Annotated in this window: 100 protein-coding genes and 1 tRNA gene (2 of these 101 running past the window's edge); 37 read left to right on the forward strand and 64 right to left on the reverse strand. The window is 44.9% G+C overall.

The genetic code is table 11. From position 1 onward, the window contains the following. Positions 1–232, reverse strand: partial view of a Dps family protein gene (locus BMW79_RS02985; RefSeq protein WP_089890353.1) — the beginning only. It extends 239 nt beyond the left edge of the window; only the first 232 of its 471 coding nucleotides appear in the window; the start codon lies at positions 230–232; its stop codon lies beyond the left edge, outside the window. 177 nt (positions 233–409) lie between these two features. Between BMW79_RS02985 and BMW79_RS02990 the strand changes: the two genes are divergently transcribed. Then, a complete protein-coding gene (locus tag BMW79_RS02990; protein WP_089890356.1) occupies positions 410–1,603 on the forward strand; it encodes an MFS transporter in 1,194 nt (397 codons plus the stop codon). Positions 1,604–1,606: 3 nt separating this feature from the next. Here the strand turns inward: BMW79_RS02990 and rmuC are convergent, their stop codons facing one another. The 4 genes from rmuC to BMW79_RS03010 form a co-directional block, all read right to left on the reverse strand. Further along, on the reverse strand, positions 1,607–3,046 hold the full coding sequence (rmuC, locus tag BMW79_RS02995; protein WP_089890359.1) for a DNA recombination protein RmuC: 1,440 nt from the start codon (positions 3,044–3,046) through the stop codon (positions 1,607–1,609). A gap of 150 nt (positions 3,047–3,196) precedes the next feature. Then, positions 3,197–4,273, reverse strand: a complete 1,077-nt coding sequence (locus BMW79_RS03000) for an iron-containing alcohol dehydrogenase family protein (RefSeq protein WP_089890361.1) — start codon at positions 4,271–4,273, stop codon at positions 3,197–3,199. Between the two features lie 20 nt (positions 4,274–4,293). Then, positions 4,294–5,022 carry a 3-deoxy-manno-octulosonate cytidylyltransferase gene (gene kdsB / locus BMW79_RS03005; protein WP_089890364.1) on the reverse strand — a complete coding sequence of 243 codons (729 nt, stop codon included), beginning with the start codon at positions 5,020–5,022 and terminating at the stop codon, positions 4,294–4,296. A gap of 72 nt (positions 5,023–5,094) precedes the next feature. Next, positions 5,095–6,285 carry a DegT/DnrJ/EryC1/StrS family aminotransferase gene (locus tag BMW79_RS03010; protein WP_089890367.1) on the reverse strand — a complete coding sequence of 397 codons (1,191 nt, stop codon included), beginning with the start codon at positions 6,283–6,285 and terminating at the stop codon, positions 5,095–5,097. Positions 6,286–6,403: 118 nt separating this feature from the next. On the opposite strand from BMW79_RS03010, the gene BMW79_RS03015 reads away from it, so the two are divergent. Continuing rightward, complete coding sequence (locus tag BMW79_RS03015) at positions 6,404–6,841, forward strand: YybH family protein (RefSeq protein WP_089890370.1); 438 nt, start codon at positions 6,404–6,406, stop codon at positions 6,839–6,841. A 116-nt stretch (positions 6,842–6,957) separates the two neighbouring features. On the opposite strand, the gene BMW79_RS03020 is transcribed toward BMW79_RS03015, so the two are convergent. Further along, positions 6,958–7,143, reverse strand: coding sequence for a hypothetical protein (locus tag BMW79_RS03020; RefSeq protein WP_089890372.1), 186 nt, complete (start codon positions 7,141–7,143; stop codon positions 6,958–6,960). A gap of 383 nt (positions 7,144–7,526) precedes the next feature. On the opposite strand from BMW79_RS03020, the gene BMW79_RS03025 reads away from it, so the two are divergent. Beyond that, positions 7,527–8,072, forward strand: a complete 546-nt coding sequence (locus BMW79_RS03025) for a CAP domain-containing protein (RefSeq protein ID WP_089890375.1) — start codon at positions 7,527–7,529, stop codon at positions 8,070–8,072. On the opposite strand, the gene BMW79_RS03030 is transcribed toward BMW79_RS03025, so the two are convergent. Then, positions 8,073–8,342 (reverse strand): hypothetical protein, encoded by a 270-nt coding sequence (locus tag BMW79_RS03030; protein WP_143059053.1) that lies wholly within the window; start codon positions 8,340–8,342, stop codon positions 8,073–8,075. A gap of 17 nt (positions 8,343–8,359) precedes the next feature. Beyond that, positions 8,360–9,100, reverse strand: coding sequence for a glycoside hydrolase family 25 protein (locus BMW79_RS03035; protein WP_089890381.1), 741 nt, complete (start codon positions 9,098–9,100; stop codon positions 8,360–8,362). 131 nt (positions 9,101–9,231) lie between these two features. Between BMW79_RS03035 and BMW79_RS03040 the strand changes: the two genes are divergently transcribed. From BMW79_RS03040 to BMW79_RS03050, 3 genes are all read left to right on the forward strand, one after another. Beyond that, positions 9,232–10,257: an SPASM domain-containing protein gene (locus BMW79_RS03040; protein WP_089890384.1), complete on the forward strand. Its 1,026-nt coding sequence runs from the start codon at positions 9,232–9,234 to the stop codon at positions 10,255–10,257. 142 nt (positions 10,258–10,399) lie between these two features. After that, complete coding sequence (locus BMW79_RS03045; protein WP_089890386.1) at positions 10,400–10,762, forward strand: BlaI/MecI/CopY family transcriptional regulator; 363 nt, start codon at positions 10,400–10,402, stop codon at positions 10,760–10,762. 5 nt (positions 10,763–10,767) lie between these two features. Continuing rightward, a complete protein-coding gene (locus BMW79_RS03050; protein ID WP_089890389.1) occupies positions 10,768–12,414 on the forward strand; it encodes a M56 family metallopeptidase in 1,647 nt (548 codons plus the stop codon). Position 12,415: 1 nt separating this feature from the next. Here BMW79_RS03050 and BMW79_RS03055 read toward each other — a convergent pair whose 3' ends face one another. Genes BMW79_RS03055 through BMW79_RS03065 form a run of 3 tightly spaced genes read right to left on the reverse strand, consistent with a single transcriptional unit; the run spans position 12,416 to position 13,473 of the window. After that, the gene (locus BMW79_RS03055; protein WP_089890391.1) at positions 12,416–12,763 is read right to left on the reverse strand and encodes a hypothetical protein; all 348 of its coding nucleotides are present in this window, start codon (positions 12,761–12,763) and stop codon (positions 12,416–12,418) included. Positions 12,764–12,783: 20 nt separating this feature from the next. Further along, positions 12,784–13,254, reverse strand: coding sequence for a hypothetical protein (locus BMW79_RS03060; protein WP_089890394.1), 471 nt, complete (start codon positions 13,252–13,254; stop codon positions 12,784–12,786). A gap of 24 nt (positions 13,255–13,278) precedes the next feature. Beyond that, positions 13,279–13,473 carry a YtxH domain-containing protein gene (locus BMW79_RS03065; protein WP_089890397.1) on the reverse strand — a complete coding sequence of 65 codons (195 nt, stop codon included), beginning with the start codon at positions 13,471–13,473 and terminating at the stop codon, positions 13,279–13,281. 187 nt (positions 13,474–13,660) lie between these two features. Here BMW79_RS03065 and BMW79_RS03070 point away from each other — a divergent pair, with 187 nt between their 5' ends. Next, on the forward strand, positions 13,661–14,731 hold the full coding sequence (locus BMW79_RS03070) for an AI-2E family transporter (RefSeq protein ID WP_089890400.1): 1,071 nt from the start codon (positions 13,661–13,663) through the stop codon (positions 14,729–14,731). Here BMW79_RS03070 and nadD read toward each other — a convergent pair whose 3' ends face one another. The 5 genes from nadD to paaA all read right to left on the reverse strand — a co-directional run bounded on the left by nadD (position 14,732) and on the right by paaA (position 18,097). Further along, entirely contained in the window at positions 14,732–15,301 is a 570-nt protein-coding gene (nadD, locus tag BMW79_RS03075; RefSeq protein WP_089890402.1) for a nicotinate (nicotinamide) nucleotide adenylyltransferase, read from the reverse strand. Between the two features lie 82 nt (positions 15,302–15,383). After that, the gene (gene paaD, locus BMW79_RS03080; protein ID WP_177192021.1) at positions 15,384–15,878 is read right to left on the reverse strand and encodes a 1,2-phenylacetyl-CoA epoxidase subunit PaaD; all 495 of its coding nucleotides are present in this window, start codon (positions 15,876–15,878) and stop codon (positions 15,384–15,386) included. 2 nt (positions 15,879–15,880) lie between these two features. After that, positions 15,881–16,645: a 1,2-phenylacetyl-CoA epoxidase subunit PaaC gene (paaC, locus tag BMW79_RS03085; RefSeq protein WP_218150273.1), complete on the reverse strand. Its 765-nt coding sequence runs from the start codon at positions 16,643–16,645 to the stop codon at positions 15,881–15,883. Further along, positions 16,642–17,010: a 1,2-phenylacetyl-CoA epoxidase subunit B gene (locus BMW79_RS03090; RefSeq protein ID WP_089890410.1), complete on the reverse strand. Its 369-nt coding sequence runs from the start codon at positions 17,008–17,010 to the stop codon at positions 16,642–16,644. The genes paaC and BMW79_RS03090 overlap by 4 nt, the downstream gene beginning before the upstream one ends. Before the next feature lie 88 nt (positions 17,011–17,098). After that, the gene (gene paaA, locus BMW79_RS03095; protein WP_089890412.1) at positions 17,099–18,097 is read right to left on the reverse strand and encodes a 1,2-phenylacetyl-CoA epoxidase subunit PaaA; all 999 of its coding nucleotides are present in this window, start codon (positions 18,095–18,097) and stop codon (positions 17,099–17,101) included. A 163-nt stretch (positions 18,098–18,260) separates the two neighbouring features. Between paaA and BMW79_RS03100 the strand changes: the two genes are divergently transcribed. Further along, the gene (locus tag BMW79_RS03100) at positions 18,261–18,926 is read left to right on the forward strand and encodes a hypothetical protein (RefSeq protein ID WP_089890415.1); all 666 of its coding nucleotides are present in this window, start codon (positions 18,261–18,263) and stop codon (positions 18,924–18,926) included. A 39-nt stretch (positions 18,927–18,965) separates the two neighbouring features. Continuing rightward, positions 18,966–20,414: a S41 family peptidase gene (locus BMW79_RS03105; protein WP_089890416.1), complete on the forward strand. Its 1,449-nt coding sequence runs from the start codon at positions 18,966–18,968 to the stop codon at positions 20,412–20,414. A 47-nt stretch (positions 20,415–20,461) separates the two neighbouring features. Here BMW79_RS03105 and BMW79_RS03110 read toward each other — a convergent pair whose 3' ends face one another. The 4 genes from BMW79_RS03110 to BMW79_RS03125 form a co-directional block, all read right to left on the reverse strand. After that, positions 20,462–21,391 carry a M28 family peptidase gene (locus BMW79_RS03110; RefSeq protein WP_089896755.1) on the reverse strand — a complete coding sequence of 310 codons (930 nt, stop codon included), beginning with the start codon at positions 21,389–21,391 and terminating at the stop codon, positions 20,462–20,464. Positions 21,392–21,435: 44 nt separating this feature from the next. After that, positions 21,436–23,565 (reverse strand): ferrous iron transport protein B, encoded by a 2,130-nt coding sequence (gene feoB, locus BMW79_RS03115; protein ID WP_089890419.1) that lies wholly within the window; start codon positions 23,563–23,565, stop codon positions 21,436–21,438. Between the two features lie 174 nt (positions 23,566–23,739). Next, positions 23,740–25,491 (reverse strand): PspC domain-containing protein, encoded by a 1,752-nt coding sequence (locus BMW79_RS03120; RefSeq protein WP_089890422.1) that lies wholly within the window; start codon positions 25,489–25,491, stop codon positions 23,740–23,742. Positions 25,492–25,528: 37 nt separating this feature from the next. After that, positions 25,529–25,867, reverse strand: a complete 339-nt coding sequence (locus tag BMW79_RS03125; protein WP_089890425.1) for a PadR family transcriptional regulator — start codon at positions 25,865–25,867, stop codon at positions 25,529–25,531. Positions 25,868–26,249: 382 nt separating this feature from the next. Here BMW79_RS03125 and BMW79_RS03130 point away from each other — a divergent pair, with 382 nt between their 5' ends. From BMW79_RS03130 to BMW79_RS03140, 3 genes are all read left to right on the forward strand, one after another. Beyond that, complete coding sequence (locus BMW79_RS03130; RefSeq protein WP_089890428.1) at positions 26,250–26,543, forward strand: hypothetical protein; 294 nt, start codon at positions 26,250–26,252, stop codon at positions 26,541–26,543. 242 nt (positions 26,544–26,785) lie between these two features. Further along, positions 26,786–28,405, forward strand: a complete 1,620-nt coding sequence (locus tag BMW79_RS03135) for a SulP family inorganic anion transporter (RefSeq protein WP_089890432.1) — start codon at positions 26,786–26,788, stop codon at positions 28,403–28,405. A 48-nt stretch (positions 28,406–28,453) separates the two neighbouring features. Next, positions 28,454–29,140, forward strand: coding sequence for a carbonic anhydrase family protein (locus tag BMW79_RS03140; RefSeq protein WP_089890434.1), 687 nt, complete (start codon positions 28,454–28,456; stop codon positions 29,138–29,140). Between the two features lie 123 nt (positions 29,141–29,263). Here the strand turns inward: BMW79_RS03140 and BMW79_RS03145 are convergent, their stop codons facing one another. The 3 genes from BMW79_RS03145 to BMW79_RS03155 all read right to left on the reverse strand — a co-directional run bounded on the left by BMW79_RS03145 (position 29,264) and on the right by BMW79_RS03155 (position 32,569). After that, entirely contained in the window at positions 29,264–30,400 is a 1,137-nt protein-coding gene (locus tag BMW79_RS03145) for a methionine aminotransferase (protein ID WP_089890437.1), read from the reverse strand. 100 nt (positions 30,401–30,500) lie between these two features. Further along, positions 30,501–31,592, reverse strand: coding sequence for a mannose-1-phosphate guanylyltransferase (locus tag BMW79_RS03150; protein ID WP_089890440.1), 1,092 nt, complete (start codon positions 31,590–31,592; stop codon positions 30,501–30,503). Positions 31,593–31,594: 2 nt separating this feature from the next. Further along, positions 31,595–32,569 carry a KpsF/GutQ family sugar-phosphate isomerase gene (locus BMW79_RS03155; RefSeq protein WP_089890442.1) on the reverse strand — a complete coding sequence of 325 codons (975 nt, stop codon included), beginning with the start codon at positions 32,567–32,569 and terminating at the stop codon, positions 31,595–31,597. 156 nt (positions 32,570–32,725) lie between these two features. Between BMW79_RS03155 and recQ the strand changes: the two genes are divergently transcribed. From recQ to BMW79_RS03170, 3 genes are all read left to right on the forward strand, one after another. Continuing rightward, positions 32,726–34,927, forward strand: a complete 2,202-nt coding sequence (gene recQ, locus BMW79_RS03160; protein WP_089890445.1) for a DNA helicase RecQ — start codon at positions 32,726–32,728, stop codon at positions 34,925–34,927. A 28-nt stretch (positions 34,928–34,955) separates the two neighbouring features. After that, a complete protein-coding gene (locus tag BMW79_RS03165; protein ID WP_089890448.1) occupies positions 34,956–35,723 on the forward strand; it encodes a DUF3050 domain-containing protein in 768 nt (255 codons plus the stop codon). Positions 35,724–35,805: 82 nt separating this feature from the next. Then, positions 35,806–35,878: transfer RNA gene (locus BMW79_RS03170), tRNA-Phe, on the forward strand. A gap of 117 nt (positions 35,879–35,995) precedes the next feature. On the opposite strand, the gene BMW79_RS03175 is transcribed toward BMW79_RS03170, so the two are convergent. The 5 genes from BMW79_RS03175 to BMW79_RS03195 form a co-directional block, all read right to left on the reverse strand. After that, the gene (locus tag BMW79_RS03175; protein WP_089890451.1) at positions 35,996–36,763 is read right to left on the reverse strand and encodes a class I SAM-dependent methyltransferase; all 768 of its coding nucleotides are present in this window, start codon (positions 36,761–36,763) and stop codon (positions 35,996–35,998) included. 180 nt (positions 36,764–36,943) lie between these two features. Next, on the reverse strand, positions 36,944–37,465 hold the full coding sequence (locus tag BMW79_RS03180; RefSeq protein WP_143059054.1) for a hypothetical protein: 522 nt from the start codon (positions 37,463–37,465) through the stop codon (positions 36,944–36,946). Between the two features lie 74 nt (positions 37,466–37,539). Continuing rightward, on the reverse strand, positions 37,540–38,340 hold the full coding sequence (locus tag BMW79_RS03185) for a lipid II flippase Amj family protein (RefSeq protein ID WP_089890455.1): 801 nt from the start codon (positions 38,338–38,340) through the stop codon (positions 37,540–37,542). Positions 38,341–38,375: 35 nt separating this feature from the next. Further along, positions 38,376–40,094 carry an FtsX-like permease family protein gene (locus tag BMW79_RS03190; RefSeq protein ID WP_143059055.1) on the reverse strand — a complete coding sequence of 573 codons (1,719 nt, stop codon included), beginning with the start codon at positions 40,092–40,094 and terminating at the stop codon, positions 38,376–38,378. An 8-nt stretch (positions 40,095–40,102) separates the two neighbouring features. Beyond that, positions 40,103–40,780: an ABC transporter permease gene (locus BMW79_RS03195; RefSeq protein WP_089890462.1), complete on the reverse strand. Its 678-nt coding sequence runs from the start codon at positions 40,778–40,780 to the stop codon at positions 40,103–40,105. A 219-nt stretch (positions 40,781–40,999) separates the two neighbouring features. Here BMW79_RS03195 and BMW79_RS03200 point away from each other — a divergent pair, with 219 nt between their 5' ends. From BMW79_RS03200 to cls, 3 genes are all read left to right on the forward strand, one after another. Beyond that, positions 41,000–43,144 (forward strand): alpha-galactosidase, encoded by a 2,145-nt coding sequence (locus tag BMW79_RS03200; RefSeq protein ID WP_089890464.1) that lies wholly within the window; start codon positions 41,000–41,002, stop codon positions 43,142–43,144. Positions 43,145–43,261: 117 nt separating this feature from the next. After that, positions 43,262–44,206, forward strand: coding sequence for a carotenoid biosynthesis protein (locus tag BMW79_RS03205; RefSeq protein ID WP_089890467.1), 945 nt, complete (start codon positions 43,262–43,264; stop codon positions 44,204–44,206). A gap of 37 nt (positions 44,207–44,243) precedes the next feature. Continuing rightward, entirely contained in the window at positions 44,244–45,722 is a 1,479-nt protein-coding gene (gene cls, locus BMW79_RS03210; RefSeq protein ID WP_089890470.1) for a cardiolipin synthase, read from the forward strand. 4 nt (positions 45,723–45,726) lie between these two features. Here cls and BMW79_RS03215 read toward each other — a convergent pair whose 3' ends face one another. The 5 genes from BMW79_RS03215 to ybeY form a co-directional block, all read right to left on the reverse strand. Beyond that, positions 45,727–46,140, reverse strand: coding sequence for a hypothetical protein (locus BMW79_RS03215; RefSeq protein WP_089890473.1), 414 nt, complete (start codon positions 46,138–46,140; stop codon positions 45,727–45,729). Between the two features lie 114 nt (positions 46,141–46,254). Next, positions 46,255–47,661 (reverse strand): outer membrane beta-barrel protein, encoded by a 1,407-nt coding sequence (locus BMW79_RS03220; RefSeq protein WP_089890476.1) that lies wholly within the window; start codon positions 47,659–47,661, stop codon positions 46,255–46,257. Then, positions 47,654–48,241, reverse strand: a complete 588-nt coding sequence (locus tag BMW79_RS03225; RefSeq protein WP_218150274.1) for an RNA polymerase sigma factor — start codon at positions 48,239–48,241, stop codon at positions 47,654–47,656. Before BMW79_RS03225 ends, BMW79_RS03220 begins: the two co-directional genes overlap by 8 nt. A 359-nt stretch (positions 48,242–48,600) precedes the next feature. Continuing rightward, positions 48,601–50,469: a tRNA uridine-5-carboxymethylaminomethyl(34) synthesis enzyme MnmG gene (mnmG, locus tag BMW79_RS03230; protein WP_089890479.1), complete on the reverse strand. Its 1,869-nt coding sequence runs from the start codon at positions 50,467–50,469 to the stop codon at positions 48,601–48,603. A gap of 2,402 nt (positions 50,470–52,871) precedes the next feature. Next, positions 52,872–53,300, reverse strand: a complete 429-nt coding sequence (gene ybeY, locus BMW79_RS03235; RefSeq protein WP_089890483.1) for an rRNA maturation RNase YbeY — start codon at positions 53,298–53,300, stop codon at positions 52,872–52,874. 47 nt (positions 53,301–53,347) lie between these two features. Between ybeY and BMW79_RS03240 the strand changes: the two genes are divergently transcribed. Further along, a complete protein-coding gene (locus BMW79_RS03240) occupies positions 53,348–53,701 on the forward strand; it encodes a FeoA family protein (RefSeq protein WP_245752363.1) in 354 nt (117 codons plus the stop codon). Between the two features lie 1,673 nt (positions 53,702–55,374). Here the strand turns inward: BMW79_RS03240 and nadA are convergent. Next, positions 55,375–56,382, reverse strand: a complete 1,008-nt coding sequence (gene nadA / locus BMW79_RS03250) for a quinolinate synthase NadA (protein ID WP_245752364.1) — start codon at positions 56,380–56,382, stop codon at positions 55,375–55,377. Between the two features lie 766 nt (positions 56,383–57,148). Here nadA and BMW79_RS03255 point away from each other — a divergent pair. Both BMW79_RS03255 and BMW79_RS03260 read left to right on the forward strand, forming a co-directional pair. Next, positions 57,149–59,236, forward strand: coding sequence for a peptidylprolyl isomerase (locus BMW79_RS03255; RefSeq protein WP_089890490.1), 2,088 nt, complete (start codon positions 57,149–57,151; stop codon positions 59,234–59,236). A gap of 133 nt (positions 59,237–59,369) precedes the next feature. Then, positions 59,370–59,876, forward strand: coding sequence for a DUF2480 family protein (locus tag BMW79_RS03260; protein WP_089890493.1), 507 nt, complete (start codon positions 59,370–59,372; stop codon positions 59,874–59,876). Here BMW79_RS03260 and corA read toward each other — a convergent pair. Together corA and BMW79_RS03270 are read right to left on the reverse strand one after the other, a co-directional pair. Further along, positions 59,873–60,979 (reverse strand): magnesium/cobalt transporter CorA, encoded by a 1,107-nt coding sequence (gene corA / locus BMW79_RS03265; protein ID WP_089890495.1) that lies wholly within the window; start codon positions 60,977–60,979, stop codon positions 59,873–59,875. The genes BMW79_RS03260 and corA overlap by 4 nt on opposite strands. Positions 60,980–61,431: 452 nt before the next feature. Then, the gene (locus BMW79_RS03270; RefSeq protein WP_177192022.1) at positions 61,432–62,691 is read right to left on the reverse strand and encodes a DUF3472 domain-containing protein; all 1,260 of its coding nucleotides are present in this window, start codon (positions 62,689–62,691) and stop codon (positions 61,432–61,434) included. Positions 62,692–62,965: 274 nt separating this feature from the next. Between BMW79_RS03270 and BMW79_RS03275 the strand changes: the two genes are divergently transcribed. Then, positions 62,966–63,559, forward strand: a complete 594-nt coding sequence (locus tag BMW79_RS03275) for a type 1 glutamine amidotransferase domain-containing protein (RefSeq protein ID WP_089890501.1) — start codon at positions 62,966–62,968, stop codon at positions 63,557–63,559. Between the two features lie 38 nt (positions 63,560–63,597). On the opposite strand, the gene BMW79_RS03280 is transcribed toward BMW79_RS03275, so the two are convergent. Beyond that, positions 63,598–63,987: a septal ring lytic transglycosylase RlpA family protein gene (locus tag BMW79_RS03280; RefSeq protein WP_245752365.1), complete on the reverse strand. Its 390-nt coding sequence runs from the start codon at positions 63,985–63,987 to the stop codon at positions 63,598–63,600. Positions 63,988–64,135: 148 nt separating this feature from the next. On the opposite strand from BMW79_RS03280, the gene BMW79_RS03285 reads away from it, so the two are divergent. Then, a complete protein-coding gene (locus tag BMW79_RS03285; RefSeq protein WP_089890504.1) occupies positions 64,136–65,872 on the forward strand; it encodes a thiamine pyrophosphate-dependent enzyme in 1,737 nt (578 codons plus the stop codon). A gap of 46 nt (positions 65,873–65,918) precedes the next feature. On the opposite strand, the gene tamL is transcribed toward BMW79_RS03285, so the two are convergent. The 7 genes from tamL to gltB form a co-directional block, all read right to left on the reverse strand. Then, positions 65,919–68,411, reverse strand: a complete 2,493-nt coding sequence (tamL, locus tag BMW79_RS03290; RefSeq protein WP_089890507.1) for a translocation and assembly module lipoprotein TamL — start codon at positions 68,409–68,411, stop codon at positions 65,919–65,921. After that, entirely contained in the window at positions 68,395–73,386 is a 4,992-nt protein-coding gene (locus BMW79_RS03295; RefSeq protein ID WP_143059056.1) for a translocation/assembly module TamB domain-containing protein, read from the reverse strand. The genes tamL and BMW79_RS03295 overlap by 17 nt, the downstream gene beginning before the upstream one ends. Positions 73,387–73,756: 370 nt before the next feature. Next, positions 73,757–74,587: a DNA damage-inducible protein D gene (dinD, locus tag BMW79_RS03300; protein ID WP_089890513.1), complete on the reverse strand. Its 831-nt coding sequence runs from the start codon at positions 74,585–74,587 to the stop codon at positions 73,757–73,759. Between the two features lie 109 nt (positions 74,588–74,696). Continuing rightward, positions 74,697–75,308 carry a hypothetical protein gene (locus BMW79_RS03305; protein WP_089890516.1) on the reverse strand — a complete coding sequence of 204 codons (612 nt, stop codon included), beginning with the start codon at positions 75,306–75,308 and terminating at the stop codon, positions 74,697–74,699. A gap of 191 nt (positions 75,309–75,499) precedes the next feature. Then, positions 75,500–75,991, reverse strand: a complete 492-nt coding sequence (locus tag BMW79_RS03310) for a peptidase associated/transthyretin-like domain-containing protein (RefSeq protein ID WP_089890519.1) — start codon at positions 75,989–75,991, stop codon at positions 75,500–75,502. Between the two features lie 352 nt (positions 75,992–76,343). Next, the gene (locus tag BMW79_RS03315) at positions 76,344–77,819 is read right to left on the reverse strand and encodes a glutamate synthase subunit beta (RefSeq protein WP_089890521.1); all 1,476 of its coding nucleotides are present in this window, start codon (positions 77,817–77,819) and stop codon (positions 76,344–76,346) included. Between the two features lie 63 nt (positions 77,820–77,882). Beyond that, positions 77,883–82,412, reverse strand: a complete 4,530-nt coding sequence (gltB, locus tag BMW79_RS03320) for a glutamate synthase large subunit (RefSeq protein ID WP_089890524.1) — start codon at positions 82,410–82,412, stop codon at positions 77,883–77,885. A 353-nt stretch (positions 82,413–82,765) separates the two neighbouring features. Between gltB and BMW79_RS03325 the strand changes: the two genes are divergently transcribed. Further along, positions 82,766–83,854, forward strand: a complete 1,089-nt coding sequence (locus BMW79_RS03325; protein WP_143059057.1) for a hypothetical protein — start codon at positions 82,766–82,768, stop codon at positions 83,852–83,854. Positions 83,855–83,998: 144 nt separating this feature from the next. Here the strand turns inward: BMW79_RS03325 and BMW79_RS03330 are convergent, their stop codons facing one another. From BMW79_RS03330 to BMW79_RS03345, 4 genes are all read right to left on the reverse strand, one after another. Beyond that, positions 83,999–85,540: a glycoside hydrolase family 10 protein gene (locus tag BMW79_RS03330; protein ID WP_089890529.1), complete on the reverse strand. Its 1,542-nt coding sequence runs from the start codon at positions 85,538–85,540 to the stop codon at positions 83,999–84,001. A gap of 89 nt (positions 85,541–85,629) precedes the next feature. Next, complete coding sequence (locus tag BMW79_RS03335) at positions 85,630–87,495, reverse strand: mechanosensitive ion channel family protein (protein ID WP_089890533.1); 1,866 nt, start codon at positions 87,493–87,495, stop codon at positions 85,630–85,632. A 53-nt stretch (positions 87,496–87,548) separates the two neighbouring features. Next, a complete protein-coding gene (locus BMW79_RS03340; protein WP_089890536.1) occupies positions 87,549–88,001 on the reverse strand; it encodes a methylglyoxal synthase in 453 nt (150 codons plus the stop codon). 48 nt (positions 88,002–88,049) lie between these two features. Further along, the gene (locus BMW79_RS03345) at positions 88,050–88,565 is read right to left on the reverse strand and encodes a ferritin (protein WP_089890540.1); all 516 of its coding nucleotides are present in this window, start codon (positions 88,563–88,565) and stop codon (positions 88,050–88,052) included. Between the two features lie 154 nt (positions 88,566–88,719). Here BMW79_RS03345 and BMW79_RS03350 point away from each other — a divergent pair, with 154 nt between their 5' ends. The 4 genes from BMW79_RS03350 to BMW79_RS03365 all read left to right on the forward strand — a co-directional run bounded on the left by BMW79_RS03350 (position 88,720) and on the right by BMW79_RS03365 (position 92,325). After that, positions 88,720–89,316: a NifU family protein gene (locus tag BMW79_RS03350; RefSeq protein ID WP_089890542.1), complete on the forward strand. Its 597-nt coding sequence runs from the start codon at positions 88,720–88,722 to the stop codon at positions 89,314–89,316. Positions 89,317–89,420: 104 nt separating this feature from the next. Beyond that, positions 89,421–91,115: a PNGase F N-terminal domain-containing protein gene (locus tag BMW79_RS03355; protein ID WP_089890545.1), complete on the forward strand. Its 1,695-nt coding sequence runs from the start codon at positions 89,421–89,423 to the stop codon at positions 91,113–91,115. A 71-nt stretch (positions 91,116–91,186) separates the two neighbouring features. Next, a complete protein-coding gene (pnuC, locus tag BMW79_RS03360; protein WP_089890548.1) occupies positions 91,187–91,810 on the forward strand; it encodes a nicotinamide riboside transporter PnuC in 624 nt (207 codons plus the stop codon). Next, on the forward strand, positions 91,807–92,325 hold the full coding sequence (locus BMW79_RS03365; protein ID WP_089890552.1) for an AAA family ATPase: 519 nt from the start codon (positions 91,807–91,809) through the stop codon (positions 92,323–92,325). The genes pnuC and BMW79_RS03365 overlap by 4 nt, the downstream gene beginning before the upstream one ends. 24 nt (positions 92,326–92,349) lie before the next feature. Here the strand turns inward: BMW79_RS03365 and mtgA are convergent, their stop codons facing one another. Further along, positions 92,350–93,066 (reverse strand): monofunctional biosynthetic peptidoglycan transglycosylase, encoded by a 717-nt coding sequence (mtgA, locus tag BMW79_RS03370; protein WP_089890555.1) that lies wholly within the window; start codon positions 93,064–93,066, stop codon positions 92,350–92,352. 75 nt (positions 93,067–93,141) lie between these two features. Here mtgA and BMW79_RS03375 point away from each other — a divergent pair, with 75 nt between their 5' ends. After that, entirely contained in the window at positions 93,142–93,759 is a 618-nt protein-coding gene (locus tag BMW79_RS03375) for an L-threonylcarbamoyladenylate synthase (protein WP_089890557.1), read from the forward strand. A gap of 4 nt (positions 93,760–93,763) precedes the next feature. After that, positions 93,764–94,144: a hypothetical protein gene (locus BMW79_RS03380; protein ID WP_143059058.1), complete on the forward strand. Its 381-nt coding sequence runs from the start codon at positions 93,764–93,766 to the stop codon at positions 94,142–94,144. A gap of 309 nt (positions 94,145–94,453) precedes the next feature. Here the strand turns inward: BMW79_RS03380 and BMW79_RS03385 are convergent, their stop codons facing one another. From BMW79_RS03385 to polA, 3 genes are all read right to left on the reverse strand, one after another. Next, on the reverse strand, positions 94,454–95,599 hold the full coding sequence (locus tag BMW79_RS03385) for a C1 family peptidase (RefSeq protein WP_089890563.1): 1,146 nt from the start codon (positions 95,597–95,599) through the stop codon (positions 94,454–94,456). A 128-nt stretch (positions 95,600–95,727) separates the two neighbouring features. Then, the gene (locus tag BMW79_RS03390; protein WP_089890567.1) at positions 95,728–96,252 is read right to left on the reverse strand and encodes a GNAT family N-acetyltransferase; all 525 of its coding nucleotides are present in this window, start codon (positions 96,250–96,252) and stop codon (positions 95,728–95,730) included. A 112-nt stretch (positions 96,253–96,364) separates the two neighbouring features. Beyond that, entirely contained in the window at positions 96,365–99,178 is a 2,814-nt protein-coding gene (polA, locus tag BMW79_RS03395) for a DNA polymerase I (protein ID WP_089890570.1), read from the reverse strand. A 98-nt stretch (positions 99,179–99,276) separates the two neighbouring features. Here polA and BMW79_RS03400 point away from each other — a divergent pair, with 98 nt between their 5' ends. Next, a complete protein-coding gene (locus tag BMW79_RS03400; RefSeq protein ID WP_089890574.1) occupies positions 99,277–99,606 on the forward strand; it encodes an arsenate reductase family protein in 330 nt (109 codons plus the stop codon). A 72-nt stretch (positions 99,607–99,678) separates the two neighbouring features. On the opposite strand, the gene BMW79_RS03405 is transcribed toward BMW79_RS03400, so the two are convergent. Then, positions 99,679–100,737, reverse strand: coding sequence for a glycosyltransferase (locus BMW79_RS03405; RefSeq protein ID WP_089890577.1), 1,059 nt, complete (start codon positions 100,735–100,737; stop codon positions 99,679–99,681). Between the two features lie 400 nt (positions 100,738–101,137). Between BMW79_RS03405 and BMW79_RS03410 the strand changes: the two genes are divergently transcribed. Together BMW79_RS03410 and BMW79_RS03415 are read left to right on the forward strand one after the other, a co-directional pair. Continuing rightward, positions 101,138–101,386 carry a hypothetical protein gene (locus tag BMW79_RS03410; RefSeq protein WP_079471515.1) on the forward strand — a complete coding sequence of 83 codons (249 nt, stop codon included), beginning with the start codon at positions 101,138–101,140 and terminating at the stop codon, positions 101,384–101,386. A gap of 120 nt (positions 101,387–101,506) precedes the next feature. Next, a complete protein-coding gene (locus tag BMW79_RS03415; RefSeq protein ID WP_089890581.1) occupies positions 101,507–102,646 on the forward strand; it encodes a formimidoylglutamase in 1,140 nt (379 codons plus the stop codon). A gap of 47 nt (positions 102,647–102,693) precedes the next feature. Here the strand turns inward: BMW79_RS03415 and BMW79_RS03420 are convergent, their stop codons facing one another. From BMW79_RS03420 to BMW79_RS03460, 9 genes are all read right to left on the reverse strand, one after another. Beyond that, positions 102,694–103,095 (reverse strand): lysozyme inhibitor LprI family protein, encoded by a 402-nt coding sequence (locus tag BMW79_RS03420; RefSeq protein ID WP_089890583.1) that lies wholly within the window; start codon positions 103,093–103,095, stop codon positions 102,694–102,696. 85 nt (positions 103,096–103,180) lie between these two features. Then, positions 103,181–103,582: a lysozyme inhibitor LprI family protein gene (locus tag BMW79_RS03425; protein ID WP_089890586.1), complete on the reverse strand. Its 402-nt coding sequence runs from the start codon at positions 103,580–103,582 to the stop codon at positions 103,181–103,183. 4 nt (positions 103,583–103,586) lie between these two features. Next, positions 103,587–104,390 (reverse strand): class I SAM-dependent methyltransferase, encoded by an 804-nt coding sequence (locus BMW79_RS03430; RefSeq protein WP_089890589.1) that lies wholly within the window; start codon positions 104,388–104,390, stop codon positions 103,587–103,589. Between the two features lie 13 nt (positions 104,391–104,403). Beyond that, positions 104,404–104,730 carry a helix-turn-helix domain-containing protein gene (locus tag BMW79_RS03435; protein WP_089890593.1) on the reverse strand — a complete coding sequence of 109 codons (327 nt, stop codon included), beginning with the start codon at positions 104,728–104,730 and terminating at the stop codon, positions 104,404–104,406. 10 nt (positions 104,731–104,740) lie between these two features. Next, positions 104,741–105,082: a type II toxin-antitoxin system RelE/ParE family toxin gene (locus BMW79_RS03440; protein WP_089890596.1), complete on the reverse strand. Its 342-nt coding sequence runs from the start codon at positions 105,080–105,082 to the stop codon at positions 104,741–104,743. 83 nt (positions 105,083–105,165) lie between these two features. After that, positions 105,166–106,446: a M16 family metallopeptidase gene (locus tag BMW79_RS03445; protein WP_089890599.1), complete on the reverse strand. Its 1,281-nt coding sequence runs from the start codon at positions 106,444–106,446 to the stop codon at positions 105,166–105,168. 43 nt (positions 106,447–106,489) lie between these two features. Continuing rightward, positions 106,490–107,728, reverse strand: coding sequence for a M16 family metallopeptidase (locus BMW79_RS03450; protein ID WP_089890601.1), 1,239 nt, complete (start codon positions 107,726–107,728; stop codon positions 106,490–106,492). A gap of 69 nt (positions 107,729–107,797) precedes the next feature. Then, positions 107,798–108,670, reverse strand: a complete 873-nt coding sequence (locus BMW79_RS03455) for an aspartyl protease family protein (protein ID WP_177192023.1) — start codon at positions 108,668–108,670, stop codon at positions 107,798–107,800. Between the two features lie 61 nt (positions 108,671–108,731). Beyond that, positions 108,732–109,964: an aspartyl protease family protein gene (locus BMW79_RS03460; RefSeq protein ID WP_245752366.1), complete on the reverse strand. Its 1,233-nt coding sequence runs from the start codon at positions 109,962–109,964 to the stop codon at positions 108,732–108,734. Between the two features lie 135 nt (positions 109,965–110,099). On the opposite strand from BMW79_RS03460, the gene mqnC reads away from it, so the two are divergent. From mqnC to BMW79_RS03475, 3 genes are all read left to right on the forward strand, one after another. Beyond that, entirely contained in the window at positions 110,100–111,224 is a 1,125-nt protein-coding gene (gene mqnC / locus BMW79_RS03465) for a cyclic dehypoxanthinyl futalosine synthase (protein WP_089890606.1), read from the forward strand. 207 nt (positions 111,225–111,431) lie between these two features. Then, positions 111,432–112,034, forward strand: a complete 603-nt coding sequence (locus BMW79_RS03470; RefSeq protein WP_143059059.1) for a hypothetical protein — start codon at positions 111,432–111,434, stop codon at positions 112,032–112,034. A 139-nt stretch (positions 112,035–112,173) separates the two neighbouring features. Beyond that, positions 112,174–112,716: a GNAT family N-acetyltransferase gene (locus tag BMW79_RS03475; protein ID WP_089890613.1), complete on the forward strand. Its 543-nt coding sequence runs from the start codon at positions 112,174–112,176 to the stop codon at positions 112,714–112,716. Here the strand turns inward: BMW79_RS03475 and BMW79_RS03480 are convergent. Both BMW79_RS03480 and BMW79_RS03485 read right to left on the reverse strand, forming a co-directional pair. After that, positions 112,713–114,176 (reverse strand): amino acid permease, encoded by a 1,464-nt coding sequence (locus tag BMW79_RS03480; RefSeq protein ID WP_089890616.1) that lies wholly within the window; start codon positions 114,174–114,176, stop codon positions 112,713–112,715. The genes BMW79_RS03475 and BMW79_RS03480 overlap by 4 nt on opposite strands. A 56-nt stretch (positions 114,177–114,232) precedes the next feature. Next, positions 114,233–115,126, reverse strand: coding sequence for a hydroxypyruvate isomerase family protein (locus tag BMW79_RS03485; protein WP_089896761.1), 894 nt, complete (start codon positions 115,124–115,126; stop codon positions 114,233–114,235). Positions 115,127–115,339: 213 nt separating this feature from the next. Between BMW79_RS03485 and BMW79_RS03490 the strand changes: the two genes are divergently transcribed. Further along, positions 115,340–115,343, forward strand: partial view of a hypothetical protein gene (locus BMW79_RS03490; protein WP_089890620.1) — the beginning only. The gene runs 278 nt beyond the window's last position; only the first 4 of its 282 coding nucleotides appear in the window; the start codon lies at positions 115,340–115,342; its stop codon lies beyond the right edge, outside the window.

Below are 115,343 nucleotides of genomic sequence, written 5' to 3' on the forward strand. Positions count from 1 at the left end.
CTGCATAATGCCCGATGGAACGGATGTACTCTGCTACCTCATCGCCAAATTCTTCCAGTTGTTCGTATTGGTCTTCATAGAATTTATGAAGTTCCATGAAATTGCTTCCTTCAATGTTCCAATGAGAATTACGTGTTTTAGCATAGATCAATAATTCATCGGCCAGTACCTTATTCAACTCTAATGCTATTTTCTTTGTGTTTTCTGCTGAAACACCAATATTTACTTTCATATCATTGAATTTTTTTGGTTACTATAAATTTACTAATTAGGGAGATAGCTATCTATGATGATTGTCATGATTTAACAACCGGTTAATATAAACAGGTGACCCGATCCTTTTGTTCAGGCATCTCCGATGAGGCAATTACTTTGCTAAAATTGTACCATAGTCCCTAATTTTGTGGTCATGTATCAGTCGTCGGAGAGAATTTACAGTCTGCATTTCATATTACTTTGCCTGAGTAATGCCCTCTTTTCTGCCAGTTTCAACATGATGATTCCTGAGCTGCCAGCTTATCTGACGCGGATGGGTGGAGCGGATTATAAGGGATACATTATTGGTTTGTTCACTTTAATGGCGGGATTGTCGAGGCCTTTCAGCGGCAAACTCACTGATACGATCGGGCGTGTACCGGTGATGATTTTCGGTTCACTGGTATGTGTGGTGTGCAGCTTAATTTATCCGTTGATTAGTTCTGTGGGTGCGTTTCTGTTACTACGGTTCTTTCATGGGTTTTCTACCGGGTTTAAGCCAACGGGAACTTCCGCTTATGTATCTGATATGGTGCCGGTAACACGGCGTGGGGAGGCAATGGGCATGGTAGGACTATTCAGTACGATCGGTATGGCGATGGGACCTGCTATTGGCGGTTATGTGGCGGTACGATGGAATATTAACATTATGTTCCAGCTCTCTGCTGTATTTGCATTGCTGTCTGTGGTAATTCTTATTGGGATGAAGGAAACTCTTGTGAATAAGCAGCCTTTCCGTTTTTCCCTGCTAAAAATATCCGGCAGTGAAATTTTTGAACCATTGGTATGGTCGCCGGTGATCATCACTTTTCTGACCTATTTCAGTTATGGTGCTATCCTCACTATTATTCCTGATTTCAGCGCTTACCTGGGAATCAGCAATAAAGGATTATTCTTTACTTTTTTCACGGGTAGTTCTATTGGTATCCGCCTATTGGCGGGGAGGGTATCTGACCAGTTTGGGCGGGTGCCTGTTTTAAAGATTTCAGCGCTGATGATGGCTGGGTCCATGCTGATGATGGCACTCGCCAACAGCAGCCTGTTACTGCTTTCTGCGGCGGTTGTATATGGCATTTCAGTGGGACTGAATTCACCCGCCGTGACAGCATGGACTGTTGATCTGGGACGACCGGAGCATCGTGGCCGCGCACTGGCCAGTATGTACATTGCTATGGAAGCCGGGATTGGCCTTGGAGCCTATTTTTCGGCATTTATCTATAACAACCGTTCCACCAATTTCCCGGTTACATTCTATGTATTTGCCGGTATTACGCTGATGGCTACTTTGTATCTCAGCTTTATCTATAAGCCCCGGAAGCGCGTGGATGCTTCTCCACAGCAGGGATAGGATCTATTCTTCTGCCGGATCTTCGATACCTTTCGCCGGGATTACCGTGATTGGCTCGTCGCCAGGCAATTGCAAATCGAACGATTGATCAGCTGTCAGGTCTTTAGGCAATACTTTCTTATTGTCGAGCCCCAGTTTCCGCATCCTTTCGGCGCGTCCTACCAGGTTGCCATTCCCGGTGGATAACTTATTCATAGCCCCTTCATATTTTTCCTGGCTGCGTTTCAGGTATTCGCCGATCATGCCCATATCTTCTGCAAATCCTACAAACTTATCATACAGGGCGCTTCCCTGTCTTACTATTTCCTCAGCATTCTTGTTCTGTTTATCCAGCCGCCACATATTATCGATTACGCGGAGTGTGGCCAGCAAAGACGGAACGCTCACCAGGATGATTCTTTTGCGGAAGGCGAAGTCGTACAGGTCCTCTTCAATCTGCATAATCGCCAAAGCATATGCCGGTTCAATAGGAATGAACAGCATGACAAAGTCGGTGGTATTTTTATACAGCGTATGATACGCCTTTGCACTTAACTCGCTGATATGATTCTTTACAGATTGCAGGTGCATTTTGAGGGCGTACTTTTTATCATCTTCCGTAACCGCGCTGCAATATTGTTCGTACGCTTTCAGGGATACTTTGGAATCGATCACCAGTTGCCGGTTTTCCGGAAGCTGTAATACCAGGTCCGGTTTTCTCAATTGCCCGGTTTCGTCCCGCTGTGCATCCTGGGTAAAATAGTGCACTCCTTTTTCAAGTCCGGATGCTTCGAGTACCCGCTCCAGGATCATCTCTCCCCAGTTCCCCTGTTTCTTGGTATCTGCTTTCAGGGCGTTGGTGAGGTTATTGGCTTCCTTTGACAGGGTTTGATTCAGTTGTAATAACCGTTGCAACTCTTCTTTCAGTGCTGTTCGCTGTTCTGTTTCTGCAACAAGCGATTGCTGTACACTACTCCGGAAGTTATCTATCTTCTCTGCCAGGGGTTTCAACACATCATCCATCTTCACTTTGTTCTGCTCCATAAAACTGCCGGAAATACGCTGGAGCAACTGCTGGGCAGTATTTTCAAACTGAATTTTAAAATCCTGCTGCACCTGTTGTAGCCGCTCCTTCTCTCCGGACAATTGTTGCTGCAGGTATTTATTCTGCTCCATCATCCGTCCCTGTTCAGACATAAGTACTGAAAACTCTTCGTTTAACCGTTCCAGTTGATCCTGTTTCTCCCTGACCATCAATCCCTTATCATCCAGCATGTTTTGCAGGTACTGTTGTTTGGCCTCCAGCAGGTTATACTTTTCCTGTAGCGCAGCATGATTGCCCTGCCATACACTGAGCTGTTGTGCCTGCCCATCTGCCTGCGCCTGCTGCTGTTGTTTCGCAGCGAACAAAAGGTAGCCAAGCACCAGAACAGCAATTCCCGAAATGATTAATAGTATGAGCATGATAATTTCCTCTGAAGGCAAAATAGTTTTTTTCTACGCACTGAATCTGCGTTGCGGTGAAAGTGTGCGTTTTTTCCAAAAAGTCATTAAAAAAGCAGGAACAAACCGACAATACCGGCTGTTCCTGCTTCACATTTTATTTTAATCCCCTTACAGACGCTCGTATAACTTACGCAGTCTTTCACGGGTCATAATCTCTTTCCAATCCTTTCCAAGGGCGTTCTCCCACAGCGGCGCCATACCCAGCGACACATTAATCATGGTATCGAACTGTTCATCAGTTAAGCCTTTGGTAATGCCCTGCGGAATATCAATGCTGTGCTTTTTCACCATCTGCTTGAATTTCACCACGCCTTCCGGGTAGAACTCTTCCAGCTTATCAAATACGATACAGTTACCAATACCGTGCTTAGTACCCAGCAGATAGGCCAGTCCGTAGCTGACCGCATGCGCCACACCCACCTGGGAATAAGCGATGCTCATACCGCCGGCATAGGAAGCCATCATCAGTTTCTCATCGGCATCGTCATCCCAGTTTTCCTTCTGCAGGAAAATTTCCTCACACAGTTCCTGTGCCTTTTCTCCATATGATTGACTGAATGCGTTCAGGTAGGTACCTTCCAGCGATTCCACACAGTGAATGAAACAATCCATAGCAGTATAAAAACGCTGATTGGGTTCAACGGTTTTTGTCAATGCCGGATCGAGTACGATCTGATCAAACGGTGTAAAATCCGAGTTCATGCCCAGTTTACGGGTAGGACCGGTTAATACACAGGTACGGCTCACTTCCGCACCGGTACCGGAAATAGTAGGAATCCCTACTTTATATACGCCGGCTACTTTCACCAGATCCCATCCCTGGTAATCGGCAGAAGAGCCCGGATTCGTCATCATCAGGGATACCGCTTTGGCCATATCCATTACAGACCCGCCACCAATACCAATAATACCCGATACAGTACCGAATTCAGCAACGAGTTCGTCCCTTACCTGGTCTACATATTTGGTTTTCGGTTCGTCCGTTACATCAATCACTACCACCTTATCCTTACCCTGTAACGGGATACGGGATAAAAATTCCTTCTTATCCTGGAAATACTCATCCACGAAGAATATCATGGGAGCATCACCTACGCGCCTGGGGGCCAGTATTTCACCCAGCTGATCAAAACATCCGCTGCCGTAAACTACGTAGTCCACCATTTTAAAATTCCTGAATTTCATATATCCGTATTAGTTAGATGTTATAAAAGTTTTGCTGCCTTTTCCAGGTCTTCCGGTGTATCTATTTCCACGCCCATGTAGGAGGTCACTACCATTTTCATGGGAATACCGTTCTCCAGGTAACGCAGACATTCTATCTTCTCTGCAGCTTCCAGCGGTGTTACTTCCAGCTGGGTAAAGTCCAGCAGGGTTTGCCGGCGGAAGGCGTATATACCAATATGTTCGTAATAAACCGTCTTAATCTCTTTGTTACGTGGATAAGGAATCACGGAACGGGAAAAGAACAGCGCATTGAAGTTCTTGTCTACCGCCACTTTCACATAATTCGGATCTTCTATAGACGCCGGATCTTTCAGTTCCTGCATCAGCGAAGCCACCTGCACTTTCTTTCCTTCTTCCCCTTCAAATACCTTCAGCAGCTTTTCCAGCGGCTCTTTCTGTGTAAAAGGTTCGTCGCCCTGCACATTCACCACAATATCCACATCACCCATATCTACAACGGCTTCGGCTATACGATCGGTACCACATTCATGCTCTTTCTTGCTCATGACTGCTTTTCCACCATTGCTAACGATTTCATTGTAGATAAGATCACTGTCTGTTACCACCATCACCTCATCGAATACACCGGTGTTTACGGCCGACTCATACGTTCTGAGTATCACTGTTTTATCACCCAGTTTAGCCATCATCTTACCTGGGAAACGGGATGCACCATAACGGGCAGGTATCAACGCTATTTTTCTCATGTAGTATGGTTTTAAACTGCAAAAGCGCAGACAGCAGATATACATCGCTGCCTGGCGCTTCTGCGGGATCAGTTATAATGCGCTTTTAACGGCCTGCACCAGTTTGGCGGCTCTTTCCTGTATTTCGGCATCACTCCAGCCCAGGTTGATGGGGGTAGAGATATTTCTGCCGATAATAGCATCAGAAGCCGGGAATTCCTTGGTTTTATACACTTCCATGGCCTGTTTCAGTCCGGCTGCAAAAGGTGTTAATACCGCACCTTCCTTGAAATGCTGCCACTGACGGATGTAATGCCAGTTGTTATCGTAATAATGGAAAGCTGCCAGTCCGGCCGCTTTCATTGCCGCTGCCGCTTTTGCAGCCTGCGCTGTTTCCGGCAGGAAGAACGACAGGAAAGTAGCACTGTCGCCCGCTTCATCCGGTAAACGGCGGAAAGTCACACCCGGTACTGCTGCCAGGGCATCTTTGAATATTTTCTTTGTTTTACGCTGTATTTCCAGGAAGGTATCCAGTTTACGTACCTGTGCCAGACCTACTGCAGCATGCAGTTCGGAAATACGGTAATTGTAACCTATAAACGGATGCAGATCCGCCCCACGGTCTACCCCGAGGTGATCATGACCATGGTCCGTATAACCGTCACATTTAGTATAGATATCTTTGTTATTGGTCACTATAGCGCCACCTTCTGCGCAGGTGATCGTTTTTACAAAGTCGAAAGAGAAAGTACCGGCATCACCGATCGTTCCCAGGGCTTTTCCTTTGTAGGAAGCGCCAAACGACTGGCAAGCATCTTCCAGCAGGAACAGGTTATGTTTTTTACAGATAGCCTGTAAAGCGTCCAGATCTGCCATCGCTCCGCACATATGTACCGGCATTACAGCTTTGGTACGGGGAGTAATAGCTGCTTCCACAGCTTTGGGATCCAGGGTCAGGGTATCATCCACATCGACAAGTACCGGGGTAGCACCTACGGAAAATACCGATTCAAAGCTGGCTACGAAAGTAAACGTCGGCATAATGATTTCATCACCGGCGCCCAGTCCGAGAGCAGCCATGGCGGTGGTCAATGCGGCCGTTCCACTGGATGCAAGCTGTGTATGGGATACGTTCAGTTTATCGCAAATGGCCTGTTCCAGCTCTTTCGCTTTCCAGATGCCTTTACGCGGACCGTCAAATCCGTAACGCATCATGATACCTGTTTCCAGTACATCGTTTACTTCTTTCCTTTCCTCGGCTCCAAATAGTTCATATCCGGGCATAAACTGTTGATTTTAAAATATAATTTGAATGAGTGCTTTTTAAATAGTGCTGCAAAGTTACTATAAACAGCATTGCGTTACATCGGAAAAACTGTTTATCTTTTGCTAAAAATTCACCATGCGTTTTATCTTGTTCCTTACACTGTTGGGCTTCTTATCTACTGCACCAGCAGCAGCGCAGAAAGCACAACCGCGCGATCAGCAGCAAATTGCCGCTCTCATGACCCAGCAAACCTCGGCCTGGAACAAGGGCGACCTCGATGGATTTATGCAAACCTACTGGCATTCCGACTCTCTCCTGTTTATTGGTAAAAATGGCGTTACCTATGGCTGGCAGGCTACTCTGGACCGCTATAAAAAAACATACCCGGATGTTACAACGATGGGGAAATTAGACTTTAAACTGTTGGAATTCAAGCCCCTTGCTGCAGATACTTATCTCCTGATAGGCAAATGGCACCTGGAGCGAAGCATCGGCGACCTGGAAGGCCATTTCAGTCTCATCTTAAAAAAAATACAGGGACAATGGAAAATCATTGCTGACCACAGCAGCTAAAAAAAAACCATCCCAGGAATAGGATGGCCGCTATACACCACAACATTAAAGAAGTTGTTCACTTCTTTACTTTTTAGAAGTCATTAGTAGAGTTTTCACTTGATATGGTAATATCTTCAATGCTTTGATTTTTTACTTGCTTCACTATCCCTTACGGCTTTGTTCTCTTTCTCCGGCTTTTCCGACAGATCGCCGTGCATGGGGTTAGTGGTAGTGGTCCCTTTATCGCTGTCCAGTATATCTACCGGTTTTTTCTTCCTGTCCTGATATTCTCCTGCATGATCAGTTTCCTTCTTTTTCATAATATCTTTTTTTGAAGATGAGAAATTCGGGTGACTACAGGTATAGGATTACAAACACTATTCCACGTCAAAAACAGGCACTTTTCGGGCTTTAGCGAACTGTGTCCGGGGCAGTGATTCCACAAAACCCTGATTCACAATGGGAAAGAAACACAACAAACAGGGTGCGGAAATATTGCAGTTGTGATTAACATTAGATTTACAAAAACTATAATCCATTTCTCATATCTGCGTACTATCTTAGTGCCTCGAATACATTTTAACCCGTAACCTCTGATCAACCCCGAGTAGTTTTAATCAAGTTCCTCCTAAAGCCTTCTTTTAGTTTTAATCCAAGTCCTGTTTAGAACCCGGTATCTATTTACTATAACTTATTACTGGTTATGCCCGGGAAAATTACACGTGTCGCCACCTTATTGCTGGCCGTTCTTATTTATTGCAGTTGCACCAAAACGACTGACCTTGGATTGAAGGATCCAACCAAAACGCCTCCACCAGATACTTCGGTGGTACCTGAAAACAGCGTGGACCGCAAAGCGCTGTTGCAGCTGGTAAACGGACTACGCAGCCGTGGCTGTAATTGCGGAACAGATGCGATGCCTGCTGTAGGCCCCGTTACCTGGAACGGCCTGCTGGAAAGAGCCGCTTATGATCACAGCAAAGACATGGTGCTCAACAAATACTTTGATCACAACGGCCTCAATGGCTCTACTCCCGGCACGCGCCTGGATGCCGCCGGCTACAAATGGAACTATTACGGGGAAAATATCGCCAGTGGCAGTCTGGATGAACAAGCCGTGGTACTGGGTTGGCTGAACAGCCCCAAACATTGTCATAACATGATGAATCCTACGTTCACCGAAATCGGTATTGGTCGCTACAACAACGACTGGACGATGGAACTGGGTAAAAGAGTGGTGACTAAATAATCAGGGCGCGCTCATTTTTTTGCGCCACATACGCCATACAAAATAAAGATACGCTACCAGGGTAATGCCGAACCAGGCGTAGAAAAAGATCATTCTGCCGGGGGTTGATTCCTCCGGCACGGCAAATCCCAGGTATAACCCCAGGAATACATTGAGCATCATCCAGAAAAAACCAATGAAGATGGTACGCATGATTTTTATGAGAAAGTGAAACAACTCATAATCCATCTTATTGGGATCTTCTACTGGTTTTTCGGGTTCTTCTTCCATAATCATTTATAACAATGCTAAGGTATGCACAGTTTTGCAAGTGCCGTACTATCTCCCCTAAATACATTAAAATCTACGGTGGTGCTGATGCCGTTTACCCGGCCAATATCGCTATGCTGCCAGAACAACCAGGCCCGGTCGGAACGGGGCCGTTCTTTCTGGTAATAGTGTGCAATCCATAACGGATAACGGTCAAATTCACTGCCAAGATAGGTTTCGTAAAAGTGAATATTAGTGTAGATGATGGGTTTTACCTTGTACACCTTCTCCATTTCTTCCAGCCAGATCCTGGCGGTACTGCGGATCACGGCGGCCGGTTGGTTGTTACTCGTTTCAATATCCAGCACCGGCGGCAGATCCCCGGATTGAAGGTCTGCCACATTATGAAAGTTGATGGCCTGTTTCAATGGATCGCGGGTGGCATAAAAGAAGTGATAGGCCCCACGGATCAAACCGGCTTTGCCTGCCCGGTCCCAGTTCTGTTTAAAAGCCGCATCCTGACGGGTAATACCTTCGGTAGCCTTTATAAAGGCGAAGGATATACGAATTTTGTCTACCTGCATCTGCTTTACTGCCGGCCAGTTGATCTCTTTCTGAAACTTTGACACGTCTATTCCATGGATCTTGTAATTTACAGGCATGTCAATCCCGAACTCTTCATACCGGACAAATTTGATTTTTGTTTCCCGCTGACGCCACCATAAATAAGCCGCCACGGCTAGTATTACTAATAATAATCTGATCCAGATGCTTTTCACTTTGCTTCAGTTAGTTGCAGGGTAATTTGGGTACGGGTGCTGTTTAAAATACTGACAGCCCAATTTTTACAGCAAGTATAGGCTATAATTTGTTTAAAGAAGCTACTTTTACATAGGTCAAGTGATTTTTTATGCCCGATTTTAACCTGAAGGATACCCTTAATTTGTTTTCCAAATTCACGCTGCGCCGGGGTTTAAACGCCGGCAAAGTACTTGGAAGCTATTTTATGAGCAAATGGACCGGCAAGCCCGTACAATGGGGCTATCCTATTTCCATCTCTTTTGAGCCTACTACCTCCTGCAACCTGCGTTGCCCGGAATGTCCGAGCGGGCTGAGAGCCTTTACCCGCCCTACCGGGATGCTGGAACAGGATTTCTTCAGGAAAACAATCGACGAAATATCCAAAGAACTGCTTTACCTGATCTTTTATTTTCAGGGAGAACCTTATCTCAACACCGGCTTCCTCGACATGGTAAAATATGCCGCTGCCAAAGGTATTTACACTGCCACCTCTACCAATGCCCACTACCTCACTGATGCGAACGCCAAAAAGACCGTGGAAAGTGGACTCGACAGGTTGATCATCTCTATTGACGGTACTACCCAGGACGTATATACGCAGTATCGCGTAGGCGGTCACCTGGATAAAGTAATACAAGGGGCAAAAAATATCGTGAAATGGAAAAAAGAACTGAATTCGTCCAAGCCTTTTGTGTTCTTCCAGTTCCTCGTGGTGAAGCCCAACGAGCACCAGATAGAAGATATTAAAAGACTGGCCAAAGAAATCGGTGTAGACCAGGTGCGCTTCAAAACGGCCCAGGTATACGACTATGAAGAAGGCAACCGCTTAATTCCTACCATCGATAAATTCTCCCGTTACCACCGCAACGAAGACGGTACCTACGCGATTAAAAACAAGCTGGGTAACCACTGCTGGCGCCTTTGGCACTCCCCGGTAGTTACCTGGGACGGCCTCGTGGTGCCCTGCTGCTTCGATAAAGATGCCCAGCACCGCCTGGGTGATCTGAAAAAAGAATCGTTCAAAGCGCTCTGGCACAATAAAGAGTATATCCGTTTCCGTAGCCAGATCCTCGAAACACGCAAAAACATTGACATCTGCGCCAATTGCAGCGAAGGCACCAAGGTATGGGGATAATATCTCTATGCTTCCCGCTGTAAAAGCCTAATGGCTCTTCAACAACTTTTTTCTGATTGACACTCAATCTATTAACTACGTTTGTAGTCATTATACTACAAAAATAGTTTTTAAACTACAAAAATAGTTATAGATTAGTGTTATGAAAAAGCTATCCCGCAAAGAAGAAGAGTTAATGCAGGTAATATGGGACCTCGACAAGGCCTTTGTAAAAGACGCCATTGAACAATACCCGGAGCCCAAACCTCATTACAACACCATTGCCACGCTTATGAAGCGGCTGGAAGAAAAAGGGTATCTCGCCCATCATGAATATGGTGGCTCCTACGAGTATTACCCGGTTATAGCTAAAGAAAGCTATAAGGACACCTTTATGAAAAAAGTACTTCACACTTTTTTTGATAATTCCTATCTCAATATGCTGGCCTATTTCGCGAAAGAAGAGAAGATCAGCCCGGATGAAATGAAGGCCCTCGTAAAGATGATTGAAAAAGATAAAAAGTAACGTGTATGCCTACTCTGTTTATATATCTCCTGCAAACATCAGGGGTGATGACGATTTTCTATCTCGGATACATCACCTGCTTCAAAAAAGAAACTTTTTACAGCTATAATCGCATACTGCTATTAAGTGCTTTTATATTTTCGGCGGTGCTTCCACTACTACCACTACCGGCCTTCCATTGGTCGGAAAAGGCGCCGGAAGCTGGTACACCGGTAAATGTTTACTTTGCTGACAACGCAAACCCGCAAACGCCGGTACTTGTAGCCACGCCTGAGACTCACTGGTGGGAGCCCCTTACACAAAACGCCGTCGCTATTTTATCTGTCGTTTATATAGCCGTAGCTGTTATACTAATAGTTATGCATTTGCTGCAATTGTGGAACATCAGACGCCTGGCAAAATCGGGAGATGCTTATGTACACAACAACATCCGGTATGTAAAACTCAATGGTCTAACGGCGCCATTTTCCTTTCTGCGCACCATCTTTTTTGACCCTAACGCCCACGAACAAACGGAGTTGCAACATATTCTCAAACATGAAGAGGCGCATGTGCTGCAATACCATTCTGCAGATATGCTTTTATCCTCGCTCTACTGCTGCCTTTGCTGGATCAATCCTTTCGCCTGGTGCTGTAAAAGAGCGCTGCAGCTGAACCTGGAGTTTCTGGCAGATGAGGCTGTGATAAAAAACACTGATGCACCAGACGAATACCAGTACAGCCTCCTGAAAATTGGTCTTGGCGGAAACCGGATGGCAGTAGTGAATCATTTCAGTAAATCTTTCATTAAAAACAGAATACTTATGATGAACAAAACCCAATCTCCCCCACTCCGTACCTGGCGGTACCTTTTATTATTACCTGTACTAACGCTCACAGCTGGTCTGTTATCGGCTACCCAGCCAGAAGTGAACGATAGCAGTGGTAATAAGTATATTTCTGTTGAAAACGGGATGCTTTACGGTGTTATTACACCGGCTACGTCTGATAAAGATCTGGAAGAAATAAAAAGCATCCTGAAGGAAAGCAATTCAACGTTGATGATCCCTGTCCTGAAACGTAAGGCCGACGGGAATATTGACCGCATCCAGTTTGAAATAAAGAATCCAAACAGCGGTATGTCTGTCAGCTATGTTGACCACCCAATGGAAACTTTCTTTTTTTATTCCGGGAGTAAAGAGAGAGGTATTGGCCCTATTCCGCTTGGGACTTTTCCACAAAGCCTGATTGATGTAGCCATTAAGGAGAGCAATGGCAGGGTTAAAGGAGTTACAACAGATTCTACTTATGCGAACCGCTTTCCTGGTGGAAAAAGTGCCTATGCACGCGAACTATCTAAAACCATACGTTATCCACGGGTTTGCCAGGAAGAGAATATTGCCGGGAATGTGATGATTCAGTATAAGATCCTCCCTGATGGTACTATTTCAAATGTAGAAGTACTAAGAGCCCCCCACAGAGCACTGGGAGCAGAAGTAAAGCGCGCTATTGAAGCACTGCCGGCCTTCAGACCAGATCCTTCCGGGAAAACGGAAATGGTTACCACCAATGTCGCATATATGCTGGAAAAGGCCAATGGAGAACGAATCCAGGAGGAGGCATTACCACCGTCAAAACAAGACATAGTAGTAATTGGGTACGCCAGCAAATAAGCTATTCAGCAACAGGTTCTTTCTTCTTCCGCCGGCTTTTGGTGACCTTATTAAAAAGGTTGATACCCAATTGCACACCCACAAACTCTAATGCTGTCATTAATGCCCCGGTAGCAAAATTCTTGAATTTACCACTTCCCCAGGCCATCTTAGCCACGTTCATGGCTACGTTCAGGGCACCGCTATGTTTGGCGCTACCGGGGATAACAGCATTCAGGGCCATCTTTTTATAGTTGTCCTTGAAATAATCTACCCTGTTACCCATTTCATTTTCCAGTTGCCTGGAGCGCATTTTTAAACGCGCAATTTCCAGCTCCAGTGTTTCGAAACTGTTTATTTTCTTAGGCATGTGTAAACATTTATCATGGTTTATCCTTTCATGGTGTTTTCCGTGGCTTCTTCATCCGGTACATAACCTGGATCTGCCGCATGTTCTGCTGCTTCTTTTGCCCGTTGATTATGAATATGATTGGAATGATCGTCGCTATCCGTAATCTCATCCACCAGTTCAGCGATCAGCAATTTGGCCAGTGGCCGCTGTATCAACTGCTTGCGGAATAACAGGATCACAAGAAATAACAACACAAATAAACCTGCAGCACAACTGAATCCAATAGTAAAACTACCGGTCATTTCGCCAACCCAGAAGCCGACTACCATACCCAGGAATACAATCACGAAAAAAAACAGCAGGAAAGCCATCGTTATGGAAAAAAACAATCCCAACGCTTTCGATAGTTTTCCTGCTGCCTGGAGCTTAATCAGGTCCAGTCTGGTTTCCAGGTATTCCCTGGCTACTTTTCCCGTTTGGTTAAAGTAGTTGCTGAAATTATCTTCCATGCAAATCAATTTATTCAAATGGGGTTATGCCAACTCATTCTCTAACTCATCCTGAAATTGATCTTTTTTCTTTCTCCATTTTTCTTTCAGCTTTTCTGATTGGTCTCTGAACTTTTCTACCAGTTCATCTTTTTTATCAGAGTTCAGGAAGTAACCTACTGCAACACCAACGGCAGCACCAACGATAAATGAAACCACGGCTTTGGAACTTGTACTCATAACTAAGGTTTTTAAGATGTTATAAATTAGGTTTTCTTTTTTGGTACCAGAGGTGCAACAAACATTATTCCATAAATGGAAATCCTCTGCAAAATTAAGAACAAGCACTGCGCAATTTTGTTTAGGACTTATTTAAAGCATCGGTCTGTTTTTTGACATACCAGTTAATTACACGATATTATGTACTATGAGCTATCTTGATAATGACCGCCTCAAACAAATTGGCTTTTTACTCCTGATCCTGTTCCTGGCCATCCTCCTTTTTATGGAGATGTTTACCTTTTTCCCGGGATTTCTGGGCGCTGTTACCCTGTATGTCATCAGCCGGAAATGGATGTTCAATCTGGTAGAAAAACGCCACTGGAAGAAATCACTCACAGCAGCCCTGCTGATGGTACTCTCCTTCCTGGTGATCCTGCTGCCAATAGGCATGTTGATCAACATGCTGGCCGCTAAAGCCGCCTATGCTGCCAATCATTCCACAGAACTTATTAATAGTCTCAAACAAACCAATGCACGGCTGGAAGAAAGCCTCGGATTCGGCTTGTTGACTACAGAACGTTTACAAAAAATACAGGAAAATATCACCGCATTTCTGCCCGGCTTCCTCGGAGCTACCTTTAATACCCTCACGGCTATTGCCCTGATGTATTTTATGCTCTACTTTATGCTGGTAAACGGCAGGAAAATGGAGGAAAACCTATATGAATACATCCCGCTGAAAGATAAAAATGTGGAAAGACTGGGTAAAGAGTTCAACACTTTGGTAATTGCTAATGCTGTGGGTATCCCCCTTATTGCGGTAGTGCAGGGTGTCGTTTCTTTAATCGGGTACTTAATTTTTGGAATTCCCCAACCCTTTTTCTGGTTTGTTATCACCTGTTTTACTGCCATGCTGCCGGTAATTGGTGCTGCCGCAGTTTATGTGCCCCTTGGTGTATATCTTCTGGCGGCCGGTAACACCTGGCAAGGTATAGCGGTGCTGGTTTACGGATTTGGCGTAGTAGGAACTTCCGATAACATTGCCCGTATGTTGCTGGCAAAGCGGATTGCAGACGTACATCCATTGATCACCATCTTTGGTGTCATCATCGGTGTAAGCCTCTTTGGCTTCATCGGCCTGATCTTCGGCCCCCTGCTCATTTCCATGTTTATCCTCTTACTGGAGATTTACGGGAATGAATTTGTTGTAAAAAGAAGGGATCGCCACCAGCGGACAGCTACCAGCAATGCAGAATCGCCATCAGATGGTAAATGATCAGCGGTAGTAATTATTTTCTGAGATATAACTAATCACATTATCAGGCACCATAAAACGTACAGATTTTCCTTCTTTTATCCACTTACGGATATCTGTTGCGGAGATGTCCAACATGGGCGCTTCCAGTATTTCAATTTCGGCGCCGAACGTATCCGTTATGTCATGTCCCGGCCGGCGATAAACATAAATGGGATAATTCTTTACGATCTGTTCAAAATTTTTCCAGCGGGGTAAATTCTGAAAGCTATCGCTTCCCATGATGATCGCAAATTCCTGTGTAGGAAACTTTTCCTGCAGATAAGTAAGGGTATCTACCGTATAGGAAGGTCTGGGCAAAGAAAATTCAATATTGCTGGCGCGTAGCCGCACTTCATCCTTGATGGCCAGTTCCACCAGGTGGAAGCGGTCGTGCTCATTCAGCAGAGCAGACTGGGGTTTCAGCGGATTATGCGGCGAAACCACCAGCCATACTTTATCAAGATCAGTATTGTACGCTACGTAATTGGCAATGATCAGATGCCCCGTGTGTATAGGATTAAAAGACCCAAAATACAAGCCTATTCTCATGTTTTCATCGTATAAATTGCCAATGGCGACTTCAATAATGCGTGCAAAATAGGTATTTATAGCGGGAACATAGAAATAAGGCTTATTCCAATGGTTTGAACTGCTCAAACACCTGACCACATGCCTTACAAAAATGGATCGCACGGCAAAGCGTGGAGCCAAACGGGGAACGTAAATACGTTTGCTCACTTCCGCAATGCGGGCAGGGAACTTCCATCATGATTTCTGTGCTGATCTCTCCGGTAAGCACCTTTGGTGGAGCTATCCCGAAGTTCTTCAGTTTCTCTTTTGCTGCCGGCGTCATCCGGTTGCTTTGCCAATGCACCTGTTTATCCACCTCAACGCTCACGGCTACACCGAGTTCACTTTCCAGCGTCGTTTTAATCTGTTGCTGAATATACCCGACTGCCGGACACGCCGCAAACGTAGGAATCATCTTGATATGCACACCAGTTTCCTCCAGCTCTACCCCGGTGATCATACCGAGGTCCACTACACTCAACACCGGAATTTCCGGGTCCATCACATGTTCCAGGGATGCATATACAGTGGCGATATTTATTGTTTGAGTAGACATCATCACCATCTGGCCTCCGTATCCAGGTTAAATACTTCACTCATTTCTTTTAGCAGCGGCTGCAAATACGGCGTATGAATCCCCTGACGGCCACCATATACAGGCACAATAGCACCGGCTTCGGGTAGGTTCAGGGAAGCTTTTACCAGTACCGGGTAAATCCGGTCCAGCCAACGATGATACAAGGCTGTTTCACCGGGATATACCTTCTCTGCTATCAATGCGTCTTCATATACCGGCGAAGGTTCGAAAAGGCCTGCCGCCAGTGCAATGGTATCGTTCAGTGCCTGCTGCATACGACTATAGCTTTCTTCTCCGGCCCGGCTCAGTTGCATAATCCAGGCGTTGGCATGCAGCGTATGATATTTCAACTCTCCCTTCACCTTGTTGCTGAGTAGTCGTAACGGCTCAAAACTGCTATCCTGCAAGCTTTCATAACGGATGGTTTCTGCCTGGTCAAACAAAAAATGCCGCATCAGACTGAAATCATATTCTCCGTTGGGCATTTCTACCAAATGCGAGGATTTAAAATCTTTTTCCGGACGCAAAAATGCGAAGGAATCGGGATCTGCGCCGCCCAGGTCTTCATGAAGCATCCGGTACAATGCCCACGCATGCCCTATTTTGTCCTGTGCCATGGAAGAAAAAGCGATGTCTTCTTCCATCACAGGTCCTAATCCTGTCCACTCCGAATTACGATGGCCCTGAATCAGCTCATCGTCCGCCATTTTTATGATCAGATCCGTTAGTGCTGCGTTGTTCATCATTTGGATTGTTTGAATTTATTGATCTTCTCCATCACTTTGAAACCACTGGCATCGCGGTAAGTTTTTTCCAGGTTGTTGGCAAACATATCTTCATCTTCCACATCAAAAGCCAGTATATCTGCACTTTTCACCACCCAGAGATTAACGCATCTTTTGCGACGGGCAAATTGCTCCTTTGCAAATACCAGCGCCAGTTGAGGATCAGGGGCATGTACGCATCCCACATGCTCATGATGGGCACCTCTTTTTTCCTGGTGAAATACCTCGTATATATTCCAGTTCTCCCCTTCTTCCACTTTCACTACTTCTCCCGCATCACCCAGTTTAAGTCTGTTTACGCGGGGATCTAAAGAATCGTTAGACATGAATTATTAAATGATTTTAATAGTAAAATTGTTAATGAGCCTCCATGGCCATATTGCCGGAATATCATATCCTGCTTACCCACATTTCTTATGCCACCGGAAACGCCCGTTTTTCGGTGGGTCTCATCAATGCCTTGCGTACCCATCTGCCCTGCTCTTCAGCCCATTTACGCACCTGCAACCGTTCTGTATTACATGGACCGCCGCCGTTGATAACCCGGAAAAACTCATCCCAATCGGGATCGGTATATTCCCAGCGACCGCTTTCGGGATTTTTCCTCAAAGCCGGATCCGGCAGGGTTAATCCCAGTTCCCATATTTTAGGTACATAAGACTCCAGGAACTGATTCCGCATTTCATCATTGCTGGCCATTTTCACCTTCCACTGCATCAGCTTTTCGCTATGACTGGAGGCTTTGTCCGGAGGTCCGAAAAAATGCATGATCGGCTGCCACCAACGATTGAGGGCATCCTGCAACATGTCTTTCTGCGCCGGTGTACCGGTAGCCAGTTCTATAAACGCATCGTGCCCCTGTTTCAGGTGAAAACTTTCTTCGTAACAGATCCGCTCCAATGCCCTGCAATACGGTCCGTAGGAACCTTTTGCATTGGCCACCTGGTTTACAATAGCGGCAGCATCGATCAGGAAACCGATAACAGCCACATCTGCCCAGGTTTCAGCCGGATAGTTAAATACATTGGAATACTTGGATTTACCGCTGAGCAGGTCATTGATCATGGCTTCCCGGGATTTGCCAAGCGTTTCAGCCGCATTGTAAAGCAACTGTCCATGGCCGATTTCATCCTGTACCTTGGCTATCAGCGCCAGTTTTCGTTTAAAACCGGGTGCACGGGTAATCCAGGTGCCTTCAGGTAATGCCCCGATAATTTCTGAATGCGCGTGTTGTTCAATAAGGCGTATCAGCTGCCGCCGGTACTCTACCGGCATCCAGTCGCCGGGTTCGATCTTTTCTCCTTTGGCAATACGTTCCTCGAAAGCAGCGAGTTTTTCTGGCTCATCATGCTGTTCTTCTTCCCGCAACTGTTTTCTGTTGGGTTCATCAAAAATATATCCACCGCCGTACATAGTGCGATTGTTTTGGTCGAAAGTAAATTACGGAAAAAACACCGTTTAAGCAGGAATAGATTGTTAAATAGCCCGGATTCAAATGTTATAGAATCGCCAAATTTTGCCGGCATGAAACAGATCGTGGGGCATTACATTAATTTTAATCATCGCTATCCCGATCATGCTATCTACTGCTGCCATACTGAGCTTACTGTTGCTGCCCCCCGGGCAGAAAAAACCATGTCCCGTACACCGGCATTTTACCGTGATCCAGCTCAATTTCGAGGAGAAAAACAGCCCGGCGCCACCTGGCTCTGATACCATCTATTACGATGCACAGAGAAAACTGCAATGGGATGATTTTCAAGCGAAACCGTCACCAAACGGACCCAGTGCAGCAGTGTCGTACACCAGTTTTGCCTACGATGGCAACAGCAACCTGGTAAATGATACCCTCCGCATCACCCTCCGGCTCCAGGTATTCTTTATCAAAAGCGCATCCTGGGTACGCGCAGATGCCCGCAACAGCTATGCACTGGCGCACGAACAACTGCACTTTGATATCACCCGGCTGGTAGTGGAGCGGTTTAAACAGAAACTCCGCCAAACCGCGCTGAACCGCGACGATTACGATAGTATCATACAATATCAGTATCTTCAATCCTTCCGGGAAATGAACCGTCTCCAATACCGGTTCGACCAGGAAACACATCACGGACTAAATGCCGCTGAACAGATCCGCTGGCGGGATAAAGTAAACGTAGGACTGAGAAACAACGGGGTACTCCCGGAAGAACTGGGTATTGAAGGCAGCAACTTCATGCCCATCAACAATAATCAGTTCTGACGTTTATCCACAACGGTGATACAGCATAAAAAAGGAACTATGCAGCCAAATTATTTCTATCACACACTACTTACAGGCCTGGTCCTGATTTTCCTGTTACCTGCCTGCAAAAAGAATGACACGCCTGCGCGTAACCGTGGCGGGGATGGCAGTGCAACCACTGGTACCATCAATGACAGCATCTTCTTTATTGCAAAAGATATCTATCTGTGGAATGATGCACTTCCCGACTCCGCCACATTTAAGCCAAACTCATATGCGACTCCGGATAAGATGTTTGCCGCACTTGCCCTCTACAAAAAAGATGCAGCAGGCCAGCCGCTTGACCGCTACAGCTTTGTAGACAATGGAGGCACTTCCCGGGCACTGCAACAAGGCATTGTTGGCGATGTTGGATTCGAAGTTGGCTTCCAGACTGATTCTACTTTATTCATCGTATATGTATATCCCGGTTCCCCGGCCGATAAAGCCGGCCTGAAAAGGGGATGGCAACTGTTATCCGTAAACGGCACCAGCCGCTTCCTGGTAAACGATGATGCCACCAACAACCTGCTGAATAACGCTTTCGGCAGCGCCAGCGCTACCTGGAACTTCCGCAAACCAGACAACACCACCCAACAGTACACCTTACAAGCCGTGGAGTATAAGTTAAATCCTATCCTGTATTCACATTTATATGACTTTAGCGGCACAAAGATCGGCTACATTGTTTTCAACAACTTTGTATCCCTTGCAGATGTAAAACCAACATTCGATTCTATTTTTGATGCTTATACAAAGGCAGGTGTAAAACAGGTAATCCTTGATCTGCGCTACAACGGCGGCGGACTGCTGGAAACTGCGGAATACCTTGCGAATAAACTGGTGCCGGCAACCAAAACCAATACCGAAATGTATTCGCAGTATTTTAATAACAATGTGAATACCAATAACTACGGTCCCTATTTCAGGAATATGAAAGCGGTCCCTTACTACCCTAACGTAAACTGGACCGATATCTTTAATAGTGAAGCGACCACATACAAAACAGCGCGGTTCCAGAAAGATGGTGGCCTGGCGCTAGATAAAGTAACCTTCCTGGGCACCTATAATACCGTTTCCGCCAGCGAATTGCTGTATAATGTATTAAGACCAGTAATGACCACACGCCTGGTTGGTAGCACCACCTATGGCAAACCAGTGGGCTTTATCAATATCTCCTTCAGTAAATACGATATGTATGCGGTGAATTTTCAGACGAAGAATTCCGCCGGCCAGGGTGATTATTTCAGCGGTCTGGTTCCCGATATAAAAGTGCAGGATGACTATACTACCGACTGGGGCACTTTGAGCGATCCCTTACTCCGTAGTGCACTCACAGATATGGGGGTACCTGCCGGCGCACTGGGACGTATGGCAAAAATGAATGAAAACAGACGGGCCTTCACACCAGCCAACAGGCTACAGGCCACGAAGTTTAAAGGAATGTTGCAAACTATCCGCAAATAAATATTTTCAGGGATGTAGTGGTCATCACTACATCCCTCTCTTCCTTCCTACATGGTTTTAGCACCACTGTATTTATTCTCCGGTAAATCACTATCCAGCTTTTTTACCAGCTCCAGTATTGTTTGTACCGATCTGTAATAGAAAGAATGATTGATGCGGGAATATTCGTCAGAGAGACGATGGTAATCAGGATGATCTTCTACGCCGAAATATAAAAACGGTATCTTCTGTTTAAAAAACTCGCCCTGATCGCTCTGGCTGGTCCAGTCCTGCGATCCGCTATCCGGATTATCATGCCCGGCGATGAGCTTTACACTACTTGTAGCAGCGATATCATCAACATATTTTTTCAGATCCGGAAACTGGAAAGTACCACACACATAAAGTTCGTTCTTATCGTTATGGGCAATCATATCCATATTTATATTCTGCCTGATCTGGGTCAATGGCACCGGAGGTTGCGCTACAAAAGCTTTGGCCCCCTGAAGGCCTTCTTCTTCTCCATCAAAAGCAGCAAAAATAAGGGTATAGCGGGGAGGATGTTTTTTAAAGTAAGTCGCCATGGCCAATAAGCCACCAATACCGGAGGCATTGTCATCAGCCCCGTTAAAAACCGTATCAGCCGCATTTTTCTGTGAAATACCAAGATGGTCGTAGTGGGCGGAGATAACGATCACCGTGCTAAGCTTGCCCGGAATATAGCCGTACAGGTTAGTCCCCATTATTTTCTTCTCTCCTTCCTGGAAATAGAAAGGATATTCGTAGGTGTCGTGATAGGCGGACAAACCTATCTTTTTGAAACGGTCGAGGAGATAAAATTGCGCCATGCGACTGCCACGGGTTCCCGTTTTACGCCCTTCCATTTTGTCAGCGGAGAGCGTACGGACATCCTTCATCAGTTGCAGAGAATCCACAGAATTCTGTGCGGCAACCGGCAGCGCCAGAAACAAGCAAAAGCTGTAACAAAGCCATTTCATAAACATTGCATTTATGGTTAACTATATCTGCAATGTACAAGATATTATTTGAAGATATTAAAGATGATCAAACTGCAGACATAGGCCAGTGCGGTCATGTAAACAAGCTGTATCAGCGGGTATTTCCACGATTTTGTTTCTCTTTTTACAATCGCCATTGTACTCATACACTGCATGGCGAAAGCATAGAAAATCATTAAGGATAACCCGGAAGCCAGGGTGTAAACCGGCCGGCCATCAGGCCAGGTAGCAGATGCCAGCTTTTCCCGGAGCGTAGCATTATTGTTTTCCGGATCCTCTCCTACGCTATACAGTGTAGCCATCGTTCCTACAAATACTTCACGTGCGGCAAAGGAAGTAATCAGGGCAATCCCGATTTTCCAATCGAAACCAAGCGGGCGGATAGCGGGTTCAATGGCATGGCCCAGTACCCCAGCATAGGAGTTGGATAACCGGGCAGACTGGAATTCTTTATTTAAAACCGCTGCTTCAGGAGAAGCAGGATCTACCTGCGCGAGCATCGGTTCGTATTTGGCATGTACCGGTTCCATACGGCTGGCTGGCCCGTAAGAAGCCAGGAACCACAGGATCACCGAAATAACAACGATCACTTTACCGGCATCTTTCACAAATATTTTCGCTTTTTCTACCATGGTAGTACCTACGTTCGCCCAACGCGGTGAACGGTATACCGGCAACTCCATGATGAAATAACTTTTCTCTTTAATGCGGACAAACAATTTCATCACAGCTGCAATGAAAATGGCCATAAAAAAGCCGAGCAGATACAATCCCATCATTACCAGCCCCTGTAAACCAAGGATGCCAAAACGCTTGTCCGGTATGATCAGGGCAATCATCATGGTATAAATCGGGAGCCTGGCAGAGCAACTCATCAGTGGTGTAACCATGATGGTAATCAGGCGCTCTTTCTTATTCTCAATAGTACGGGTGGCCATGATAGCAGGAACGGCACATGCAACACCACTGATCAGTGGCATCACCGATTTTCCGTTTAGTCCTACCTGCCGCATTAAACGGTCTGTCAGAAAACTGATACGGGCCATGTAGCCGGTATCCTCCAGGATGGTAATCAATCCGAAAAGGATCATGATCTGGGGAATAAATACGGCAAAGCCGCTGATACCCGCCAATATTCCATTGATGAAGAAGTCGGTTACCTTGTTATCCGGCAGCGTACCACTCAGCCATCCGCTAAGGGCGCCAAAGCTGCCTTCGATCCAGTCCATCGGGTAAGAAGCCAGCCAGAAAATACTCTGGAACAGGAGGAACATCACTACCAGTAAAATCACGTAGCCCCAGAAGCGATGCAACAGGAGATCATCAATTTTCTCAGAACGCAGCTGCTTTTGCAACGGATCGTTTTCCACCACCGTTGCTTTCATGATATGTTTGATCCGGCCGTACCGCTGCATGATCTCTTCTGCCTGGATCTTTGTTTTGTTGAACTGATGCTTTTCAAGCGAGTTACGGACGGCCTGCTTGGCAGACTTGTCAACAAATGGCAGTTCATCAACGTTAACGGCTATATGTAAAGCGCCATAGTCGCTTTTTACCGGTACTATTTTCTTTACGTCCTCAATTACTTCCTTTGCCAGGGCGCCGTTGTTGATAAAGTCGCGGGGAGGATTGCTGTATTGGGAGCGTAAAGCAAGATCTATTACTTTTTTAATTTCTGTAACGCCTTTGTTCTTGCGGGGATTGATGGACACCACTGGTACACCCAGTTCTCTCTCTAATCCATCCAGGTCTATTTCCACGCCTTTTTTGCGGGCAATATCCATCATGGTCAGCGCAATGATCACTGGTATTTTCAGGTCAATGATCTGGGAGCAGAACAACAGGTTGCGTTTCAGGTTAGAGGCATCTGCTACGATGATGACCAGCCGGGGAGCATCCTCGTTCTGCTGATTAATCAGCACGTCGTAGGTCACATATTCATCGGCGCTTTTGGGGTACAGGCTATAAGTTCCCGGCAAATCGATAATGTTGGCGCTTACGCCTGGCACTATCTGAGCCGTTCCGGTTTTTTTATCTACCGTTACACCCGGAAAATTACCCACCTTCTGGTTTAAACCGGTGAGCGCATTAAAAAGGGAACTTTTACCACTATTCGGATTACCTACCAGCGCGATGTTTATGGGAGCCTGCATTCCTTATCTTATCCTGTTTATTAATAATTGGCGAATGTGCAAAGTTAAACATTAATCGGCCGGCGGAATGATCCGATCGGGAAAATCTCTGAAAGGTAATTTCATGAAAAGGATAGGGCGAGAACAAGTACTTGTTTTCGCCCTATCAATTTAAAAATTAAATCTTTATAAAGATTAACTATTGAACATGTTTAATAAAGAATAAGCAAGGAAAGATACACCACCGTCGATCGGCTGACTCTTTTTTACCGCTTTTACGGCATTTTCAGCAGAGGGACCTTTGTAACGATAGCCTTCTGAAGAAGAGTCGCTATTATTTTTCTCCGGCGCTGATTTCTTTTCGTTTACATCATTGGATCCTTCCGGCGTCATCTGCAGGTTCAGGGGATCAGACCCGTCGTTATCATCATTATCCCAGTTATCATCGTCATGGTTATAGCGGCTGAAGCTATAGTTACGATATACTTCCCGGTCTATCTCTATGTTCTTTCCTACTGGTACTTTGATGGTGACGGTGATGCGTTGTCCACGGTATTTTGAATGTCGTGGCAGGGAGAAGCCTTCCGGCAGATACAGTACTGAATCCTTTTGATTCAGGTGAAATTCGATATCATGCGCCAGCTTCCTGGCCTGTTGTACCGTGCGGCCTCTGGAGAAACGGGTAACATCTACAGAGAAGCTATCGGTCAGACTCTTTTCCACTCTTACCCGGATGTAGTTAATCAGCACGGTATCATCAGCGATCAGCAAATGATCATCAAAGAAACTGATATCATCACCATTGATATCCGACATAATACCTGGCGCTCTTTTCAGGATCAGCTTACCATTCAGCGGCTGTTGTATCGCTACTGTTTCCGTTTCAGAAGAAGGTCTTCTGAAATCCTTGGTAAAAGAGGTGGCCACTATACCGGCGAAAACCAGACCCAGGATCCAAAGAAGCATTAAAGTATAACCGGCATAACGGTTAGATTCTTTTACTCCGGTGAGTTTACGGATAATAAAGATGATCAATGCAACGATGGGTATACCGATGAGCAATCCTACGGCTGGCCACAACAAGGCGGTTTGTACCCGTGAATCGAGTAAAAGATCTTTCATGGGGAAAAGGGCCGCGGAAGTTACTGCCATCGCTATTCCTGCCACTATCAGGCAGATCAGCATTACAACAGCAAAGAAATAAAAGAACCCCTTTGTAACAAATACCAACACTTTACCTAATCCACTGGCCAGGTTCACAAAAAAGCGTTCGAGGTCGTTACCTACCTGCTTGCCGCGGCCCTGAGAAAAATTTCGGATATCATCTCCTACATTTTTCACCTGACCTTTCATATGATTTAATTCCTCTTGTATAGTAGATCTGATGGTGTTCAGGTCTACTCTTTCTCCTCTCATTTCCAGTTTCTCTGCGGTAGTATCAGCAGAGGGTGTAGCGATCCAGAGAATGAAGTATACCAGGATACCGGAACCAAAGCCACCTACTGCGAGCAGGGCGAATATGATACGGAAAATTACCGGGTCAATATTAAAATAGGCGCCTAATCCGCTACATACACCGCTCAGGACTTTATTTTCCGGATCGCGGTACAGGCGTTTGCGTGGGCGGGGAACATATGCTTCATACGGATCTTCCTGTTTCTGCTGTTGGGTTGATTCTCCTGCAGCATCATCAAATTGTTCCGGCGTACCCATGGAAGCTTTTACTGCTACTACATCTTCATCAGTGATGCAGTGTGCGCCTTTTTTCAATTGATCCTGGAATATTTCAGCAATGCGGCTTTCAATATCAGACACAATTTCATCTCCACCCTCCTCTTTCGAAAAATATTTCTTCAGGCTGCTGAGATACTGATTGAGTATCTCGTACGCGCTATCCTCGATGGGGATAAGGCGGCCCGACAGGTTTATGTTGATTATCTTTTTCATTACCAGTTGATTTTAGGTTTTAGGTTAGTCTGCCTTGTTAAAGAGGTGTACTATTTTGTGTTAATTGATGCACGGCATTAGCCAGTTCATTCCAGGTACTTTCCAGTTCCTTATAAAAGGTTTCCCCTTTTTCGGTCATGGAAAAATATTTCCTTGGGGGACCGGAACTGCTTTCTACCCAACGATACGTGAGTAATTCCGCATTTTTCAATCTTGTTAATAAAGGATAAAGTGTGCCCTCCAGGATATCCAGCTTTGCTTCCTTCATCTTTTCGATGATATCTGAAGGGTAAGCTTCTCCTTGCTTTATGACGGACAAAATGCAAAACTCCAGCACTCCCTTCCTCATCTGCGATTGTGTGTTATCAATGTTCATGGCAAGTGAGCTTTAATGTTTTTTCTAATGGTGGTTTCTGACAGTTATTAAAGTGAATATGATAGCTATTATTTCTACTTTACGATACAAAAATAGGAAACTTTTACTACTATGCAATACACAATACCATAGAAAGCAAAATAACTTGCTTTAAATGTTACCCGGCAAAACCAGTAAAAGGCCCGCTGGAAGTGAATTTTACTTAAAAAACAGGTTATAACGGCTATTTTTTAATAATGATGACCGGTATTTAGGAAGGATAAGTGGAAGATAGCGACCATAGGCCGTTTTTATGTTAAAATCCTTTAACATTTTTTTAATTGGCAATATTTACTATTTATGCTCAGCCTCTATTACATTTGCATTAAGCGTATTATAAAACATGAAGAAAATTATCGGCATATTCCTGCTGGCACTCATGGTGTCTCAACTGCTTCCGATCAAGGAAGTTGGGAAGCTGCTGTTTAATAATCAGATTGTGGAAGAGCATCCGGTAGATGCTGGAGGTGATCATATAAAGATTGCGAAAGAACTTAAATTTTGCAAACAGTTTGATGAACTTCAGTTTAATCCTTTGCTCATCATTGGTATACTTCAATATCATTTAATGGAAGATATCCCTAGCAACCCTGCTCAGGAAATACACGCTCCCCCTCCAAATATGCACATAGCATAATCTCGTTTTTGCAGTTGTCATTACAACAGCTGTATTCTCTATTCATTTATTTCTTTTTACGCTATTATTACTGCCTGGGAAACGTGTATCCGTTATCGTGATACCCGTCTTAAACCCTTAACAGCAGTTCATTACTATCATTTGTAGCTTCCACGGTTGCAGCAATAGCTGCTATCCGGAGCTGCGATCCCTCAACGGAAAAGCATATTTTATGAACAAGCAAACATCTTTATTCTCTAAATATAAAAGGCGATTTTTCAGCCGGCCTTGTTGTCTTCCTCATTGCGGTGCCGTTGTGCCTTGGCATAGCACTGGCCTCCGGGGCGCCGCTGTTTGCCGGAATGATTTCCGGTATCGTGGGTGGCCTCGTTATTGGCTTTCTCAGTGGCTCGCAATTGAGTGTAAGCGGACCAGCAGCGGGACTTACCGCCGTAGTGCTGGTGGCTATTACAAAACTAGGCGCCTTCGACATATTCCTCCTGAGTGTGGTAATAGGCGGCGCCATTCAGCTGATCCTTGGTCTGATAAAAGCGGGTACAGTAGCCAACTACTTCCCTTCTAATGTCATCACCGGGATGCTTACCGCCATTGGTATCATCATTATCCTGAAACAATTACCGCACGCATTTGGCTATGATGCCGATTCTGAAGGTGATTTTACCTTTTTTCAGGTAGATGGCGAAAATACTTTCAGTGCCTTGTTCTCTGCGATTAACCACATCAGCATTGGGGCAACACTGATTACGATTATTTCCATTTTCATTATTCTGTACTGGAGCAAGATCCCGAAACTCAATGTAGTGCCAGCGCCACTGGTAGCAGTAATTACCGGAATATTGCTGAATAGCGCATTTTCCGGCAGTGAGCTGCTGGCACTGGGATCTAATCACCTGGTTTCCTTACCCGTACCAGACAGCTTCAGCGATTTCGTGGGACAATTCACCCTCCCGAGATTCAGCGCTATTGGCAACAAGGAAGTATGGATCACTGCTATTACCCTCGCGATAGTAGCCTCTGTGGAAACCCTGCTGAATGTGGAAGCCACCGACAAACTGGATCCGATGAAACGTTATACGTCTCCCAACCGGGAACTGAAAGCGCAGGGCGTGGGTAATATGGTCAGTGGTTTAATCGGAGGATTACCAATCACCTCTGTGATTGTACGTTCCAGCGCCAACATCAATGCTGGTGGTAAAACGAAACTCTCTACCATGGTACATGGTGCATTGTTGCTCGTTTGTACCGCCTTGATCCCGGTGGTGTTAAACAAAATTCCGCTGGCGACGCTGGCAGCAGTACTACTGGTAACCGGTTACAAACTGTGCAAAATTTCCATTTTTAAGGAAATGTTCAAAAACGGTAAATACCAATGGGTACCTTTCGCTGTTACTGTAGTAGCGATCGTTTTCACAGATCTGCTGGTGGGTATTGCACTGGGTATGGTTGTAAGTGTACTGGCCATCTTACGTGGTAACATGAAAAGCTCTTATTATTTCCGTAAAGAAAAATATAACAGCGGCGATAGTATCCGCCTGGAACTGGCCCAGGAAGTTTCTTTCCTGAATAAAGCCAGCATCCTGCTCACGTTGGATCACATACCAGGAAATATCACCCTGGTGATTGATGCACACAAAACTGCCTACATCGACTTTGATGTATTGCAGACCATCCGTGAGTTCAAGGATATCAAAGCGCCACAAAAAAATATCAAGGTGATCCTGACGGGGTTTAAAAATGTGTATAACATTCAGAATACACCAGACCTTACCTCAGAAGAACAAACGAGGCTAAGCTCTCCACAGGTTCACACCATTTCTTCCGGTAACCATAAAGAATTATTGAAAGAACTGCAGTTAAATTAATCACGACGGATACCATGCTTATCATCCGTTTATTTCCAATTTCAAAAAATGACAATCATGAAAACACTCAATAAAGCATCTCAAGCAAGTATTACTCCGAAGAAAGCACTGGAACTCCTGCAGGCAGGTAACACCCGCTTTGTGGAAAACCTTCGTCTGAACCGTAACCTGTTGCAGATGGTCAACGATACCTCCGATGGCCAGTGGCCGATGGCGGCAATTGTAAGCTGTATGGATTCCCGCACTTCCGCCGAACTGATTTTTGATCAGGGCCTGGGTGATATCTTCAGCATTCGTTTAGCCGGTGCTGTTATCTCAGACAACGTGCTGGGCAGCCTGGAATATGCGTGTAAAGTTGCCGGTTCAAAATTCATCGTGGTACTTGGGCACACCAAATGTGGTGCTATCAAAGGCGCCTGCGATGCCATAGAACTGGGTAACCTGACCGGGTTATTAAATAAAATTTCTCCGGCTGTTTTTGCGGAAAAAACAATTAAGGAAGAACGCAACTCCCACAATCCTGATTTCGTGGAAGCTGTTAACAATATCCATGTAGAGCGCTCTGTGCAGGCTATTATACAGCAAAGTAACATTCTCCGGGACATGATCCAGAAAGGAGAAATCGGTATCATTGGCGCTATCTATGACGTAGAAACAGGTGTGGTAACCTTTATGGAGCATACCCTGAACCTGGAAAATAATAAAACGCAGGAAGTAACAGCTGTCGCTGTTTAAACGATCTGCTTTTTATAGAGGAGAATAAACTTGCTTTTTCATAAAAAAAGAGGGAGGCTTTAATAACACGTCTGATCAATTATTTAAAGGCATTGATCGGGCTGTTATTAATAGCCTCCTTTTTTATATATGCTGCAATCTTGCTGCGGCCTGCTCCAATGTGACCGATTTCTTGGCAAAGCAAAAACGGATCACATGGTCATCTTTTCCATCCTGGTAAAAAGCAGATACGGGTATCACTGCTACTCCATATTCTTTGGTCATACGGATAGCAAAATCTTTATCTCCCTCATCAGATATCCGGTCGTACTTCATCAGCTGAAAGTAGCTTCCCTGGCTGGCCAATGGCGTAAACCGGGTGTCTTTCATCAATGTCAGGAAATAATCTCTTTTCTGCTGGTAAAAGGCGGGTAACTCCAGGTAATGTGAGGGCGTTTCCAGGAATTTAGCCAATCCATACTGCATAGGGGTGTTTACCGAAAAACAAAGATACTGGTGCACTTTCCGGTATTCCTTCATCAGGTGTTCCGGCGCTACACAATAGCCCATTTTCCAACCGGTATTATGAAATACTTTCCCAAAAGAAAAGGTAACAAAGCTGTTGCGGAAAATAGCAGGATAACGCAGGATACTATGATGCTGCGCGCCGTCGAAAATTAAATGCTCATATACTTCATCGGACAATACCAGCAGGTTAAATTCTGCTACCAGCTTTTCGAGTTCTGCTATATCGTTTTCCTGTAAAATGCTTCCTGTAGGATTATGCGGCGTGTTCAGCATAATCATTTTTGTACGCTGGGTGATCTTACTTCTCACCTCTGCCCAGTTGATCCGGTAATCGGGAAACGACAGGGAAATCAGGACAGGAACACCTCCATTTACCAATACATTGGGGATATAGCTGTCGTAAGCCGGCTCAAAAATGATCACTTCATCACCTGGATGAATACACGTAGCAATAGCAGTAAAAATAGCATAGGTGCCGCCGGGGGTGATGGTGATTTCCGTATCCGGGTTAACGGATTGCTGATAGAGGTTACTGATTTTTCCGGCAATAGCAGAACGAAGAGGCATGAGTCCGGGCATGGGGGCATATTGATTGTGTCCCTGTTGCATGGCTTCATTTACCATTGCTTTCAATTCATCGCTGCAGTCGTAATCGGGAAATCCCTGGGAGAGGTTAATAGCCTGATGAGTAGCTGCCAGGCCTGACATGACAGTAAATATGGTGGTGCCTACGTTGGGCAGTTTTGAAACCATGTGTTGATTTTTTGATATTGAAATTTAGATCTTTAGTTTCAGACAGGATAGCTTTCCTGCATTAAATATCTAAATTTCAATATCAAAAAACCGAAAATCTTTAGAGGAACTTCTCGCCTTTATTGCGTTTTATTTCCCCAACATATTCTTTGATCTGTTGTTCGTTCTCTTTTTTGCAGATGAGTAGTACATCATTGGTGTCTATCACGATGAACTCGTCGAGCCCCTGGAGGAGTACCAGTTTCTCGTTGGGTACTTTTATCATGCATTTGGTAGCATCAATTACCACCACATTCTTACCCTGCACGGCGTTGCCGAGATAATCCTTTTCCAGGTTCTCATAAGCGGAAGCCCATGTACCGAGGTCACTCCAGCCGAAGTTGGAAGGAATCACATACACATTGCTGGCTTTTTCCATGATGCCATAGTCAATAGAGATATTGGTACACTGTGGATACACCTTTTCAATGGCCTCTTTTTCCTGTGGCGTATTGAGTGCAGGTGTTGCCTGTTCAAAGAGTTCATCTATCTCCGGAAGATATTGTTTAAAGGCTGCCAGGATGGTTTTAACATTCCAGACAAAGATGCCGGCATTCCAGAGGAAGTCGCCGCTTTGCAGGAAAGTTTTCGCCAGCTCCAGGTTCGGTTTTTCTGTAAACGTCTTAACCTGGTATACATTATCCGCCACGTGTTGTGGTTCAAACTGAATATAGCCGTAACCGGTATCGGGCCGGGTTGGTTTAATACCCAGTGTTACAAGGGCGCTGTTTTTCTGAACAAACAGTAATGCGTTTAAACAGGCATTGGTAAATGCGGGTCCATCCATGATCAGGTGATCTGCCGGCGCGCAAATGATATTGGCCAGCGGATCCTGTTTATGGATTTTATGGGAGATATATGCTACGCAGGGCGCTGTATTTTTGCGGGAAGGTTCGCTCACAATATTAGCGGTGGGTAATTCCGGCAGCTGATCACTTACCTTGCTGGTATACTGGTGGTGTGTCACCACAAATATATTTTCCTTCGGGATGAACTGCGCGAAGCGTTCATAAGTCCATTGGAGCAGGGTTTTTCCTGTGTTCAGGATATCCAGGAACTGCTTGGGATTGTCTGTGCGGCTGTGGGGCCAAAAGCGGCTGCCTATACCCCCTGCCATTATTGCCACATAAAAATGGCTGTTCAGCTGTGTCATTTCTAAATAATTCCTTCTCTGATTAAATCATGTAAGTGAATAATACCCTGGTATCGCTCTCCGTCCATTACCAGCAATTGAGTAATATCATGTTGGCGCATCATTTCTAAAGCATTGATGGCCAACTGATCTTGTTGGATCATTTTTGGGTGGAGCGACATTATATCTTTAGCCGTAACAGCGGCTGTAGGAACATTTTTCTCCAGCATTCTGCGCAGGTCACCATCTGTAATAATTCCCTGCAATAATCCATTTTCGTCTACTACGGCGGTTACGCCCAGCATCTTGGAGGAGATTTCCACAATCACTTCTCTCAGCGAACTGTTTGATAATACCTGTGGTGCCTGGTGCTGTTTGCTCAGGTCGCCCACCTTAAGGTACAATTTCTTTCCTAAAGCTCCTCCGGGATGGAATTTTGCAAAGTCTGCTGCCGTAAATCCGTGCCATTCTATGAGACAAACGGCCAGTGCGTCACCCATTGCCAGTTGTGCAGTGGTACTGGTAGTGGGTGCGAGGTTATTCGGGCAGGCTTCCTGACTAACGGTGGTATTCAGTATGTAGTCTGCTTCCTGGGCTAAAAACGAGGCGGTATTCCCCACCATGGCAATTAAAGTGTTGCCAAAGTTCTTCACCAGGGGTACCAGTACCTTTATTTCTGCTGAACTACCACTCTTAGAAATACACATCACCACGTCTTCCTCGCGGATCATCCCCAGGTCTCCGTGGATAGCATCTGCAGCGTGCATAAAAAGCGCCGGTGTGCCGGTAGAATTAAATGTTGCTACCATTTTCTGGGCGATAATGGCGCTTTTACCTATCCCGGTAACCACAAGCCGACCCTGGCATTGCGCGATCCTTTCAACAACTTTTTCAAAATCTGCATCTATAAACTGCTGCAAATCATTAATAGCTGATGCCTCCATCGCAATTGTGCGTCTGGCTACCTGTCCTATGTTAATAGTTTGATTCCTTTTCATGGCGATTTACAAATTTATCATTTTTTAACCAGCACTGGAACGGTCAAGTAATTTATATTGATACTCCGCGCTTTTTTAAGTAACTTCGTGTCCCCTAAAAAACATATAAATATATTTCGTCATTTGTTGGTTCTTTAGAGTTAAAATTTGAATGCAATGGCTGTTGTTAAGGAACGTTTGATGGATGCATTACGCGAACACTTCGGGTTCGATTCCTTTAAGGGAAATCAGGAAAAAATTATTAATAGCATCCTCTCAGGCAAAGATACTTTTGTTATAATGCCAACTGGTGGAGGCAAGTCACTATGCTACCAATTACCGGCACTGATGAGTCCGGGGTGTGCGCTGATCGTATCGCCTCTTATTGCGTTGATGAAAAATCAGGTAGACCTCGTAAGAGGCTATAGCAGTAAGGACAATGTGGCACATTTTCTAAACTCCACCTTATCCAAGGCGCAGATCAAGAAAGTGCGGGCTGACCTGACGGCGGGTAAAACCAAGCTGCTGTATGTGGCGCCGGAAACACTCACCAAACAGGAAAACCTGGATTTCTTCAAGGAACTGGAGATTTCATTTATTGCGGTAGATGAGGCACACTGTATTTCTGAATGGGGACACGATTTCAGACCGGAATACCGCCGTTTGAAGGAGATGATCGACCAGATCAGCGACAACCTCCCTATCATTGCGCTAACCGCTACCGCGACTCCTAAAGTGCAAAGCGATATCGTAAAGAACCTGGCACTGAACAAAGCCAATATCTTCATTTCTTCCTTTAACCGTCCTAACCTGTATTATGAAATCAGGGCAAAACGCAAGAAAGAACAAACCATCAAGGATATTGTCAAGTTTATCCACCTTCATAAAGGTAAAAGCGGTATCATCTACACCCTGAACCGCAAAACAACCGAAGAACTGGCGGATATGCTGGTTGCCAACGGCGTGAAGGCAGTAGCCTACCACGCCGGCCTGGATCCTACTACCAGGGCGCAACGCCAGGATATGTTCCTTCATGAGGATACAGAAGTAATTGTGGCTACCATTGCCTTTGGAATGGGAATCGACAAACCGGACGTACGCTTCGTGATTCACTACAATATTCCCAAAAGCCTGGAAAACTATTACCAGGAAACCGGACGTGCAGGAAGAGACGGACTCGAAGGACATTGTATCTGTTACTATTCCCATAAAGATGTTCAGAAACTGGAACACCTCATGCGGGATAAATCCCTCAGCGAACGCGAAATGGGGGCACAACTGATCAACGAAACCGTGGCCTATGCTGAAAGCGCCGTTTGCCGCCGCAGGGTGATCCTTCATTACTTCGGTGAACATTACGAAACAGAAAACTGCGGTCAATGCGATAACTGTCGTAATCCGAAAGAAAAAATAGAGGTTAAAAACCGTGTGGTGATCATGCTGAAAGCCATCCGCGCCCTGGAAGAGCGCTTTGGCAGCGAATATGTGATCAACATCATTACAGGTAAAACCAGCCCCCAGATCAACACTTACCGGCATGATAAACTGGAAGTGTTTGGAGAAGGAAAAGAATTTGATGCACACTTCTGGAATTCCCTCATGCGTCAGATGATGCTGGAAGGACTGATAGAGAAAGATATTGAAGAATACGGCCTGCTGAAAGTAACCGACAAAGGGACCAAATTCCTCAAAAAACCATACTCCATCATGGTGGCGCTGAATCATCAGTTTGATGAAGATGCGATGGATGAAGAAGAAGAAGCAGCAGCCGAAGCACAGGCTTCCGCAGATCCTGCCTTATTCGAAATGCTGAAGGAGCTGCGTAAGAAAGTGTCGAAGGAAAAAAATCTGCCTCCTTTCGTCATCTTCCTGGAAACATCTCTGGAAGACATGGCCACCCAATACCCTACTACGGTTCAGGAACTGGAAAAAATCCAGGGCGTGAGCAAGGGGAAAGCGGTTCGCTATGGAAAACAGTTCCTGGATGTGATTACCCGGTATGTGGAAGAAAACAACATCACCAAGCCAGACGATTTCGTCATGAAAAGCGTGGTGAATAAAAGCGGTATGAAAGTATTTATTATCCAGAATATCGATAAGAAAATACCGCTGGAAACCATCGCTAAAAACAAGGAACTCTCTCTTTCCCAGTTACTCGATGAAATGGAAACCATTGTAGCCAGTGGTACCAAACTGAATATCGACTACTGCCTGGATGAAGAACTCGATGACTATGCACAGGATGAAATCATGGAGTATTTCAAGGGTTGCGAAACTTCCAGTCTCGCCCTCGCCAGGGAAGAACTGATCGAAAATGATTATTCGCTTGAGCAACTGAAACTGATGCGTATAAAATTCCTGGTAGTATACGGTAACTAATGCCGGCTACCAGGCCAAATAATACCCGATGAGTATCAAACAAATACAGGAAACCATTGCCTCCAACAGGGAGAAAGTAGTAACGCATCCCCTATACGCCGAACTGCAAACGCTGGAAGATGTACGCACCTTTATGCAATACCATGTATATGCCGTATGGGATTTCATGTCTTTGCTGAAGGGATTACAGCAACAACTTACCTGCGTAAATGTACCCTGGGTGCCCGTAGGCAGCGCCGCCACCCGCTATCTGATCAATGAAATTGTTACTGGAGAAGAAAGCGATGTGGATAAAGAAGGGAACCGTTGCAGTCATTTTGAACTTTATGAGCGGGCCATGCAACAGGCAGGGGCTGATTCCGGCCCAATAGAGGCTATTATCGCCGATATAAAAGCCGGACAGTCTATTCAAAGCATCCTGGGCAAATCTCCGCTTCCTGAGGCTGTAAAGGGCTTTCTCGGTTTTACTTTTGAAGTAATTGCTACCGGAAAGGCGCACATTATGGCAGCGGTATTTACTTTTGGCCGGGAAGATCTCATCCCTGACATGTTCCTTGCACTGGTTAAAGACCTGGACCAAAAATTCCCGGGCAAGCTCGACACTTTTATTTATTACCTCGAAAGACATATCGAAGTAGACGGTGATCATCATAGTCAACTGGCCATGCAAATGGTAAATGAGTTATGTGGCGACGATAAAAATAAATGGCAGGAAGCCGCCGAATATGCCCGTCTGTCGCTGCATTGGCGGCATGAACTGTGGAGCGGTATCCTGAACGAAAAAGTAATTTTATAAATTTTTTTAGAAAAAATTTTGCAATTCAAAAGATTGTATTACTTTTGCAATCCCCTCACGAGAGAGGGCATAAAAAAAGGATGGTGCGGTAGCTCAGTTGGTAGAGCAAAGGACTGAAAATCCTTGTGTCGCCGGTTCGATCCCGGCTCACACCACAGAAAAAAGATCACTGAAAAGTGGTCTTTTTTTTTGCCCATAAGTGCCGGTAAATAATACGGCATTCAATCCCGTCATTATTTACCGGCACCTGTTTATCAGGTCTCTCCCGTTCATCAACTTCTTTTCCTCACCAGCTGAAAATCATCTGTTCCCACTAATCCATATTCCTGGATATCCTTCGCTGAAAACAACTTTCTAAAAGGAATAAAAATAGTTTCAAAACCGGCTTCTATCAGCTTCCGGGCATAGTCTTCCCCGTAATATCGGATATGCCCGGGATCTCCGTAAACGAGCGCCCGCTGTTCCGGACTGGTAATGCTATCGTCTTCATGCGTTACCTTCAGCCCAGGCTTAATAGGTACCTGGATCAACGCAATGCCTCCTGGCTTCAATACGCGGAATAACTCACTGATGGCCTTCCTGTCTTCCTTAATATACTCAAGTACATGTGAACAAAGGATAACATCAAAGCTATCGTCGGCCATCTCCGGCATATGCACAATGTCCAGGTAAATAGTATCTCCCGGGTAGGTACGCTCAAAAGAGGGGGCAAACTTATCAGCAGGCACGTAATCAAGGCCTTTCAACTCCTTGAAATACCTGTAAAAAATGGCCTCCGGACCAATATGCAGCAGCCTTTTTCCAGCCCTGATAAAGTCCGGTGTGCGCTGCATATACAGCCATAAAGCCCGATCCCTTTCATTGGAACGACAACGTGGACACATCCCGGGACGCTGGTCCACTCCTATCGGGAGAAACCGGGAAAAAGATTGTTCACAACAGGGACAACTCACGTTAGTCCCCCGATAATAAAAACCCCGCAATTGCAGGTACACGGGCAAAGCCGTTTTCTTCAGAATTTTCTTGACAATGGGTTGCATTAGCTACAGATTAGATTAGTCAGGCTATAGGTATCGATACGTGAAATTCAATTACCGAATACAGGACATTATTCTGCCGGCCAATTATAACCAGCCGGCATGGATCAACTTTAATACTTAAAATGAGTGATTGCGTCTTCTTCCTTTCTTACAACCGATAAGTGTGCGTACGTGAAAATTTTATAGCGTTGTTTCAGATCTTCCATCCAGGATTTTCCGGATGAACTCTTTTACTTCCTCCACCCGTTCTCTAAAGCGAAGCTCCGATTGGGTAATTAACCGGTCAAACATGTGGATGCTGCCGTTTTTTACCTGGAGTTCCAACTGCGTTAGCATTGCAGGGCATATTATTTTCTTATCAAGCCAGCTGGAGGTTAATACAAGATAATAAATTTCAAACGCAGATTGATTAAAATACGTGAAGATTTTCTTTACATCCAGCATACTGCTGTCAAAGATCAGTGACAGGTTCAGCAGGAAAGAAGTATCCGCAGCATGGTGATATTGTATAACAGATTTTATACGCTGCAGATGATCTTCCGTTACCGCATATGGCGGCGGAGCGTTAATAACTATAAACTTTTCAAGCCATCCTGCATCCAGTTTTATAGGCTGTTTAAAAGCATAAAACTGTTTTCTCTGAAACAGGTGTTGTATGGTTCTTGTTTTGCCTGAATGCGGGTTACCAACAACAACAAACAATTTTCTAGGATAAAAATTCATCTCCAAAAAACCAAAAAAAAACGCGTTCGTCTGTTAATCAAATGTAAATAGCATTATACTTTTTCCGCCAGAAATGCAATCAGATGAGCGCCCGGTAAAAAAAGCACCTGTGCCAGTAAAGTACCCACGATTCTCGCCAGTATCATATGGGAGATGAACTTCCTGAAATCTGCTTCCGATAATTTGCCCAATACCACATCGTCCGTAAGCACCGATAAATGGGGATCAATAAACAATGCCATCAGCACTGTTGCTACTCCGTTTATAACGCCCGACAGATTACTCGCCGTAGTTCTGTACTCCGGGTTCAGATACGCTGCATATACACACGATAATACCGCAATGGTAATAATAGCAGTAGCTACTACATTATAAAAAAAAATGCGCCAGGGGAAATTGTTTCTTGCAGGTAGTGCCAGTAACTGTTGCTTCGTGGGCATTCGTATATTCTCCTTCAGAAACTGCATGCCCGCGCCGGAAAAGCCAAGATAAAACAATCGGGGAACAGATCTGTAAATGCTGAAATGTACAACTGCCTTTAATAATAAACGTTGAAAAGTAGGAATCAGTAGTACACCTCCAATAGCCCCTGCTGTACAGGAAGCAATAATATACCGGAAGATGAGCTCATTGGAAAACACACCCTGCTTCAGATGCTGCTCCACTGTTTTCGCCAGCAGCGGCGCCTGCAACGTATTGGCGGTACGTGATAATAAAACCAATATGTTGAAAAGAGAAAAAGTAATGGCAATTCTCCCCGTCCTTACCCCTATTATCCTGACAGCATAAGATAACGTAGTCATCCCGTTAATAAACATAGTAAGGATCAACACAATGATTATCTGGGTAGTCATTTCAGCAACAATTTAAGGTACTGCTAAAATAACTTTTATTCCGTTCTTAAACTCCTTACCGGATCTGTTGCGGCCAAACGCCGCGTCATTACAATAATAACAGCTGCCACAAGTACTGTCATCAACACTCCTACTCCTACAAAAGGAAATGCACCCATGTGAATGCTATAGGCATAATCCATCAGCCAATGCTGTAACAGGTACCAGGATAACGGCCAGGCTATCAGGTTGGAGACAATGATAATGCCTGAGAATTCTTTTATAAAAAGAAGCGTGATATTTAACCCTGATGCGCCGAGTACTTTCCTTATTCCCATTTCCTTACCTCTTTTTGTGATACTCAGGGTAACAATACCCAACACTCCCAATAATACGATCATTAATGCTACCACTGTAGCCGCCTTCGCAGCTCTCTGCATCTGCGTTTCGGTTTCATACAACTGTGCCAGGCTATCATCCAGAAATCTGAAATCGAAAGGCGTGTCCGGGAAAACAGTCTGCCACTTGCGTTGTAAAGCGGCCATCTGTGCGGTAGTATTACCCGGGCGCAACTGGAAGGATATAAAGCGGTAAATGTTCTGGGCCTCCACCGGCTGAAAGTAAACGGGCGTAATGGCATCATGCAGTGACCCGAAATGAAAATCTCTTGTAACACCGCTCACATAAAGCACCTGGTTAAAATTGTACAAGCGCAGTGGCTGATTTATCGCTGCTGCGGCGCTCTTCCATCCCAGGGCCTTTACCGCTGCTTCGTTGATCACGATCTTTGCCGAATCGCCGGCATTTCCTTCATAAAAGGCACCTGCATTCAGTTTAATATTATAGGTTTTCAGAAAGTACTCATCTGTGCTAAGTCTAGCAGCAGCAATGGCCGTACTGGAATCATTTTCCGGCCGGTATATCATGGCAGATCCACTATTGGCACCATCCATAATTTCATAGGCAAAAGCCGCTTCTTTTACTTCCGGCATCGCCCGGAATTCATCGCGCATAAGCTTCATATGAGCAACGCCCGCAGGTGTCCAATCCCTCGGTACGGGTACTGTTACAACTTTATCTTTGGTAAAACCCAGGTCAGAGTTAAAAAAATAACTCACCTGTTTGTCTATCACTATTGCCGCTACAAATACAACGATAGCTGTTACGAATTGCACCGTCACCAATGAACGACGGAATAATAATTTCTCTTTTATGTTACGCAGCTTTCCTTTCAACGCAGTTACAGATGGCTGGGCCGACAATACAAATGCAGGATATATACCCGCCAGCAATCCTGTTGTGCCTATTACCAATACCGGTAATACCGCAAACCAGGTTGGCAGGGAAGATAAACCCGCTATTTCCTTTCCAATCATCAGGCTGAAGTAGGGCCTTAACAGGAAAAATAATCCCAATGCCAACAGGAATGAAAAAGCAGCCACCAGTATCGATTCCGTAATAAACTGGAAGATCAACTGCCGCCGCCTCCCTCCCATCGCTTTTCGTACGCCTATTTCCTTTAGTCTCGTTAATGAGTTTCCAATAGAAATATTCACAAAATTAATAATTGCCATCAGCAGGATAAACAAGGCAATCAAAGAAAAAACAACGATCATTTTTCCTGCTATCCCTTTATACATCGTCAGGTATGCGTTTTTTAACGCCATCGGCACCACTTCCAGGGAACGCTGAACATCGGGAGAAGTATTTTCTTTCAGCAACGTTTTCAACGGCACCTTCAGCTGTGCCGCAGTAACACCGGGCTTCAGCAACACGTATCCCACTATATAGGGTGACTGCCAGCTGTAAAGCCGGCCTGCCTGCCAAAGTAACGAATGCTGGCTGGCGCAAGAAATATTTCATTACCCGGTTTGGAATAGTTGGTGATGGTATTAAACGGCAAATCCTTTATGACAGCAGTCACTTCGAAGTCATCATTTCTGCCGTCAAAAGATTTTATCTTCAGCAACCTGCCTACCACATCTGTTTTACCAAAATACAAGCGGGCCTTCTTTTCCGTAATTACCACCGCATTCGCTTTATCCATCGCGGTGCGCGGATCTCCGTATACCACCGGAAAATTAAACACCTCAAAGAAGGTCGAGTCTCCAGGGTGTATGCCTTCCCGGAAATACTTATCTCCAACCGATACCACGGTTGTAATCGCATCATGCGCATATGCTTTCTCTATCAAAGCAGGATAATTATCCTGTAATGCTTTAGTAAGGGATCCGAACGTTGTAAATTCAACACCCGATTCAGGATTCGCCCATTTGCTTTTCAACAGAAAAATACGATCACTATTCTTTACAAAATGATTTACCTGGAATTCGCCCCAGGCATAGATTCCTATCAGCAATACGAATGTAATACCGATAGCTAATCCCAGAATATTTACCACAGCAAAAAAACGGTTCTTCACGATGTTCCTCCAGGCGATCAGAAAATAATTCTTTATCATAAATCAGGATGAATAGTGAATTTGTCTCTCACGAAAAAAATGCCGCATTATAAGTCTATAGTAATCAATATCATCTCTCCCCTTTTCTGTCCGAAACTGAACAAAAAATGTTCGCTTCTGCACAGGGTAAAAAAGAATCGCTTTTTAAGAAAATAAGCCTATACACCCTTTCTTTTTATTTGTACTTTGTACACTTATTCCACCTAGTAAATGTTTAGCATGAAAAAAATACTCTGTGTCAGCCTTATTCTGTTGACTCATTGGGCATCCGGACAAGATAAAACCATCCGCATCGCCACGCGCAATATCAGCCTTGTATATGGCATCAACCGGGAAGGCAGATTGGTACAGCAATACTTCGGGCAACAGCTGCAACCCCAGCAGGCAGACGCCCTGGCCAATGGCAAACAGGAAGCCTATGTTACTGCTGGTATGGAAAGTCTGCTGGATCCTGCCATCCGTATGGTTCATAACGATGGTAATCCTTCCCTGGAATTGAAATATGATACCCACACTTCCTCAAAAAACAGCGACGATATTACTGTTACCACTGTGACGATGAAAGATCCGGCGTATCCTGTCACCGTTATACTGCATTTCGAAGCCTACTATAAAGAAGATATTATCAAAGCCTGGACAGAGATAAGCCATAGTGAAAAAAAGCCTGTGCTGTTAACGGCTTACGCCTCTTCCATGCTCCATCTTAAAGCAGATAAATACTGGTTAACGCAATTTCATGGCGACTGGGCCAAAGAAGTGGATATGCCGGAACAATACCTCACTGCCGGGATGAAGATCCTTGACAGCAAACTGGGGGTTAGAGCCAACATGCTGCAATCCCCCCTGTTCCTGCTCTCCCTTGATCATCCTGCAGAAGAAGAAAGTGGCGAGGTGCTGGCAGGTACGCTGGCCTGGACCGGGAACTTTAAATTTGGTTTTGAAGTAGATGAGCATAATTCTCTGCACATCAATGCAGGTATCAATCCTTACGCCAGCGACTACACGCTGAAGCCGAACGAAGTATTCACCACACCAGCATTTATTTTCACGTTATCGGCCAAAGGAAAAGGCGCTGCCAGTCGTAGCTTTCACCGTTGGGCCCTCGACTATGGCATTCTCGATGGACACGCTCCCCGCCTCACCCTGCTCAATAACTGGGAAGCCACCGGCATGGACTTCAACGAACAAAAACTCACCAGTCTCTTTGGCGGCGCCAAAAAACTGGGCGTCGACCTCTTCCTGCTGGACGACGGCTGGTTTGCCAATAAATTCCCCCGGAATGCAGACAATGCCGGATTGGGCGACTGGGAACACAATACCTCCAAACTCCCTCATGGGCTGGGCTACCTGGTAACAGAAGCGGAAAAACAGGGCGTGAAATTCGGTATCTGGCTGGAACCGGAAATGGTTAATCCCAAAAGTGAACTATATACGAAGCATCCTGATTGGGTGCTGCGCCTGCCCAACCGGGCCGAAAACTATTTCCGTCAACAGATGGTGCTGGACCTTACCAATCCCGCTGTACAGGACTTTGTATATGGTGTAGTAGACAAAACCATGTCAGAAAATCCAGGTATTGCCTATATCAAATGGGATTGTAACCGGATGCTCACTAACACCTGGTCGCCCTATCTGAAAGAAAAACAATCACACCTGTTCATCGAATACACCCGCAGTTTATATAAAGTGCTTGACCGCGTGAGGGCAAAATATCCACACCTGCCGATCATGCTATGCTCCGGTGGTGGCGGCCGTACAGATTATGGTGCATTAAAGTATTTCACAGAATTCTGGCCCAGCGATAATACCGATGGACTTGACAGGATCTATATCCAATACGGCTACTCGCATTTCTTCCCGGCTAACACCATCGCCGCACACGTCACCAACTGGGGACATCAATCGCTGAAATTCCGCACAGATGTGGCTATGATGGGTAAACTCGGCTATGATATAAAAGTGGACGACTTTACCGATAAAGAGTTGCAATTCAGCCAGGATGCCGTAACTACGTATAAGCGTATCAGTGATATCGTATGGCATGGCAATCTTTATCGTCTCATTTCTCCCTATAAGGAGAACAGAGCTGTATTCCAGTATACGAGTGATGATCAGCAGAAAACAGTTATTTTCAGTTACCTGATGAACATCTCCAAAAACGATGTATTTACACCGGTAAAATTACAAGGACTGGATCCTCAAAAAAACTATCGGATAAAGGAGATCAACCTGTTTCCGGATACACATAGCTCCTATCATTTCGATAAAGTTTACAGCGGCGATTTCCTGATGAAGGAAGGCCTTCAACTGGTAGCAGGCCGCCGCTCCCTCAGCAGCAATATCCTCGAAATAACGGCCGAATAACGGTTACAAACAATAGTATTGTCCTGCTTCCGTTGGTAATGGAGGCAGGACTTTTATTTTTCACAAAAATGAAATCGCGCCTGATTCATTATCTTCAACAACTCAAACTACAGGGATATGCTTCCTTTTGCCAATATGCCTTATGGTAATGCACCGGGATATTGTTTTCCTCTGACAGAAATTTGTATGTATGCCCTGCTGTTCATCTGTGGATGGCATGCAATAAAAAAAGGAACCGGGCATATTGCCTGGCTGCTGGGCGCCTTGTGTTTCGGTCTGTTGCTGGAATATGTAAATGTAGCCAGCAACAGTGGTTACGTGTATGGTCAGTTCTGGCTGATGCTGGGCAAGGCTCCTCACAATATCCCCTTCTGTATTGGTTGCGGCTGGGGTGTTATCATTTACACATCCCGTCTGTTCACCGATAATTTTGGACTGCCGGTTTGGGCCGCAGCAGGCCTGGATAGCCTGCTGGCACTCAATATCGATGTTAGTATGGATGTAGTCGCCTATCGCCTGCACATGTGGCACTGGGATTGGGTGGGCAGAGGATATCCCGGAGAAACACTCACCGGTCAATGGTTTGGTGTGCCCTATGCAAATTTCTATGGCTGGTTGCTGGTCGTATTTTTCTATTCCCTTTTTGGACGGTTGCTGGAAAAAACACCGATCTGGAAAGTAGCTGTGCCCATATTGGCGATACTGCTATCTCAGGCTGCACTCTGGATCTCCCTGTTTCCGCTGGCCGACCTGCTGAAACAGTCCTTCGGCATCAGTAGTATGCAAAGGCTGCTGGCACTGCTGATAATACTGTCATCATTAGTGATAATTGGCTTTCTCAGAAAAAGAGCGCCGGTTCGTCATTACTTCCCGTTTGCTGCCTGGGTGGTTCCTTTATGGTTCCACGTGTATTTTCTGGTATGGCTATTCCTGGGTGGTTTCTCCGGAGAAAACCAGCTGATGACTGCATTCTCCATTTTGAATGTTATTATCGGATTGGCCATACATTGGCCAATGCTGATCAAACAGCGTTCTGTAACCATTTTAGCAGAAACGCGTTAATAATATATCTTGTTTACCGCTTAAATAACTCCTGCTGGTGAAAACGCTTATCGGTTATCTTACAGGCTCTGAATGGCATATTTATGTTAAAATAGGTAGTACTGTTTTGCTGATGCTGATCTTCATTGGTCTCATTGCTACTATTCTCCTGGAAAACCGGAACCCGGTAAAAGCTATTGGTTACATCCTCGTGCTGGTATTTATTCCGGTTGTTGGCTTAATTGTATACTACTACCTGGGAAGGGATCTGCGGAAAAAAAGACGGTTCACTTTAAAGGGAAGTAAAGATGAGGTGTTGTTTTCGCAATACTGGGAATCGCAACGACCCCAAATTGAACAAATGCAGATAGAACTGCGCAAACAGTCCGGCAACAAGCAGGAACTGTCCGCGATGTTGTTGAATACACGGCAGTCTATCCTGAGTAAAAACAACAGTGTACAATTACTTATCAATGGAGAGGAAAAATTTCCTGCTGTTTACAGCGCCCTGCAGGCAGCAAAGCATCATATCCACATCGAATATTACATGATTTCGGCCGATGATGTAGGTAATAAAGTAACAGAAATACTGATAGAGAAATTGAAACAGGGCGTGCAGGTACGTTTTCTTTATGATGATATGGGGAGTGACCGCATCGGCGATATTCCCAAACGTCTGAAGGCTCATGGCGCCAGCGTTTACCCATTCTCACCGGTACTGGTGGATTTCTATCTGAATGCCAACTACCGGAATCACCGTAAAATTATTGTTGTCGATGGTAAAGTAGGATTTGTAGGTGGTATTAATCTTGATGAACGCTATATCAACAACGGCAAGCATACTACCTTCTGGCGGGATACGCATCTGAAAATGGAAGGTGACGCCGTTAATATTCTGCAGTTGCAGTTTCTGATGAGTTACCGTTATTGCAGTAAAGAAGTATTTCCTTTTGCAGAACCATTTTTCGGACGTTCCGGCTTAACAGGCACCTGCTTCACAGACATTGTAGCCAGCGGCCCGGATTCAGAATGGCCGGTTGCCATGCAGAGTATCCTGATGGCCATCAATATTGCTAAAAGAAGAATCAGAATCTCCAATCCCTATTTTATTCCCACAGAAGAATTGCTGACAGCACTACAAATGGCAGCGTTGGCGGGTAAAGATGTTCAACTCATACTGCCACTAAAAGGCGATTCTTACATCGTGCAACATGCGGCGCTTTCTTATCTGAAACCCTTACTGGCTGCGGGCGTAAAAATATTTTTCTACACCCGTGGTTTTATCCATGCAAAAACAATGGTTATCGATGATAACCTGGCATGGGTGAGTTCCGTTAATTTCGACAACCGTAGTTTCTACCTGAATTGTGAGATCGGCGCACTGGTCTATGATAATGAGGTAGCGACTAAATTAAACAGGATCTTTGAAGAAGATCTGCTCTACTCAGTTCCTGTACAGGAAACCCGCTGGAACAAACGTAATGTCTTAAAACGGTTTATGGACGCTGTCTGTCGGCTTCTTACGCCACTGTTATAAGTACTTAATTTCTGTCTTCGTCGAAATCGAGAAATTCGCCATTGTCTTCTTCCAGATCTTCGTGTCTGTCGCCACCAATACTGTAAATATTATTTTCCTCATCTTCTTCTCCGATGGCTTCTTCCTCATCATCCAGTTCCGCGCCGGGAATATCCAGATCGTCGCCAACTTTATCCTGGCGCCAGGTTTCTTCCTGTTCATCGCTTTTCTCTGCACGTTGTTTTTTCTCGGGTGGTAACTCACTGTTTCTGCGGAAGGATCCGGTTACTTCGTTGATATCCAGATCAACCTCCTTATCCCTGTTATTTTTACTCATAATATCCTCACTGGCAGGATATTCCGGGTATCCTGGAAACTCCTCTTCTTTCTTCACCGGTTTTTGATTGTCCTGATCTGTTTTATTTTTCTTGGTACTCATAATCAGTTCATTTAGTGTGTAAAAACGCTGAAAATGCCGTGCCACATAAAGCGGCCGGCATCATATAAAAAGATAACAAAGCAGTAGAATGATTGTTTACAGAGATTGCTGGTGCTATTTGCGTTTTTTTCCGACCAGGTTCAGTTGTATGGATAACCCTGCAGAATAAAGCTTTACCTGTCCCAATCCCACCCCATGCAGTGGAATTTTAGCATACGGCTGCACCCCAATGATGAGCCGCTTACCTGCAGGATGCTGGTACAATGCACCTACATTCAGGATCGCCAGATAATGCTGATTTTGGTTTTCCACCGTTTTTTCCCATTCAGGAGAATACTTGTAGATGTACTGATATTTTTCTTTCAGCATAATATAATTTGAAAGCCCCAGCGTGGCGCTGAGGGTATTATTATTTACCTGGAGGAATGTATAGTTGGCATTGATCGGAATATCCAATACATCACAATTTGCATTTACTTTCAGGAGGTCGTAGGAAGTGGGACTGTTTGGATTATTGTAATCTTTATTCGTGGCGCCATACAATTTTTTACTGTATACCACACCTGTTGTTACAAACCAATGTTGATTAAAGTAATAATGGGCCAACACACCAGCGTTAAACCCTACATTACCATAATTAAAAGAGGGCGCAACGTTCAGATCAGGACCCAGTGTAACGCCGAAATAAAGGCCTTTGGAATTAATTTTTCTCCTGACAACTTTTCTCCCGGTATCTGACTCAATCTCTTTATTTAAAGGTATTTCAGCAGGATGCTTTATTTTCGTATATCCATATACGTTATTTACTTTTTTTGTCGGAAGTAAATCAATTGCGGTATAGTTCGAAATAGCGGGACTATCGGAATTTATCCCTGTTTTCTGATTGGGTATTGTGTTGTTATTATTCTCCGCTGTTGTACTTTCGTTGGGTTGCTTTATTGATATTGGAGGAATTGTATTTTTTGTTTTCGCCTCCGGCTGATGACCAACATTTGTTGAAGTCGTTTGCTGATCGCTTGTTGTCCCTGTTTTCGCCTCCGGCTGATGACCAACACTTGTTGAAAACGTTTGCTGATCGCTTGTTGCGCCATTTTTCGCCTCCGGCTGATGATCACTATTTGCCTCAGAAATTTGCCCGGGGATTGCTGTCGTTTTCCCCTCCGGCTGATGATTTAAAGGCTGCTGATCCGTATTTCTCTCTGCTGACTTTTGCTGATTTTCTCCTGCTTTCTGAGTAGCAGAAATGGTGGAATGCTTTGTATCATTTTGTTCCTGTGTGGTTGCCTGATTAGAAATAGTTTCACGTGGAACTGCCTTTTCCTGGGATGCCGGTTGCAGGATCCACCAACCGAGTCCACCCAGTACCGGCACTAAAAACAGCCACCACCACCAGCCTGCCGGACGTTTTTTATTATCGCCGGCATCCAGCAATGATTCCATCTTTGACCAGGCGTCCTGGTCAAAAGGAATATCAGCTTCATTCAGCTTGTTACGGATGCTATTTTCAAAATCTTCACTCATCTTTGTATAAGGGCATATTTATATCTATTCCATCAGTGATGCTCATGGAGGCTTTAATAATTCTTTCTTTCAGTATTTTTTTTGCTTTGAATAAATTTGATTTGGAAGTTCCTTCTGAGATGCGCAACATTCCTGCGATTTCCTGATGTTGGAAACCTTCCATAACATACAGGTTAAAAACAGTTCTGTAAGCCGGAGGCAAAGCCTGCACATGCTTTAACAATTCATCATAGGATAGCTTATCAATTATTTTCTCATCTGTTCCAGGCTCAGCTACCTGGCTGATGTCGTCTGTAAACACCAGCTTTTTCTTCCCTCTTAAAAAATCAATGGCGGTGTTCACCATAATTTTTGCCAGCCATGTTTTAAATGATCTGGTAGTGTCGAAGGTTTCAATGTGTTGAAATATTTTAAGGAATCCGTCATTCATAATTTCAACTGCCTCATCTCTGTTTTGTGCGTATCGTAAACAAATGCTTAATCCATAACTGAAAAAGTTGCGATATAGCGCTTCCTGACTGCTGCGTTCTTTTCTGCAGCAACCGGCAATCAGTTCATTAATATTGTTCAGCTCATACACAAAAAGATTCTTGCCTGCTTTTATATGAAGTGCGTTATTTTTCCTTTCAATAAATCGTCATCGGAAATGACGAAAAAAATCTGCGTTGAAGTTAGATACGGTAGAAAAACAGAAAAGGTTGCCTGCATCACAAAAATAAAGTTCCATTGTCGAAAAACGCATTTTAAGCCGTTTTATTCACCTCACCCTCTTTTTGAATATATACATCCGACTATATCGAAATATTCAAATTTTACCCGCTTTCTGAAGGTCGATTTTTCGCCATTTTCACCTTTTTTACCTGATTTGCCCTTCGGGAAATAAAAAAGCGGGAAAATTGTAAGAACAATTCCCCCGCTTAAAAAAATAATTTCAGACGGCTATCTACCCATATATACCATCAGGATTTGTACATCACTTGGATTTACACCACTTATTCGACTTGCCTGTCCTAAAGTATGTGGACGGATTTTATTAAATTTCTGTCTGGCTTCATTTGATAAAGAAACGAGTTTCGCATAATCGAAATTCGATGGTATTACCAGGTCTTCCAACTGACTCATTTTCTGCACCAGTTCATTTTCTTTTTCTATATACACATCGTACTTGATCTGAATTTCCGCCTGCTCCAGGATGTCTTTACTAAATCCGGAAAGTGCATTTCCTATTTTTTCTACCTGGTCCTTCATTGAAAAAATGTCTAATCCGGGACGCAGTAAAATCTGGTGAGCCTTCTGTTTTTGTGTTAACGGAGCGGAAGATTTTTCCGCCAGTAAACCGCTAATTTCTTCCGGTTCAACAGACAACTCTTTTAATATCTTTTTGATCTGCTCAACACCTTGTCTCTTTTCCTGCACTTTCTGCATTCTTTCCTCGGAAGCTAATCCCATTTTATAACTTCTCTCTGTTAACCGGAGATCAGCATTATCCTGGCGTAACAGGGTTCGGAACTCTGCCCTGGAAGTAAACATACGATAAGGCTCCTCAGTGCCTTTATTGATCAGATCATCTATCAGTACACCAATATACGCCTCACTTCTTTTCAGCACAAAGGGAGCCTCTTCCCGTGCTTTCAGATGGGCATTAATACCAGCCATGATACCCTGGCAGGCAGCCTCTTCATAACCGGTGGTGCCATTTATCTGGCCGGCAAAGAAAAGGTTTTGTACATGCTTGGTTTCAAGAGAAAACTGCAATTGCGTTGGCGGGAAGAAATCGTACTCAATGGCATATCCCGGACGGAACATCCTGCAATTTTCAAATCCAGGAACCAATCGAAGTGCTTTCATTTGTACATCTTCCGGCAGAGAGGTAGAAAATCCATTTACATAGATTTCAACGGTATCCCAACCTTCCGGTTCCACAAATAACTGGTGACGTTCCCTTTCTGCGAATCTGTTTATTTTATCTTCAATGCTGGGGCAATAACGGGGACCTGTTCCCTGGATACGTCCCTGGAACATCGGAGACCTGTCGAACCCTGTACGCAACATTTCATGTACAGCGTCGCTGGTATAAGTGATCCAGCAACTTCTTTGCTGAGCTGGTTTAATTTTTTCTACATCCAGGTAAGAAAAACCAACAATTTCCTCATCACCTTTCTGTTCTTCCATTTTGGAATAATCGAGGCTTCTACCGTCAATACGAGGTGGTGTACCTGTTTTAAGACGATCACTTTCGAAGCCCAGAGATACCAGTTGTTCTGTGATTCCAGTAGCTGCCTTTTCTGCCACCCTGCCTCCGCCAAACTGTTTATCCCCGATATGAATAACGCCATTCAGGAAGGTACCATTGGTAAGTACTACTGCTTTTGCTTGTATTTCATGGCCAAGTCCTGTAATCACACCATGGCAACGTCCATCCTTTACAAGAAGTCCTTTTACCATATCCTGGTAAAAGTCTACGTTGGGCGTTTTCTCTAATGCCTCCCGCCATTTGGCGGCAAAAAGCATCCGGTCATTTTGAGTTCTGGGGCTCCACATTGCAGGCCCTTTGGAACGGTTCAGCATCCGGAATTGAATCATGGATTGATCTGTCACTATTCCGGAATATCCTCCCAGTGCATCTATTTCTCTTACAATTTGTCCTTTCGCAATACCACCCATAGCTGGGTTACAGCTCATTTGAGCAATGGTTTGCATATTCATGGTTACCAATAAAACCTTGGACCCCATATTGGCAGCAGCGGCAGCGGCTTCACAACCAGCGTGTCCTGCACCCACAACAATGATATCGTATGATGGAAACATAATAACTTTAGAAAGTGCAAAATTACGTAGAAGAAGGGAGAATGTATTGATAAAGTCAAATGTTCCACGTGGAACATTTGAATATGATTTATTCTAATGCTGGGCAGTAGGTATTCGGGCGTTAACTTCCCCACCAATGAAAATGATTGTGGTCTGCCTTCCAATATAATATCTCGATCTATTCCACTTTCAAATACAATAAGACCTCTTTAGGGCGGCTTTAAAGTCGCTTCTTTTTGCAGAGAAATGTCCTCTTCCATGTGTTAGGTGATTCCATTTCGACACACAGTCAATGAGGTCACCTCCTGCTATATCGGAATGCTTCCCTTACAGATGAATCCTTTTCAAGTATCAAATAGTCTACTACAATTCTAACTAATCAAACAAACTTTCATAAACAGCCTGCCTATTATCGCCCTTATCCTACAAATACTAAATTCTGCTAAACCCATTCTCCAGCAAAACTTCTTTCCCTTTTATGACCGGCCCCGCTGAAGGTTTAATCACAAATATATTCCCGGTAACATCCAGAACATCTTCCTCTAAATAAAAGGGCCCTCCAGATAAGTCACCTTATTAATAATTGGTCTTTTGAAATGATGCCGTTAAAACCATAAGAAACAACCTCAGCTTCTCTCCCTCCTATACAAAGCTATGATACCTTTCTAACAGCATTTACTAAACTTTGATGACGATAATTCACTACCTGCTTGCTACTTAGTTCTCTTTAGAAAAGCTTCACCCGCAGCTTCACGTTAAGAGTTGAACAAGGTCTCTCTTGATACTATATGTCGACCTAATGAACGATTGCTTTTAGAAATACTATTTTCAATTATTCTCTTTGTCTTTAGCATATGTTACCACCTGAATCATTTCAGATATAATCGAGTTCAGATAATTCTCATAACGTCCAAAAAAATACTAACGTCCAATCTTTATGGCCTCAGTACCCAAATTGTAATACTATTAATAGAAATCATCGCTAGTGAATCATGATGATGGATGAAAGGAGCCTGTACAGCAATAAGTATCCCACCATCCTCTTTAATTGAATACTCACCATGAATCGACTCATCAGAACATGGTGACCTAAAAGACAATAATTACTCTAGGGGTTCTAATCCTGATTCGTCATTTAAATCTATCTCCGCCGAGTATACAATTCCTGCACTAAGCCTCCTAAGCAAAATGGGCTGCTATTTTTCATCTTCTTTAAAAAACGGTACTCGAATCCAAACAATATAAAACAGTATAATGGTGAATTTTGATGGTAGCAGGCTTCTCCTTGTAAATGATTAACAATGCCATCCATAAAAGAAGATATTGCGACCGTTAATGGCGAAATTGCGGTCTGTTAATATTACTTATGCCCGTTCTTTACGTGTAAGGCTTTCGATTAGTTGCTAATTACGTTCTTTCAGAACCTGGTCTCGCCCTGTGAAGGTGACGTTGTAATTGATACTCCACCAATCACATATCTTTGGTATCTAAAGGATATCTGTGCATTGTGGTTAACGGCATTGGCAAAATTAAAGGTCAGCCACAAATCACTTTATATCTTTGATTTACAATCAGGACCTCCAAGGGGATGCCTGACCGTAATCCATCTTTTGAAAAAAATAGGTCCCCAAAGCATTCAAAATGTTCCACGTGAAACATTTATATAGTACTCCCTGCCTTTCATCTTATGTTCCACGTGGAACACTTTGAGATAAAAATACTCTCGGTTATTTCAACCACCAACATGTTTGAATTTATTAGAGAAGGCAGATTCGTTAATCATGAATAAAATGAAGACGAAATAATCTATTCTGTGTCCCTTAAAATTGTTACAACCTAGTTAACAAATTAAAACATAAAAATACCTGGAAGCTACTAACTCCTGAGAAGAGTTTATTACGTGATACGCGGAATTATTTGATTTAAAAACTTATCTATAAAATTGCAGCCACTTCCCAGGCATTCAATAAATCGCAAATTGATTCTATAAGATAGGAGTGTCTGTGATACTAAAAGTGTGCAAATGTCTGTTGATCTTCGTACACAAACAATTTAATCTCCACTTAATATCGCTTATTTAGAAGCAAACTTCTACGGTGAGGGTAGCATCAACAAACTTACCTGCTTTAGCATATGGTAATACATTCCTTTCACCTTACTATCAGGCTCGCTCGTTTCAATAATATAGAAAACTGAGAAACCGCGAATACCCCATTCTCAAACAACAGTGACACAATTTATAAAGATAGAGTTAAACTAATCTCAGCTCCTGTCAGAAGAACTAGCCTGGATAAAATAGAAATGCTAATCATCCTCGCCTTCAAATTTTCAACAAAACCACCCAAAAGCAGAAATGTTCCACGTGGAACATTTCAAAAAATTATTAGATACAGTAAAGTAGACTATAACTCCCCAAAATACTTTTTCAGATACTCATCCTCCTTATTTCTCATTAAAACCTCTTCTTTCTTGCTTTTATCCTTGAAACCGCACAAATGTAGTGCTCCATGAAAAATGACCCGGTGTAACTCCTGGTTCACAGGTACCTTAAATTTTTCAGCGTTCTCCAGAACTCTCTCTATGCTGACATAAATCTCCCCCTCAGTAATGGAAGGATCCTCTCCCATTTCAAAAGTCACAATATCTGTATAAGTATCGTGTTGTAAAAACTGCTTATTAATCTCCAATAAATAGGCATCAGAACAAAAAACATAATGCAAACTCTGTAGTCCTTGCCCCTCAGTTGCAAAAAGATCCGCCAGAAATGATTTCAGTTTCCGTTTCTCCTTCAAATAATCCTTCACTTCGTGCGATGTAAATTGAATAGCCATCTATACCAAAAAATTTTGTGGATGTAAAAGTAAAGTGAAATTTTCGATTGAGCAGACCTTTCTTTTTGCATATTGGCTCTACAGGGGTAACTTTGCCTATCATTCATTGGTATACTTTCCCCATTTTGCCGGTACAAAGTTTAAACAAGATTAATAAGCAGGAAATGAAAAAAGGCATTATTAAATTATCGTCGCTGACAACAGGAAAAAGTGCAGTAATTATAGAATTTGCGAAAGATGATCTTCATATTAAACTGATGGAAATGGGCTGCGTACCAGGTGAAACAGTTAAAATTGAAAAAATTGCGCCTCTGGGAGATCCCATATCAATTATGGTGGCTGGGTACAATTTATCACTCAGAAAAACAGAAGCAGATCATATTTGGGTAGAGGAAATTTAGTTTCCTCTACTTTTTTTACATATTAAGAACCTCATTTTATCCCCAAAATTCAAGAAAAAAAGAAATTTTTTGGCGGAAATCCGTCGATTTCCAGTATTTATTCACATATTTCCTTATTTTTTCCCTGCTTATTTTTTCAAAAAAATTTTTTTAAAATTTCAACCTTCACTTATTCACAATTCACAAGAAAATTTTTAATTTTTTACGACCCATGGCTGCTTTTTCCACATTCGATGGAAAATTCATCTTTAAAAATCTAGCGAAGAGAAAATTCCTGATCGCTATTGCTGATCCCCGCCTCTTTTCTCCTATTCGTTTCCAAAAAATGCTTCCAGGTTTAAAGAAAATACATCCTCCCGCCATAAGTCCATCATCAAAAAAAATATCACAACCTCAGCTCATTCCCAATCACGTAAGAATTCCTTCTACTGATATACCTATCTACTTATAGAAAATTTTAAGCTCTCATTCCCTACCAAAGGAGCTGAGAATCTAATTGATTTATCAGAAATTGAAAAAATAAAGCTTACTCAAAAAATCTTATTCTCAGACGTCTCGCCAGGCTTTGAGAATTAGCTCAAATAGCTTATCGTGAAAACCACACAAGAAACCCCATAAAAATCCGATTCTCAGTGCACTATAAGTCGCTTGAGAATCTTACGCAGCTTAACCAGCTCTATCAGAGCTCATATCTACTCAAAATATTTAATTCTCAGCGGTCTTGATATGTCTCCACAATGCTTCCAAATTACCGCTTCTGGAAATTCCCGGATAAGGCAAAAAATATTGCATTCTCAGGCCATTGGCACAGGGCTGAGAATGTGATAAAATTTGAGAACAAAGGATGAAATCATAATGAAAATAGCATATTCGATTCTCAGCGCACTAGCAATGCGCTGAGAATCGAATCAAATAAAGTCATTCCGGTACACCCCAAAGCATACTCAATTCTCAGTAAACTACAAGCGGCTTGACAGTGAAACAGAATGCGAAACACTGGGGTAACCCCAGTGAAAAGGAAAATATTTAATTCTCAGAGCACTCCTAAAAAATCAATTTGCTTGCCGATAAGAGCCTTGCCGGACGGGTAAAAAGGACAAAATGGAGACCAGTGAAAGCTGCGAATCGGGCTGTCCAATAGCCAATAAAAAGCAAGATAACATGTGAAAATAAAGGCGCTGAGAATCTCATAAAAAGTAGCTCATTGGGGTCGGCCGTGGTTAAAAAATATAACTAATTCTCAGACGCTTTAAAAAAAAGATCCTTACACTCTCATAAAGGAAAAAATCGGGCAGCAGTGAAGAAAAAAGTAAAATATAGGATTCTCAGCCCAACATCAGCACGCTGAGAATTTGATATTCAACGAAATCCCTCACCAACCCAACGGCATTTTTATTTTTCAAATTCTCAGGGCCTTCAAAAACAATTTTAAACCGTTTTTAACATCTTAAACTATTTTCAACGATCACGATATTTGCGATTTTACGGAGAGTTATTCAGTTTTATTACGGATATAGGATTCTCATAGCCTTCATAACACGCTGAGAATTAATCGATTCGTCCCTAAATACGAAGGCCGTGAGAATATCGAATTCTCACGGCCTTCCGTAGTGGGTTCATTTGTTATATGTAAAAAAGTAAATTTAAATAAATTTGAAAATCAGATAGTTATATTAAAGCCCAGCCTGTGCGCTGATTGCTAACATCCTCTCAATTGGCTTTTTAGCGGCTATTCTCAGACTTTCTTCCATTAAAATTTCCGGCTGTTCGTATTCCATACACAGGTACAGTTTCTCAAGCGTATTCAATTTCATGTGTGGACAATCATTACAAGCGCAGGCATTATTCGGCGGAGCCGGAATGAATGTCTTACCCGGATTTTCTTTCTGCATCTGATGAAGAATACCAGTTTCAGTAACAACGATATATTCCTGAGCATCGTCTTTCTGGCTAAACTTCAGTAAACCTGTAGTAGATCCGATATAATCTGCAATAGCCAGAACAGCTGGTTCGCACTCCGGATGCGCTATCACTTTGGCTTTCGGGTGACGGATCTTTAGTTTCGTGATCTTTTCCAGGGAGAAAATCTCATGAACCATGCAGGCACCATTCCATAAAACCATGTCTCTACCCGTTTTTTTGATCAGATATGCCCCTAAATTCCGGTCCGGTGCAAATATGATGGGCTGGTTGTGAGGAACGCTTTCGATGATTTTCTCGGCATTGGAGCTCGTACAAATGATATCGCTGAGCGCCTTGATACCCGCAGAGCAGTTAATGTACGAAATGACAATGTGGTCCGGGTACCGGTCACGGAACTTCTTAAACAGCTCCGGAGGGGCACTGTCGGCCAAGGAACAGCCAGCCTTCAGGTCAGGTAACAGTACTTTCTTCTGCGGACTAAGAATTTTTGCGGTTTCTGCCATAAAATGAACTCCGGCAAAAACAATCATGTCCGCATCAGTTTTAGCGGCCTGTTGGCTGAGCCCCAAACTATCTCCGATGTAATCGGCAATATCCTGGATATCTGGTTCCTGGTAGTAGTGTGCCAGGACGATAGCATTTTTTTTCTTTTTCAAATTTTCTATCGCTGCAAACAAATCCAAAGAGGGATCGACTGATATATCCAAAAATCCGTTGTGTTGCAAATTTTTTTTCGCGTCAGCGATTTCCATAATCATAGCTATATACTTATTTAAATATTTAAAAGAAAAAGCCCACTACTATTAGGGCTGTGAATATGTGGAAATTTAATTTCCGGCTCGTGTACAAATGTAGTTGTTATTCCTTTTTACTACACTTTCCACATGAAATTAACATGCTATTTCCGCGCCAATACTGGATTTTCCTACTTTCATCCACATACGTGGATATCCTCACAAGTGAAAATCTTTTTAGTCAACAGTGTATTAGGAAAATGTTAAAAGAAGACGTTTGCTATCCACATTTCCACGCTTCCTTTTTTAAGGGTAAATTTAACCACAATAACAAAATTAGTTTTACCTGTGAGTAAAGGCACCTTTTCCCACCTTATTTTGCGTTTTACAGGGGTTTTTACACATGCCTTGTGGAAAAAAAGGAGCTGGGAATGAAAACAGCCCAAAATGCATACACGAGTGAATTTGACCTGTTTTATTCACATTTTCTTGTGAATTAAGAAAATCCACTTTTTCACACTTGTGAATAACCCTTTTTAAGATTTTGACACTTAATTTCATTGAAATACCAGCTGTAGACAGCGTTTGAAATTATTAATTCCTTGAAAAAAAAGAAGTTGTGAATAGGCCGTTCTTGTGGAAAACCTGTGAATGTTACATAGTCCACAAAAGTGTTATAAGCATCGCAAACCCTTTACTGTATTGGTTTTCAGGGCGAAAAATACTCTTTTGCAGTTACAGTTATTTTATTCTATTTTTGCTATCCTTAAAAATGTAGACTATATAATATATGTCAGTAATTCAGAAAATCAGGGACAAGTACGCCGTCATGATCGTTGTAGTGATTTGCCTGGCTATTGTTAGTTTCCTGTTGCAGGATGCCTTTTTTGGCAAAAGTTCTCTATCCCGTCGCGATACCAGCGTGGGTAAAGTAAATGGTGAAGATCTCGATTTAGCAGAGTATCAACGTCGTATTCAGGACGCAGAAAACAACGCGCGTCAGCAAATGCCTAATATTGACGATCAAACACGTCAATATATCCGTGAACAGGTTTGGAATGAATTTCTGAATGAACAAATTATGCAGGCTCAATATAAAGTATTGGGTATTAGCGTAACTGAGGCAGAAGTAGTTGACCAGATCAAAGGTAAAAACCCTAACCCGGTGGTAGTTCAACAATTCACCCGGGATGGCCAGTTTGACCGTAATGCCTTACAACAGGCTATTTCACAGGCCAGCACCAACCCACAGATCCGTGAAGGTCTGCACCAGCTGGAAAGCTACATTGCTAAATACCAGGAGCGCCAGAAATATGTTACCCTCGTTAAACAAGGTATCTATTATCCTAAATGGCTCGCTACTCAACAACAGGCAGATAACAGCCAGACAGCTACTATCTCCTATGTGAGTGTTCCTTATGCTACTATCGCTGATTCTACTATTAGGGTGACAGACGCAGAACTGAATCGCTTTATCCAGGACCATAAACAACTGTTTAAAGTAGAAGAGTCCCGCAAAATTGAATATGTATCTTTCGATGCTATTCCTTCTGCCGCTGATTCTACTGCTGCGATCCAGCAGATCATGGCCATGAAACAGGAACTGGACACAACAAAAGATATTGCCGGTTTTATTAACCGTAATTCCGATATTAAATATTACGACGGATATATTTCCAAAAACGAAACAAAAGTTCCAATGAAAGATTCTATCGTGAATCTTCCTGTTGGAACCGTATTCGGACCATATTATGATAACAACCTGATCGTTTTCGCGAAAATGGTAGATCGTAAGAATATGCCCGATAGCGTAAAAGTTCGTCACATCCTCATTGCATCAGGTCCTCAGGGCGGTATACCTGATTCTATCGCGAAGAAACGCGCCGATAGCCTGGAACTCGCTGTAAAAGGCGGAGCCGACTTTAAAGCACTGGTAAGTGAGTTCTCTGATGATCCAGGTAGCAAACAAACCGGTGGTGAATATGATCTGACTCCTTCTTCCCAGTTCGTTCCTGAATTCAAGGACTTCGCTTTCGAAGGTGGCAAAGGCCAGACTAAAGTGGTAAAAACCCAGTTTGGTTACCATGTTATCCAGATTATGGATCAGAAAAATATCGGACCAGCTATTAAAGTAGCTTACCTCGGTAAATCTGTTGAAGCCAGTAAAGAAACCAACAACAATGCGTTTAGCGCTGCCAGCAATTTCGCAGGCAAAAGCAATTCCGCCGCTGCTTTCGAAAAAACAGTACAGGAAGAAAAACTGAACAAAAGAATTGCTGATAACGTTCGTCCTATGGATTTCGTTATCCCCGGTATCGGACAGTCCCGCGACCTGGTACGTTGGGCTTACGAATCCGAACAAGGCAATGTGAGCAAAGTGTTTACATTTGATGATAAATATGTGGTTGCTGTGTTAAGCAGTGTTCGTGCAGAAGGTACTGCTCCACTGGCTGATGTAAGACCACAGGTAGAAGCAGAAGTTAAGAAACATAAGAAAGCAGAACAGATCTTCGCTAAACTGGGAACACCAGCTTCCCTGGATGCTGCAGCGAAATCTACTAATCAGCCAACGCTGAATGCAGAAGGTGTTTCATTTGCTACACCGTTTATCGCTTCTCTTGGTTTTGAACCACGCGTTGCTGGTGCTTCTTTCAACAAAAAATGGGGTACTAACGCTGTTTCTGCACCAATTGAAGGTAACGGAGGCGTATACGTAATCAAGGTAGATAGCTTCCAGCCATCTGCTCAACCAGCTCAGGATATTGCTTCTCAGCAGGCTGCTTACGAACAGGGTGTTAAATCCATGCTGGATCAACAACTGTTTGAAGTGCTGAAAAAGAAAAGCGATGTGAAAGATACCCGTGGTAAATTCTTCTAAACCGCTACATTTTTTACTGACATAAGAGGAAAGGGAAGCAGCAATGCTTCCCTTTCCCGTTTTTAGTCCTTCTCCCGGTTATTCACATTCCTGCCCCGATATTCGTAAATTTGTATCCTTAAATAAGGACAATATGGACGAAATAATAAATAAAGTAGCGCAGAGTGGATTGGAAACCATCGATTTAGAGCAGTTTTACCCGGAAGGAGATATTGTTGTCTTTGATATGAAAGACCACCTGTTTATGGGCCAGATCCTCAAGGAAAAGGATTTCAGAGCATCTCTGCAGTCACACGACTGGGAACAATACCGTGGAAAAAACGTGGGTTTAATATGCTCTGTTGATGCAGTGATTCCTTTATGGGCTTATATGTTAGTGATGACTAACCTGGAACCGGTGGCTGCCTATGCAGCTTTCGGAGACGCCGATTTTATTCACAATACGTTGTATCTGAAAAATCTTGGCCAGATTGACCTGGCTGCTTTCACCGATAAACGGATTGTTATTAAAGGTTGTGGGGATAAACGTGTAGGAGAAATTGCCTATGCTGAAATTACTCGCCTGCTGCGTCCGATCGTAAAAAGTATTATGTATGGCGAACCTTGTTCCACCGTACCGGTATATAAGAAGAAGGGCTAAAACCAGCCCCTCTTTCTGAATATCATAATCATCAATATTAATAATATGCCCATTCCCCCCAGGGTATAATAGTATCCATTCCTGGAAGCCAATTCAGGCATATGTTGAAAATTCATTCCATAGATACCAGCGAGTAGTGTTGGCGGCGCCATCAAAGTAGTTACCACCGCCAACACTTTCATGATTTCATTCATTTTCAGGTTGAGCTGTGTATGATACATTTCCTGTAGGTTCAACACCATGTCGCGGTAGTTATCTGCCAGATCGTTACATTGAATGATATGGTCGTAAACATCTTTATAATACTTTGTTACTTTATCATCCAGTAAATCACTCTCGCTTTTCAGGAATCCATTTACCAATTCCCTTACCGGCGCAATAGCCCGCTTAAATAAAAATACCTGACGCCGCAAATAGTTGATGCGCGCCAATGTACGTGTATTGGGTTGATGCTGCACCAGGTCTTCCATCATTTCAATCCGCTCTCCTAACTTATCCATTACGATGAAGTAGTTATCAACAATGACATCCAGCAGGGAATAACACAGATAATCCGCTCCTCCATTGCGGATCCGGGAGCCTTTCAGCAAAAGCTTTGTCCGCACCGGGTCAAATACATCCCTGGCCGGATCTTCCTGGAAAGAAATCACGAAATTTTTTCCTAATACGATGCTTACCTGCTCCTGGTCTATCGAAGATGTTTCGCTATTGAAATAGATCATGGGAAGCAAACAGAACATCCGGTCATTGATTTCATCCATTTTGGCGCGTTGTCCAACACTGAGAATATCTTCTTCCAGCAATGAATGAATCAGGAATTGCTCACATACCGCATGCACTTCCTCTTTTCTGAGGCCATCTATATTAATCCAGCTCAGTTGAGATGATTCTGCATATTTAAAAGTATCCTCTACTTTGTTGAGTACTAACTCTGCACAAAGATTGACGTTATAATCAAAAACGGTGATCCTCGTATCGGTGGCCGGTTTTCGGGTGGTAACTCCTTCTGCCGGATTGAAGTTCATGATGCGTTGCTTCTTCACCTTAAACGGATTCAGCACCTGTACGACGTCGGGAATAGGCAATTTATTTTTGAAAGCCATATGTAATGGATGTTATCATCATTGAATACCGAATTTAAAGTAAAAATCGCTTAATAGTGAGGGGAATAGCCACTACGCTTAATAATTGTGCCGGTTTGAAAAGGAGTTTTTTGCCCCGCCGGGACCAGAAATTTGTCGTGCGTAGTGAAAAATAAATGCGTAATATCTGTCCTATGGGGTATATAGACTATAATATTTCCAGCAGTTGCTAATTTTATTTATGTAGATAAAAATAATCGCCCGACCGTGTAGACGGCCGGGCGACAAGGATTGTGTATATTTCTTGAACGCTCTGCGAAAAAGAAGTGGTTTCATTAATCCACCAGAGCATTTGAAGATGTGGGTACTGTTAGTGCATTCGGTTCTTTGGGAACATAAAGTGACAGCGACTTCAAAGTCAGTAGCCAGCAGTAGTGAATGATCACAACAAGTTGCTTTCTGAAAACAGGCAATTAGAACTTCGGCAATTCAATCACCGGAGGAGTACCCGTTGCCGGACGTTCAAACTGATCTCCGTATTGCGCGTTAGCGGGCTTAAACCCACTGTTCCAAAGATAAAACCAACCGTTTTCAGCGCCGCCACCGTAATCGAGTCTGTCTTTTGCCTTCGCAGTAGCATCATTGGAGAACTTTGCTTTGGTCAGCTCTATCCATTCGCCAGTATTAGTTTTTATCCAGTGATTACCGAAATAGCCTTTACGTCCGAGGTGACCATTTTCAAAAGAAAAATTCTCCAGGAAGGAGTAAAGATGTCCCATATACTTGCCATCTTTAGGCGCTCTGAAGCTGGCAATCAGCTTCCACTCCTTGTGTTCGGGGACATAGAAATAAGCGGTATAGGTAGTGGTGTTGCCGGTAGGTACACTGTGCATCAGGAAACGATAGGTATTGCCGGCTTTCCAGTTGTATACCCAATGACTGTGGCCACCGGTGCCTTCACCACCAAATCCACTGGCATCTACACTATCGCCTTTGGCGAGCATGACTACCTGATCTTCGTATTTAACTTTGCTACGCTCTTCGGGTTCTCCACCCGCATCCCATACTGAAAAAATGATTCTTCTTTCGGTGGGAGAATTTACCTGCATCCCGAAATATCCTCTATGAAATCCGCATGACATAAAGTAAGTACCAAGTTTATCTTCTCCCTCCGGTACTTTAATTTCTCCATAGAACCATTCTACATTTTTACCTTCCGGCACCGGATAGTTTAAATGCACGGAAGCCGCACGGCGCCATGGTTTGGCGTTATACTGTATATCTTTAACAGCAGTGCCGGAAAGGCTTACTGCTTTCACATCGGCATATACATTTCCTTTTTTCTCTACTCCCTTCAATGACACATAATAGAAGCCCGCTTTTTTAATCGTTGTTTGTAAAACCGGGATGTTTGCAAAATCATTATTGTTTGGAATGATAACTATTTTATCTATTCCGTTTATAGCTACTTTTACTTTGCTTTCTGCATCTGCTTTTGCGAGGAGTGCAATTTTAAGAGTGCCGGGATTGGCTACATGAAAATAGAAATTAACGGTATTGCTGTTACCGGTCCAATGTATTACACCATTGGATTCGCTGATCTCAACATTTTCTTCTACCGGATCAGCATAGGCAGCAAAGCCGGGAAGCTCTACCGCAGGGGCCTGCGCAAAGGCCTGGTCAGCAGCAAAGCAAATAGCCAGCAATGCTGAAAGGAGTGTTTTCTTGTTCATTGTTCCTGATTTGTATGTTAACAAATAAAGCAGCATCTGCCCCCAAATGCAATTCTGCCGGGAAAAAATTACAAACCAATGAGAATACGTCTTCATCCGGTGAGTGCAACGGTATGTGCATATAATTATACAGGCCTCCAAACGTGCTGATCTTTTGAAAAGCAACGTGCGCGCAAATACCTGCAAAAGGAACCGTTTTTGTGGCAGAGAGGGTATTGCCGAGGTATTGATCTGCCGGAGGCATACTATTCCAAAACAACAAAAACTACATTTTATGGAAAACCAGTTAAAAGATAAAAAAGTAGCTATTGTAGTAGCAAATGGATTTGAAGAAGTGGAACTTACCCAACCATTGGAAGCCTTGAAAAATGCAGGTGCAACCGTGGATATTATATCGCCGGAAGAAAAGACGGTGCGGGCCTGGGCGGAGAAAGACTGGGGGAAAGATTATCCGGTAGATAAGAATATCCTGGATGTTGTGGCTTCCGATTATGACGCGCTTGTTTTACCTGGCGGTGTGATGAATCCGGACCACCTGAGAACAAACGATCGTGTAATTGCTTTCGTTACCGGTTTCTTCGACGACGACAAACCTATCGCGGCTATTTGTCATGGTCCCTGGACACTGATTGAAACGGGTGAACTCGATGGTCGTAAAGTGACCTCTTACCCATCATTAAAAACTGATCTTGAAAACGCAGGCGCCTTATGGTCAGATGAAGAAGTGGTGACCGATAAAGGATTGGTTACCAGTCGTACTCCTAAAGATTTGCCGGCTTTTTGTAAGAAGATGATCGAAGAGATTGCAGAAGGCAGGCATTATCAACGCGCCAATGAAAGGAAAGGTGGTGTACACCAATTGGGATAAAAATTATTACAGGAGTGAGTAACCTCACTCCTGTTTTATTATTTCTTTTTCTTCTTTTTGTATTTCACTTCTACATTGGCGACGCCGGTATTCAGCATACCTATTTTGGAAGCAGCTTTACTGGACAGATCGATGATTCGTCCGGCTACAAAAGGTCCCCTGTCGTTGATACGCACCTTCACACTTTTTCCATTGGCAATATTGGTAACAGTAACACGTGTTCCAAATGGTAAAGTTTTATGCGCTGCTGTAAGGCTTCGCTGGTGGAAGGTTTCGCCACTGGCGGTACGTTTTCCGTCGAAAGAGTTGGCGTAATAGGAGGCTTTTCCGGATTCGGTAATTTTCCGGCTACAGGAAGTGGCAACTGTCATTACCACGATAATGAACAGCAATACCCGGTTGCATTGTAAGGGTGCAGGGATACTCATGGCGGATAGCGATTTAGAATGACCTAAAAATAAGGCAATTTTCTGATGCTTTTTAGAGCTGTTACAGGTAATTGATGAATGGCGCTGTCAATGAACAATGTAATACATCAACTGTTTTTATCAGGCACTCACACCAAATAATTTATTTATGGCAAAACTTGTAGCGGATCAATTAGTGGAAATGCTGGTACTTGCCGGTATTAAACGTATTTATGCTGTAACCGGCGATAGTTTGAATCACATCAATGATGCGGTGCGCCGCGATGGAAGGATACAATGGATTCACGTAAGACATGAAGAAGTTGGTGCGTATGCTGCAGGCGCCGAGGCGCAACTAAACGGACTGGCGTGTTGTGCCGGGAGCAGCGGCCCCGGACACGTACACCTGATCAATGGCTTATATGATGCGCATCGTTCAGGCGCGTCTTTGCTGGCCATCGCCTCTACCTGTGCTACCAATGAATTCGGAAGCGATTATTTCCAGGAAACCAATACCATCAAATTATTCGACGATTGTAGTCATTATAACCAGGTGGCTGCCACTGCAGAACAGGCGCCCCGCATGTTGCAGGCTGCGTTGCAGCACGCCGTCCATAAACATGGAGTGGCGGTACTCGGGCTACCGGGCGATGTAGCGGCGTCGGATGCGAAAGATATTCCTACCGCTACCAGGTTATATCACCCCAACCCCGTAATATGCCCATCGCCGGCCGAATTGGCTGAACTGGCTGCGTTATTGAACGGAGGCAAAAAAGTAGCTATCTACTGTGGACTAGGTGCAGTGGAGGCGCATGATGAAGTAGTGGCGCTATCGGAATTATTAAAAGCACCTATTGCCTACACATTTAGGGCTAAGATGGGCATCCAATATAACAACCCCAATGAAGTGGGCATGACCGGACTGCTTGGCCTGGCATCCGCTTATAAAAGTATGCATGAAGCAGAGGTGTTATTACTACTGGGAACGGATTTTCCTTACACGCCCTTTATCCCTGAAAAAGCGAAAATTATCCAGATAGATATTCAGCCGGAACGGTTGGGCCGGAGAGCCTCCCTGGAAATGGGACTTTGCGGCGATGTGCAGGATACCCTGAAGGCATTGTTACCATTACTGAAAGAACATAAAGACCGTGATTTCCTGGATTCTATGGTGGCGTTTTACAAGGAGGTGCAAAAGAAAATGCAGACCTATGTGGAAGATACTGGTAAGGAAAACGCCATCAGTCCGGAGTTTGTAGCATCTACCCTCAATAAAATAGCAGCAGACAACGCCATTTTCACGGTGGATACCGGCATGACGAATGTGTGGACAGCCCGCTACCTGGAAGGTACCGGCAAACGTACTTTACTTGGATCTTTTAATCATGGATCGATGGCCAATGCCATGCCGCAGGCCATAGGTGCTGCGCTGGCCCAACCCGGCCGGGAAGTATATGCACTATGCGGAGATGGTGGATTGACGATGTTATTGGGGGATCTGATGACCATTAAGCAATATCATCTTCCGGTAAAAGTAATTGTGTTTAATAACCGTGCTCTTGGTATGGTGAAGCTTGAAATGGAAGTTGCCGGTTTACCCGACTGGCAAACGAATATGGAAAATCCAGATTTTGCAGCAGTGGCTGTTGCCATGGGTTTTACCGCTTTCACGATCCGTAAGCCGGAAGAGGTAGAAGCTACGTTATTGCAGGCGAATAAAACAGAAGGCCCGGTGCTGGTGAACATCTTTACCAATCCTGAATCGCTGGCGATGCCACCAAAAGTGGAATTTGCCCAGATGAAAGGATTTGCGCTCTGGATGGGTAAACTGATTTTAGGAGGCAGGTATGAAGATGTGTTTGATGCAGTAAAATCGAATTACAAACACCTGAAAGATGTGTTATAAAATGAAGTTTACGGGGAGATGTGATTAGCCACATCTCCCCGTAATATTAAAACGGATAGCCGATTGCAATATTTAATACGAGATTCTTTTTTCGCCATTCGGGATCGCTGAAATTTATTTTATTAAATACCCAGCGCTCTTTTTCCGGCAGATAGGGCACCCGGAACGGCATGGCCAGATCGAGGCGTACCACCACAATAGAAGCATCAACACGTAAACCGATACCACCACCTACGGCAATATCTTTATAGAAGCTGGAAGTGAATTTGCTGCCCGGTTTATCCGGCACATCTTTTTGCAGCCAGATATTGCCTGCATCCACAAACGCTGCCACATTGAACACGCTGGCCACATGTATCCTCACTTCCGAGTTAAACTCCAGCTTGATATCACCCGCTTCATTGGCCAGTAACACCGAGCTATCCACCTTGGGGTTATGGTAAGATCCCGGTCCCAGTGTACGTGCGCGGAACGCCCTGATACTACTGCTACCACCGGTGAAATACTGTTTTACAAATGGCAGCGTGGATGAATTGCCGTAGGGCAAGCCATACCCAAGCAGCAGGCGGTTTATCCACTGTTTGCCTTTACCCAGTTGCCAGTAATGCCGCGCTTCTGCGGTAAATCGTCCGTATTGTGCAAATGAGTTACCAAGAATTGTTTTCTGACCGGTATCGTTCTTTGGAACTACCAATCCAGCCAGGTTACCGGAGATATCCACATTGCCGCTCAGGTAGAAGCTATGAATACGATTGGCCTGCTGGTTATTGTAGGTGATCGTATAATTTCCACCCAGGATGAATTGCTTTTCAATGGCATTCCGCTGACTTGGATCATTCACCAGGATGCTGTCGTACGCAGGTGTCGTTTTAGTAGGCAACACATACGTTAAAGCAACAGGTGAAAAAATATGACTCAGGTATTGTGTCCGCTGCCAGAGATACTGTAATTGTAACGTATATGCATTCAGGTTATAAAGATCGGCGCGGCTATATAGTTCATATCCGGCACTGATCCTTGTTTTAGGAACATAAGGCGTTCGGATATTGAGTCCCCTGAATGGTGTCAGGAAGCGGGGAAAAGTAACCGCCACCTGTCCGCCTAACCCATAGGAATTAGAACCTCCGGCGCTTTTATTACCGGTTTGCCACTCCATACCTCCGGTTAAACCGATTTCCAGCAATGCCGCAGAGTGCAGCCAGTTGCGGTTTTTGGCGGTCAGACTTATCTGTGATCCAATAAAACCATTTGATTTAGAGGTACCACGTAATTCCGCCTGCAGGGAACGGCGTTTATAGGGAGTCAGGTAAAACTTGGCGTCGAGCCAGCCACTATCGAGCGACACACGGTTATTCACCATTGCGCGGTAGTTACTGGCAAGTGTGGTATCGCGGGAATAGGTAGCATCTCTTCTACCGGCGGTTCTATTAGTAGAGTCTTTCCTGCCGGAGCTGTCTCTATCTCTTCTGCCCTGTCCGCCGGGACCGGTGGCATTAGGACTACCTCCCACAATGCGGTGAATGGAAGTATCTCTTACTGGTGAAAACTGTCCTTTTACAAACTTGAATACACCGAGGTTGATCAGCCTTTGTAGAGTGATATTATGAGAACTCAGGCGGTATAAACTATCGGGGCGCAAAAATACGGAGCGGTCGAATGCAGACGATTTAAAGCGCCTGGCGGAATCCACAATATAAATGCCTTTGTATCTGACAGGAGTTCCCAGCGTAGACGCCGAATCGTTGTCGAGCGAATAGTCCGGGAACAGGCTGATATCGTGCATTCTGTATGGGCGCAGTGCCAGCAGCGGTGTATTATCCTTTATTTTTACAAACAGGTCTACTGTTCCCCGGTTGGTACTGTCTACCTGTACAATTAAATAATCCGGTGTGAAATAGTAATAACCCTGTTCCTTTAATGCGGCGTGTATGCGTTCCCGTTCGGCCTTGATAGAATCAAGGGAGTAATTGGCGCCTACAATCAGGGAGCTTTCTTCTTTGGTGTAGGTAACTGTTTTGCCAATGGCGCTGCTGTCTGTCAGATAGGTAACGCTTTTAATGGTGTACCTGTGATTTGGTGTAGCAGTATATTGGATAGACGCTTTTTTCTTACCGGAATTCTTTACTTCGGAAACCAGGTCTGCCTGGAAATAACCATTATCTGCCAGGTATTCTTCCAACACTTTGGAGGTATATTCTGGTTTAGCCTGACTGAGTAAAACAGGCGGTTCTCCCCATTTCTTGCGTAGCAGATAATTAAGTCCTTTTCCTTTGGGTTCATTACCTAAATTATACAGCCAGAGTTTTATGGGCATCCCCAGGAATTTACGATTCCTGTTAGGCCGGATTCTTTTGTTCATACCGTCTACGAGGGTACTGTAATCTTTTGGTTTCTTTTTGGCTACGGTATCTGTTACCCACTTTACCTCACTACCAGTATATAGCCGGTCACCCTCAGGCACGGTGCGGGTGGTACTACAGGAGCTGAGCACCAGGAATACCAGGCAAAACAGGATGATATGGCTATTTACTTTTCGCATCAGGCGTTGTCGTATTTTTATCGTCTTTTTTATTTTTTTTGCTGTCGCGCAGTTTCTGTTTTTTCGTGTCGGATTTAGACCTTTGCAGGATTTCGCGGAATTCGTCGTAATCCATGATGAGCGCAAACGCAACGCCTGTTTCTACCACCTGCCCTTCAATGACCGTCTGGCTATCATTGCGCTGGTATACCCTGATACGGTAACGTCCATCCCTGGTCAGTTTATATTCTACAGAAATATCGCCTATCAGGGAGCTGGCATTCTGCTGACTTCCCTGGAGCATAATATTGGAACCTACGGAAACGGTTAAACGATCATTGAACAGTTGCTTGGACGCACCCACTTTCAGGTTGGTGGATTCCTGGGCAGTACCGCTGGAATAATCTTCCTGGTTTTGCAGGTCGAAGTTGAGGTCGATTCCCTTGATCAGGTTGCCGGCCATATTATTCAATTGCTGCGACAGGATCTTACTCACACTGTTTTTCGCTGCCTGTCCTACTCCACCGCCGGATCCACCATCGAGGGTACTCATCGGATCATCCGGGATGAAGGCATTCAGTACCAGCAGTCCCATCACCTGCTTATTCAGCTCAGACGGTACCTGGTTAATCTGTTTCAACCTGTTGTATGGGGTACCATTCAGGGTATTCCGGTCTTTTTCTGCGAGATCGAGGCGGAAGCTGATATCGGGTTTCAGCAGACTGCCTTTGATCATCAGGTATACCAGGAAAGGCATACGCTGTTTATAAGTGTTCCGTTGTTCAGCAGACATACTTTGCAGCTGATCGGCCACAAGGTCGTATGCAGGTGCATTTACGGTGTACTTGGCGGTGATGTCCAGATCAGCGCTGGTAGCATCTCCATTAAAGGAAATGAAGCTACCCTTTTCAATATCAAAGGAACGTTTGATCAGCTGGTTCAGCGACATTTCATATTTACCTTCCGAAATTTCATAGCGGCCGGTAAGACTCAGTTTACTGCTTGGGTCCAGCGTAGCGTTGATACTGGCGGTACCTTTCGCCTGTACATAGTCGCCGTTTTGTGAATCGATGATAATTTTGAGCACTGATTCTGGCGTAATATCGAGGTTGCCAGATAAAAACATCCCCTTTAACCGGGTAGTCTGATATTTCAGGCTGTCTTGACGCGCCAGCAGCGCGGAATCTATAGGATTAGATTTATCCACAAACTCGATCACTCCTTCCCTGTTGGCGATACCGGGTTCATCTTGTGGCAACGTCATCGTAACGCTGGATTTATCCCGCAGCTTCACGATGGCATCAATTCTCGGAAGATCCAGTGTACCGCGTACTTTCACTTTACTGTCGATATAGGCAGGGCCATAGATCCATTGATCCGGATTTTGCTGGCTGCCTAAAGCCATAAAATTATCAGCGGTTACGTTGAGGTTGAAATTATACTTTGTAAAATCTTTTGTGTTGATGCGGCCATCTACCACCAGTTCGTTGTTGGCGCTGTCTGCTACTACGAGGTTATTTAACAGGATACCATTTTCATCGATCACAATATCTTCATCAGGTAAATGGAAGGTGCTGCCTATCATGGTAACCATTCCGGTGGCATTATTGAAATGCAGGCCGCCCAGTACTTTGGGGGCAGATGGTGTACCGGTGATGTTGAACTGGCCGTTGGCACTACCCGACATTTTTGTAACACTACCTGCGGTAAACGGCTCCAGCGATGCCATGCTGATGTTGTTGATATCTACCTGCGCATTAATGGTACTGTCGTAAGTGGCATCTACCTTAATATCATTATCATTTCCGTTTAAACCTGCTACGAGTTTATATTGTCCGGGCCCACTGTTTTCCACATTGGCGTCCAGTGTTCCCATGCGTGTATTCTTCACTGTTAGGCTGTCCACCTTAAGCTTGGCATGGATCAGCGGTGATTGGTTCCAGTTACGCACAGTAGCTTCTGCATTCAGGATACCATTTGCGAGTAAAGTATCAGTGGCCAGTAATCCGGTAATGGTAGACAATTTGAAATTAGCAATATTGGCTTGCAGTGCCGGAACAGAGCTGGTATCTGATTGTGTGGAAATCTGGATGGATTGATCGCCTTGCGACAATTTGATGTTTGCCGTATCCGGTGCACCATTTTTTATCCGGAGGATATTATTGTCAGCTACTGTCCATTCCTGCTTGTTCAGCATCAGTCCGGGTTTCAGAGACAGCTGCATTGCGTTCTCTTTCAGGAAAGTGAAGATCCCGCCCAGCTTATATTTAGGTTGGCGTTTGATATCATCCAGAACGAGGTCGAAGTCTACCACGCCGGTATTGGCATCCGCTTTCAGATAAGTATGATATAATGGGAAAGATGGATGTGCCATATGAGCGATAGAAAAACGAGCTTTCATGGAAGTGTCCTGGATATAGGTATACATCCGGAGACTATCGATCTGAATGGAATCGTAATTGATTTTCGGAACGGCGGCATTCAATACCAGGAGGCTGCTGTCGCTATTGAGGCGACCGGTCATTTCCAGCGGTACTTCCATGCGGAGGGCCGGTAACAGGGGCTGCAGGTTTTTAGGCCATTGCAGAGAGGCGGTCCACTGCAGCAGCTGACCACCAGGCACATTTACGATGCGGCCGGAATCGGCGGGCATCAATGGCTTGTTGATCACATTGGCGAAGGCGGTGCCTACTTTGGTATAATCGATATGCCCGTTGGCATTGATCAGGCCAAACGGACTTTTCAGTGTAATATATTGCTGATCGGAGTATTGGGCGGTTAGGGAAATGCTGTCCAGTGGGAATACCTGTTCTTTGGTAGCAATCTGCCAGTTGGTTAAAAAGGCATTTCCTTCTATGCGCTGAGGTTCAATGCTATTGAAATCAGCATTGAGGTTACCTTTTAACATAAGTGGTTCAGTATACCAATGTGTGGCATACAGATCGGCCTTTGCCAACTCCATGTTTACTTTCAGCCCCTGTACGGTAGTATCTATCAATTGACCGCTGATGTCGAAAGTAGCCGTGATGTTACTGTCGGCGCTTTCTCCCTGTGCTTCAAAGTTGCCTTTATTGATACCGGCGTTAACGCTTACATCATGATACGTATAAGCGTTATAGGTAGCCTCGTCCAGTTGGATAGCGGCTTTGGCAACCATTTGTTTTAGCGTGTATCCCTGACCGGTAGCGCTCAGCTTTCCGGACATCCAGCCATAGGTGGTGTCATAAAGCATAACGCCGGGATTAACCCGGAAATAGGGAATGCTAACCGTATAACTACTGCGGATGCTGTCTGTTATGTTAACAAGTTTTGCATTGATGTTAGCGCTGGCAGATTCACTTTTCAGTTGTAACTGGGTAACGAGATCTTTCATGCCACCTTTAAACATACCGGTAATCTGCATGTTTTCCGGCAGGCGCGGCGTATCCGGCAGGGTACCCGCAGGCAGCCAGGCGCGCAGGGGTTTATTCCCTGATTGTATAAAAATGTCAGGCAGATTGGCGCTTAGACGGTCCGGATCTGTAGCATGAAACACCTGGCCATTGTCTGTTTTAATCAGGTTGCCTTGATGATCATTGACGTAGAGCTGTTTGATATTCAGTTCTGCCAGGTTCCCTTTTAATATAGCCGCCAGCGTTAGTTCTTTATTCCACAATGGCGCAAATGATTTGTTTTTGCGTGCATCAGGAACAAATGGCAGCCATTCCGCCAGGGTTACGTGTACAGAGTCGAGGTTAGCATCCAGGCCGAGCTGATCGAGGTGGTCTGAAATACCTGACCAGGATGGCACAGTGACGATGATCTGTTTACGTAATATGCTTTTATTGGTTTGCAGCAGGAAATTGCGCAGGGCCAGGGTGTATGGGGTAAACAGCACGTCCATATTGGCTTTACGGATGGTGAAGCCTGATTTATCCTGTGCAGTTAAAGATTTTATGCCCACCATGATGCTATCTGGTTTATACCGGATGTTGCTGATCTTACTGGAAAAGCGGTTCAGCATAAGGTGATTATAGTCGGGATCTGGTCCTGCAGCTTTGGGTGCTGGTCCCCCATTATCGTAGCGTAAAGCGAGTTTATCCAGGTTTACGGTATTGGCAAATACCTGCCAGGTATTTGGTGTGGTGTCTTTGGGGGCAGTGGGAATGGAATCTTTTCCATTTACCATTAATACCAGTCCGGTGGTATTGCTGATGGTAAGGTCGCCCACCTGGATACGGGTAGAATCCTGGTCCAGGCTGCTGTTGCGGAGCAGCAGGCCGCCTATTTTCCAGGTGGTGCTGATACCGGAGCCTTCATCTGCATATTCGAAGTGGCTGTTATTGATCTGTAATTTCTTCAGCAGCAGGTGTAACGATGAGCTGTTTGTATCTGCCGGAGGTGGCGGTGGCGCAGCACTGGTGACAGCGGGAGCAATATACTGCTGCCGGAAAAATCCTTTAAGACCATCCAGTGTGATGCCTCTGAAAGCGTAGATGCCATCATCAATCAGCAGGTCATCCGGATCAACATGGAGGCTGTCCCAGGTAAGTACGGCGGTCATACCTCCGGGAGCGTCAGCGTAGCTTACTTTTACTTTACGCAGGGAAATATCTTTCAGCCGGAACTGCAAAGTGGTGCCGGTAGCGGGTGCGAGTGTATCTGGTTTGGGAGATGGCGAAACAAAGGCATCTACAGCAAACTGGTAATTGAAGGCGGAGTCACCGGGATGGCGGTATACATTTACCAGCAGTGTATCCCATTCCAGCTTGTCGATCTTTAGTTCATTGCTGATAAGTGACAGGAGGTTGTAATGCACTTTAAGGGAGCCTGTGTAGAAGAGTGCCTGGTTTGAGGTGTCCGCTACATATACATTGCGCAGCTCAAGGTATTGCCAGCCCCGGGCGCGCAGGTATCCTATCTGCACTTTGGTGTGCAGTTTTTTTCGCAGGTAGATCTCCCCCTGTTCTCTCAAATAATTCTGGACACCGTTCAGTTGTAATAATAAAACAGCCATTACGGGCAAAAGAAGCACCGCAACAATAATCCATATAAGCCATCGCCACCAGGGGCGGCCGTGTTTTTCTCCGGTTTCTGCTGGTTCTGTCACTATGATGTATTACAATAGTAAATTACTCAATATAAACGCAAAAGCACGCTTATGGTTTACTTTACCGGCAGGATAGTGTAACCGGGCGTTTGCCAGCGGGGTACAACAAAATCCATACCTTAGGGGTACAGGGGATAAAAAGTTCCTGCAAGAATACATCAAATACGGTAACGGACATACTTTTTTTGGGAGCAGGAACAGAATGGGGTGAGTAGTAAAATGCCCAGATTGGCGAAATAATAATGGACCGGACGGGTTGGCTTTGTAATATTTTTGATTAGTTATCGTGACTCAGGGCATTCTTATCTTCCTTATTTATTCTTCTTTTTACCTTATCCAGATCTTCTGCCGGAGGCAGGGTTTCAGGTTTTACACCTCTTTCCAGTAATACATTTCTTACGGCCGTATTGTTATCCACATGTTCCCCGGTAATAGCAGTTTCGCCGGAGAGGTCTTTTTCTATTACATTATGGCTGGTAATTTCTGTAGCCAGGTCTTTCGCTTTAATGGTAATAGTAGGGAGAAAGTCGGCCAGTGGACGGTTTTCGGGTATTACCAGTTTCTTCTTCATATCCCGGGTGGTAAAACCGCCAAAAAGCGCTTCATCGCCTTTGGACCGGATGCGGGCAAATCCGCTTTCATCTACTCCTCTCTCGTAAATAATACCGGACAACACTTTTTCAGACTTTGATAATTTGTCTCTCGCATTAAGCCGGTCAATATCTAACAATCTTTTTTCAACTACCTCCTGCTTTCTCGTCTGCACAGCAAAGTACGTTTGTGCAAAGGCAATGGGATCTTTTTGGGTGTCGCCACTTTGCGCAATGAGGTAACAGGCGTAACGGGTGAGGGCGATGTCCTGTAATTCTCTGGTTGCGTCACTGCCTACCGTCACCATTTTGCTGATATCAGCAAAATGGTCTAAAACCGCCACTCCGCTGTTTTCGCAAGATGCTTTTGCCTTTTCAATAACTTTCAAAAAATTTCTCCATTGCGTGTAGCCCAGTATTTGTTGTAATTCCCGGGCGCTCCAGCATTCGATACCATTGTTGTCATAGCGAGCCTGTTCAAATTGTCTGAACAGCGCTTCAATCAATTCTTTCTTCATGAATAAAAGTTTGAGTAATCTCACAATATTGTGATGCACACAAGGTATCTAACCCGCGATCCTCGCAGGTTAATGAAACTCAAACAATATCACTTTGAAAGAAAATTAATTACTTCGTTGCTGGTTTATTCCGCTGGTTGAACCGGTAGATATAATACTCCAGTTGATCTTTTTTCTCTTTATCAGTCCTGAATTCATCCAGTAATACGCTGTCCTGGGGAAGGATATATTTTTTGAGATTATAGGCAGACAATTCCAGTATCTCACCGGTATTGATGTTGAGTACTTTTTTGAGTACGGTGGGGGTGCTGAGGCTGTTTGTGGTCATGGTAGCCTGGTTGATGTAACCTCGCGATGGCTGGATGCCATGCAGACTATATATGCAGTAGTAGCCGATTTCCTGCAGTTTATTGAGTCCATTATCCCTGATGTAGATATCTTTTCCGTCGCAGAAGCCCCAGTAGTTTTTCACTTTGTGTTCCTGGCCGGCGTCGTCGAGTAATATCAGTTCGTTCCGGCTGGCCAGCAGGTAGATCTGGGCGGCAGAGCTACGGTTCTTAATAACCAGGGCGCCTTGTTCCGACGGATTGTTGGTCCGGAACTCTTCGAAGGTTTTATATAGTCCTTTTTTCAGCTGAGGAGCATCTGTAATGAGAACATGTTGTCCTGCTACGGAGAAGGCCAGTAATACAAAGCTCCAAAAACACAACATTTGTTTCATAGTGAACAAATGTATCGGGTTTCTAAAGTGGGAATTATAGAAATAGCTGAAACGGGGCTTTGTTTCTGCTGATGTCGAATTTCTGTCTTTAAGTTTTCTTTAACGTAGGAGGTATGATCGTTTGTGAAGGAAGGAAATCCCGGTAGTCCCCCCACCCAGAGGGGGCTACCACCGGGATTTTAAAAAGCGGGCTATTGTATTTTTACAAGCGCCGATTTCTCCTGATCGTTCAGGCTATTAAAATCAATCACTTTCAGGGAGGGCTCCATCGATGCGGCGGCATTCGGGTCGAGTTTCTGATAAATCAATTTGTCATTCCTGTTCACCATCCACATACCACCAGTGAGAGGATCTACTGCCAGTAATCCAATGGCGCCGCCGATAAGGATATTACCAAAATACCAGCCGTTCAGCCGGAAGTCGATAGCGGCCACTTTATCTGTATAACCGGGCTTTGAAAACCGGACAGTGTATCTGCCCCTGGAGAAATAGCCATTACCGGATTTCAGTCGTACAACAGCCGGGGTGTTGCCAGTAAAAACCTCGATTCCTTTTTTATTGGTGACAGAGATTTTCGAATCTGAAGGGGTACTATTGATCGTGAAAGTATACTTGCTGCCGCTGAAAATAGTAGCACAGGACGACAGACAGATCATGAAAAGCAGTAACAGTTTCTTGTTCATAGATACAAAATTTGGGTGTTGGGATAAAAAAGTGCTGGTTACCGGAACTGCTGGGTGACGGCCGGATTATTGGGTGACAGCCTGCCTGGAAGTATTGATTAACAATTGCTTAAAGGGAATATGGGTTGTTTTTCGGCTCACAATCGCACAGGAAGGAAAAGGAATATCGCAACAGAAAAACAGCATAGGTGACAATTGCAGGTTCAATGTTTCTTTCATGGCAGGGAATAATACTCAAATATAATCATCCCGCTGAAAAAAAATATAGGCCGGGTAAAAACCCGGCCCGGCTGAAGGTTACAACAAAATCTAAACCTGCTTATGAGAAAAGTTTTGATTTACATCTTTTGAATTATAAAGCCATTGCCTGTAGTGAATGGTCTTTGCTTTCCAGTTGGGAACTACCCATCAGGAATTCGTCCACTTTTCTCGCACACTCACGACCTTCGCTTATTGCCCATACCACCAGTGATTGTCCACGGCGCATATCGCCGGCAGTAAACACTTTAGGAATGGATGTCAGGTAATCTTTTTCGGTAGCTTTTACGTTACCGCGTTCATCTTTTTCTACTTCCAGCTGATCCAGGAGACCGGTGTGCTGAGGATGTACGAAGCCCATGGCCAGGAAAGCCATTTCGCAAGGCACATCTCTTTCAGAACCAGGTACTTCTGTAAATTTAGCTGGTCTGCCATCGGCGCTGGCGGTCCATTGCAGGTCTACCAGGCGCAGGGCTTTCAGGTTGCCTTCTTCATCTCCGATAAAGGATTTGGTGGCAATCGCCCATTTACGGTCTGCTCCTTCTTCGTGGGAAGAAGATGTTTTTAACACCATCGGATAGGTAGGCCATGGCATATAAGCGGTACGTTCGCCCGGAGGTTTCGGTAACAGTTCCAGCTGTGTAATGCTTTTCGCGCCCTGGCGGTTACTGGTTCCCACACAGTCGGAGCCGGTATCACCACCACCAATTACGATTACATTCTTGCCGTTAACCAATATGTCGCTGCCTTCTACCGCAATATTGCTTACTCTTTTATTCTGTTGTTTGAGGAAGTCCATGGCGTAGTGTACTCCTTTTAACTGACGGCCTTCGATCGGAAGGTCGCGCGGAATGGTGGAACCACCCGCCAGTACAATCGCATTGTATTCTCTCAGCAGATCATTGGTACTAACGTTAACGCCTACGTTGGCATTGCACTGGAACACTACCCCTTCTTCTTCCATCAATTTCACCCGGCGTTCTACTACCCATTTTTCCAGTTTGAAATCAGGGATACCATAGCGTAAAAGTCCGCCTGGTGCGTCGTCGCGTTCAAATACCGTAACAGTATGGCCGGCGTAGTTCAATTGTGCAGCAGCGGCTAAACCAGCCGGGCCGGAGCCAATTACTGCAATCTTTTTACCGGTGCGCATGCGTGGCGCTTTGGCCTGTACCAGGCCTTTATCGAAAGCTACTTCAATGATATGTTTCTCAATCTCTTCGATAGCTACCGGTGGCTGGTTGATACCCAGTACACAGGCGCTTTCGCAGGGTGCCGGACAAATACGGCCGGTAAATTCCGGGAAGTTATTGGTAGAAGACAGGATATCATATGCTTCTTTCCAATCCTGACGGTATACGGCATCATTAAATTCCGGTATCACATTACCCAGCGGGCATCCGCTGTGGCAAAAAGGCACCCCGCAATTCATACAGCGGGCAGCTTGCTGATTTAATTTGTTATCCGGGAAGCGCTCTACAAATTCATTATAGTGACTAACCCTTTCCCGGGGATCCGCTTTCCCGGGCAGCTCGCGTGTAAATTCCAGGAATCCTGTAGGTTTACCCATAATTTTCCTCCACAAGTCCCTTACCTGCAAGGGATATTTTGATGATGAATGTTAATTGTTCAATTAGTGACCTACTTTCTGGCCCTGTACCTTGTCTGATTTCAAAGCAGCCTTGTATTCTTTCGGGAATACTTTCACGAAGTGACGCAGTTGGTTTTCCCAGTCTTTCAGGATAAACTTAGCCACGGTACTGTTCGTGTAGGCGTGATGTTTAGTGATCAGATCCTGCAGCAGTACTACATCTCCCTGATCCAGCGGATCCAGGTCAATCATATCCCTGTTACAGTGGTTGGCGAAAGTGCCTTTTACATCGTATACGAAAGCGATACCGCCACTCATACCTGCACCGAAGTTGCGGCCGGTTTCACCCAGGATCACCGCTTTACCACCAGTCATGTATTCACAGCCGTGATCACCTACTCCTTCTGCTACCACAGTAGCACCGGAGTTACGTACACAGAAGCGCTCCCCTGCTTTACCGCGGATGAAGGCTTCTCCGGAAGTAGCTCCATAGAAGCAAACGTTGCCCGCGATGATATTTTCTTCTGCCTTGAACCCTGCTTCTCCATGTGGATAAAGAATCAGTTTGGAACCAGACAAACCTTTACCGAAGTAGTCATTGGCTTCTCCTTCCAGTTCCAGCGTTAAACCTTTAGTAGTAAAGGCGCCGAAGCTCTGACCTGCAGATCCGATAAATTTGAAGTGCAGGGTATCTTCCGGTAATCCTTCGCTTTTGTAGCGTTTGGATATTTCGTTAGACAGGATGGTACCGATGGTACGGTCTGTATTTTTTACGGGGAACTGCTGATATACCCTGGCTTTCTTTTCCAGTGCAGGCTGTGCAGCCTTCAGCAGTTGCCAGTCGATCACTTCGCTGATGCCGTGATCCTGTTCTTCCTGTTTGTAAAGGCCGGTTTCGGCAGAAGCTACTTCTTTATATAAGATCGGTGACAGATCCAGTTTTTGTGTTTTCCAGTTTGTGATGTTGTCACGCATTTGGAGGCATTCTACCTGACCCACCATTTCATTGATGGTGCGGAAGCCCAGATCAGCCATGATTTCGCGGAGTTCTTCCACGAGGTAGGTGAACAGGTTTACCACGTGCTGCGGATCGCCGTTGAAGCGTTTGCGCAGTTCAGGATCCTGGGTAGCTACGCCAACAGGACAGGTGTTTACATGGCATTTACGCATCATGATACAACCTTCTACCACCAGTGCGGCAGTAGCAACGCCCCATTCTTCAGCACCTAACAAAGTAGCGATGGCAATGTCACGGCCGGTTTTCAGCTGACCATCTGTTTGCAGTACCACTCTGCTGCGGAGCTTATTTTTTACAAGTGTCTGGTGTGATTCCGCCAAACCAAGTTCCCAGGGCAAACCTGCGTGCTTGATAGAGCTTTCCGGAGAAGCACCGGTACCACCGTCGAAGCCGGAAACCAGTACCACATCGGCATGTGCTTTTGCCACACCGGCTGCGATAGTGCCTACACCTGCTTTAGATACCAGTTTCACACTGATACGTGCAGCACGGTTGGCATTTTTCAGGTCGTAGATCAGCTGCGCCAGATCCTCGATAGAGTAAATATCATGGTGAGGAGGAGGAGAAATCAGACCTACACCCGGAGTGGAGTGTCTTACTTTTCCGATCCATTCGTCCACTTTATGACCAGGCAGCTGGCCGCCTTCGCCGGGTTTTGCACCCTGCGCCATTTTAATCTGTAATTCGTCGGCATTGGTCAGGTAGTAGCTGGTTACGCCGAAACGTGCACTGGCTACCTGTTTGATGGCAGAACGCATAGAGTCGCCGTTTTCCAGCAGCTCATAACGCATTTCATCTTCCCCACCCTCACCGGTATTGCTTTTGGCACCGATACGGTTCATGGCAATGGCCAGTGTGGAGTGTGCCTCATGCGAAATAGATCCAAAGCTCATCGCACCGGTAGCGAAACGCTTGAAGATGCTGGATGCCGGTTCTACTTCATCAATAGAAATAGACGGACGGTTCTTTTTGAACGTAAACAGGCTCCTTAAGGTGGCTGCTTTTTCGCTCTGATCGTTTACCGATTTGGAATATTTCTTGAATGCAGCGTAGTCGCCCATACGGGTAGCTAACTGCAGATAGTGAATAGTAGTAGGGTTAAAGAGATGGAATTCTCCTTTACGCTTCCACTGATATACACCACCTTCTGTTAAGCGCTGAACAGGCGTTTCTTTACGACCATAACCCATCCAGTGTTTAGCCAGTGTTTCACGGGCAATTTCATCCAGGCCAAGACCCTGTATACGGGAAACGGCGCCGGTGAAATATTTATCAACCGTTACCTGGTTGATACCCAGTATTTCAAAGATCTGTGCACCCTGGTAAGATTGCAGGGTAGAGATGCCCATCTTGGAGAAAACCTTCAGGAGACCATCACAGATTGCCTTGATATAGTTCTTTTTCAGTTTGTCTACGTCCAGTGCGGTATCCAGTTTGCCATTCAGCTTCATATCACGGATGGTGCTGAGTGCCAGGTAAGGGTTAATGGCAGTTACGCCAAAGCCCAGCAGGCAGGCAAAGTGGTGTACTTCCCAAACATCACCGGCTTCTACGATCAGTCCAACCTGGCCACGGTAACCCTTGCGGATCAGGTGGTGGTGAACGGCAGATGCAGCCAGTATAGATGGAATAGCAGCGTGTTCGGAGTCGATGGCACGGTCAGAAAGAATGATCACTTCAAAACCATCTTCCACAGCGTCTACCGCGTAGCGGCAAAGACGGGCCAGTCCTTTTTCCAGGGAGCCGGGTTTACCGTCTGCCTTGAAATAGGTATGTAAGGTTTTGGCCTGGAATAAACCGGTATCAATACTGCGTATCTTTTCCAGTTCATAGTTGTTGAGGATCGGGTGACGGAGCGCCAGACCATGGCAATGCAGCGGATCTTCATCCAGCAGGTTACCATTATTGCCCACAAAAGTAGCCAGTGACATCACCAGTCTTTCCCTGATAGGATCGATCGGCGGGTTGGTTACCTGTGCAAACAATTGTTTGAAGTAGTTACACAGATGCTGTGGTTGATTGCTCAGTACTGCCAGCGGAGTATCTGTACCCATAGAGCCAACAGGTTCCTTGCCATCTATTGCCATCGGGGCAATGATGTGATCCAGGTCTTCTGTACTGTAACCAAATGCGCGCTGGTATTTAAAGATCTGATCGTGTTCCAGGTGAGTAAAGGTGACTCTTGGTTCCGGCAGTTCTTCCAGGCGGATCTTATATTTATTCAGCCATTCGCCATAAGGTTGCTGGGAGCAGATCTGTTGTTTCAGCTCTTCATCCCCTATGATGCGACCCTGGTCCATGTCTACGATAAACATTTTACCAGGCTGCAGGCGGCCTTTTTCTTTGATATTTTTTGGATCGATCGGTAATACACCGGCTTCAGAAGCCATGATTACGCGATCGTCTTTGGTTACTACAAAGCGGCTCGGACGTAATCCGTTCCTGTCCAGGGTAGCACCAATAATTTTACCATCGGTGAAGGAAATGGAAGCAGGACCATCCCATGGCTCCATCAGGGAGGCATGATATTCATAGAACGCTTTCTTTTCTTCGCCCATATCTTCGTTACCATCCCAGGCTTCCGGTACCAGCATCATCATTACATGAGGCAGGGAACGGCCGGTCATGGTGAGCAACTCAATCACGTTATCCAGGCTGGCAGAGTCGGACTGGCCTTCTTCCACAATGGGAAGCAGCATTTCCATTTCCTCTTTGCTGAAGTATTTGGAGATAAAGTCTCTTTCACCGGAACGGAGCCAGTTGAGGTTACCTTTCAGGGTATTGATCTCACCGTTGTGGGCAATATACCTGTAAGGGTGCGCTAATCTCCAGCTGGGGAAAGTATTAGTGGCAAACCTGGAGTGAATGAGCGCAAAGGCGGACACCATTTTCTCATCGCTCAGGTCTGTATAATAATGACGTACCTGGTAGGTGGTCAGCTGACCTTTATATACAATGGTCTTGTAAGAGAGGGACGCAATGTAAAACAGTGACTTTTCTTTTGGCACTGTATTGCGAACCGTTTTGGAAACGTAGTTACGGAGCACAAATAATTTGCGCTCGAAAATTTCCGGATCACTGATATGATAAGGACAGGCGATAAATACCTGTTCAATTTCAGGCTCTACTGAAAGGGCAGATTCACCGATGCCATCCGGACGTACCGGCACTTTACGGTAGCCAAGAATTTCCAGGCCCAGTTTCTCTGCGCTGCGTTGAAAGATCTCGCGGCATTCTTCACGCCAGCGTGGTTCTTTCGGAAAGAAGACCATGCCCACACCGTATTTTCCAAATTCCGGTAAGGCGATGCCCAGTTTCAGGCACTCGTCATACAGGAACTCATGGGGCGTTTGAAACAGTATCCCTGCACCATCACCCGTGTTCTGCTCACAACCGCAGGCTCCGCGGTGTTCCATGTTTTCCAGCATGGTTAAGGCATCACGTATAATATGGTGGGATTTACGACCCTTAATATGGGCTGTAAAACCTGTTCCGCAGGCATCATGTTCAAATTCCGGACGGTATAAACCTTGCGTTTGCTTCACTTCATCCATTTGGTTTAGATTTTTTGCTTTGGCACACTCCCCCCTCTGACTTGCGCCGCGGGTGATGGTGTACGATATAATTCGGGAACGGTTTAAAGATACTAAAGGAATGCGGTATTTTTTGTATAAACTTTTGTTAGACGGTTAAAATTTAGAAAAATATAAAAAGATGCGGTTAATTGTTAGAATAATTGAAAAAATGGGTGCTTCCTCAGGATAATTTGGCCCCGATTACAGACATTGCCTGATGCACTTAGCGAATACATATGTTGTAACATTCTTTTGGCGCTGTTCTTTTTTCAGCGGCTTCATCTTATATTTGAATACTACCTGCCCTAACTCTAACGCCTATACCTGATTCTATGCCATTCAAGTCCTTTTTTGTCGCTTTTTCGGCAGTAATATTGGGTTTTGCCATGCCTGTGTTTGCACAGTATTCCGGTGAAGATGCTAATCCAGCCCCACCTGCGCAAAAGAAGATCAGTCTTGCCAAAGCAGCGCCCGCCAGTGCAGACAGCCTCTCTCCTGCCGTTTCCCGCATTACCATCGTGAACGCCGTATGGGACACTGCCCGTATCGGGTTCCTGCAGACCGGCCTCTTTAATAATAAAGTAGAAGCCGTGCCGGATAAGGAAATGAACCGCTATCTGCAGGATTATGTGGATAGCACCTTCCGGAACCTGTTTTCCGTAGGGAAACCACTGCTGGTATGGGTTGTAGAAGATCTGCGTATCGGAGAACGCACCCAGATGATGAGTGAGAAATCTTATGTAAGGGTAAAGGTAACCGCCTTTGTTTCTAAAGATGGAAATGTATATAAACTCCTGAAATCCATGGATGTAGTGCGGCTGAGAAATGGATTTGATGTTACACATCAACACCGGAATAATATCTCAAATGCGTTCAAAGAATTTTATGCGCAGTCCGTCAGCGACATCGACGCTGCCATTGCTGCACAAACGCCGGAGCTTACGCTGGACGCCATCCGCGCCCAATACGCGCAAAAAAGGGAATACCCAATCCTAAAAGCGGCTCGTCTCAATGACGGCGTGTATCTTAACTTCTCCAGCTTCCTGGAAAATAAACCGGAGATAATTTCCTTCGAAATCAAAGGAAGAGCGGGGAAATCTAAAATTTATAACACCACAGATGGCCAGAAGACGCTGGTAACAGCGCCATGGGGCATTGTAAAAGATGGCCAGCCATTTAAATATAAGAAAGCCGCATTGATTGCCCTGTCACGTAGCGGCTATGGCTATGTGATTACCTCTTACCTGTCGGCCTACGAAAGAAGACAGTCGGCCATCATCGGTGGCGCACTAATAGGAGGCATTGCAGGCGGGTTACTGGGTTCTACCGCCGCCCTGCAACACACCGATGCCTTCCCGGAACTGACACTGCCGGCAGAAGCCACGGCGATAGATATGGAAACCGGGGAGTTGATTTTCTAAAGATTACCTGTAATAATGCCGCCTGGGCAGACTTTGTTTTGCCAAGAGAATGGTCGATGGAAATGGAGTTAAAAACACTGAAACAACGTAAATAATATTATACGCCGGTATACCATTGGGAGATGGTATACCGGCGCTTATTCACTAAGGCTCAAACAAAAACAGGGTCCGCCCGTTTTGCTGTTGCATCCGCAACGGCTCGCTGATATGACTTTCATTCTGCATACGGTCTAATGCTGTTACCACATAAGTATATAATCTCCCCTTCACATAATTCACATCCTTGAATTCAGGATCGGAGGATTGCGGAAGGATACTGATTATTTTCGTAGGGTCGCTCACGTTAATTGCTTCATTTTGCTCAAACCGGTAAAGCACATATTGTTTGGTATGACCACTGGTATCATCATCCGCCCAGTGTATTTCCAGTCCTCCCGGACGTTCAAAAGCATCAATAAAATAAGGCGCTTCCGGTGTTTCCTTGGGTAACCACGACATAATCGGGCGTAATGCAGGATATTTATAAAGACGGGTACGTAACGCATCTTCAATGCCCAGTGGGTTGCCACGGAAAGAGGCGGCACTGTAAAAAATGCTACCCTGGATGGTATTCAGTGTGCGTGCTTCTTCTATCTGCGCCGGAAGTTCATTCGGATTTTTCCAGGCGGCATTACTGCCCAAACGATAAACACCATGGCCAATATACACCTGGCGACCATAGCCATGCTGGCTCCACCAGTTGAGTAATATTTCATAGTCGGCAAGCCGGTGCCCACGCTCCCAGTAAATCTGAGGCGCTACATAGTCTATCCAGCCGTTTTTCAACCATTTCAGGATATCGGCAAAGAGATCGTCGTAGTTGGTCTGACCGCCTTTTGTATAAGAGCCATCAGGATCTTTATCTTTATTACGCCACACGCCAAACGGGCTGATACCGAATTTTACCCAGGGCTTTTCTGCTTTGATGGCTACACTCAGCATTTTGATAATCGCATCTGTATTGGCCCGGCGCCAATCGTCCCGCATCATGTTGTTACCATACAGGCGGTAAGAACTGTTGTCAGGAAACTCTTTTCCAGGTACGCGATAAGGATAGAAATAATCGTCAAAATGTACAGCGTCTATGTCGTAGCGCTTCACCACATCGCGGATTACCATGGTCACGAATTCGCGCGCTTCGGGAATGCCCGGATCAAAATATTTTTTATTCTCGTAGGTAACAAACCATTGTGGTTTCAGACGGGTAATATGATTGGCCGCCACACTACTGCGACTTACACTGAATACGGCACGATAAGGATTGAACCAGGCATGAAACTCCATTCCGCGTTTATGCGTTTCTTCTATCATGAACTGCAGGGGATCATAATAAGGATTGGGGGCTTGTCCCTGCACACCGGTGAGATATTCAGACCAGGGCTCATAGGGTGAAGGATAGAAAGCATCCGTTGCCGGACGCACCTGTACCACTACGGCATTCATCCCATTGCGTTGCTGCTGGTCGAGTATGGCAATGAATTCCTGTTTTTGTTGTTCTGTGCTTAATCCCCGTCGCGAAGGCCAGTCAATATTTTCTACTGTAGCGATCCACACCGCTCTCAGTTCGCGTTTGGGAGGCAACTGCGCCCATGCCTGCTGCATGCCTATGATCCATAATAATGCGCCTGCTATAAATTGCTTCAACATCAGCCTGACTTTTTAACCGTAAGATGCGAAAATAGCAAAAAGCAAGGCTGATCCGATATAAATATGTGATTCTTATGAAGATAGGGTCGCTAATCTTTTTCCACCTTTAGTTTTGTGGCAGGAGGCTGGTAATCTGGCGGTAAGTATTCCGGGGGAACAGTCGTCATATTACCATCACGATGGGCAATGAAATGGGGCGACATAATTTCAATCCCTGCTTTGTTGAACTCATCAATAATATGCCGGTGCAGGTCGGAATAGATGACCGCCATTTTATGCGAATGATCAGTATATACATTGATTTCATAGGCGATGGCAAAGTCGTCCAGGCTGGTTTGCAACACAAACGGAGCTTTGTCGCGCATCACACCATCTGTTGCATTGGCGGCATTGATCAGCAGTTCATGCACCTGCTTCCAGGGAATTTCATAACCAATGGTAACGGTCGTATGCAAGATGAGGCCAAGGTCTTTGCTGGACGTGGTGAAGTTAATGGTGTGACCATTTAATATGCTGGCATTGGGAACCGTAATTTCTTCATTCTTGATGGTGCGTAGCCTGGTTACCAGCAGGTTCTTTTCAATCACATCTCCCGTAATCTCCCCTATTTTAACCCGGTCGCCGATCTTAAAGGGACGCATATACGTAATTACAAAACCCGCGATCACATTGGAGATGGCGGAGGAAGAGCCCAATGAAAACAGGATACCCAGAAACACAGATACGCCCTGGAATATTTTGGAATCCGATCCGGGCAGGTAAGGAAATATCACTACAAACATAAACGCATACAACAGGAACTTGATACCGCTGCCGGTAGGCCTTGCCCAGTCCGGGTAAAAGCCTTTCAGCGTCAGGTTGCCGGAGGCAATTTCCTCTGCCAGATAATTCACCAGTTTCACCAGGTATCTCGTAATAACATAGATCACGATGATGGTAAGCAACTTAGGGAGATAATGCAGAAATCCCAGGAGAATAGATTTAACTGGCGAAAGTGTCCAGTTGATAAGTTTGTCCGCGATGCCTTTTGTCCAGGGAAAGATGCTGAACACAAAGGGCAATGTGATGTAAAAGACCAGCAGAATCAGAATGATCCTGGCTACCCGTAAAACGCTAAACACAATACCGATCTGCTTTTGCTGGTTGAGGAGTGCGTATTCTTTTACTTTCACGCCTTTAAAGTATCTGTCTTTTTCTCTTACAATTTTCCGGCGCAGCCGCTTGAACAGGCGGTTGATGCCATATACGATGACAGAGAAAATAACGATGATCAGCAGCAGCCAGGCAATCCGGATCAGGATACTTTGCAGGCTGCTGTCTTTCTTTTCCTGTAGTACTGCTTTGCGTACTGCGGCGGCATATTGTTGGGCTACCTGTATTTTATCCTGATCCAGCCATAACGCATCATCATCTGTTACGGTTAATAGCACCAGATCATTATAGATGACATCTATATTATTTTCGTTTGCAATAGCTTTTACGGAGTCGGGAGAAAAGAAGGGATCATCGGCCAGTTGTCCCAGTTTGCGGTCGATGTTCTGCGCCCGGTCACTGGGTTTTAATGGCCCCAGTTTATTATAGATGTAAAAGAGGGTATCCCGGTGGAAGGGAACCACAGGAATGCCGCTGTTGGTAGCTTTCAGCTGGATAATGCGTTGCCGGGCCTGCGTTTTTTTCAGCGAATCAGCCTGTTCCAGCGCATCCAGCTTTTGCTGTAATTCTTTTTTGCGGGTGTCGTTATCCTTGCTGATCAGCAATTGCTCCTGTAATAACCGCTTTTGTTCATCGCCTGCTTTTTGCAGCGAGTCGCTTTCCCGGAGCAATCGGGTGGTGAGTATCAGTTGCGTATCTGCGATAGAATCGCGGCTGGCTTTACTGCTGTCGCTTTGTGCATTACATGGTAAAGCCAGGCTAACCAGTATACCGGTGAAGTAAAGGGTAAAAACAACTCTCATTCCCGAAGCTTTTCTTTAAAGTACGGAAATTTCGGGTAGCATTAAGAGAGAGGCTATATCTTCCTTTTGGTATATTGACTGTAGTCGGGAAGAATGGCTTCGTACTCCTGGTGCATCAGGGGCGATGTAAGGAGGAAGTCGGCCGACGAACGGTTGCTGGCAATGGGGATATTCCATACCACACCCAAGCGGAGTAGTGCTTTGATATCCGGATCATGTGGCAAAGCTTCCATAGGGTCCCAGAAGAAAATGATGACATCCAGTTCTCCGGTGGCCACCAGGGCGCCAATTTGCTGATCGCCGCCCAGGGGGCCACTCAGGAGTTTACGGACAGATACATCGAGCGCCTGTTCTATCAGCTGGCCGGTAGTGCCGGTAGCATACAGTTCATGACGGCTCAGTACCGTTTTATTGTAAATAGCCCATTCAATTAACTCCGCTTTTTTGTGATCGTGAGCAATCAGGGCTATCCTCTTGCGCGCTTTTAAAATCTTTGTTGTCTGCATATCTCCTACAAAAGTAATAAGTGACGCGCAATAAATAAATCTAATGTTTTAGTGTTTGTCATTTGAATCAAGGGTAGCAAGGTCGCGGTCAAAAATGTAAAGACCACCTTTGTCTTCTCCTATCAGTTTCAATTTATCGAGGATATGACGGGCCAGTCTTTCTTCTTCAATCTGCTCAGTTACATACCATTGCAGGAAATTATGTGTGGCGTAGTCTTTTTCACTCAGGCACATATCTACCAGGTTATTGATTTCTTTGGAAACCAGCAGTTCATGGCTGAACACATGTTCAAAAATCTGATGTATGTTTTTGAACTCCACCGTAGGTTGTTTCAATGCCGGTACGAGTCCGTGACCACCTCTTTCGTTAATGAATTTGAGCAACTTCAGCATATGTGCCCTTTCTTCGTCGGAGTGCCGGTAGAGGAACTGGGCAACGCCATTATACCCCTGTACTTCAGACCAGGAGGCCATAGCCAGGTAGTACTGGGAGGAGGCTGCTTCCATTTCCACTTGTTGATTCAGTGCGTCGAGAATTTTTGGAGAAAGTTCTTTCAATAACATAAGTAATAATTTGTATATTATGAGAAGATGGTGGTGTATCCGGGGATATTGCCGGGAACTATACCGGGATTGTTAATTTCGATAGAATACATTCAGATGCATCCCCGAAATCTGCCTGAAAAATGTTACCTTTGCAGAAGTAAATTAGGATAAAATGATTAAAACAGGAAATCCGATCATCAGCATATATACGGAAATGACGCCGAACCCGGAAACCATGAAGTTTGTGGCAAACAAACTCCTGTATCCAGGTAAAAGTATCGATTTCCCGGATGAAGCCAGCGCAAAACCGTCTCCATTAGCCATCGAGCTGTTTAGCTTCCCTTTCATCAGGGGCGTATTTATTATGGCTAACTTTATTACGCTTACCAAAACCAGCGAAACTGACTGGAACGATATAATTCCAACTGTAAAAGCCTTCCTGAAAGAATACCTGGAAGACTCCCGCCCTGTTATCAATGAAGATGAGGTAGTAATTACCAAATCTACTGCGAGCAACGAAGTGAGTGCAGATGATACAGACGTGGTAAAACGCATTAAGGAATTACTTGAAAACTACGTGAAACCCGCAGTTGAAATGGATGGCGGCGCCATTCAGTTCAAAGACTACGACAATGGTACGGTTACACTGATGTTACAAGGTTCCTGCTCAGGCTGCCCCTCCTCCATGATCACGCTCAAAGCCGGTATCGAAGGCATGATGAAGCGTATGATCCCAGAAGTGAAGGAAGTTGTGGCAGAAGCAGAATAAGCCATAGTTGAGTGAATGATAGTGTTAAACGAAAGCACAGTCTTTATGGCTGTGCTTTTTTATGTGCGCCCTTACCGCACCCATACTTAAAGCGAACAGTTAACATGAGATTACTATTAATGATGACCGGCCTGGCCCTCGCCCTGCAACCGGTACAGGCGCAAAAAAAGAAAAGCATTGACAGTGCTTCTGCCGTCATTACCTACGGCTTCAGCAGCAATGGAAAAGCTATTCCCGGCAATGAGCTGCAACTGCTCATCAATCATCAGCGCGCTCATATCGTGAGCGGAAACGGCAGGCAAAAAGAACAGCAATACCTGCAACTGGACGAAAAGGCCACCCTGCAGGTACTGGGCCTCCCCAACGGAGAAGTATATACGCTGAAAAAAGCATTCGCCGAATATACCACCCCGGAGCTGCTGCCGGATACCGCTACCATACTGGGTTATCCCTGTAAAAAAGCCAAACTGTTTATCCGCTCCAACACCATCGAAGTATGGTATACGAACGATCTCCCGCTGAAAGGCACCCCCAGCCTCACTATTGCACCCGGACTGGGACTGATACTCAAAATTGTGCGCAACGGAAACAGCGAAACCCTCGCAAAAAAAATCACCTGGCGTAAAATCACTGATGCAGAGCTGGCCTGGCCATCCAACACGGGCACCATCGTCAACGATGCTGCCTATATGCGGCAGGTAATAGACAGCCGCTATACCACGCTTCCCATCTTTAACCAGGAACAGATCAGCTGGGGAAACAACACACCCAACCCTAGCGGAGATCAGCTGAATCAAACGTATCATTTCGCCGGTGGTACGGTGATCCTGAAAAAGGTAAGTCTGCCTGCAGTAAAGAAAGGAGAAACGCTTTTCGCAGAACTGACCCAACACTCCAATGGCGACGCATACGACAGAACGGGTTCTGTGTTTATGATCCCGGCCGACAAAGCCACCTCTTTCCTCGATGGACTGCAAAAAGGCGTAGGCACGTTACCGTTATTCACCGCCAGAAACGGGAAAAAATACCAGGGCATGGTAGCTACGGACAACTATCTGCCCACGCTGGAAATATTACGCTTCTTTACACCTTTCGGCGTCCGGCAGTTTAATGACCAGGTGAAGATTGCCGGCTACCACTGGGCCGATTCTGTGATCTATAAACAGGATATCACCGAACTGCATGGCCGTCTCCAGGGCGATGTGTGGCTGGGTGTGTACATTGGCAATTACGATAAAGGTGGTCATAAAGTAAGCCTGAGCCTTAAATATTATCCAGGCGATCCGGAAGATGACAACCGCCCGGCTCCCAACTGGATCACCCCGATCTTTAATACCACGAATGTGATGGAAATGGCCGGACAGGAATACGCTACCCTCTTCGATAAGGATTCCCTGACGGTTACCGTAAACATTCCGGAAGGACTCAAAAATATTCAGTTAAGGTTCCTTACTACCGGCCATGGTGGCTGGGGTGGCGGCGACGAGTTTAACCCGAAACAGAATGAAATTTTTGTAGATGGAAAACGAGTATACCATTTCATCCCATGGCGCACAGATTGCGCCACCTACCGCTTATCGAACCCGGCTTCCGGGAATTTCGGGAATGGCTTGTCCTCATCAGATCTGAGCAGGTCGAACTGGTGCCCCGGTACACTCACTTCGCCGGTGTACATCTCCCTGCCGGATATTACGCCCGGACAGCACACCATCCAGGTAGCCATCCCCCAGGGCAAGCCGGAAGGCACCAGCCAGAGCTTCTGGAATGTATCCGGTACTTTGATCGGAGAGAAGAAATAATTTATCCCGGGAGGTGGTAGCAGCCACCTCCCAGCTGCCATAATCCGGAATTATTTATCCACATTCGCACTATGAACGATTTATACCAGGGCATATTAGAAGGTCTTCACCAGATGACCTGGCTGGAAACGATAGCCGTTTTCTTTGCTGTGCTGTCGGTCATCTTTCAAAAAAATAATAACATACTGGTATATCCAACTGGTATTATCAGCACCGGCATATACACCTATCTCCTTTCCATGGAGCATTTTAAACTGTATGCAGATGCAGCCCTTAATGCGTATTATCTCGTGATGAGCGTATATGGATGGATCTATTGGGCGAAGAAAGGCCCGGAACAGCCGTCAACACCCATCATGCGCAGCACCAGCCGGGAATTGAATACGGCTGTTGTGATAGCATTGGCCGGCTGGGGACTCTTCTATTTCCTGCTAAGTCGTTTTTCAGATTCGAATGTGCCTGTGATGGATGCTTTTGTGTCTGCTACCGCCTGTGCAGGTATGTGGTTACTGGCGAAGCGGAAACTGGAAAACTGGATACTCCTGAATATCTCCAATCTGGTGGCCATTCCGCTGCTGTTATACAAACATCTGTATCTGACTGCCGGATTAACCGTCTTTTTGTTTACCATTGCTATATTCGGATATCTTAGCTGGAGAAAAGAAGTGCAGCAAAGAGAAATGTCTCACAAATGAAGAAAGTAGTTGTTATAGGGCCTGAATCTACAGGCAAAAGTACCCTTAGTGAAAAGCTGGCCTCACATTTTAATACCGTGTGGACGCCGGAATATGCCCGTGAGTACCTGGATCAGCTGCATCGCCCGTACGAACAATCCGATCTGCTGGAAATAGCTGCAGGTCAGATTGCCTTGGAACAGCATCAGGCACAGAAAGCCAATCAGGTATTGATATGCGATACAGATCTCTATGTAATAAAAGTATGGAGCGAGCATAAATATGGGAACTGCGATCCCCGTATTTTAGCACAGATCGCCAAACAGCAGTGTGATCTGTACCTGCTCACCTATATTGATCTGCCCTGGGAAGAAGACCCACAGCGGGAATACCCAGATCTGCAGATGCGTCAGTATTTCTATGATATTTACCGGGATATTGTGATAAAGTCCGGTGTGGAATGGAAAGACATCAGGGGCAGTTACGAAGAACGGGAAGCGCTCGCAATAACTGCAGTGGAATCGTTATTGAAATAAGTGTTTTGTAAATAAAAAATCCGCCTATTTACGGCCGGTAACCAGTTCTGTAATATCCGGATCCGGCGCGAGATTCCGCATCTGCACCAGGATTTTACGCTGCCGGTAAGCAGTGATACGCGCGGGCGGATTAATGGTATATTTAATCGGGTTGGGCAAACAGGCAGCTATCATGGCGGCTTCTTCCCGGTTAAGACTGGCGGCATTTTTCTGGTAATTTACCTGCGATGCGGCCTCCACGCCAAAAACGCCCTCTCCCATTTCCGCTACATTCAGGTATACTTCCAGAATGCGTTGCTTCCCCCAGATTTTTTCAATCATAAAAGTAAAATACACTTCCAGCCCTTTACGGAACCAGCTGCGGCCCTGCCAGAGAAAAACATTCTTGGCCACCTGCTGACTGATAGTACTCGCCCCTTTGATTTTTTTGCTTTGCTGGTTGTGCTTCATCGCCTTTTCGATCGACTTAAAGTCAAAACCATTATGATCCGTGAAAAGCTGATCTTCGCTGGCAATCACGGCCAGCTTGGCGTGTTGGGAGATTTCATCATAGCTCACCCATGTTTTCTGTAATTTTTTATCGGTTCCCCACAAGCTGATCCAGCTACCGATTTCCGTGATGGTAATAGGCGGATTCACCCATTTTAACAGGACGATATATAAAAATTGTGCAACAGTTAAAACCAGCAATACTCTCTTCAATCTCCTCCACGTTCTGGGTACAATACCTTTTAAATTCATCGCGTAGGTTTAGAAAAATCGGGCCGAAAGGTAGGCTAAAAACCTGAAAGTGAAACACAATCGTTAACTTTATATATGCTATTAAACGTACACCCAGATAACCCGAATCCCCGTCATTTAAAAACGATCATTGAATGTTTGAAAGATGGGGGGATCATCATTTATCCTACAGATACGGTTTATGGTTTAGGCTGTGATATTACCCAACACAAAGCCATAGAGCGGATCGCCAGGATTAAACAGATAGATCCGAAAAAAGCGAATTTCTCGTTTATATGTTACGACCTGAGTCATTTATCTGACTACGCTAAAAGTGTGGATACACCCGTATTCAGAATGTTGAAAAAAGCGTTGCCCGGCCCATACACGTTTATTTTACCGGCCAGCAAAATGGTGCCCAAATTACTAAAGACAAAGAAAGATACCGTAGGTATCAGGGTGCCTGATAACAATATCTGCCGCACGATTGTAAAGGAACTGGGTAATCCTATTATGAGTACTACCCTGCCCATAGATGATTACGTGGAAGAATACACAGACCCGGAAATTATTTATGAGAAGTTCGGTAAGCAGGTAGACATTGTAGTAGATGGCGGCCCGGGCGGAATGGCCTTTTCCACCGTGGTAGATTGTACGGGTGCAGAGCCGGTACTGGTCCGCGAAGGAATTGGAAGTTTTGAAGAAATATCCTGATGATATGAAAAAGAGATGGTGGATAAGTGTGATAACATTACTCCCCGGTTTTTGGGCCGGGGCGCAAACGGTTAGTCCGGCAATAAAGCCGTTAATGCTGGCATCGGCAAGTACAGTGCCGTTGCCATACAGATCGCCTGCACCAGGTCAAACAACTGGTTTTGTATTAAAGCCAGTAAAGCTGTTTTCAGTTGCAGATCAGAAATTTCCTTCCCGGGAACCTGCCATTACCCCTGTTTACAGGATGGCGCCAGACGCTTATTATCAACAGCACTTCGGATTTTTCTGTAAACAGGAATGGTCCTGGCAAAAACAAACCGGTATACCGGTAAAACTCCGTTTAGGCAGCTATTCTTACGCGCAACAACAGGAAGGAAAGCGCTGATTTCTCTTTCTACCTTGATTTTGGGAGATTATTATTGACTGCGGCAACTATTATTAGTTGATTTGTGTCAAGTATATTTTTTTAAAAATGAATGTATGCAGGGATAGGTAAAATGGTGCTTGCTGCCAGTATATTTCTGGTGATCAAGTCCTGCTTATCTCTGTATCAGGTCCACCTTTTCCCTGTGGTTCTCTCATGATCAGGCCAGCGTATATCAGGCGCCATTCTTTTTCTCCGTCCTTAAGATATCTCCATAAAAAAAGAGGATTCACCCGCAGGTAAATCCTCTTTTCTATTATCATCAATAAATTACTTGATACCCAGTTTCTTTGCGATGTCTGCTGGTAAAGCTTTTTTGTTTACCATGTAGCAGGTGGTTTTGTAGGCAAAGTATGGCTCAGAAGCATAAAAATATCCCTGGCCCGGGTTATCGGTACCCCAGGAATTTTTCACGCGGAAGTATTTGTTTCCGTTCTGATCTTTCACCAGACCTACGATGTGCATACCATGATCGTCCTGTGTTTCGAAATTATCGAAAGCCAGCTGACGTACTTCTGGTGTGATGGTTTTTTCTTTACCTGGTTCCAGGAAAGCATTCTTTCTTTCTTCAGCAGACATATCCGCCCAGTCTTTTTCCGGAACGATAGCCAGACCGTCTTTGAAGTTGAAACCTTTTTCGCTTACATCGGCAGCCCATGCAATAGAATAACCATTGAGGATGGCGTTTTCAGCGATATTGGTAAAGTCATTCAGGTTTACGTTATATACTTTTTCCCAATTCCAGTTGTCCGGAACTTCCAGTACAAACTGGGAGTTGTAAGGATGATGGGTAAAAGAAGAGATCAGTACATAATCGTCGGCATTGAGGCCCAGTTCTTTTGCGAAGGACTGTGGCGTGTAGGTTTTACCGTTATACTGGAATTTCTCAGGAGCATCGCCCATGTAGGCATTCAGTACACCATCAAAAGCTTTGGACCAATCAGGGTTGATGGTACCTTGCGCATTACCTATTTTATTAACCAGGCCTTCCAGGAGACTTTCCATTTCAGCGTGGTTGTACATTTTACCTTTGTTGCCATCATAGGCGCTTTGTGGCACGAGGCCATACTCGCGGAGGCAGAGCAGATCATCCGGGAAACCACCGCCTTCACCGAAGTTGGCTTTTCCGTGCATGCGTACATAGTTCGCCGCTTTCAATGGATACATTTTGCGTACTACGTACATCTCACTGAGATTCAGGCCTTTATTTTTGCCGGTACGGAGTATTTCAGATTCAAAGAAAGACAGGCCGGAAAAAGACCAGCAGGTACCAGTGCGACCCTGGTTCTGTACATCACCCGCATCCAGGTTTTTTAAAACAGTAAACTGGTAGCGGCTTCCCTCCACATTGGTACTGTTTTGTGCAAATGCTCCTATGCTGCAAAGCATGGCTGCACACATCATCCATTTCTTCATGAGTATACTAATGATTGGTTTAAAACAAAGGACCAAAAATAAGGGAAAGCGGGAATTTGACGGATGAAAAGATGGATGAACGGGGCTTGCTACAGCTTCTTTCTAAGGATGGTTCACACGAATTACAGTTATTTCTCCTGGTAGTGGCTCCGGGTGATCTCCCATTCCCAGAGGTCTTCTCCTTCTTTATTTTTAAATGTACCTACAAATCGCATCCCTGCTTTTTGTAATATTTTAACGGAAGCATTGTATTCTTCTTCGGTGTGTGCAATGACACGTTTTACATAAGAATGTCCGAAAGCAAAACGGATCAGGGCTTCGGCCATTTCGGTGCCCAATCCTTTTTCCCGGTAGTCGGCCGTTATTTCATAGCCCATTTCTACCAGTCCATTTTCATCAGGTTTGCTTTTGAATCCGCCGGCGCCGATCAGGCGTTTATCCGCACGGTGAATTACCAGGTAAAAGAACCAGCCAAGCATGGCGGGATCATTGCGTAACTTATCATATGCTACCAGAACCATTTCGGGATATTCTGTCCAACCTTCCGGAATAGAAATGCCAAGCAGGTCGGCCAGATGATCGTTGCCCTGTAATAGCAATTCGAAATGCTCCAGTGAGCACGGCAACAATTGTAGTCGAGGTGTTTGGATCATATTTGAAAACTAGTAAACTGTTTTGGGAAATACAATAGCAGGATCATGCTTTTAACAATTAGTCTCCAGGAATTTTTCCCGGAGACTAATTGTTAAAAGTTGCTGATTGAATTTAGTGCGCTTCCAGCCAGTTGTTGCCAATACCCATTTCCGCTTCCACGGGAACAGCCAATGGCAAGGCATTGCGCATAAGATCTAATATAAGGGGTTTAATTATTTCCAGTTCAGAACGATGGGCATCAAAAACCAATTCATCGTGTACCTGCAACAGCATCCGGGATTTCAGGTTTTGCTCCTTGAACGCTTTGTGGATAGCGATCATTGCCAGCTTGATCATATCGGCTGCGGTACCCTGGATAGGCATGTTAATGGCGTTCCTTTCTGCGAAGCCACGTACTACCGCATTAGAAGAGTTGATATCTTTCAGCCAGCGTTTCCTGCCCAGCATAGTTTGCACATATCCATTTTCAGAAGCGAATTTCACCTGGTCTTCCATGTATTGTTTGATAGATGGATACTGGGCAAAATAATTATCGATCAGCATTTTGGCCTCACTGCGCGGAATGCCCAGGTTCTCGGATAAACCAAAGGCGCTTACACCGTAAATGATACCAAAGTTCACACTTTTCGCGTTGCGGCGCATTTGTGAGGTTACCTCTTCCAGGGCAACATTATACACCTTGGCGGCAGTAGCAGCATGGATATCTATTCCCTGCTGGAAAGCTGACATCATTTCTTTGTCCTCGCTGATTGCCGCAATAATGCGTAGTTCAATCTGCGAGTAATCGGCCGATAGCAGTACATATTCCTCATTGCGCGGAATAAAGGCTTTGCGTATTTCACGGCCACGGTCTGTACGGATTGGAATATTCTGAAGATTGGGGTTATTGGAGCTTAAACGTCCTGTTACCGCTACTGCCTGATTATAGGAGGTATGTACGCGGTTGGTACGTTTATTCAGCAATAACGGCAACGAATCTACGTAGGTAGATTTCAGTTTGCTCAGTTCCCGGAAAATGAGAATATCTTCTACGATTTTATGTTTGCTGGAAAGCTTCTGCAGCACATCTTCGCCGGTAGCATACTGACCGGTGCGGGTTTTCTTGGCCTTTGGATCCAGCTGCAGTTTTTCAAAAAGCACTTCTCCCAGTTGTTTGGGGGAAGCCAGTTTGAAGCGCACGCCTGCCTGTTCATACACGCTTTCTTCTGCCCGTTTGATTTCTATTTCCAGCTCTTTGGAGTAATCGGCCAGCGCCATGGTATCGAGGGCAATGCCTTCATACTCCATGTCGGTGAGCACCTTGATGAGTGGGTTTTCAATATCGTAAAATACTTTATCCACGGCCTTTTCAGGCAGCATGGGCATAAATTTTTCTTTCAGCTGCAAGGTGATGTCTGCATCTTCCGCAGCATATTCCTTGATCTTTTCAATCTCCACATCCCGCATATTGCCCTGGCCTTTTCCTTTTTTACCGATCAGCGATTCGATGGGAACCGGTTCGTATTGCAGGTATTGGGCGCTCAGCACATCCATGCTTCTGCGGCCTTCCGGCTCTATCAGGTAGTGGGCCAGCATGGTATCAAATAAGGCAGTGGTAATTTCCATGCCATACCATTTCAGGATCAGCATATCATACTTGATATTCTGGCCGATCAGCACGATGGAGGGATGTTGGAAAAGGGGCGTAAATTCATGAATGATGGCACGTGCTGCGGTGTTATCTGCCGGAAGGGGAATATAGTAAGCGACTCCTTTCTTAAAGGAGAAGCTCATGCCTACAATTTCCGCTTCATTGGCATCAGTACCGGTAGTTTCCGTATCAAAGGATACTTCGCTTTGCCCGAGCAATTGTTCAAGCAACTTTGCCCGTTTTTCGGCGGTATCAATGACCTCGTATTCGTGAGGGGTATTGTTGATATTTTTGTCTGCGAGCAGGATGTTACCTGTTTCCACTACCTCTGTGGTAACGGTTACTTCTTCTTCGATCACAGTGCCAAACAGGTCTGTTTGCACTACCCTGGCTTTGGCTTCCACACTGGCGCCACCGGCAAAGCCATCTCCCAGGATTCTTTTTCCCAGGGTTTTAAATTCCAGCTCCATGAAAATATCCGTGAGCTTTCCTTTATCACAGTCTTTGATACAGAAATCTTCTTCATGGAAAGATACCGGCACATCGGTAATAATGGTGGCCAGTTCTTTCGACAGAATAGCGTTATCACGGCCGGCTTTAATCTTCTCTCCCATTTTACCGCCAATGGTATCTGCATTTTCCAATACATTTTCCAGTGAGTGATATTGGGCCAGCAATTTCATGGCTGTTTTTTCACCGATACCGGCAATACCAGGGATATTATCCACCGCATCGCCCATCAGTCCGAGGATATCGATTACCTGGTGTACGTTCTGGATCTGCCATTTTTCACAAATTTCCTTTGGCCCCATGATTTCTTCCTTGTTGCCCATGTAAGGAGGTTTGTAGATAAATACATTATCTCTCACCAGCTGACCGTAATCTTTATCAGGAGTAACCATGTAGACAGTATAGCCGGCATCTGCGGCCTGCCATGCCAGTGTGCCGATCACATCATCCGCTTCGTAGCCATCCAGTTCTACTACCGGAATATTAAATCCTTCGATAATCCGCTTGATATCCGGTAAAGCATCGAGCAGGTCTTCCGGTGCATCCTGGCGGTTGGCTTTATAATCAGTATAAGTAGTATGACGCTCGGTGGGCGCATGCGTATCAAACGCAACGGCCATATGAGTAGGCTTTTCTTTATTGATGAGATCCAGTAAAGTAGTGGTGAAACCAAACTGCGCATTGGTATTTCGACCCGCACTGGTGATGCGGGGATTCCTGATCAGGGCGTAATAAGCCCTGTATATCAGTGCCATGGCGTCCAGTAAAAATAATTTCTTTTCCATTGCTAAACCTACAAGATTTAATTTGAATCTGCAAAATTAAGATAGTACTCCCATATACGGTGAGGGTGTAACTTTACAGAAGAAAAAAAACAAAAAGAATGAATAAAATTTATCATTTGTCGACCTGCGGAACCTGTAAGAAAATACTGGAAGAAACGAAAGCAAAGGAACGTGGATTTATTTTGCAGGATATCAAAAAGGAAAAGATTACGCCGGAGCAACTCGATGAAATGAAGGGGCTTTCCGGCAGTTATGAATCATTATTCAGCCGGAGATCGCAGCAGTATCGTCCTATGGGACTACATGAAAAAACGCTGACGGAAGATGATTACCGCAGCCTGATCCTGCAGGAATATTCTTTTCTGAAGCGCCCGGTGGCGATTACCGGTGGAAAAATTTATACCGGTGCGGATGTGAAAAATATTTAGATACGATTAACAGGTAAATAACAAAGCGGCAGTCTGTTTTCAGGCTGCCGCTTTGTGTTATGGAATAAATAGTCAGAGGGATTGTACGAATTTTTGTACCACCTGTTTGTACTGGTTCATATCCTGGTCGTGATGAAACGAGCGGAAAGGAAAGCGGGATGCTTCGTCCAATGCTGTTTTCAGATTAAACCGTTCCTGCGGAAGGGAGTAGAAGTATCCTTTTTCCATGAGGAATTCACCCAGGTATACCTGTTCCGATTGTCCGGGCGTAGGAATGAGGATGGCTTTTTTATTCAGTTTTGCGAGATCCATCAGGGTGGTATATCCTGAGCGGCTCAACACCATATCGGAAGCCAGCATGGCTTCGTTTAATTCGCTGGCATTGAGGTGGTTAATTTGCGTAACACCGGGCGCCACTTCTTCGTGTTGTGGGGTGCCTGGTTTGCCACTGACGATCAATGCGGTGATAGACAAGCTTTTAACCTGGTCAAGGATCATTTTTTCCAGGTTGGACCGCTGTGGTTCCGGACCGGAGATCAGTACCAGCAGATCGTACTTTTTTTCCACATTCGCCTTCGGCTCAAAACGGCTCAGGCATCCAATGTAAGTGGTATGCGCAGGCAATTGGGTCGGGTGTGCGAGTTCTCCGGAAAGGTTATTGCTTCCTTCAAAATCCGGGATCCAGCAGGCGCTGTATTTGTTAATAAAACGATAATTTATTTTTTGTAGTGTCCGCTCGATCCAGCCCCCAAAAGGTGTTTTAATGAGCAATTGATGGGTGATGAAAACGGTAGGAATATTTTTGTGATATAAACCGAAGCGATTATCTGAAATAACCGCATTGATTTGATACTCAGCGACTATTTTCTTCAACCACCGTTGTTCGTACTGGATGGCCCGGTAAATCTTAGGGATTTGCTGAATAATTTTTAATCCGAAAAATTGTCCTTTTTGTGCATATTGGATGCGGTATCCTGGCAATGGAAGTACGGTCAGTTGCGGAAATTCCTGCTGTAATAGGGCGGCGTGTTTGCCTTCTGCGGCAATAAAAACCTGACAACCTGCGTTTAGCATTTCATGGATGAGGGGAATATCCCGGGTGGCATGTCCAAGGCCCCAATCCAGAGGCACGATTAATATTTTTCGGGACGCAATAATTGTGGACAAATAATTTAATATTTTTTACGAATTTAGCTTAAATTACAAAAGGGCATTGTTAAGAAAAGGTAAACACTTTAGAAAGGTATTAAATAAAAGCTAGTATATAAACTGCAGTATGAAAAGTATAAAATGGATCGTAGTAGTTTTTCTTTGTGGATGTCTGGTATTGGAAGGGTGTAAAGTTTTTAAGAAAAACGATTGCGGTTGTCCTACCATGAATAAAAAAAGAATGCACTAATAAAGATCTGTTTGATAACTAAACAACGACTTTGACGACGACACAAATGACTAACAATTTTGCCTTATCTTTTTGAATTATCCTTGATACCTGGCCAAACAATATTTCGGGGAACAGTCAAATTTTTTATTCATGAAACCTGTAGATAGAGATTTATTAATCCTGCTACATGAAGATAGGTACACGGAGCAGCAGATACAATCTGCGGTGAGACAAATCAGCGAAATGCTTTCGTTGATTGAGACGATGGATTATCTCTGTGCAGTTATGGAAGTTATGGATTGTAACAAGAGTCGGATTACCAGCAAACGAACCGTGCTGGAAAAAGCAATTTCACGTAAGTCGCATAAGCCTTTCGAATTTATTATTCACAAGAACTAGTAGCTTTACCTCTACAAATTCCCGTTATAGTAGCTTTGGTCTGCTGGCCCTTATCTGTCCGGTTTTGCTTTTTTTTAAATTCTTGTTGTACGTTTGCCATCAATTAAACCCAATTTACTGATGGCAGATTTTTTGCATCTGCAGGATTTCCTACATCCTGTTTCAAAGGCATTTTTAAACGATGACCAGGAATATGATCCATTCCAGGTGGGCGGTATTATTGACGTATACGAAGAAGACCATCACCCGGATATAGACGCAGCAGATATCATCCTGCTGGGTGTAGGAGAAGAAAGAGGCAGTACTTCCGGTAAAACCAATACCGGTGGCCCGGACGCCATACGCCGCGAATTTTTCCGCTTGTACAACTGGCACCGCGATATTAAACTCGCAGATGTAGGCAATCTTTTGCCTGGCGCGTTTCTCGCAGATGCTTATGCTGCCATGAAAACAGTCATCGCTGAACTGCTGGCCGCCAATAAAACAGTGATTATCCTCGGTGGTTCCCACGATCTTACTTACCCGCAATATAAGGCCTATGCGTCGCAGCAATTAATTATTGAAGCTACTGTAGCCGACGCGCTGATTGATTTAAAAGAAGACTCCAATATACGCAGCGAGCGGTTCTTAATGGATATTCTTACAGAACAGCCTAACTATCTCCGGCATTATAATCATATCGGCTTTCAAAGCTATTTCGTGCATCCGAGGATGTTAGAAACGCTCGACAAACTCCGCTTCGATTGCTATCGCCTTGGCCGTATCCGTGAAAACATGGAAGAGGCAGAACCGGTATTACGGCATTCGGATATGTTTAGCCTGGACATCAATATTATCAGGCACACAGATGCGCCCGCCAATCAGCTTTCACCGAATGGCTTCAGTGGAGAAGAAGCCTGTTCCCTGGCCAGATACGCCGGTATGAGCAGCCGTCTCTCCTCTTTCGGCATCTATGGATATCGTCCGGAAAAAGATAAAGAACAATTAACTGCCCGCCAGATTTCACAGATGATGTGGTATTTTATGGATGGACGTGCCGTAAAAAACAAAGAAGCATTACTGGACGATCGGGATGCTTTCTGGGAATTTCATATAGCCTTCTCCGATATAGAAACGGTTTTCCTGAAGAGTAAGAAAACCGGACGTTGGTGGATGCAGTTACCAGACCGTGAATTTGTGCCCTGCGCTTACAACGACTACCTGATGGCCAGCAACAATGAAATGCCGGAACGCTGGCTGCGTCACCAGGAAAGATTATAAAACATGCTGCTCACCGGAAAGGCGTATAACCGTTCCGGTGAGCATACTTAAATATTGAGCAGGGTAGTTAATCTTTCTTTGAGAAAAGCCGCTTTGTTGTCGGTAGAAATCATTTCATCATCCAATCCTTCCATGGTGCGTTTATGCATCTTTTCTACCCTTTCATCTATCTTCTTAAAATATTCCTCCTTCTTTTCTTCCCATGCCTGTTGCTCTGTCTGTAATTTTTGCTGCCGGTTGACATTCAAACTCGAATAAAGATGTTGCAGGGTATGATGTAATAAGCTGTCGAGTTCCTTATAGTAAGTAACTGCGCAGCTGTACATTTGGTGGCTATTGCCAAGGCATTGCTGGTAGCGGTTTTCAAGTGTGTCCAGCGCTGTTGGTGATGATTGTGAATACGCTTTTGAACACAGGAAGATCGCCAGAAGAAGGATCAGGTTTCGCATAGGGACTGTGTGAATGGCAAAGATACTAAATATATTTTAAAATATAATAATATCAGTAATGCCGTTCAGTGGGTACCCTATCTGATTAATTACCTGTTTTGTCGCCGATAGAGCCGGTGCATACATCGCCCTGTGGAAGGCCATTGAGCCATACCCGTAGCGCTTCTGTGCGCTGATGTGTAAGCTCGGTGAGGTAATTGGCGCGGCACATCGGAAATACGCTGCCATAGTTTTTAGCTGCCGCCGGGTACATGGCTTTTACCTGTGCATCGCGAAACTGTATCCAGATCCGCTGTGCATCTTTCAGGTTACTGATGAATGCTTTATTTGCAGCATAATCTTTCAGTATCAGCTGGTAAATATCATTCAGCTTTTTATCTGCGTCTTTATAATCCTGTCCTGCCTGTTTGTTCATAGCCGACTGTGTTTGTGAAAAAGCCACCAGGCTGCCCGTCGTCAGTAAAAGAAAAAGGAATAAAGATTTCATATGATTAAGGTTTGAAAAATTTTAATGCATATACCATTGGTAGCTTTCCTTCCAATCCTTTGATATAAAAACGCCCGTCTTTTTCCACCGTATTCCGGAAGCAATTATAGGGAGAATAATCAAATTCCTGGAGTACCTGTAGCTGCAATCCCTGCGCCGTTAGCGCCGTTACTATTTCACTCAGCGGATGATTCCAGGAATAGGATGCATGCTGAATATTGCTATCACGGTCTGTATAGGTTCCTTCTGTTTCTTCTATAATTGTTTCCGTGTTAAAGTAGGAGTAAAAGAGCTTTTGCATGTTATCATCCATCATCCAGATCACTGGATGAAAATCAGCCATCACGAAGGAGCCGCCGGGTTTCAGAAAATGATTAACTACCCCCGCCCATTTATCCAGGTCCGGTAACCAGCCAATAGTGCCGTAAGACGTGAATACGGTATCAAAGGTTCCTGTCAGATGTTCCGGGGCGCTATAGAGGTCACAGCAAACAAAGCTGGCTTTATTTTCCAGTTCCAATTGCCGGGACAGCTCATTCGCTTTTGCAATAGCAGCATCGGAAAGGTCCACGCCTGTTGCAATGGCGCCCATTCTGACCAGCGATAAGGTATCCTGCCCGAAATGGCATTGCAGATGCAGTATCTGTTTGCCGGTTATGTTTCCCAGCAGAGGCAGCTCTATTTCTTTCAAAGAGCTTTTACCACTAAGAAAGCCGGGCATATCATAAAAATCAGAGTCTACGTGAACGGCTGTACGCTTATTCCAGAGTTCCTTATTTGTTGGTATATAATCAGGTAATGTATCCATGTTAATTGTCTTTCTAAATGAAAAGATACTCCTCATTTTCCAATTGCACTTTAAAAGTTACTTTGGCTTTTAATGCATTGAATACTTTGAGAATGGTATCCAGCCTGGCGCTGGTGGTATTGTTTTCCAGTTTTGAAATCTGTGCTTTCTGTACTCCCACCAGGGTGCCAAGTTCTTCCTGTGTGAGGTGTTGTGTTTGGCGGGCCTTTTTGATGATGTCGCCAAGCAGGTCCATCTGGAGGTCGAATTCAAATTTTTCTCTTTCGGGAGTTCCTGCAGGACCTATATGTTTATCCAATTGTTCTTCGAGCGTAAAGGTTTTTAAGGGTTTCTTTTTCATGTTTTGCGGTTTAGTACTTATTCTGAAAATACGCTTCTCTCAGACTGATTGCGCGATTGATTTCTTTTAAAGGGATTTTGTCTTGCTTTTTAATAAATCCGTGGGTAGCGATTATTAATGTCTGCTCAGAGGACGAGTTATCCCAGAATGCAAGTATTCTGTATTGAAGCCCTCCGTAATAAGTCCTGAATTCCCAGATATCGTCCCGTACTTTCTTTAGTAGTTCCGGATCATTAAGATATCTGCATTTACTAATATTGGCATATATTTTTTCTCTGGTTTTTGTGCCCAATTCATCTAAGAAATGAGCGGCGGGCGCTAGAAACAGCACCTTAAATCTGGGTTCAAACATGGACGATATGGTTTACCCAAAAATACGAAAAGTTTCCATTAATGGAAACTTTTCGTGGGGCTTATAGAGCAATTTTATCTTATTTAAATCACCACCAGTTCATAAAAATCACCTGGCGTAAAGTATTGTTTCGCCAGTTGCTGTAATTCTTCTGCGGTAATGGTTTTAATCGTTTTGATATTATTATAAAAATAATTCTCATCCAGATCATTCAGTATCAGATTTTTCCAACGTTGAATTAACTGGAAGGCGCCATCCAGATCACCAAGAATGGAACCGATCATATAGTTGCGGACCAGGTCCAGTTCTTCCTGCGGAACGGGTTCATTCTGCAGGCGCAGCAACTCTTTATAGATTTCATCGATTGTTGCTTCACAAACATCGCGACCGGCTTCGGTCTGGATATTCAGCGCGCTGGTTTGACGGAAATTATATAGCTGTGAATAGATACCATAGGTATATCCTTTTTCCTCCCTGATATTACTCATCAGGCGGGAGCCAAAGTAACCGCCAAAAATGGTATTTAATACCAGCATCTTTGGAAAGTCGGGATGGTAGCGGTTCGGAAAATGACGCGCAACACGCACGGCACCCTGTACGCCATTTTCATCATTGAAGATCCTGAACTTTTTCTCTTCCGCCGGCTGAATAGGCAGGTCCAGCTTTACCAGGTGGGTATCGCCGTTCCATTGCGTAGTGCCGAAGTACTGGTTCAGCAGCGGGATGATATTAGCAGGTAAATTACCGGCAATAAAGATTTTACAGTTGTTGTATGTGTAATGCTTCCTGTAAAAAGCGTGTAGGCTCTCTGATTGCAATGCATCGTATGCCATCATGGAGCTTACGCGGCCATATGGATGAAATTCTCCAAACAGGTATTTATCAATAAAGCGATTGGCTACAAAATCGCATTTCAGCAGGTTTACAGCCAGTTTTTGCTTTTGGTTCTGTTTGTACAGGTTCAATTCTTCTTCCGGGAATATCGGGTCCTGGATCACTTCCTGTAATACCGGCAGCAACACTTCTGTATGCTTGGTTAAACAGTGCAGTGTATAGGTAGCATTTTCATGATACGCATTACGGTTAAGGTAAGCGCCATGATAATCTATGCTTTCGTTGATTTCCTGTGCGGTGTGTTTGCTGGTACCGTTTTTCATGAGAAAGTTGGTAGCAGCGGCTTCCAGGCTTTCGCTCTCATACCAGCTGCCTGCCGGGAATACCAGTTCCAGCTGTAATGTATCCTGTTCATCAGATTTCATTACATATACAGGAATACCATTGTCCAGTTTAAACTGTTCATATGGCTTCAGTTTTATATCGAAATCCACCGCATCTTTAATGGGAGGGGCAATCGTTCTGTTCATCGTGTCTTATTTAAAGGGTGAGGGCTGTAAACAAGCCGCTGCATTAGCTTGCAGCGTAATAGTAAATGGTGTTGGAATTCTTTTCGTCCAGCAGCAGTTTCGCTTCTTCGTGTATTTCTTTTGCCGTTACTACCTCATAATTTTCGAATTCATGATTCATTAATGCGGCATCGCCGAGCAGTTCATAGAATGCGAGGTTATTTGCGCGGTTCAGTAAACTCATGTCTTCGAAAGCCAGCTGACTTTCTACGCGGTTTTTTACTTTTTGCAGTTCTCTTTCTGAAATGACTTCGTTTTGCAGTTTTTCGAGTTCTATCTGAATCGCCTTTTCTGCGTCTTTCATTTTTACGCCTTTTACCAGTTTACCTTCTATGGTCATTAAACCGGCATCCAGACTGCCAAAATGATAACAATCAATATTGCTGAATAGTTTCTTTTCTTTTACCAGTACCTGGTGCAGGCGGGAAGAACTGCCACCGCCGAGGATATCGGAGATGAGGTCTGCCGCGTAATAGCGTTTATCGGTACGGGCGTACATATGATAGCATTTGTACAGCGCGTCCAGTGGTACGCTGGCCTTTACATCCAGTTTGTGTGCCGCTTCCTGTGCCGGTTCAGCAGGCAGGTTGCGCTGGTATTTTTCCCCGGAAGGAATATCGCCAAACCATTTCTCTGCAAGGGCTTTCACCTGGTCAACGGTTACATTGCCGCCAACCGCGAGGATGGCATTTACCGGCCGGTAATACTTGAAGAAAAATGCTTTTACATCTTCCAGTTTCGCATTTTCTATATGAGAAAGTTCTTTACCAATGGTCATCCAGCGATATGGATGGGTGGTGTAAGCCAGCTCGCGCATTTTATGCCATACGTCTCCATAAGGCTTGTTGATATAGTGTTCCTTAAATTCTTCGGAAACTACTTTACGTTGCACGTCCAGGCTTTTTTCATCAAAAGCAAGCGACAACATACGATCGCTTTCCAGCCAGAAACCGGTTTCTATATTTTCAGCAGGAAGTTGAATATAGTAGTTGGTCAGATCGCTGGTAGTGTAGGCGTTGTTTTCGCCACCGGCCATCTGTAGCGGCTCATCGTAAGATGGAATATTGATGGATCCCCCAAACATCAGGTGCTCAAACAGGTGGGCAAAGCCCGTCTGTGCCGGATTTTCATCCCTCGCTCCTACATCATACAGCACATTTATTACCGCCATGGGCGTCGTATGGTCTTCGTGAACAATTACTCTCAGTCCGTTTGCCAGCGTAAACTTATTATAATGGATCATATCTTTTTATTGGTCAATATGGTAAAAATAGGGAATTACGGCTAGCTTTTAGCTCAAAACGGCAAAAAGCTACTCCAGGTACAACTCTTTCCGGTCGTAATTGATGGTGAGGGTAAAGTCTTTCCAGACGTCATAACCGATAGATCCGGCTACTTCAGTAAATACGCCCAGGTCGTCTATGTCTTTACTGTAGCTGACAGGTACTGCGGCGATGCTGTGGCCGCCCATTTCCAGTGAGGGAACCGAACTATTGATATAGTACAACACTTTCAGCATATCCTGTACCCTGTCGGTGTTGGTAGTGGGAAGAACTGTATTGAGTTTATTTTTATCGACATAGGGCCAGTTAAAGAGAATGCCGTAATCGCCCCCGGTGGTAATATGATAGTGGCCGGGAAGTCTGCGTCCATCGGGCAGCTGGATGGATGCATCGATGACAGGTGTACTGAAATTAAGCTGGAAATGCAGTAGCCGGCCAGCGTTGTTGACAGGGGTTTTGCCCTGTTTGTACAGTACAATCTGTTGTGAACGGTAGTCGATTTTTACGATATACAATTTCAGGAGTGCTACGCCAATGATGCCATCTACTGGGCCCAGGTTACTCAGGTTTTCGAGGTATACCTTTACATAAGGGAGGCGTAGTTCTTTCAGATAAAGGGCATTGATAGTGGCCATATCTGTTTTGGCCATCGCGTTGTTGGTGCCGGTCATAAACGCATTCCCGGCACTTTTCAATTGCAGGCGGGCAGCGGTAGTAGTATGAAGAATGCTTACTTCTGCGCCGGTATCAAAAATAAAATGAAGGGTGTCTTTACTGCCGGATACCAACACCGGAATGATCACCTGCCTGTTCACAAGTTGAAAAGGGATGATGGCTACTGGCTTGGTATTATCTGTTGCTGCTGCTGTGGGCGAGCCTCTGCGTTGGGCATAGGCAGGCATAAGGGCACAGCTGATTAAAATGGTTACTGTCAATAAAAAGCGCCACATGACACAAATAACGTCAAAGAATACTTTTTATTGGCAATCTTTTGATGAGTATTTCTTTGTCGCGGCTCACCAGGCAGGTGGCTTTGGTCCCGATATTCTTCAATAATTCACGGAACAGTTGGAGGTTAGGCCCCAGATTATTGTTGATGCCCATGATAATATCGCCTTTCCGGAAGCCCACTTTTTCAGCCGGAGAACCTTTGATAATATCGGTTACCTCTACTTTTCCATTGATCAGGTAAATGATCAGACCTGTATAGGAATAATCAAACATATCCCGGAAGTGCGTATTGGGGAGCATATAAATCTCCTTCTTGCCATAGTTGAGTGTGATGTTGAAACGGCGCAGCAAATCGTTTCCGATCATGCCTCCAAGAAAAGGATAGGCGGTAACGTTACTTTTATCATCAAACACATAAGTAGGAACATTCCTGAAATTGTAGTTGCCGATGCGGAATTCCGTAACAGTGGTGAGCGACATTGTCATTTTACCTCCCAACCCCTGGGCTTCTGTCTGGATAATCTTTTTGGTACGGCGTTTCTTTCCCTGTAATACGCTGCTGTCGTTTACAAACTGTGAAGAGAGCAGCAGGCACATACCGGCGCCGGTATCGAAATAGTAGCGGTTATTGATGGTGCGCACCGAATTTTTAAGCGGTGCAGATATCAGGGGAATCTGGGTAAGAGATGGTCGCAATAGTTGACCACCTCTGGGATAAGTGTATCGTCCTTTGGAATAAACGATAATCTCTTCTGTGTCATAGTCTATGGTAACAATATACCTGCTCAGGAAACTGTATCCGATGATACCATCTACCTGAATACCGTACACCTGACTGATCAGCTCGTAGTCGTTGATATGAAAATCCAGACTGTCTACCTGCAACCCGGGAAGCTTCAGGGAATGATGCCTGGCGAAGGAAACCGGTTTGGAACTGCCCAGCCCTTTGATGATACGGTCAGAGGGCTCCATTTTAATGCCCAGTCGTACACAGGTGGTGGTATCGAGCGATATGCCGGCGCTGCCGGTATCGAGAATAAACTGTAAAGTGTCGGGATAATCGCCAACCAATGCCTGGATAACTACTACTCCCCCATAATACTGTTTGAAATGGAAGCGTGTGATCAGCATAGCTTCGCGAGTACTATCGTTGTCTAACGTGGCATTTCCGGCTAGTGCGCTACTTGATATGCCGGCGGCGGCTGCCATAAGCAGCATAACGTGTAACAGAATTGATCTTAGCATACTTGGTTGATACAGGGGTGTGTATTGCTATAAATTTAACATTAAAAAGCGTTCGTATAAAATATTTTTATTACAGGCGGTTATTGGCCGAAATACTACCTTTGTTAAAGTTATTCCGAGTTAGAAACAAAGCATATGGAACTTCAGGATTTATATAAAAAGGCGCAACAATTCGAATTTCTGACAGCAGCAGAGGGTGTTTACCTGTTTGAAAATGCACCGCTGGCGGAATTGATGGAGATCGCAAATGAGTTGCGGAAGCAGCAGGTACCGCATGGAAAGGTGACCTGGCAGATAGACAGGAACGTAAATACTACCAACGTATGCACGGCCAACTGTAAGTTTTGTAACTTTTATCGCATTCCGGGCCATAAAGAGGCCTATATCACTCCCATTGAAGAATATAAAAAGAAGATAGAAGAAACCCTGAAATATGGTGGCGACCAGTTGCTGTTACAGGGAGGTCACCATCCGGAGCTGGGACTCAGCTTCTATGTAGATCTCTTCAAAGAACTGAAACGATTATATCCGGAGTTAAGGTTGCACACGCTCGGGCCCCCCGAAGTAGCGCATATCACGAAACTGGAGAAAAGTACGCACATAGAAGTACTGCGCGCCCTGCAGGAAGCTGGAATGGACAGCCTGCCCGGTGCCGGTGCTGAAATCCTGAACGATCGTGTTCGTCGCCTGATCTCCAAAGGAAAATGCGGCGCCCAGGAATGGCTGGATGTGATGCGGGCAGCACATAAACTGAATATTGCTTCTTCTGCTACCATGATGTTTGGCCACGTAGAAACAGTGCTGGAGCGTTTTGAACACCTGGTCGATATCCGGCAGGTACAGAGCGAAAAACCGGAAGGGCATTATGGCTTCACCGCCTTCATCCCATGGACTTTCCAGGATGTGGATACCTTGCTGGCCAGGATTCGTGGTGTACACAACATGACTACCGCCGAAGAGTACATCCGCATGATCGCCATGAGCCGCATCATGTTGCCGAATGTCAAAAATATCCAGGCTTCCTGGTTAACCGTGGGTAAACAGGTGGCACAACTCTGTCTTCATGCAGGCGCTAACGACTTTGGTTCTATCATGATCGAAGAAAACGTAGTAAGTGCCGCAGGTGCACCACACCGTTTCACTTATTTGTCTATGCAGGAAGCAATCCGCGAAGCTGGCTTCCAGCCGCAGTTACGTACACAACTGTACGCTTTCAGAGACCTTCCGGCAGCGATTGAAGAACAGGTGATCAACTACTAATAAAATCATCTCCATAGAAAAAGGGCATTCCGAAACCGGGATGCCCTTTTTTATTGTGCATAAATGCCTCATTAGCAAATTATTAACAAGCATCAAAGAATTGTTAAAACTGTCTTGTAGATGTTACAAAATGCTTCGTTCTACGTCTAACAGATACAATCTCACTAATAAACTAAAGGAGGGAATATGAAAAAGCTGGGTCTTATCATGGCAGGATTTGCAATCATAGCCATGGCAGCCTGCTCAAGCACCAAGGTAACGTCTTCCTGGCGTTCCAATGATGCACAGCAACTGCAGAAGGATAACAAAATAATGGTAATGGCATTGGTACCTCAGAAAGATCGTACCCTGCGCAGCCAGATGGAAAATTATACTGTATCAGAATTGAAGAGAAAGGGATATAACGCCGTATCTGCCCTGCAGACCTACGGACCCAATGGAATGAACAAGATGACAGAAAAGCAGGTGATACAGCAATTACAGGGTAGTGATGTAAACCAGATCATGACCATCGTAATGCTCGATAAAGGAAGGGAAAGGAATTTTGTTCCCAACTATCAACCTTACGGCTATTATGGCTTCTGGCCTTATTACTCTATGTGGTCTTCCAGGTTATATGCTCCCGGATATTATACTTACAACACTAAGTATCAATGGGAAGGTAACCTGTATGATCTTAAGAGCGGACAGATGTTGTACTCTGTACAGTCACAGTCTTTCGATCCGCCAACAACAGAAAGAATGGCCGTTCTGTACGCACAACAGGTAGTAAAAGATATGGCGAAACAACAATTGTTAGCAAAGCAGTAAACGATAGTAAGTGAAGAATTAATAGCCGCTTGTTTTTAGTTTTTGTACACCAAAACTAAAAATGAACGGCTATTTTGCTGCCGGCAGGTTGGATTTTACATGAAATCGATGTAAGTTTAACGCCCTTTTAAATCCAGCTATGTTCGAAATAACCGTTAATGAAAACATATTCCTCCGGCAACTGCAAGTGCAGGATGCCCCACTGGTCTATAAACAACTGGATGTATCAAGAAAAAGTCTCCGTAAGTTTTTACCCTGGGTAGATTACAACACCAACGAAGAACACTCGCTGCGCTTTATACAGCTGATGCTCCGAAAGGCAGAAGAACAGGAAGCTATCGCATTGGGTGTGTGGTACGAAGATCAGTTCTGTGGCGTTATTGACCTGCATGGATGGGATCATCAGCTGCAGAAGGCAGAAATAGGTTACTGGATAGGCGAAAGCTTTCAGCGCAAAGGCATTGCCACTGCCGCCTGCAAAGGATTAATCTCTTTTGCCTTTAGGAAATTGCACCTGAATAAAATAGAAATCCGCTTCGTATTACAGAACGAACGAAGCGCGCAAATCCCCATTAAGCTCGGATTTTCCCGTGAGGGAACGCTACGCCACAGCGCCAAACTGCACGGGCAATATGTGGATATGGTGGTGATGGGCATACTGCGGCAGGACTGGAAATACTAGTCCTTCACCTCATTCAGACTTTTCCGCACCTTACTGTTTTTCTTTCCGTAAAACTCATAGATCACCATGCCTATGGCCATCCACACGATGAGGCGCAACCAGGTATCCCATGGCAGGAAAGCCATCATCAATGCGCAGGTAAGAATACCCATGAAGGGTACAAAAGGTACCCAGGGCGTTTTGAAGGCACGGGGCGCATCCGGCATGGAATAACGCATGATCCATACGCCTGCACACACGATCACAAAGGCCAGCAGCGTGCCTATGCTGGTCATCTCCCCCACTACCCTGATAGGTACCAGTGCGGCAAACAAGCTCACAAATACACAGAAGAGGATATTGGATTTCCAGGGAGTACGATAACGGGGATGCACCTCCGAAAATACCCTGGGCAGTAATCCATCTTTCGACATACTGTAAAACACCCTCGATTGCCCCCACAGATCCACCAGGATGACAGAAGTATAACCCACTATGATAGCCAGGATAATGGCCTGGGCCAGCCAGTTATAAGGGGTATGCGCAATAGCAATGGCTACGGGGGCGGCACTGTTTTTAAACTCTTTGTAAGGCGCCAGCCCGGTGAGTACATGCGAAAAAAGAATGAAGAGTATTGTACAAACAGCCAGGGATCCCAGGATACCAATCGGCATATTGCGCCGTGGATTTTTGGTTTCCTGTGCGGCAGTACTCACGATATCGAAACCCAGGTATACAAAGAAAATAACGCCTGCGCCACGAAGAATACCGGATATACCGTATTCACCGAAGGTGCCTGTATTTTTTGGAATATAGGGGGTGAGATTGGCCGGCTGTATATATTTCCAGCCAAGGGCAATGAAAACGAGTACTACGCCTACTTTGAGTGACACCACCACTGCATTCCAGATGGCAGATCCCTTGGTGCCACGCATCAGGATGGCTGACATCAGGATGATCACCAGGGCTGCCGGTAAATTGAAGTAGCCATGTACGGTAGTGCCATCTGCCAGCTTGAATGTTTCAAAAGGAGAACGGGTATATTGTGCAGGGATATAAATGTGGTACCGGCTGAGGAATTCGACCAGGTAGTTCGACCAGCTGATGGCTACTGTGGCTGCTCCTACGGAGAACTCCAGTACCAGATCCCAGCCGATAATCCAGGCCAGACGCTCTCCCATGGTGGTGTAAGCGTAAGTGTATGCACTTCCGGCAACAGGAATCATGGAGGCAAATTCGGCATAACAAAGGCCTGCAAATGCACAGCCAATGCCCGCTACCACAAAGGAAAGCGTAACGGCAGGTCCGGCATTATTACCGGCTGCAGGTCCCGTAAGGGAAAATAGCCCCGCGCCGATAATAACACCCAGTCCCAGCATTAACAGCTGAAAGCCATTCAGCGTACGCTTGAGTGTATGCTTACTTTCATCGGCCGACTCATTGAGCAGCCATGACAAAGGCTTTTTATAATTTTGCTTCATTGTATACCCTACTGTTTTAGTGGACTAGGTCGCGAAAGTAGGATATATTTACGAATTTAAGCCAGGTCGCAGATCCCGATTGCCTGACGCAGCGAGGCGATCTGGTCTTTGTGAGCCGGGATAAATTCCTGGGCTACGTGACCTTTAAACCCGGTTTCGTAGATAGCTTTCATAATGGCCGGGTAGTACAGCTCCTGGGTTTCATCAATTTCATGACGACCCGGTACGCCTCCGGTATGGTAATGCGCAATATACTCGTGGTGGTCGCGGATGTTACGGATCACATCCCCTTCCATGATCTGCATATGATAAATGTCGTACAACAGTTTAAAATTAGGAGAACCCAATGATTTACAGAGTTCTACGCCCCATGCGGTATGATCGCATTGGTAGTCGTGGTGATCCACTTTACTGTTCAGCAGCTCCATCACCAGGGTCACTTTTTTCTTTTCGGCATAGCCAATTACCCGCTGCAGGCCTTTGGTGCAGTTTTCAATGCCCTGCTGATCGCTCATACCATCGCGGTTGCCCGAGAAGCAGATCAGGTTGGAGAAACCAGCTTTTGCGGTTTCATCTATATAATATTTGAAATATTCTTCCAGTTTATCGTGGTGCTCTATCTTGTTAAAGCCTTTGGTGATACCCCAATCCGGGCCATTTGAAGCCACCATGGCGGTGATCATGTCATTCTTTTTCAGTGTGTCGAAGCCTTTCGGATCAACGAGGTCAATAGAATGAATGCCTATCTTTTTAGCGGCTTTGCAGAGTTCATCCAGTGGAAGATTATAACACCAGGCACATACCGAGTGGTTGATTTTTCCTTTCAGTTTTTCATCTACTGCCAGATCGTGTGCGGCTACCCTGGTGGAAAGAGATGATAACGCGGTGGAGGCGAATGCCATAGTGGCGACTTTTTTAATCATATCGCGGCGTGAGTTTTCCTGGTGCATAAAAGTGTTTGCTTTATAACTGCTGTTAAAATAGTAGAATTTACGCTTAATAGCAAACCCCGGCTCTTCTTTGGGGTGAAAAAGAACGTGGAAGTACTGATTTTCCTTTTTCCGTAGAACCAACCGCTGTCATCCTGCGTTTATATGGTAAATTGCAGGTAGTTTCGGAATTTGGTAAGTAATTTGTTTATGTATTGAAAAGCGGAGGTTGATATGG

Origin of the sequence: Chitinophaga arvensicola (genome assembly GCF_900110835.1) — a bacterium.
Taxonomy (GTDB): domain Bacteria; phylum Bacteroidota; class Bacteroidia; order Chitinophagales; family Chitinophagaceae; genus Chitinophaga; species Chitinophaga arvensicola.

Coding starts and splice junctions, on each gene's coding strand:
- BMW79_RS02990 (WP_089890356.1), top strand. CDS start 410: ATGTATCAGTCGTCGGAGAGAATTTACAGTCTGCATTTCATATTACTT.
- rmuC (WP_089890359.1), bottom strand. CDS start 3,046: ATGCTCATACTATTAATCATTTCGGGAATTGCTGTTCTGGTGCTTGGC.
- BMW79_RS03000 (WP_089890361.1), bottom strand. CDS start 4,273: ATGAAATTCAGGAATTTTAAAATGGTGGACTACGTAGTTTACGGCAGC.
- kdsB (WP_089890364.1), bottom strand. CDS start 5,022: ATGAGAAAAATAGCGTTGATACCTGCCCGTTATGGTGCATCCCGTTTC.
- BMW79_RS03010 (WP_089890367.1), bottom strand. CDS start 6,285: ATGCCCGGATATGAACTATTTGGAGCCGAGGAAAGGAAAGAAGTAAAC.
- BMW79_RS03015 (WP_089890370.1), top strand. CDS start 6,404: ATGCGTTTTATCTTGTTCCTTACACTGTTGGGCTTCTTATCTACTGCA.
- BMW79_RS03020 (WP_089890372.1), bottom strand. CDS start 7,143: ATGAAAAAGAAGGAAACTGATCATGCAGGAGAATATCAGGACAGGAAG.
- BMW79_RS03025 (WP_089890375.1), top strand. CDS start 7,527: ATGCCCGGGAAAATTACACGTGTCGCCACCTTATTGCTGGCCGTTCTT.
- BMW79_RS03030 (WP_143059053.1), bottom strand. CDS start 8,342: ATGGAAGAAGAACCCGAAAAACCAGTAGAAGATCCCAATAAGATGGAT.
- BMW79_RS03040 (WP_089890384.1), top strand. CDS start 9,232: ATGCCCGATTTTAACCTGAAGGATACCCTTAATTTGTTTTCCAAATTC.
- BMW79_RS03045 (WP_089890386.1), top strand. CDS start 10,400: ATGAAAAAGCTATCCCGCAAAGAAGAAGAGTTAATGCAGGTAATATGG.
- BMW79_RS03050 (WP_089890389.1), top strand. CDS start 10,768: ATGCCTACTCTGTTTATATATCTCCTGCAAACATCAGGGGTGATGACG.
- BMW79_RS03055 (WP_089890391.1), bottom strand. CDS start 12,763: ATGCCTAAGAAAATAAACAGTTTCGAAACACTGGAGCTGGAAATTGCG.
- BMW79_RS03060 (WP_089890394.1), bottom strand. CDS start 13,254: ATGGAAGATAATTTCAGCAACTACTTTAACCAAACGGGAAAAGTAGCC.
- BMW79_RS03065 (WP_089890397.1), bottom strand. CDS start 13,473: ATGAGTACAAGTTCCAAAGCCGTGGTTTCATTTATCGTTGGTGCTGCC.
- BMW79_RS03070 (WP_089890400.1), top strand. CDS start 13,661: ATGAGCTATCTTGATAATGACCGCCTCAAACAAATTGGCTTTTTACTC.
- nadD (WP_089890402.1), bottom strand. CDS start 15,301: ATGAGAATAGGCTTGTATTTTGGGTCTTTTAATCCTATACACACGGGG.
- paaD (WP_177192021.1), bottom strand. CDS start 15,878: ATGTCTACTCAAACAATAAATATCGCCACTGTATATGCATCCCTGGAA.
- paaC (WP_218150273.1), bottom strand. CDS start 16,645: ATGATGAACAACGCAGCACTAACGGATCTGATCATAAAAATGGCGGAC.
- BMW79_RS03090 (WP_089890410.1), bottom strand. CDS start 17,010: ATGTCTAACGATTCTTTAGATCCCCGCGTAAACAGACTTAAACTGGGT.
- paaA (WP_089890412.1), bottom strand. CDS start 18,097: ATGTACGGCGGTGGATATATTTTTGATGAACCCAACAGAAAACAGTTG.
- BMW79_RS03100 (WP_089890415.1), top strand. CDS start 18,261: ATGCTATCTACTGCTGCCATACTGAGCTTACTGTTGCTGCCCCCCGGG.
- BMW79_RS03105 (WP_089890416.1), top strand. CDS start 18,966: ATGCAGCCAAATTATTTCTATCACACACTACTTACAGGCCTGGTCCTG.
- BMW79_RS03110 (WP_089896755.1), bottom strand. CDS start 21,391: ATGAAATGGCTTTGTTACAGCTTTTGCTTGTTTCTGGCGCTGCCGGTT.
- feoB (WP_089890419.1), bottom strand. CDS start 23,565: ATGCAGGCTCCCATAAACATCGCGCTGGTAGGTAATCCGAATAGTGGT.
- BMW79_RS03120 (WP_089890422.1), bottom strand. CDS start 25,491: ATGAAAAAGATAATCAACATAAACCTGTCGGGCCGCCTTATCCCCATC.
- BMW79_RS03125 (WP_089890425.1), bottom strand. CDS start 25,867: ATGAACATTGATAACACACAATCGCAGATGAGGAAGGGAGTGCTGGAG.
- BMW79_RS03130 (WP_089890428.1), top strand. CDS start 26,250: ATGAAGAAAATTATCGGCATATTCCTGCTGGCACTCATGGTGTCTCAA.
- BMW79_RS03140 (WP_089890434.1), top strand. CDS start 28,454: ATGACAATCATGAAAACACTCAATAAAGCATCTCAAGCAAGTATTACT.
- BMW79_RS03145 (WP_089890437.1), bottom strand. CDS start 30,400: ATGGTTTCAAAACTGCCCAACGTAGGCACCACCATATTTACTGTCATG.
- BMW79_RS03150 (WP_089890440.1), bottom strand. CDS start 31,592: ATGACACAGCTGAACAGCCATTTTTATGTGGCAATAATGGCAGGGGGT.
- BMW79_RS03155 (WP_089890442.1), bottom strand. CDS start 32,569: ATGAAAAGGAATCAAACTATTAACATAGGACAGGTAGCCAGACGCACA.
- recQ (WP_089890445.1), top strand. CDS start 32,726: ATGGCTGTTGTTAAGGAACGTTTGATGGATGCATTACGCGAACACTTC.
- BMW79_RS03165 (WP_089890448.1), top strand. CDS start 34,956: ATGAGTATCAAACAAATACAGGAAACCATTGCCTCCAACAGGGAGAAA.
- BMW79_RS03175 (WP_089890451.1), bottom strand. CDS start 36,763: ATGCAACCCATTGTCAAGAAAATTCTGAAGAAAACGGCTTTGCCCGTG.
- BMW79_RS03185 (WP_089890455.1), bottom strand. CDS start 38,340: ATGACTACCCAGATAATCATTGTGTTGATCCTTACTATGTTTATTAAC.
- BMW79_RS03195 (WP_089890462.1), bottom strand. CDS start 40,780: ATGATAAAGAATTATTTTCTGATCGCCTGGAGGAACATCGTGAAGAAC.
- BMW79_RS03200 (WP_089890464.1), top strand. CDS start 41,000: ATGAAAAAAATACTCTGTGTCAGCCTTATTCTGTTGACTCATTGGGCA.
- BMW79_RS03205 (WP_089890467.1), top strand. CDS start 43,262: ATGCTTCCTTTTGCCAATATGCCTTATGGTAATGCACCGGGATATTGT.
- BMW79_RS03215 (WP_089890473.1), bottom strand. CDS start 46,140: ATGAGTACCAAGAAAAATAAAACAGATCAGGACAATCAAAAACCGGTG.
- BMW79_RS03220 (WP_089890476.1), bottom strand. CDS start 47,661: ATGAGTGAAGATTTTGAAAATAGCATCCGTAACAAGCTGAATGAAGCT.
- mnmG (WP_089890479.1), bottom strand. CDS start 50,469: ATGTTTCCATCATACGATATCATTGTTGTGGGTGCAGGACACGCTGGT.
- ybeY (WP_089890483.1), bottom strand. CDS start 53,300: ATGGCTATTCAATTTACATCGCACGAAGTGAAGGATTATTTGAAGGAG.
- nadA (WP_245752364.1), bottom strand. CDS start 56,382: ATGATTATGGAAATCGCTGACGCGAAAAAAAATTTGCAACACAACGGA.
- BMW79_RS03255 (WP_089890490.1), top strand. CDS start 57,149: ATGTCAGTAATTCAGAAAATCAGGGACAAGTACGCCGTCATGATCGTT.
- BMW79_RS03260 (WP_089890493.1), top strand. CDS start 59,370: ATGGACGAAATAATAAATAAAGTAGCGCAGAGTGGATTGGAAACCATC.
- corA (WP_089890495.1), bottom strand. CDS start 60,979: ATGGCTTTCAAAAATAAATTGCCTATTCCCGACGTCGTACAGGTGCTG.
- BMW79_RS03270 (WP_177192022.1), bottom strand. CDS start 62,691: ATGAACAAGAAAACACTCCTTTCAGCATTGCTGGCTATTTGCTTTGCT.
- BMW79_RS03275 (WP_089890501.1), top strand. CDS start 62,966: ATGGAAAACCAGTTAAAAGATAAAAAAGTAGCTATTGTAGTAGCAAAT.
- BMW79_RS03280 (WP_245752365.1), bottom strand. CDS start 63,987: ATGAGTATCCCTGCACCCTTACAATGCAACCGGGTATTGCTGTTCATT.
- BMW79_RS03285 (WP_089890504.1), top strand. CDS start 64,136: ATGGCAAAACTTGTAGCGGATCAATTAGTGGAAATGCTGGTACTTGCC.
- tamL (WP_089890507.1), bottom strand. CDS start 68,411: ATGCGAAAAGTAAATAGCCATATCATCCTGTTTTGCCTGGTATTCCTG.
- BMW79_RS03295 (WP_143059056.1), bottom strand. CDS start 73,386: ATGGCTGTTTTATTATTACAACTGAACGGTGTCCAGAATTATTTGAGA.
- dinD (WP_089890513.1), bottom strand. CDS start 74,587: ATGAAGAAAGAATTGATTGAAGCGCTGTTCAGACAATTTGAACAGGCT.
- BMW79_RS03305 (WP_089890516.1), bottom strand. CDS start 75,308: ATGAAACAAATGTTGTGTTTTTGGAGCTTTGTATTACTGGCCTTCTCC.
- BMW79_RS03310 (WP_089890519.1), bottom strand. CDS start 75,991: ATGAACAAGAAACTGTTACTGCTTTTCATGATCTGTCTGTCGTCCTGT.
- BMW79_RS03315 (WP_089890521.1), bottom strand. CDS start 77,819: ATGGGTAAACCTACAGGATTCCTGGAATTTACACGCGAGCTGCCCGGG.
- gltB (WP_089890524.1), bottom strand. CDS start 82,412: ATGGATGAAGTGAAGCAAACGCAAGGTTTATACCGTCCGGAATTTGAA.
- BMW79_RS03325 (WP_143059057.1), top strand. CDS start 82,766: ATGCCATTCAAGTCCTTTTTTGTCGCTTTTTCGGCAGTAATATTGGGT.
- BMW79_RS03330 (WP_089890529.1), bottom strand. CDS start 85,540: ATGTTGAAGCAATTTATAGCAGGCGCATTATTATGGATCATAGGCATG.
- BMW79_RS03335 (WP_089890533.1), bottom strand. CDS start 87,495: ATGAGAGTTGTTTTTACCCTTTACTTCACCGGTATACTGGTTAGCCTG.
- BMW79_RS03340 (WP_089890536.1), bottom strand. CDS start 88,001: ATGCAGACAACAAAGATTTTAAAAGCGCGCAAGAGGATAGCCCTGATT.
- BMW79_RS03345 (WP_089890540.1), bottom strand. CDS start 88,565: ATGTTATTGAAAGAACTTTCTCCAAAAATTCTCGACGCACTGAATCAA.
- BMW79_RS03350 (WP_089890542.1), top strand. CDS start 88,720: ATGATTAAAACAGGAAATCCGATCATCAGCATATATACGGAAATGACG.
- BMW79_RS03355 (WP_089890545.1), top strand. CDS start 89,421: ATGAGATTACTATTAATGATGACCGGCCTGGCCCTCGCCCTGCAACCG.
- pnuC (WP_089890548.1), top strand. CDS start 91,187: ATGAACGATTTATACCAGGGCATATTAGAAGGTCTTCACCAGATGACC.
- BMW79_RS03365 (WP_089890552.1), top strand. CDS start 91,807: ATGAAGAAAGTAGTTGTTATAGGGCCTGAATCTACAGGCAAAAGTACC.
- mtgA (WP_089890555.1), bottom strand. CDS start 93,066: ATGAATTTAAAAGGTATTGTACCCAGAACGTGGAGGAGATTGAAGAGA.
- BMW79_RS03375 (WP_089890557.1), top strand. CDS start 93,142: ATGCTATTAAACGTACACCCAGATAACCCGAATCCCCGTCATTTAAAA.
- BMW79_RS03380 (WP_143059058.1), top strand. CDS start 93,764: ATGAAAAAGAGATGGTGGATAAGTGTGATAACATTACTCCCCGGTTTT.
- BMW79_RS03385 (WP_089890563.1), bottom strand. CDS start 95,599: ATGAAGAAATGGATGATGTGTGCAGCCATGCTTTGCAGCATAGGAGCA.
- BMW79_RS03390 (WP_089890567.1), bottom strand. CDS start 96,252: ATGATCCAAACACCTCGACTACAATTGTTGCCGTGCTCACTGGAGCAT.
- polA (WP_089890570.1), bottom strand. CDS start 99,178: ATGGAAAAGAAATTATTTTTACTGGACGCCATGGCACTGATATACAGG.
- BMW79_RS03400 (WP_089890574.1), top strand. CDS start 99,277: ATGAATAAAATTTATCATTTGTCGACCTGCGGAACCTGTAAGAAAATA.
- BMW79_RS03410 (WP_079471515.1), top strand. CDS start 101,138: ATGAAACCTGTAGATAGAGATTTATTAATCCTGCTACATGAAGATAGG.
- BMW79_RS03415 (WP_089890581.1), top strand. CDS start 101,507: ATGGCAGATTTTTTGCATCTGCAGGATTTCCTACATCCTGTTTCAAAG.
- BMW79_RS03420 (WP_089890583.1), bottom strand. CDS start 103,095: ATGCGAAACCTGATCCTTCTTCTGGCGATCTTCCTGTGTTCAAAAGCG.
- BMW79_RS03425 (WP_089890586.1), bottom strand. CDS start 103,582: ATGAAATCTTTATTCCTTTTTCTTTTACTGACGACGGGCAGCCTGGTG.
- BMW79_RS03430 (WP_089890589.1), bottom strand. CDS start 104,390: ATGGATACATTACCTGATTATATACCAACAAATAAGGAACTCTGGAAT.
- BMW79_RS03435 (WP_089890593.1), bottom strand. CDS start 104,730: ATGAAAAAGAAACCCTTAAAAACCTTTACGCTCGAAGAACAATTGGAT.
- BMW79_RS03440 (WP_089890596.1), bottom strand. CDS start 105,082: ATGTTTGAACCCAGATTTAAGGTGCTGTTTCTAGCGCCCGCCGCTCAT.
- BMW79_RS03445 (WP_089890599.1), bottom strand. CDS start 106,446: ATGAACAGAACGATTGCCCCTCCCATTAAAGATGCGGTGGATTTCGAT.
- BMW79_RS03450 (WP_089890601.1), bottom strand. CDS start 107,728: ATGATCCATTATAATAAGTTTACGCTGGCAAACGGACTGAGAGTAATT.
- BMW79_RS03455 (WP_177192023.1), bottom strand. CDS start 108,670: ATGCCTGCCTATGCCCAACGCAGAGGCTCGCCCACAGCAGCAGCAACA.
- BMW79_RS03460 (WP_245752366.1), bottom strand. CDS start 109,964: ATGCTAAGATCAATTCTGTTACACGTTATGCTGCTTATGGCAGCCGCC.
- mqnC (WP_089890606.1), top strand. CDS start 110,100: ATGGAACTTCAGGATTTATATAAAAAGGCGCAACAATTCGAATTTCTG.
- BMW79_RS03470 (WP_143059059.1), top strand. CDS start 111,432: ATGGCAGGATTTGCAATCATAGCCATGGCAGCCTGCTCAAGCACCAAG.
- BMW79_RS03475 (WP_089890613.1), top strand. CDS start 112,174: ATGTTCGAAATAACCGTTAATGAAAACATATTCCTCCGGCAACTGCAA.
- BMW79_RS03480 (WP_089890616.1), bottom strand. CDS start 114,176: ATGAAGCAAAATTATAAAAAGCCTTTGTCATGGCTGCTCAATGAGTCG.
- BMW79_RS03485 (WP_089896761.1), bottom strand. CDS start 115,126: ATGCACCAGGAAAACTCACGCCGCGATATGATTAAAAAAGTCGCCACT.